Annotated in this window: 102 protein-coding genes and 2 pseudogenes (2 of these 104 only partly in view); 49 read left to right on the plus strand and 55 right to left on the minus strand. The window is 73.1% G+C overall.

The genetic code is table 11. The annotated features are described in order from the left end of the window. The 3 genes and pseudogenes from ACIRS4_RS09750 to ACIRS4_RS09760 form a co-directional block, all read right to left on the minus strand. A protein-coding gene (locus ACIRS4_RS09750; RefSeq protein WP_404192513.1) for a VWA domain-containing protein crosses the window boundary here: on the minus strand, positions 1-715 show its start. The gene continues 743 nt to the left of window position 1, outside the view; the window shows 715 of its 1,458 coding nt (coding positions 1-715); the start codon lies at positions 713-715; its stop codon lies off the left edge, out of view. Continuing rightward, complete coding sequence (locus tag ACIRS4_RS09755; protein ID WP_404193089.1) at positions 712-2,064, minus strand: hypothetical protein; 1,353 nt, start codon at positions 2,062-2,064, stop codon at positions 712-714. Before ACIRS4_RS09755 ends, ACIRS4_RS09750 begins: the two co-directional genes overlap by 4 nt. Positions 2,065-2,139: 75 nt before the next feature. Next, positions 2,140-2,670: pseudogene (locus ACIRS4_RS09760) on the minus strand (hypothetical protein); the annotation flags it as partial. 200 nt (positions 2,671-2,870) lie between these two features. Between ACIRS4_RS09760 and ACIRS4_RS09765 the strand changes: the two are divergent. Further along, positions 2,871-5,138 carry an ATP-binding protein gene (locus ACIRS4_RS09765; RefSeq protein ID WP_404192516.1) on the plus strand — a complete coding sequence of 756 codons (2,268 nt, stop codon included), beginning with the start codon at positions 2,871-2,873 and terminating at the stop codon, positions 5,136-5,138. Positions 5,139-5,623: 485 nt separating this feature from the next. After that, positions 5,624-6,562 (plus strand): annotated as a pseudogene (locus tag ACIRS4_RS09770) (helix-turn-helix domain-containing protein); the annotation flags it as partial. Positions 6,563-6,836: 274 nt separating this feature from the next. On the opposite strand, the gene ACIRS4_RS09775 reads toward ACIRS4_RS09770, so the two are convergent. The 5 genes from ACIRS4_RS09775 to ACIRS4_RS09795 form a co-directional block, all read right to left on the minus strand. After that, positions 6,837-7,271, minus strand: a complete 435-nt coding sequence (locus ACIRS4_RS09775; protein ID WP_404192520.1) for a hypothetical protein — start codon at positions 7,269-7,271, stop codon at positions 6,837-6,839. A 62-nt stretch (positions 7,272-7,333) separates the two neighbouring features. After that, complete coding sequence (locus ACIRS4_RS09780) at positions 7,334-7,945, minus strand: flavin reductase family protein (protein WP_402158866.1); 612 nt, start codon at positions 7,943-7,945, stop codon at positions 7,334-7,336. A gap of 94 nt (positions 7,946-8,039) precedes the next feature. Next, positions 8,040-8,480 (minus strand): Lrp/AsnC family transcriptional regulator, encoded by a 441-nt coding sequence (locus ACIRS4_RS09785; RefSeq protein WP_404192523.1) that lies wholly within the window; start codon positions 8,478-8,480, stop codon positions 8,040-8,042. Positions 8,481-8,486: 6 nt separating this feature from the next. Then, entirely contained in the window at positions 8,487-9,836 is a 1,350-nt protein-coding gene (locus ACIRS4_RS09790; RefSeq protein WP_404192526.1) for a transaminase, read from the minus strand. Positions 9,837-10,001: 165 nt separating this feature from the next. Then, a complete protein-coding gene (locus ACIRS4_RS09795; RefSeq protein ID WP_404192529.1) occupies positions 10,002-10,799 on the minus strand; it encodes an ANTAR domain-containing protein in 798 nt (265 codons plus the stop codon). 125 nt (positions 10,800-10,924) lie between these two features. On the opposite strand from ACIRS4_RS09795, the gene ACIRS4_RS09800 reads away from it, so the two are divergent. Next, positions 10,925-11,266: a helix-turn-helix transcriptional regulator gene (locus tag ACIRS4_RS09800; RefSeq protein ID WP_404192532.1), complete on the plus strand. Its 342-nt coding sequence runs from the start codon at positions 10,925-10,927 to the stop codon at positions 11,264-11,266. A 436-nt stretch (positions 11,267-11,702) separates the two neighbouring features. After that, complete coding sequence (locus ACIRS4_RS09805; RefSeq protein WP_404192535.1) at positions 11,703-13,790, plus strand: C40 family peptidase; 2,088 nt, start codon at positions 11,703-11,705, stop codon at positions 13,788-13,790. Between the two features lie 123 nt (positions 13,791-13,913). Here the strand turns inward: ACIRS4_RS09805 and ACIRS4_RS09810 are convergent, their stop codons facing one another. After that, positions 13,914-14,087 carry a hypothetical protein gene (locus ACIRS4_RS09810; RefSeq protein ID WP_352251111.1) on the minus strand — a complete coding sequence of 58 codons (174 nt, stop codon included), beginning with the start codon at positions 14,085-14,087 and terminating at the stop codon, positions 13,914-13,916. A 327-nt stretch (positions 14,088-14,414) separates the two neighbouring features. Between ACIRS4_RS09810 and ACIRS4_RS09815 the strand changes: the two genes are divergently transcribed. Beyond that, a complete protein-coding gene (locus ACIRS4_RS09815; RefSeq protein ID WP_404192538.1) occupies positions 14,415-15,050 on the plus strand; it encodes a class I SAM-dependent methyltransferase in 636 nt (211 codons plus the stop codon). Between the two features lie 16 nt (positions 15,051-15,066). On the opposite strand, the gene ACIRS4_RS09820 is transcribed toward ACIRS4_RS09815, so the two are convergent. The 5 genes from ACIRS4_RS09820 to ACIRS4_RS09840 all read right to left on the minus strand — a co-directional run bounded on the left by ACIRS4_RS09820 (position 15,067) and on the right by ACIRS4_RS09840 (position 21,988). Continuing rightward, positions 15,067-15,639 carry a phosphatase PAP2 family protein gene (locus ACIRS4_RS09820; protein WP_404192541.1) on the minus strand — a complete coding sequence of 191 codons (573 nt, stop codon included), beginning with the start codon at positions 15,637-15,639 and terminating at the stop codon, positions 15,067-15,069. After that, a complete protein-coding gene (locus ACIRS4_RS09825) occupies positions 15,632-17,011 on the minus strand; it encodes a diacylglycerol/lipid kinase family protein (RefSeq protein WP_404192543.1) in 1,380 nt (459 codons plus the stop codon). The genes ACIRS4_RS09820 and ACIRS4_RS09825 overlap by 8 nt, the downstream gene beginning before the upstream one ends. 87 nt (positions 17,012-17,098) lie before the next feature. Further along, positions 17,099-18,811 (minus strand): hypothetical protein, encoded by a 1,713-nt coding sequence (locus ACIRS4_RS09830; RefSeq protein WP_404192546.1) that lies wholly within the window; start codon positions 18,809-18,811, stop codon positions 17,099-17,101. A 164-nt stretch (positions 18,812-18,975) separates the two neighbouring features. Further along, positions 18,976-21,141 (minus strand): DUF1996 domain-containing protein, encoded by a 2,166-nt coding sequence (locus ACIRS4_RS09835; RefSeq protein ID WP_404193092.1) that lies wholly within the window; start codon positions 21,139-21,141, stop codon positions 18,976-18,978. A 298-nt stretch (positions 21,142-21,439) separates the two neighbouring features. Beyond that, positions 21,440-21,988 (minus strand): isochorismatase family cysteine hydrolase, encoded by a 549-nt coding sequence (locus ACIRS4_RS09840; RefSeq protein WP_404192550.1) that lies wholly within the window; start codon positions 21,986-21,988, stop codon positions 21,440-21,442. A gap of 413 nt (positions 21,989-22,401) precedes the next feature. Between ACIRS4_RS09840 and ACIRS4_RS09845 the strand changes: the two genes are divergently transcribed. The 6 genes from ACIRS4_RS09845 to ACIRS4_RS09870 all read left to right on the plus strand — a co-directional run bounded on the left by ACIRS4_RS09845 (position 22,402) and on the right by ACIRS4_RS09870 (position 26,071). After that, positions 22,402-22,605 (plus strand): cold-shock protein, encoded by a 204-nt coding sequence (locus tag ACIRS4_RS09845; protein WP_065963989.1) that lies wholly within the window; start codon positions 22,402-22,404, stop codon positions 22,603-22,605. A gap of 604 nt (positions 22,606-23,209) precedes the next feature. Next, a complete protein-coding gene (locus ACIRS4_RS09850; RefSeq protein WP_404192552.1) occupies positions 23,210-23,557 on the plus strand; it encodes a CBS domain-containing protein in 348 nt (115 codons plus the stop codon). Positions 23,558-23,603: 46 nt separating this feature from the next. After that, positions 23,604-23,918, plus strand: coding sequence for an SCO5918 family protein (locus ACIRS4_RS09855; protein WP_404192555.1), 315 nt, complete (start codon positions 23,604-23,606; stop codon positions 23,916-23,918). Positions 23,919-24,510: 592 nt separating this feature from the next. After that, positions 24,511-24,861, plus strand: a complete 351-nt coding sequence (locus ACIRS4_RS09860) for a MerR family transcriptional regulator (protein ID WP_404192557.1) — start codon at positions 24,511-24,513, stop codon at positions 24,859-24,861. Positions 24,862-24,988: 127 nt separating this feature from the next. Further along, complete coding sequence (locus ACIRS4_RS09865) at positions 24,989-25,315, plus strand: deoxyxylulose-5-phosphate synthase (protein WP_404192559.1); 327 nt, start codon at positions 24,989-24,991, stop codon at positions 25,313-25,315. 63 nt (positions 25,316-25,378) lie between these two features. After that, complete coding sequence (locus ACIRS4_RS09870) at positions 25,379-26,071, plus strand: lipoprotein (protein WP_404192562.1); 693 nt, start codon at positions 25,379-25,381, stop codon at positions 26,069-26,071. 103 nt (positions 26,072-26,174) lie between these two features. On the opposite strand, the gene ACIRS4_RS09875 is transcribed toward ACIRS4_RS09870, so the two are convergent. Continuing rightward, positions 26,175-27,020 (minus strand): DUF72 domain-containing protein, encoded by an 846-nt coding sequence (locus ACIRS4_RS09875; protein ID WP_404192565.1) that lies wholly within the window; start codon positions 27,018-27,020, stop codon positions 26,175-26,177. 152 nt (positions 27,021-27,172) lie between these two features. On the opposite strand from ACIRS4_RS09875, the gene ACIRS4_RS09880 reads away from it, so the two are divergent. From ACIRS4_RS09880 to ACIRS4_RS09890, 3 genes are all read left to right on the plus strand, one after another. Then, on the plus strand, positions 27,173-29,722 hold the full coding sequence (locus ACIRS4_RS09880; protein ID WP_404192568.1) for a SpoIIE family protein phosphatase: 2,550 nt from the start codon (positions 27,173-27,175) through the stop codon (positions 29,720-29,722). A gap of 269 nt (positions 29,723-29,991) precedes the next feature. Further along, on the plus strand, positions 29,992-32,685 hold the full coding sequence (locus ACIRS4_RS09885) for a SpoIIE family protein phosphatase (protein WP_404192571.1): 2,694 nt from the start codon (positions 29,992-29,994) through the stop codon (positions 32,683-32,685). 113 nt (positions 32,686-32,798) lie between these two features. Continuing rightward, positions 32,799-34,163, plus strand: coding sequence for an FAD-dependent oxidoreductase (locus tag ACIRS4_RS09890; protein ID WP_404192574.1), 1,365 nt, complete (start codon positions 32,799-32,801; stop codon positions 34,161-34,163). Positions 34,164-34,226: 63 nt separating this feature from the next. Here the strand turns inward: ACIRS4_RS09890 and ACIRS4_RS09895 are convergent, their stop codons facing one another. Beyond that, complete coding sequence (locus tag ACIRS4_RS09895) at positions 34,227-36,293, minus strand: protein kinase (protein WP_404192577.1); 2,067 nt, start codon at positions 36,291-36,293, stop codon at positions 34,227-34,229. 188 nt (positions 36,294-36,481) lie between these two features. Here ACIRS4_RS09895 and ACIRS4_RS09900 point away from each other — a divergent pair, with 188 nt between their 5' ends. After that, on the plus strand, positions 36,482-37,075 hold the full coding sequence (locus ACIRS4_RS09900) for a hypothetical protein (RefSeq protein ID WP_404192579.1): 594 nt from the start codon (positions 36,482-36,484) through the stop codon (positions 37,073-37,075). A 32-nt stretch (positions 37,076-37,107) separates the two neighbouring features. On the opposite strand, the gene ACIRS4_RS09905 is transcribed toward ACIRS4_RS09900, so the two are convergent. Both ACIRS4_RS09905 and ACIRS4_RS09910 read right to left on the minus strand, forming a co-directional pair. Continuing rightward, positions 37,108-37,611 carry a roadblock/LC7 domain-containing protein gene (locus ACIRS4_RS09905; protein WP_404192582.1) on the minus strand — a complete coding sequence of 168 codons (504 nt, stop codon included), beginning with the start codon at positions 37,609-37,611 and terminating at the stop codon, positions 37,108-37,110. 200 nt (positions 37,612-37,811) lie between these two features. Beyond that, on the minus strand, positions 37,812-38,771 hold the full coding sequence (locus tag ACIRS4_RS09910) for a DUF389 domain-containing protein (protein WP_404192585.1): 960 nt from the start codon (positions 38,769-38,771) through the stop codon (positions 37,812-37,814). 264 nt (positions 38,772-39,035) lie between these two features. Between ACIRS4_RS09910 and ACIRS4_RS09915 the strand changes: the two genes are divergently transcribed. From ACIRS4_RS09915 to ACIRS4_RS09930, 4 genes are all read left to right on the plus strand, one after another. Next, positions 39,036-40,856 carry a glycoside hydrolase family 15 protein gene (locus ACIRS4_RS09915; protein WP_404192588.1) on the plus strand — a complete coding sequence of 607 codons (1,821 nt, stop codon included), beginning with the start codon at positions 39,036-39,038 and terminating at the stop codon, positions 40,854-40,856. Between the two features lie 3 nt (positions 40,857-40,859). After that, positions 40,860-41,810: a cyclase family protein gene (locus ACIRS4_RS09920; RefSeq protein WP_404192591.1), complete on the plus strand. Its 951-nt coding sequence runs from the start codon at positions 40,860-40,862 to the stop codon at positions 41,808-41,810. Positions 41,811-41,841: 31 nt separating this feature from the next. Further along, positions 41,842-42,366 carry a gluconokinase gene (locus ACIRS4_RS09925; protein ID WP_404192594.1) on the plus strand — a complete coding sequence of 175 codons (525 nt, stop codon included), beginning with the start codon at positions 41,842-41,844 and terminating at the stop codon, positions 42,364-42,366. A gap of 115 nt (positions 42,367-42,481) precedes the next feature. Further along, positions 42,482-44,059: a GMC oxidoreductase gene (locus ACIRS4_RS09930; RefSeq protein WP_404192597.1), complete on the plus strand. Its 1,578-nt coding sequence runs from the start codon at positions 42,482-42,484 to the stop codon at positions 44,057-44,059. 49 nt (positions 44,060-44,108) lie between these two features. Here the strand turns inward: ACIRS4_RS09930 and ACIRS4_RS09935 are convergent, their stop codons facing one another. The 5 genes from ACIRS4_RS09935 to ACIRS4_RS09955 all read right to left on the minus strand — a co-directional run bounded on the left by ACIRS4_RS09935 (position 44,109) and on the right by ACIRS4_RS09955 (position 50,135). Continuing rightward, on the minus strand, positions 44,109-45,149 hold the full coding sequence (locus tag ACIRS4_RS09935) for a cytochrome d ubiquinol oxidase subunit II (RefSeq protein ID WP_404193095.1): 1,041 nt from the start codon (positions 45,147-45,149) through the stop codon (positions 44,109-44,111). Further along, entirely contained in the window at positions 45,149-46,624 is a 1,476-nt protein-coding gene (locus ACIRS4_RS09940) for a cytochrome ubiquinol oxidase subunit I (RefSeq protein WP_404192600.1), read from the minus strand. Before ACIRS4_RS09940 ends, ACIRS4_RS09935 begins: the two co-directional genes overlap by 1 nt. A gap of 6 nt (positions 46,625-46,630) precedes the next feature. After that, positions 46,631-47,470 (minus strand): SDR family oxidoreductase, encoded by an 840-nt coding sequence (locus ACIRS4_RS09945; RefSeq protein ID WP_404192603.1) that lies wholly within the window; start codon positions 47,468-47,470, stop codon positions 46,631-46,633. Between the two features lie 247 nt (positions 47,471-47,717). Beyond that, on the minus strand, positions 47,718-49,028 hold the full coding sequence (locus ACIRS4_RS09950; protein ID WP_404192606.1) for a glucuronoxylanase: 1,311 nt from the start codon (positions 49,026-49,028) through the stop codon (positions 47,718-47,720). 447 nt (positions 49,029-49,475) lie between these two features. Continuing rightward, positions 49,476-50,135, minus strand: a complete 660-nt coding sequence (locus tag ACIRS4_RS09955) for an HAD family hydrolase (RefSeq protein ID WP_404192609.1) — start codon at positions 50,133-50,135, stop codon at positions 49,476-49,478. Between the two features lie 400 nt (positions 50,136-50,535). Between ACIRS4_RS09955 and ACIRS4_RS09960 the strand changes: the two genes are divergently transcribed. The 7 genes from ACIRS4_RS09960 to tgmB all read left to right on the plus strand — a co-directional run bounded on the left by ACIRS4_RS09960 (position 50,536) and on the right by tgmB (position 57,812). Next, positions 50,536-51,831 (plus strand): hypothetical protein, encoded by a 1,296-nt coding sequence (locus ACIRS4_RS09960; protein WP_404192612.1) that lies wholly within the window; start codon positions 50,536-50,538, stop codon positions 51,829-51,831. Positions 51,832-52,114: 283 nt separating this feature from the next. After that, entirely contained in the window at positions 52,115-52,681 is a 567-nt protein-coding gene (locus ACIRS4_RS09965) for a (2Fe-2S)-binding protein (RefSeq protein ID WP_404192614.1), read from the plus strand. Next, complete coding sequence (locus ACIRS4_RS09970; protein WP_404192617.1) at positions 52,678-53,706, plus strand: FAD binding domain-containing protein; 1,029 nt, start codon at positions 52,678-52,680, stop codon at positions 53,704-53,706. The genes ACIRS4_RS09965 and ACIRS4_RS09970 overlap by 4 nt, the downstream gene beginning before the upstream one ends. Further along, positions 53,703-55,799 (plus strand): xanthine dehydrogenase family protein molybdopterin-binding subunit, encoded by a 2,097-nt coding sequence (locus tag ACIRS4_RS09975; protein WP_404192620.1) that lies wholly within the window; start codon positions 53,703-53,705, stop codon positions 55,797-55,799. Before ACIRS4_RS09970 ends, ACIRS4_RS09975 begins: the two co-directional genes overlap by 4 nt. A gap of 312 nt (positions 55,800-56,111) precedes the next feature. Further along, complete coding sequence (locus ACIRS4_RS09980; protein ID WP_404192623.1) at positions 56,112-56,405, plus strand: DUF1232 domain-containing protein; 294 nt, start codon at positions 56,112-56,114, stop codon at positions 56,403-56,405. Between the two features lie 213 nt (positions 56,406-56,618). Next, entirely contained in the window at positions 56,619-56,810 is a 192-nt protein-coding gene (gene tgmA / locus ACIRS4_RS09985) for a putative ATP-grasp-modified RiPP (RefSeq protein WP_352251714.1), read from the plus strand. A 15-nt stretch (positions 56,811-56,825) separates the two neighbouring features. Further along, positions 56,826-57,812: an ATP-grasp ribosomal peptide maturase gene (gene tgmB, locus ACIRS4_RS09990; protein ID WP_404192626.1), complete on the plus strand. Its 987-nt coding sequence runs from the start codon at positions 56,826-56,828 to the stop codon at positions 57,810-57,812. An 86-nt stretch (positions 57,813-57,898) separates the two neighbouring features. On the opposite strand, the gene ACIRS4_RS09995 is transcribed toward tgmB, so the two are convergent. After that, positions 57,899-58,165, minus strand: a complete 267-nt coding sequence (locus ACIRS4_RS09995) for a DUF5133 domain-containing protein (RefSeq protein ID WP_404192628.1) — start codon at positions 58,163-58,165, stop codon at positions 57,899-57,901. Between the two features lie 332 nt (positions 58,166-58,497). Between ACIRS4_RS09995 and ACIRS4_RS10000 the strand changes: the two genes are divergently transcribed. The 4 genes from ACIRS4_RS10000 to ACIRS4_RS10015 all read left to right on the plus strand — a co-directional run bounded on the left by ACIRS4_RS10000 (position 58,498) and on the right by ACIRS4_RS10015 (position 63,002). Continuing rightward, positions 58,498-60,138: a PucR family transcriptional regulator gene (locus ACIRS4_RS10000; protein ID WP_404192631.1), complete on the plus strand. Its 1,641-nt coding sequence runs from the start codon at positions 58,498-58,500 to the stop codon at positions 60,136-60,138. 151 nt (positions 60,139-60,289) lie between these two features. Next, positions 60,290-61,669: a diaminopimelate decarboxylase gene (locus tag ACIRS4_RS10005; RefSeq protein ID WP_404192634.1), complete on the plus strand. Its 1,380-nt coding sequence runs from the start codon at positions 60,290-60,292 to the stop codon at positions 61,667-61,669. A 77-nt stretch (positions 61,670-61,746) separates the two neighbouring features. Beyond that, positions 61,747-61,980: a hypothetical protein gene (locus ACIRS4_RS10010; RefSeq protein ID WP_404192637.1), complete on the plus strand. Its 234-nt coding sequence runs from the start codon at positions 61,747-61,749 to the stop codon at positions 61,978-61,980. A gap of 134 nt (positions 61,981-62,114) precedes the next feature. Beyond that, positions 62,115-63,002 (plus strand): Gfo/Idh/MocA family protein, encoded by an 888-nt coding sequence (locus ACIRS4_RS10015; protein WP_404192639.1) that lies wholly within the window; start codon positions 62,115-62,117, stop codon positions 63,000-63,002. Between the two features lie 117 nt (positions 63,003-63,119). Here the strand turns inward: ACIRS4_RS10015 and ACIRS4_RS10020 are convergent, their stop codons facing one another. Then, a complete protein-coding gene (locus ACIRS4_RS10020; RefSeq protein WP_351098613.1) occupies positions 63,120-63,398 on the minus strand; it encodes a GlsB/YeaQ/YmgE family stress response membrane protein in 279 nt (92 codons plus the stop codon). 204 nt (positions 63,399-63,602) lie between these two features. Here ACIRS4_RS10020 and ACIRS4_RS10025 point away from each other — a divergent pair, with 204 nt between their 5' ends. Beyond that, positions 63,603-63,809 (plus strand): hypothetical protein, encoded by a 207-nt coding sequence (locus ACIRS4_RS10025; protein WP_351098555.1) that lies wholly within the window; start codon positions 63,603-63,605, stop codon positions 63,807-63,809. 105 nt (positions 63,810-63,914) lie between these two features. Here the strand turns inward: ACIRS4_RS10025 and ACIRS4_RS10030 are convergent, their stop codons facing one another. Beyond that, positions 63,915-64,406: a DUF5709 domain-containing protein gene (locus ACIRS4_RS10030; RefSeq protein WP_404192642.1), complete on the minus strand. Its 492-nt coding sequence runs from the start codon at positions 64,404-64,406 to the stop codon at positions 63,915-63,917. Between the two features lie 140 nt (positions 64,407-64,546). Next, entirely contained in the window at positions 64,547-64,735 is a 189-nt protein-coding gene (locus tag ACIRS4_RS10035; RefSeq protein WP_404192645.1) for a hypothetical protein, read from the minus strand. On the opposite strand from ACIRS4_RS10035, the gene ACIRS4_RS10040 reads away from it, so the two are divergent. Genes ACIRS4_RS10040 through ACIRS4_RS10050 form a run of 3 tightly spaced genes read left to right on the plus strand, consistent with a single transcriptional unit; the run spans position 64,734 to position 67,914 of the window. Continuing rightward, on the plus strand, positions 64,734-66,203 hold the full coding sequence (locus ACIRS4_RS10040) for an APC family permease (protein WP_404192648.1): 1,470 nt from the start codon (positions 64,734-64,736) through the stop codon (positions 66,201-66,203). The two genes, ACIRS4_RS10035 and ACIRS4_RS10040, sit on opposite strands and share 2 nt — an antisense overlap. 10 nt (positions 66,204-66,213) lie before the next feature. Further along, a complete protein-coding gene (locus ACIRS4_RS10045) occupies positions 66,214-67,173 on the plus strand; it encodes a hypothetical protein (protein ID WP_404192651.1) in 960 nt (319 codons plus the stop codon). A gap of 36 nt (positions 67,174-67,209) precedes the next feature. Then, on the plus strand, positions 67,210-67,914 hold the full coding sequence (locus ACIRS4_RS10050; protein WP_404192653.1) for a Type 1 glutamine amidotransferase-like domain-containing protein: 705 nt from the start codon (positions 67,210-67,212) through the stop codon (positions 67,912-67,914). Between the two features lie 55 nt (positions 67,915-67,969). On the opposite strand, the gene ACIRS4_RS10055 is transcribed toward ACIRS4_RS10050, so the two are convergent. The 4 genes from ACIRS4_RS10055 to ACIRS4_RS10070 form a co-directional block, all read right to left on the minus strand. Further along, a complete protein-coding gene (locus ACIRS4_RS10055) occupies positions 67,970-69,493 on the minus strand; it encodes a hypothetical protein (RefSeq protein ID WP_404192655.1) in 1,524 nt (507 codons plus the stop codon). Positions 69,494-69,711: 218 nt separating this feature from the next. Further along, positions 69,712-72,066: a glycoside hydrolase family 65 protein gene (locus ACIRS4_RS10060; RefSeq protein ID WP_404192658.1), complete on the minus strand. Its 2,355-nt coding sequence runs from the start codon at positions 72,064-72,066 to the stop codon at positions 69,712-69,714. Further along, positions 72,063-72,806: an HAD family hydrolase gene (locus ACIRS4_RS10065; protein WP_404192661.1), complete on the minus strand. Its 744-nt coding sequence runs from the start codon at positions 72,804-72,806 to the stop codon at positions 72,063-72,065. Before ACIRS4_RS10065 ends, ACIRS4_RS10060 begins: the two co-directional genes overlap by 4 nt. Positions 72,807-72,885: 79 nt before the next feature. After that, a complete protein-coding gene (locus tag ACIRS4_RS10070; protein WP_404192662.1) occupies positions 72,886-73,281 on the minus strand; it encodes a YybH family protein in 396 nt (131 codons plus the stop codon). A gap of 56 nt (positions 73,282-73,337) precedes the next feature. Here ACIRS4_RS10070 and ACIRS4_RS10075 point away from each other — a divergent pair, with 56 nt between their 5' ends. After that, positions 73,338-73,976, plus strand: coding sequence for a nucleoside/nucleotide kinase family protein (locus tag ACIRS4_RS10075; protein WP_404192665.1), 639 nt, complete (start codon positions 73,338-73,340; stop codon positions 73,974-73,976). Positions 73,977-74,015: 39 nt separating this feature from the next. Here the strand turns inward: ACIRS4_RS10075 and ACIRS4_RS10080 are convergent, their stop codons facing one another. The 5 genes from ACIRS4_RS10080 to ACIRS4_RS10100 all read right to left on the minus strand — a co-directional run bounded on the left by ACIRS4_RS10080 (position 74,016) and on the right by ACIRS4_RS10100 (position 80,508). Continuing rightward, positions 74,016-75,839, minus strand: coding sequence for a hypothetical protein (locus ACIRS4_RS10080; protein ID WP_404192669.1), 1,824 nt, complete (start codon positions 75,837-75,839; stop codon positions 74,016-74,018). A gap of 8 nt (positions 75,840-75,847) precedes the next feature. Beyond that, positions 75,848-76,750 carry a carbohydrate ABC transporter permease gene (locus ACIRS4_RS10085; protein WP_404192671.1) on the minus strand — a complete coding sequence of 301 codons (903 nt, stop codon included), beginning with the start codon at positions 76,748-76,750 and terminating at the stop codon, positions 75,848-75,850. Next, positions 76,747-77,658 carry a carbohydrate ABC transporter permease gene (locus ACIRS4_RS10090; protein ID WP_404192674.1) on the minus strand — a complete coding sequence of 304 codons (912 nt, stop codon included), beginning with the start codon at positions 77,656-77,658 and terminating at the stop codon, positions 76,747-76,749. The genes ACIRS4_RS10085 and ACIRS4_RS10090 overlap by 4 nt, the downstream gene beginning before the upstream one ends. A 122-nt stretch (positions 77,659-77,780) precedes the next feature. Further along, positions 77,781-79,103 (minus strand): ABC transporter substrate-binding protein, encoded by a 1,323-nt coding sequence (locus tag ACIRS4_RS10095; protein ID WP_404192677.1) that lies wholly within the window; start codon positions 79,101-79,103, stop codon positions 77,781-77,783. A gap of 277 nt (positions 79,104-79,380) precedes the next feature. Continuing rightward, positions 79,381-80,508: an ROK family protein gene (locus ACIRS4_RS10100; protein WP_404192680.1), complete on the minus strand. Its 1,128-nt coding sequence runs from the start codon at positions 80,506-80,508 to the stop codon at positions 79,381-79,383. A 319-nt stretch (positions 80,509-80,827) separates the two neighbouring features. Here ACIRS4_RS10100 and ACIRS4_RS10105 point away from each other — a divergent pair, with 319 nt between their 5' ends. The 5 genes from ACIRS4_RS10105 (at position 80,828) to ACIRS4_RS10125 (ending at position 88,407) form a co-directional block, all read left to right on the plus strand. Further along, complete coding sequence (locus tag ACIRS4_RS10105) at positions 80,828-81,736, plus strand: N-acetylglucosamine kinase (protein ID WP_404192682.1); 909 nt, start codon at positions 80,828-80,830, stop codon at positions 81,734-81,736. A gap of 241 nt (positions 81,737-81,977) precedes the next feature. After that, positions 81,978-83,894 carry a phosphatase PAP2 family protein gene (locus ACIRS4_RS10110; protein ID WP_404192685.1) on the plus strand — a complete coding sequence of 639 codons (1,917 nt, stop codon included), beginning with the start codon at positions 81,978-81,980 and terminating at the stop codon, positions 83,892-83,894. A gap of 375 nt (positions 83,895-84,269) precedes the next feature. After that, complete coding sequence (locus ACIRS4_RS10115; RefSeq protein ID WP_404192688.1) at positions 84,270-85,187, plus strand: MurR/RpiR family transcriptional regulator; 918 nt, start codon at positions 84,270-84,272, stop codon at positions 85,185-85,187. 321 nt (positions 85,188-85,508) lie between these two features. Next, on the plus strand, positions 85,509-85,889 hold the full coding sequence (locus ACIRS4_RS10120) for a hypothetical protein (protein WP_352251673.1): 381 nt from the start codon (positions 85,509-85,511) through the stop codon (positions 85,887-85,889). 139 nt (positions 85,890-86,028) lie between these two features. Next, on the plus strand, positions 86,029-88,407 hold the full coding sequence (locus ACIRS4_RS10125) for a SpoIIE family protein phosphatase (RefSeq protein ID WP_404193098.1): 2,379 nt from the start codon (positions 86,029-86,031) through the stop codon (positions 88,405-88,407). A gap of 29 nt (positions 88,408-88,436) precedes the next feature. On the opposite strand, the gene ACIRS4_RS10130 is transcribed toward ACIRS4_RS10125, so the two are convergent. Next, positions 88,437-89,183: a peptidoglycan-binding protein gene (locus ACIRS4_RS10130; protein ID WP_404192691.1), complete on the minus strand. Its 747-nt coding sequence runs from the start codon at positions 89,181-89,183 to the stop codon at positions 88,437-88,439. 226 nt (positions 89,184-89,409) lie between these two features. On the opposite strand from ACIRS4_RS10130, the gene ACIRS4_RS10135 reads away from it, so the two are divergent. The 4 genes from ACIRS4_RS10135 to ACIRS4_RS10150 all read left to right on the plus strand — a co-directional run bounded on the left by ACIRS4_RS10135 (position 89,410) and on the right by ACIRS4_RS10150 (position 94,630). Next, a complete protein-coding gene (locus ACIRS4_RS10135) occupies positions 89,410-90,258 on the plus strand; it encodes a bifunctional methylenetetrahydrofolate dehydrogenase/methenyltetrahydrofolate cyclohydrolase (protein WP_351098575.1) in 849 nt (282 codons plus the stop codon). A 135-nt stretch (positions 90,259-90,393) separates the two neighbouring features. Next, positions 90,394-91,098 (plus strand): TetR family transcriptional regulator, encoded by a 705-nt coding sequence (locus ACIRS4_RS10140; protein WP_404193101.1) that lies wholly within the window; start codon positions 90,394-90,396, stop codon positions 91,096-91,098. A gap of 172 nt (positions 91,099-91,270) precedes the next feature. Continuing rightward, positions 91,271-91,684, plus strand: a complete 414-nt coding sequence (locus ACIRS4_RS10145) for a Zn-ribbon domain-containing OB-fold protein (RefSeq protein ID WP_404192694.1) — start codon at positions 91,271-91,273, stop codon at positions 91,682-91,684. A 174-nt stretch (positions 91,685-91,858) separates the two neighbouring features. Next, positions 91,859-94,630 (plus strand): alpha/beta hydrolase family protein, encoded by a 2,772-nt coding sequence (locus tag ACIRS4_RS10150; RefSeq protein WP_404192697.1) that lies wholly within the window; start codon positions 91,859-91,861, stop codon positions 94,628-94,630. Between the two features lie 50 nt (positions 94,631-94,680). Here ACIRS4_RS10150 and ACIRS4_RS10155 read toward each other — a convergent pair whose 3' ends face one another. Genes ACIRS4_RS10155 through ACIRS4_RS10180 form a run of 6 tightly spaced genes read right to left on the minus strand, consistent with a single transcriptional unit; the run spans position 94,681 to position 100,486 of the window. Next, entirely contained in the window at positions 94,681-95,061 is a 381-nt protein-coding gene (locus ACIRS4_RS10155; RefSeq protein WP_404192700.1) for a PPOX class F420-dependent oxidoreductase, read from the minus strand. Positions 95,062-95,098: 37 nt separating this feature from the next. Further along, a complete protein-coding gene (locus ACIRS4_RS10160; protein WP_404192703.1) occupies positions 95,099-96,355 on the minus strand; it encodes a glucarate dehydratase family protein in 1,257 nt (418 codons plus the stop codon). Next, the gene (locus tag ACIRS4_RS10165; protein ID WP_404192705.1) at positions 96,352-97,254 is read right to left on the minus strand and encodes a 5-dehydro-4-deoxyglucarate dehydratase; all 903 of its coding nucleotides are present in this window, start codon (positions 97,252-97,254) and stop codon (positions 96,352-96,354) included. The genes ACIRS4_RS10160 and ACIRS4_RS10165 overlap by 4 nt, the downstream gene beginning before the upstream one ends. Positions 97,255-97,302: 48 nt before the next feature. Then, complete coding sequence (locus ACIRS4_RS10170; RefSeq protein ID WP_404192707.1) at positions 97,303-98,247, minus strand: carbohydrate ABC transporter permease; 945 nt, start codon at positions 98,245-98,247, stop codon at positions 97,303-97,305. Continuing rightward, entirely contained in the window at positions 98,244-99,158 is a 915-nt protein-coding gene (locus ACIRS4_RS10175; RefSeq protein WP_404192710.1) for a carbohydrate ABC transporter permease, read from the minus strand. The genes ACIRS4_RS10170 and ACIRS4_RS10175 overlap by 4 nt, the downstream gene beginning before the upstream one ends. Further along, a complete protein-coding gene (locus ACIRS4_RS10180) occupies positions 99,155-100,486 on the minus strand; it encodes an extracellular solute-binding protein (RefSeq protein WP_404192712.1) in 1,332 nt (443 codons plus the stop codon). Before ACIRS4_RS10180 ends, ACIRS4_RS10175 begins: the two co-directional genes overlap by 4 nt. A 250-nt stretch (positions 100,487-100,736) precedes the next feature. Between ACIRS4_RS10180 and ACIRS4_RS10185 the strand changes: the two genes are divergently transcribed. Continuing rightward, on the plus strand, positions 100,737-101,570 hold the full coding sequence (locus tag ACIRS4_RS10185) for an SAM-dependent methyltransferase (protein ID WP_404192714.1): 834 nt from the start codon (positions 100,737-100,739) through the stop codon (positions 101,568-101,570). A gap of 116 nt (positions 101,571-101,686) precedes the next feature. After that, positions 101,687-103,087: a S1 family peptidase gene (locus ACIRS4_RS10190; RefSeq protein WP_404192716.1), complete on the plus strand. Its 1,401-nt coding sequence runs from the start codon at positions 101,687-101,689 to the stop codon at positions 103,085-103,087. Positions 103,088-103,127: 40 nt separating this feature from the next. Here the strand turns inward: ACIRS4_RS10190 and ACIRS4_RS10195 are convergent, their stop codons facing one another. Together ACIRS4_RS10195 and ACIRS4_RS10200 are read right to left on the minus strand one after the other, a co-directional pair. Further along, entirely contained in the window at positions 103,128-103,301 is a 174-nt protein-coding gene (locus ACIRS4_RS10195) for a hypothetical protein (protein ID WP_358798926.1), read from the minus strand. Positions 103,302-103,432: 131 nt separating this feature from the next. Further along, complete coding sequence (locus tag ACIRS4_RS10200) at positions 103,433-104,128, minus strand: L,D-transpeptidase family protein (protein ID WP_404192719.1); 696 nt, start codon at positions 104,126-104,128, stop codon at positions 103,433-103,435. Positions 104,129-104,285: 157 nt separating this feature from the next. On the opposite strand from ACIRS4_RS10200, the gene ACIRS4_RS10205 reads away from it, so the two are divergent. After that, the gene (locus ACIRS4_RS10205) at positions 104,286-104,822 is read left to right on the plus strand and encodes a hypothetical protein (protein WP_404192722.1); all 537 of its coding nucleotides are present in this window, start codon (positions 104,286-104,288) and stop codon (positions 104,820-104,822) included. A gap of 43 nt (positions 104,823-104,865) precedes the next feature. Here ACIRS4_RS10205 and ACIRS4_RS10210 read toward each other — a convergent pair whose 3' ends face one another. From ACIRS4_RS10210 to ACIRS4_RS10225, 4 genes are all read right to left on the minus strand, one after another. Then, positions 104,866-105,042 (minus strand): DUF4180 domain-containing protein, encoded by a 177-nt coding sequence (locus tag ACIRS4_RS10210; RefSeq protein ID WP_404193104.1) that lies wholly within the window; start codon positions 105,040-105,042, stop codon positions 104,866-104,868. Beyond that, positions 105,043-105,672, minus strand: a complete 630-nt coding sequence (locus tag ACIRS4_RS10215) for an MBL fold metallo-hydrolase (protein WP_404192724.1) — start codon at positions 105,670-105,672, stop codon at positions 105,043-105,045. It lies immediately after the preceding gene. Next, positions 105,672-106,757: an S-(hydroxymethyl)mycothiol dehydrogenase gene (locus ACIRS4_RS10220; RefSeq protein WP_404192727.1), complete on the minus strand. Its 1,086-nt coding sequence runs from the start codon at positions 106,755-106,757 to the stop codon at positions 105,672-105,674. The genes ACIRS4_RS10215 and ACIRS4_RS10220 overlap by 1 nt, the downstream gene beginning before the upstream one ends. 128 nt (positions 106,758-106,885) lie before the next feature. After that, complete coding sequence (locus ACIRS4_RS10225; protein WP_404192730.1) at positions 106,886-107,185, minus strand: hypothetical protein; 300 nt, start codon at positions 107,183-107,185, stop codon at positions 106,886-106,888. Between the two features lie 170 nt (positions 107,186-107,355). Here ACIRS4_RS10225 and ACIRS4_RS10230 point away from each other — a divergent pair, with 170 nt between their 5' ends. Continuing rightward, positions 107,356-107,721 carry a nuclear transport factor 2 family protein gene (locus ACIRS4_RS10230; protein ID WP_404192733.1) on the plus strand — a complete coding sequence of 122 codons (366 nt, stop codon included), beginning with the start codon at positions 107,356-107,358 and terminating at the stop codon, positions 107,719-107,721. Positions 107,722-107,836: 115 nt separating this feature from the next. Here the strand turns inward: ACIRS4_RS10230 and ACIRS4_RS10235 are convergent, their stop codons facing one another. After that, complete coding sequence (locus ACIRS4_RS10235; RefSeq protein ID WP_404192736.1) at positions 107,837-108,499, minus strand: TetR/AcrR family transcriptional regulator; 663 nt, start codon at positions 108,497-108,499, stop codon at positions 107,837-107,839. A gap of 170 nt (positions 108,500-108,669) precedes the next feature. Here ACIRS4_RS10235 and ACIRS4_RS10240 point away from each other — a divergent pair, with 170 nt between their 5' ends. Continuing rightward, a complete protein-coding gene (locus tag ACIRS4_RS10240) occupies positions 108,670-109,926 on the plus strand; it encodes a YncE family protein (protein WP_404192738.1) in 1,257 nt (418 codons plus the stop codon). Positions 109,927-110,007: 81 nt separating this feature from the next. Here the strand turns inward: ACIRS4_RS10240 and ACIRS4_RS10245 are convergent, their stop codons facing one another. The 5 genes from ACIRS4_RS10245 to ACIRS4_RS10265 form a co-directional block, all read right to left on the minus strand. Next, positions 110,008-111,867 carry an endoglycosylceramidase gene (locus tag ACIRS4_RS10245; RefSeq protein WP_404192741.1) on the minus strand — a complete coding sequence of 620 codons (1,860 nt, stop codon included), beginning with the start codon at positions 111,865-111,867 and terminating at the stop codon, positions 110,008-110,010. A 70-nt stretch (positions 111,868-111,937) separates the two neighbouring features. Then, entirely contained in the window at positions 111,938-112,444 is a 507-nt protein-coding gene (locus ACIRS4_RS10250; protein WP_404192744.1) for a metallophosphoesterase family protein, read from the minus strand. Between the two features lie 71 nt (positions 112,445-112,515). Continuing rightward, on the minus strand, positions 112,516-112,719 hold the full coding sequence (locus tag ACIRS4_RS10255) for a hypothetical protein (protein WP_404192747.1): 204 nt from the start codon (positions 112,717-112,719) through the stop codon (positions 112,516-112,518). A gap of 31 nt (positions 112,720-112,750) precedes the next feature. Further along, entirely contained in the window at positions 112,751-113,122 is a 372-nt protein-coding gene (locus ACIRS4_RS10260; protein WP_404192749.1) for a DUF6479 family protein, read from the minus strand. Between the two features lie 111 nt (positions 113,123-113,233). After that, positions 113,234-113,446: the end of a SpoIIE family protein phosphatase gene (locus tag ACIRS4_RS10265; RefSeq protein WP_404192752.1), read on the minus strand. 2,289 nt of this gene lie beyond the right edge of the window; 213 of the gene's 2,502 nt are visible here — the last part of the coding sequence; the start codon falls outside the window, past its right edge; it ends in the stop codon at positions 113,234-113,236.

Raw genomic sequence — 113,446 nt, forward strand, 5'->3', positions numbered from 1 at the left:
GGTTGTCCTTGTCGCGCAGGAGCTGCTCGATGAGTGACATGCTCGGGGTGAGCTGTGCGGCGAGCGCGGGGTCGGCCAGGACTTCCCGCAGGCGCATGCGCTTGACGAGGTCGGCTTCCAGGGCGCCGAGTTCCGGTCCGATCTGCGGGATCAGCCGGCTGAGGTCGGGTGCCGCGGCGCCCCCGCCGGATCCGGTGGGGGCGGCGCCACGGCCGCCGGGGCGGCCGCCGCGCAGGTCGCCGGGCGTGCAGCCGAGGGCGCGCTCCAGCCAGCCGGCGTCGGACTGCCAGCGCGCCAGCTGTCCGGCGCTGACGGATCCGCTGCCGGTGGCGAAGACGTTGAGCAGCACCTTGGAGACCAGGGCCGCCCGCCGCACCTCGGCGGGCCGGTCGCGTCCGGCGCCGGTGTCTTCGTCCTCTGCGTTTTCCGGCGGCTCGGGGGCCATCAGCCCGTCGAACTCGGCCGCCAGTGCGGGGTGGCGCTGCACGATCGAGTCGACGGAGGCCCGCGGGTCCAGCAGTGCGGTCGGCAGGCCGAGGTCCTCGACGACGGCGAGGCTCGCGGACTCCAGCGCGGCCTGCTCCTCGGGGTCGAAGAGACGGGCGAGCAGTCGCCAGTAGAGGACCTGGCGTCGGTTGTCGTGCGGGGCCGCCTCGCGGGAGCCCTCGTGCTCGACGGAGGGCTCGGGCGCCTCTTCGTTCATGGGCTCGGTCATTTCCGCAGCAGCCTCCCCGCCCGCTCCCGCAGCACGGTGACCGCGTCCGTCGCGGCCTTCTCCGCCTTGACGCCGGCCTTGTCGGCGGTGCCGCCGGCCCACGCCCCGGCCTGCACGGTCACGGTCTTCCTGCGCACGGTCGTCTCCACGGCGAGCGGCTGCACGCGGAACCGCCCGCCGTCCCAGCGGAGCAGGCCGAGGCAGGCCCCGGAGGCCTCGACGGCCTCAAGGGTGAGCGGTCCGGCGGCCGGGATGCGGTCGGTGTCGACGGCCAGGGGCCGCCCGGCGACGGTGAAGGCGAGCGTGTCGCCGTCCCGCCGGACGTCGTAGCCCTCCAGGAAGACCGGTTCGGCCAGCCGCGCGGGGTGCCGGTCCAGGGGCGGCGTCGGCGGGGCGGTCGCGGTGGGCAGGACGACGCGGGCGGCGGCGAACGCGTCGGCGCTTTCGCCCGGTCGGGCGCGCTCCTCGTCCCAGAGCAGGTCACCGCCGTCGGTGAGGGGCATGTCGGCGAGGTCCACGGCCCGGCCTTCGCCGAGGGCGGCCAGCAGCGACAGATGCGGGCGCAGGAGCTGCCAGACGCCGGCCGCGACGACCGTGTCCGGTTTCGGCGTGGACACGCTGGCGCGGACCAGGCGGGGCGGTCCGCCGTCGGCGGGTTCGAACACGGCGTGCACCTGGGCCTGCGCGGCGGTGGCGTGTTCGTGCAGGTCGACGCCGAGGGGCAGCAGCCGGCCGGTGGCCGAGCCCACGGCTGCCGGCTCGGCCGCGCCGGGCCGGGTGAGCAGCAGGGCGCGCGCCCACAGGTCGCCCCAGCGGCGTGCGGGGAACCGTTCCTGGCCGGCGCCGGGGCAGGAGGCGGCGAGTTCGGCGGCGAAGCCGTCGAGCAGCGTGGCCAGCCGGCGCAGGGCGGGGTCGGGGAGCATCGCGGAGACGATCGGGGCGGCCGCTCCGGCGAGTTCGTGGTCGAGGCCCTGCCAGCCGGTGCGGGCGAGGTCCGTGAGCCAGGTGCGGGCGGCCAGCAGCAGGTTGACCGTGCGCTCCTCGCCCGGTTCCGCCACGGCGCTTTCGGCGCGGGCGCGGCCGGTGGCGTCGTCGACGCGGGCCGTCAGAGCGTCGTGGGCGGCGCCGAGCAGGGCGGTGCGGGCGGCGGCGAGGGCGAGGAAGTGGTCCTCGCCCGCGGCTCCGGCCGCAGCCTTCTGAGCCGCCTCGGCGACGCGGTCGGCCAGGGGTGTGCCGACGACGGCACGGGCGAGTTCCTCGAGGTCGGCGGCGCGGGCGGGCTGGGGGCGCAGCAGGCCCGCGGCGAGGGCGCGGTCGAGGGCGTCGACCGCCGCCAGGGCTTCGTCCAGGCCGTCGACGGGCTCGCCGAGGTACGCGGGGCCCTCTCCCTCGCTCGGGCCGGGTTCCCGCGCGGCCTCGTCCGCCGCTTCCGCCCTGGTCGGCGGGAACCACTGCATCTCCGGCAAGGGGGCGGTGGCCGGCGCGAGTTCGAGGTAGGCGAGGTGGCGCAGGAAGCGGCTGAAGACGGGGGCCGCCAGCGTCTTCCCGTCGGCCTGCGGGGGCCGGGCGCCGGTCATGGCGGAGGTGAGGGAGGCGGCGTCGTACTCCGTGCCGTCGGCCGTCTCGACGCGCAGGTACCGGGCGACGCGCCGGGCGCCGTACTGCAGGACGGCCTCGGTCACCAGGGCGCGGATGTGGTTGCAGAACGAGCCGCGCGCGCCCCCGCACGGGCGGTTGTTGTTGGTGCTGCACGCGAACGCGTAGCTGCCGGCGGCGACCGACGACACATACACGCGTTCGATGTCCGAGCCGCTGGAGACGACGCCCTGGAGGCGTCCGTCGGCCAGTTCGACGAAGGGGACCTTGGCGAGTTTGCGCGGGCGTGCCGGCGGCACCACCCGGGCCGTGCTCGACTTCTCCCAGTCAGACAACGCACCATCTCCTTTGCGGCGCACAGCGGTGTCACGCCGTGTCGGCGCAGCACAGGGGGACTGCCACGCCCGATCCGGCGCGACGAGAACGAAGCTACCGGTGACCACTGACAACGCCCTCGCGGCGGCGGGCGCGGCGTCCTGCGCGGTGCGCGCGCTCTCTTAGAATTCGCATGATCATGCCCGGGGGCGTGGAGGGGGCGTGACGGCCAGAAGGGGCGGGGTTGAGCGGGGAGCGGACGGCGTTCGGGGCGCTGTTGCGGGAATTGCGGCTGTCCGCGTCGCAGACCATCGAGGGCCTTGCGGAGGCGTCGGGGGTGAGCGTGCGCGGGATCGGCGATCTGGAGCGCGGGCGGCGGGCGGCTCCGCAGCGGCGGACGGTCGCCGCGCTGGCGGACGGTCTGGGGCTGGACGAGGCGCTGCGGGAGCGGCTGCTGTCGGCGGCGCGGGCCGGGCGCACCGCCGGGTACAGCCCGGTGGGCGTGCGGTCCTTCCCGCGCGGCATCGACGACTTCGTGGGCCGCGAGGAGGAGCTGGGGCGGCTCGCGCTCCTCGCCGGCGGTGAACGCGGGGACCGGGCGGCGGGGCCTCCGGTGGTGGCCGTCTCCGGGGCGCCGGGCACCGGGAAGACGACGCTCGCGCTGCACGCCGCCCGGGATCTCGCCGACCGTTTCCCGGACGGGCAGTTGGTCCTCGACCTGCGGGGAACGGACGACGATCCGCCCGGTCCGGCCGAGCTGGTCCTCGGTGTGCTCAAAGCCTTCCAGGTGGCCGACCGCGACCTCGTCAAGGCCGGGCCTCAGGGTCATGTGGGCCTGTACCGGCGGCTGTTGGCCGAGCGGCGCTGTCTGCTGGTGCTCGACGACGCCCGTGACGAGGGGCAGGTACGGCCCCTGCTGCCGGCGGCGGGCGCGGGCATGGTCGTGGTGACCAGCCGGCGGATGCTGACCGGACTGGAGAGCGTGCACCGGCTGCCGTTGGGCGAACTCAGCCCGCGGGAGGCGGCCGCGTTCCTCGCCGTGCTCGTCGGCGCGGAGCGCGCCCAGGCCGATCCGGCCGCTCTCGCCGAGGTCGCCGAGCGCTGCGGACATCTCCCGCTGGCCCTGCGCGTCGCGGGCAACTGGCTGGCCACCCGCACCGGTTGGACGGTGCGACGGCTGGCGGACCGGCTCGCCGCCGACGACCGGCGGCTGGACGCGCTGGCAGCCGGAGACGTGCGCGTGGACGCCGCCTTCGACCTGTCGTACCGCCAGCTCACCCCTTCCGCAGCCCGGTTGTTCCGGAGGCTGGCGCTGGCGCCCGGCCCGGACGTGGGGGCGGCCGGCGCGGCCGCCCTGACCGGGCGGCAGGTGTTCGACGCCGAGGACACCCTCGAAGAGCTGGTCGAGGCGGGGCTGCTGGGGACGGACGGCGACCGTTACCGGCTCCACGACCTGCTGCGGCTGTACGCCCGTTCCCGGCTGGAGGCCGAGGAGAGCGCGAGGGAGGCCGGGGAGGCGCGGGCGGCCCTGTACCGGTGGCTGCTCGACACGGCGGTGGTCGCGGGCCGCTGGTTCGAGCCGGACCACGGCGCTCCCCCGCCCTCGTGGCGGGGCACGGTCGATCTGTCGAGCGCCGAACTGGCCCGCCGGTGGCTCCAGGCCGAGGGCGCCAACTGGCTGGCGGCCCTGCGCACCGCCGCGAGCGCCGGGGAGCACGCCACGGTGGTGGAGGTGGCCGAGGCGCTGCACTGGTTCTCCGACCAGTGGATCTTCTGGGGGCACTGGCCCGAGGTGTTCGGCGGCGCCGCCCGCAGTGCGCGTGCGCTGGCGGATCCCGTCCTGGTGGCGACGCACGTCAACTATCACGCGTGGGCGCTGCTCCTGTGCGAGGGCCGTCCCGGGGACAGTCTGGCGGCTTCCGCCGAGGCTCTCGCCGCCGCGCGGGGCGCCGGACACACCCGGCAGGAGGCATGGGCCCACCTCTACCGGGGCTGGGCCCACCGGCAGTTGGAGGACCTCGCCCCCGCGGCGGAGCATCTGTACCGCGCGGCCACGCTGTTCGAGAGCGTCGAGGACCAGCACGGCAGTCTCCAGGCCCAGTTGGGGCACGGGCTGATCCTGCGGGACCAGGGTCTGACGGAGGAGTCCATCGAGGCGTACACGCGCGTGCTCGGTTTCCTGGAGCGGTCCGGCGACCGGCTGGAACCGCACATCGCCGACACGGCCCGTATCTCGGTGCACGCGGGACTGGGCGGCGCCCACGGGGCGGCGGCCCAGTGGGACCGGGCGGTCGACCACCTGAGCACCGCGGCGGCGATCTGCCGCCAGAACGGCAACGTGGCACTGGAGAGCCGCCAACTCGTCCTTCTGGGAGAGGCGTTGCTGTCCGCCGGCCGCGCGAAAGAGGCCCGCGAGGCCTTCACCCGCTGCGTCGGTCTCGGTCCGGACGCCGACCGGAAACCGGTCGCGAAGTCCCGGTCCCACTTGGATCGCCTCGCGGGCTCCGCATAGACCCGGCCACCGGCCGCCGTGCGCTCCGGCGCTCGCGCCTCGCCCGGCGCCGGGCACAAGCCCCGCCCGCACGCCTGCCTCGCCGGTGACGCCCGCGCTCCACCGCCTCCGTCCTCATGCCGCCGCAGCGCGAGGACGGAGGCGGGGGAAACCGGGCGTCACCGGCGGGTGGGGATTCCCTCGTCGTGGTGTCATCCTCGGCTCTCGCGCTCCCCCGCGTCTTGTCCCGGAGCGCACCTCGCTGTCCCCACAGCGCACCGCGCCCGCGTGCCCGCGCGCCTCACGTTTCTGCCTGTTTCCTGCCTGGAGACCGATGGGGGCCGCTGCTTGGCTGGAAGCGGCGGGGATTTCCGGGCCGCAGCGTCGCCGCCCGCCCCAGGCGATCGGCGGATCGGCAGCAACGGGCCCACTCGGCCCTCGCCACCCACGCACGCGCCCTGGCTCCGAGGCTCCGCCGGTACCGCACAGGTGGAGAGGAGAACCAGGTGAACCTGGTGCTGACGACGGCTTCGGTTCCCGACGAGGACAAGCTCGCGTACTGGCGCGACGCCCTGAACCGGGCGCTGGGTCCGATGGCGGTGACCGCGCGCGCCGAGGGACCGTTCCGCGGCCGGATCGCCACCACCGGCCTGGGGCCTCTGCGGGTCTCCTCCCTGGACGCCGACCCGCAGCGGGCGGGCCGCACGCACCGGCACATCGCCCGGGCCGACACGGAGTACGTGGCGGTGGGCGTCCTGACGGCGGGCCGGGCGACGCTGGTCCAGGACGGCCGGAAGGCCGATGCCGGCACGGGCGATCTCGTCGTCCACGACACGACGCGCCCGTACTCGTTCGACTTCCCGGAGCCCTTCTCCGCCCTGTTCGCGCACATGCCCCGACGGGCCGTCGGGCTCGCGGAGGAGGAGCTGCGGCAGGTCACCGGCAGCGCGTTCGCCGCCTCGGAGGGGCCGGCCGCTCTGCTGGTGTCGTTCCTGACGGCGCTGACCTCCTCGGCGCCGGTCTGCTCCCCGGCCGTCGCGGCGCGGCTGGCCGCGAGCGTCGTGGATCTCTTCGGCACACTCGTCGGCGTACGGACGGGGCAGGGCGGGGAGCGGGACACCGGCACGCACGAACACCTCGTCCAGCGCGTCCGCGCCCATATCGACGGCAATTTGCGGGACCCGGAGCTGTCCCCGCACACGGTGGCCACCGCCCACCACATCTCCGTGCGCTATCTGCACCGGCTGTTCGAGGACGAGGGCGTCACCGTCGCCCGGTTGATCCAGCAGCGCCGGCTGGCGGAGTGCGCCCGGGAACTGCGTCGCCGGGACACGTCGGCGCCCACGGTGTCGGCGGTGGCCCAACGCTGGGGCTTCGCCAACCCCGCCCACTTCAGCCGGGTGTTCCGCGGGGCCTACGGCCTCTCGCCGCGCGAGTGGCGCGGGCGGGACGGACACAGCGGACGCAACGAGCGGGACGCGCACGGCGGTCACCCCGGAGACGGCGGACGCAACGAGCGGGACGCGCACGGCGGTCACCCCGGAGACGGCGGACGCAACGAGCGGGACGCGCACGGCGGTCGCCCCGGGGACGGCGGGCGCAGCGAGCGGATCGGGCGCGCCGCACGGCCCGGGGCCGGCGCCGTGTCGCCCCAGGGCTGACCGCCCCGGACAGCCGCTCAGGCAGCCCGGCCTCGCAAGGCGCCCGCCGGGCAGACCGTCAGACGGTCCGCGCAGCCGGGGAGGAGCCCGAGCCCGCGGCCCGGATGCGAAGGAGCGTCAGCGCGACGATCGCCGCGCCCGCCGCCCCCGCCACGAGGGCGCGCTCGCTCACGCACCACCGCGCCGCCCGCCCCTGGAGAGCCACGCGTTCACCCCTCCGGGCCCCCACCGAAAGGACCGACGCGGCGGAGCCGACCGACCCCACGGACAGCACACTGCCGACGGAGAAGACCGACAGGGAGCTGCCGACGGAGCCGAGGGACAGCGCGCTGCCCACGGATCCGACCGAGAGCACGCTGCCCACGGACCCGACGGAGAGCACACTGCCCACCGAGCCCACGGAGAGGAAGGAGCCGACCGAGCCGATCGAGTACGCCGACGTCGTCGACCGGCACGCGCGCCCGGAACCGTCGGCAGGATTGCGGATCGTCATACGCCGATCCTGTCAGAGCGCCCGCCGTCGGGCCCGTGCTCCCGGCCCGGACGGTCCTGAAACTAGCCCTTCTTCGGCCAGTCGCGGTACGGAATGCGGGCCAGTTCCCGGACCTCGCCGACGGTGCTCCACTCGTCGCCGCCGAGCCGGGCGAGCGGCCGCAGCCGGCGGATGTCGGGGTGACCGTCGACGAGGACGTCCTCGTCGACGACGGCGTGGACGACCTGTCCGAGGACGAGGGTGGAGTTGCCGATGCCCAGGGTGGAGTGCAGTCGGCACTCCAGGGCGACCGGGGAGGCGGCCACGCGGGGCGGGGCGACCCGCAGGGAGGGCTCGCGCTCGATGCCGACGGCGTCGAACTCGTCCTCCTCGGCGGGGAAGTCCACGGCGCTGGCGTTGATCTGCTCGAACAGCGGCTCGGGGGCGAGGTTGACGACGAACTCGCCGGTGGCCTCGATGTTGCGGAGCGAGTCCTTGCGGCCCACGGAGGTGAACTGCACGATCGGCGGATCGGTGCACGCGACGGTGAAGAACGAGTGCGGGGCGAGGTTGGCGGTGACGCCGTCGGCGGACAGGGTCGACACCCAGGCGATGGGCCGGGGCACGACGACGGCGGTGAGCAGCCGGTAGAAGGCTCGCGAGCCCAGGACCTCGGGGTCGTGATCGATGCGCATGGCAGCCAGTTCTACCCGATGGGGGCGCGGACGCCGGAAGCGACTCCGGCGTCGCTCGACGCCCGCCGGCCCTGCCCCCTCGCCCCGAGCCCTGTCAGCCGACGTCCCACAGGAAGCGGTGGGTGTGGATGGCGAAGTAGGGGAACGACTGGACGGCGCCGACGCCGTCGAGCTGGCGGACGGTGTCGTTGACGAAGTCCAGCAGGTCCTTGGCGGTGGGGCTGACGACCTCGGCGAAGAGGTCGAACCCGCCGGAGGTGAGCACCGAGTAGACCACCTCGGGGTGGGCGGCCAGCGCGTCCGCGACGGGGCGTGGGTCCCCGTCGGCGGTGATGCCGAGGAGGGCCATGGCCTGGCGGCCCATGGCCATCGGGTCGGTGACGCCGACGACCTGGACGGCGCGTGAGTCCAGGAGCCGTTGCAGCCGCTGGCGGGCGGCGGAGGCGGACAGGCCGACCCGGGGGCCGAGGTCGGCGTAGGCGATGCGGCCGTCGGTCTGCAGTTCGCGCAGGATGGCCCGGTCGATCTCGTCCATGTCCGCTCAGCCCGCCAGTTCGCCGAGCGCCGCCGCGAACACCTCGGTGTGGGCGTCGACGTCCTGTTCGGTGGTGTCGGGGCACATCAGGGCCATGTTGTGGAACGGGGTGAGCAGGATGCCCCGGTTGGCGAGGTAGAGGTGGAGGCAGTCCTCGAGCTCCAAGTCGCCGGCGGCCGCGGCCTGTGTGCCGCTGCGCGGCGCGGGGGCGGTGAAGCGGTACTCGGTGCGGGCGCCGAGGCGGCTGACGGACCAGGGCAGCCCGTGGGCGTCGATGCCCGCGCGCACCCCGGCCTCGAAGCGCTCGGCGAGGGCGTGCATATGGGTGAACGCCTTGTCGGTGAGGACGTGTTCGAGGGTGGCCCGGGTGGCGGCGACGGAGAGGGCGTTGCCGGCGAGGGTGCCGCCGACGCCGCCCATGTCGACGAGGTCGAGGTCAGTACGGCCGAGCAGCCGGTCGGCGAGGTCGGCGGAGAGCCCGTAGGCGCCGGCCGGGATGCCTCCTCCGATGGCCTTGCCGATGGTCAGCACATCGGGCTCCAGGTCCCAGGCGGCGGTGCAGCCGCCGGGGCCGGCGGAGAAGGTGTGCGTCTCGTCGTTGATCAGGAGCGTGCCGTGACGGCGGGTCAGCTCGCGGACGCCGGCGAGGTAGCCGGGCTCGGGCAGCACGATGCCGATGTTGGTGAGCGCGGGTTCCATGAGGACGGCGGCCACGTCGCCGTGGGCGAGTTCGCGTTCCAGGTGGTCGAGGTCGTTGAACTCGGCGACGCGGCTGGTGAGGGTGACGTCGCAGGGCGCGCCCACATTGCCGGGGCGGGTGGCGCCGTGGCCGTCGGGGCCGGTCACGATCAGGGACTCGTCCACGCTGCCGTGGTAGCAGTAGCTGTTGACGAGGATCTTCGGACGGCCGGTGACGGCCCGGGCGAGGCGGATCGCCCAGCGGTTGGCGTCGGTTGCGGTCAGCGAGAAGCTCCAGCGGGGCAGCCCGAAGCGGCGGGTCAGCTCCGCGCCGACCCATTCGGCGTCCTCGGTGGGGAGCATCGCGGTCGCACCGCCGAGGGTGGTGAAGCGGTGCTGTACGGCGTCGGCTACGGCGGCGGGCGAGTGGCCGGCCATGGCCGCGGTGTCGCCGAGGCAGAAGTCGACGTACTCGTGCCCGTCGAGGTCGCGGACCCGGGCGCCGCGCGCCGATTCCAGGTAGCGGGGGAAGCCGCCGGCGGTCTTGTTCATCCAGGTCATCGGCACTCGGCCGAACAGGTGGTCGGCGTCGGCGTGGGCGGCGCGGGAGCGGGGGTTGCTCCGTTCGGCGTCCGCGCTCTCGCGGGCCAGCAGTCGACGCAGTCGGGCACGGTCCATGACACACCCCGGATCGGACGAGGTCGGCGAACGATTCCCGAAATGTACGAGTGAAAGCACGCGATCCACAAGGTGCGGCGCTCGAATCACGCGTCGCGGCGATCGGATCACGCGTGACGCGAGCGCGTCCCGGGTGGCCGTGACCGCGCTCCGACCTCGCCCGGTTCAGCGGTCGGCGGGGTCGATCCGGTCGCCGTCCGGCGGAGGCTCCGACCGCACCTTGGCGACCGCCGCCGCGATCTTCTCCTGTACGTCCTCCGCGGGCGGCGCCCCCTGGACGGCGGCGACCAGCTCCCCCGCGAGCTGGTGGAGCTTGGTGTTGGTGTGCTGGGAGGCCTCGACCAGGACCCGCCAGGCGTCGTCCGCGCTGAGCGCGAAGGACGCCATGAGGATGCCGCGGGCGAGGTCGATGACCGGCCGGGTCTCCATGGCCCGCCGCAGCTGGACCACCTCGATCCACAGCTCCTGCTCGACGCCGTCCGAGTGACGGGGACCGGTGTCGCCGTCGGCCGGGCCGTCGAGGGCGGGAGCGGGGGCGGGAGCGGGGGCGGGAGCGGGGGCGGCGAACAGGACGTCCGTGGCGGTCAGGGCGAGCAGACGGGCGACGGCCGGGCCGGCCGCGCGGACGGCGACCGTCTTGCCCTGATCCAGCGCCCGCTCGCGTAGACCGAGCAACGTGTTGAGGGCGGAGCAGTCGCAGAAGACCACCTCGCCGAGGTCCAGGTCGACGCCGTCGGCCGCCTCCACCAGGGCCGTGTGCAGAACGCGTGCCAACCGCTCGCAGGCGTCCAGGCCGAGCTCGCCGCGCACGGCGACGACCACGCGGTCACCGTCGGGCTGGAGGGTGAACTCCGTGCCGTAGACCGCCGGAGCGTGGCGCTCGGGGCGCGCCGGGGCCCCTGTCTCCTCCCGTACGCAGCCGTCCCCGGCAGCGGGGTCCGCGTCGTACGCAGCCTCAGACACGACCGCCTCCCCCGGTCACCCTTGCAATGACACCAGATTCGCCCGGACAAGCGTCACACGTCAACCGATACATGAAATAAAGTTCCGGCGTTTGTATACATGAATCCTCGCGTAGAATCGGCTCCATGGAGGGAGTGCCTGAGCCGCATACCGGATGGACGTTCCTGACCAACCACGCCCGCGTGCTGGCGGTCATCGCCGACAACCACTCCGCGCGCATCCGTGACATCGCCGCGCACTGCCGGCTCACCGAACGCGCCGTCCAGAAAATCATTTCCGACCTGGAGCAGGACGGCTACCTGTCCCATCGGCGGGAGGGACGCGGCAACACGTACCGGATCGAGCCGGGCAAGGTGCTGCGGCACCCCGCCGAGGCGGGGCTCACGGTGGCGTCCCTGCTCTCTTTGCTGATCCAGGACGAGGTGGGCCGCGTTCGCCGGCCCGGGCCGGACCCGCACAGCGAGTGAACCGTCCGGCTCCGCGGCCACACCCCGGCCCCTGACCCCCTCGGGCCCGCCGATTCGGCCGGAATCGTTCGAACCACCCCGGGCGAGTTGCGGCCGCACGTATCGGTCAAGTCAGGGCGAGCCAAACGTGGTTGCAGCCGGAAGAGACGAATGTCACGAATACGTATCGGACATTTAACGCTTCAATCTTCACACCAGGCACACAAGTTGGTTAGGTTGACGCCAGGCCGCACGACCGACTCCGGCGAACCCCGCCGGGCCGCGCGGCCACCGCCGAGTCCGTGGCACCAGTGGTACGGCCGGAGCCGGGGACCGATCATCCCCGGGGTGGACGACCGACCGTCCCGCAGGACGGCGAGCGCGGAGCGCCCGGCGCACGGGCCGCTCGCAGCCACCGCCCACTCGGCCGGCGGAGCACGGAAGGAGTACGTCTTCCATGGCGACGGATCGCACCCGCCCCTCGGGCAAGGGTTCCGCACGCATCGAGGACGCCGGCACGCCGAGCCGCGCGGAGATCCAGCAGCGGATCACCTCCCTCTACGACCGGGCGGAGAACGACTCGGGCACCTTCAATGCCACCCGCGCCATGAACAACGGCTCGCGCCGGACCGTCACTTCCGTAGCCAACAGCCCGCGCCGCGGGTCGGGCGACCCTTCGCTGGAGGCCGTGGCCCGGCAGTGGTTCGACGTGGCGCGCAACAAGATCGGACCGGTCACCGCCGCCGTCCTGCCCGCCGACCGCATGCCCGAGCGTCCCACCCGTCCGCGTCCGCAGGAGGCGGCGGGCTCCGAAGCCCTGCGGGAGTTGGAGGCGGCCGCGCGGGAACTGTCGTCCAGACGTGAGCTGGAGGCCGGCGAGCGGCAGCCGCCGGAGCTGACCGGCCGGTCCGTCGCCGCGCTGCCCGCCGTGCCCTCGCCGCGGCAGGAGGAGCCCAAGGCCCTGCCGGCCGTGCCCGCCCCGGCCCAGGCAGCCCTTCCCGCCGCCTCCGGGTCCGCTTCCGCGCCCGCCGCACCGCAGTCCTCGCTGCGCACGTCCAAGGAACAGATCCGGCGCAAGCTCGACACCGCCCGTGAGGTGCTGGCCCGCGGCATCGCGCAGTCGACGGCGGCCCGCCCGGCCCTCGAGGCCAGCCCGGCCGCGCAGACATGGGACACCGGGGAGCTGCCCTCCTACCGGGCCGCCACGACGAACACCTGGGACGGCCACCGGCCCGACGGCCCCACGACCGGCACGGGCCGGTTTCCCACGGTGGGCGGCCCGAGCGCGGGCCAGTTCCCCGCCGTCGACATGACCGGCACCGGCCAGTTCCCGACCGTCGACCCCACGGGCACCGGCCAGTTCGCGGCCGTGACGACCACCGGCACCGGCCAATTCCCGACCGTCGACCCCACGGGCACCGGCCAGTTCGCGGCCGTGACAACCACCGGCACCGGCCAATTCCCCACCGTGGGCGGCCTGAGCACGGGCCAGTACCCCGCCGTCGACATGACCGGCACCGGCCAGTTCCCCACCGTGGGCACGACGGCCGGACCCACGGCTCCGCCCACCGCCCCGCCGGCCGGGGCTGCCGACCCCGGGCTCGGAGCGCCCGTGGGCGGATTCCCGGCACCCGAGACGGGCATACTGGCCGCCAGTTACGGCGACCTGCTCGCGCCCCCGGCCACGGGTCTCCCGCCGCAGCAGCCGCAAGCCCCGGCTCCCGCCCAGGGGTTCGTGCTGCCGACCCCTCAAATCCCGCTTCCCACCACCTCGTACGCCCCGGCGGCCCCCGAAGTGACGCTGCCGACGCCCGAGTACGCCCAGGGAATGCCCGCGGCCGCGCCCGGATACGCACCGAACGCCCCGCAGGCCGCCGCGCCCACGTTCGCGGCCCCGTCCCCGACCCCCCAAGCAGCGCCCCCGGCACCCGCGTTCGCAGCCGCCGCGCCCCAAACCGCTCCCCCGGCACCGGCGTTCGCCGCCGCAGCCCCTCACGTCACGCTTTCCGCGCCCGGGTACGCCCCCGCCGGGCCCCAAGCCGCGGTCACCGCCCCTGGATACGCCCCGCAGGCCGCCGCGCCGACGGCCGCCCAGGCGCCCCTGCCCCCGGCTGCCGTACCCGCCATGTCCGCCATGCCCGCGGCCCCCGCCGACGTCACCGCTCACACCACCGGCGCCGTCTACCTCGGCAGGGCGGACAAGGCGCTGGCGTTCGCCCGGGCGCAACTGGGTCGACCGTGCGTGTCGGGTGCGACGGGACCGGAGTCCTACGACTGCTCCAGCCTGACCCAAGCCGCGTGGAGGGCCGCCGGCGTGACGCTGCCGCGGTCGGCCGTGGACCAGGCGCGGGCGTTCACCTCGGTCGGCCTGGACGACCTGCGCGCCGGCGACCTCGTCTTCTTCCACGACGACCTGAGCCACACCGGGCTGTGCACCGGCGACGGCATGATGATCCACGCACCCGGCCCGGGCGCGCGTATCCGCGAGGATTCCGTGCACAGCCTCGGCGAGGGAGCGCTGCGCGGCGCCGTGCGCCCCGCCTGAAGATCCGCTCCGGGCGGCCGGCAGGGGGACGGCCGCCGCGGGCCTCGCCGCCCGGTGCCTCGCCGCCCGGTGCGGCGGCGCACGGTGCGGCGGCGCACGGCCGGGGGCGGTCAGGATCCGGACTCAGCGAGCCGCCGAGTCGGCGCGCATCTGCTCCCTGCGGGCGTTGTTGTAGGCGCGCAGGAGATGCTTGGAGACCGCGCAGGGCACGGTGTCGAAGTGGCACTGCCGGCAGGTTCGGGCGTGCTCCTCGTAGGTGGCACGGGCCTGCTGCAGGGCTTCCTCGGGAGAGGGCACAGGAGTCCTCCGATCAGATACGGCGATGACCCAGGCGAGAGCTACTGACGAGTAGGCATACCTGGAAGTGAGAGTGGATCATGTTACTGACGGTAGCGGAAACTCGGATTCCGGCCGCTTCCGCCGCCCCTCCCGACAAAGGCCTGAATTGAACGGGTGAGCGTTCGGACCGGCCACGCGACACCGTGAGCAGTGTCACTCTCCGTACACCCGCGCGGCCCCCGCCCGGCCCCGTTGTGAGCCCCCGTCAGGAATGCGACGATGCGCGTCCGGGCGCACACGGCGTCCGCGCACACGGCAACCGCTCGACCGACGGGGAGGTCCGACTTGACCGGTGAGGACGACGCACGACGGGCCGCGGCGGTGTTCGACGCGCTGGGATCCGCGTACGAGAAGGCGTTCGCTCACTCCGCCCCGCACCGCCGGTCACTGGAGTGGCTGCTGGGGCGGCTCGCGCCGGGCAGCCGGGTGCTGGACGTCGGCAGCGGGACGGGCAGGCCGACGGCCGCCACCCTGGCGGCGGCGGGCCACGACGTCCTGGGCGTCGACGTCTCCCCCGTCATGGTCGACCTCGCCGCCCGGCAGGTCCCGGAGGCCGCCTTCCGCTGCGCCGACGTACGGGAACTGCCCTTGGAGGACGGCTCGTTCGACGCGGTCTGCGTGTACTTCTCCCTGCTCCAGCTGGACCGCGCCGAGCAGGCCGCCCTGATCGGCCGGCTGACGCGGGCGGTGCGGCACGGGGGCAGCCTCGTGCTGGCGACCGTACCGCTGGACGTGGAGGGCGTGGACGCCGTCTTCATGGGGCAGCCGGTGCGGGTGACCAGCTTCGCCGGCCCGGACCTCGTCGAGGAGGTGACCCGGGCCGGCCTGACGGTGCTGGCCGAGGAGAACGCCCTGTTCACCCCGGACCACCCCGAGGCCGTCCCCGAGCCCCATGTGTTCCTGCACTGCGAACGCCCCTGAAACCAGGGGCGGCCGCTCAGTCGTCGAAGCGGGCCGCCACCGCCAGGACGAGGGCCGCCGAGCCGGTGCCCAGCAGCGCGCCGGCCACGACGTCGCCCGGGTAGTGCACGCCGGTGTGGACGCGCGAGTAGCCGACCGCGCAGGCCAGCAGGCCGAGCGGGACCGCCGCGGCGGGCAGGCCCGGGCCGACGGCCGCGGCGAAGGCGACCGCCGAGGCGGTGTGCCCGGACGGGAAGGACGCGGAGTCCGGCATCGGCACGTGCCGCCCGGGGAACGGCGAGTCGACGGCCCGGTGCGGGCGGGGGCGGCGTACCAGCCGCTTGCCCAGCAGGTTGGCGCCCGCCGAGGCCACGCCGATGGCGGCGACGCCCAGCGCGGCGGCGCGGCGCGTGCGTCCGCCCCGCAGGGCGAGGCCGGCGGCGACCGCGAAGGAGATCTTGGAGTGGTCGGCGGCCCCGGACAGCCGGCGCAGCGCGGTGTCCAGCGTGGGCGTCCTGGTCACCGTGACCGTCTCGTACAGGGCCCGGTCCAGGGTGGCCAGGTCACGGACCAGGCTCACGGCGGAGAACTTCGGCGAACCGTCAGACATCGTAGGAGTCCTTGATCGTGCGGGGGTCGGGATGGCCGAGCGCGAGGCGGACGATGCGCCGCCAGTCGACCGCGGGCGGGGCGTAGGCGGCGCCGGGCCGGTGCCGGGGCACCCGGACCCGGAGCACGCCGGCGCGCACCGAGCAGACGACCGGCGTCGGCAGTTCCAGGGCTTCGCCGTCGACGGCGACGGGGATGCGGTCCCGGTCGGCCTCGACGGTCACGCGCAGGGAGGTGAGCGAGGTGATGCCGCTGGCCCGCTCTCCCAGCAGGGCCAGCTCGGCGGCCTGGGCGGCGCTGTCCACCCGCACCCCGATAACCCCGAGCACACCGGCGTCCAGCCGGGGCCGGCGGCCGCCGCCGAGCGGGTCGGCGCGGGCGTAGGCGTTGTTGCTGACGAGGAGGGCCTGCGGGGCCTGGACGCGGGAGCCGTCGGTGCTCACGTCCAGGGTGGCGCCGCCGTCGCCGGCGAGCAGCTCGGGCAGGTGTTCCAGTGCGGTGGCGGCCTTGGCGTCGCGGTACTCGGGGCTCTGCACGATCTCCGCGTACGCCCCGAAGGACACGGTGTTGACGAAGGGCCGCCCACTGACCTCGCCCAGGTCGACGCGGAGTTCCACGCCCTCGGTGAGGGCGTCGAGGCTGCGTACGGGGTCGGTGCGGTCCAGGCCGAGGTCCATGGCGAAGTGGTTGCGGGTGCCGGCGGCGATGACCAGGAAGGGGACGCCGTGTTCGGCGGCGACCGCCGCGACGAGCGCCTGGGTGCCGTCGCCGCCCGCCACGCCGAGCAGGTCGGCGCCGTCGGCGATGGCCTGCCGGGCCACCGCCGCGGGGTCGACGTAGGTGTCCTGGCCGAGCAGGATCACCCGGGCGCCGAGCTTCTCCGCCCGTTCGACGAGGCCGAACCGTTCGACCTTGCCGCCGCCCGACCGGACGTTCATGATCAGCACCGGGCGGCGGGGCCGTGGCGTCCTGCGGGTGTGCATGCCGCGCGGGCGGCGCAGAAGGCGCAGCGCGGTCCGCGCGGAGGCGAGTGCGGCCGCCCACAGCGCGACCGCGCCCACGGCGACCACCCACAGCCCCGACGCGGCGTACAGCACCAGCACGGCGATCGGCGCGGCGACGGCCAGCAGGCCGCCGAGCAGCCGGGCGCCGCCGCGCCGGGCCAGCATCCACCACACGCCGGCTCCGGCCACCGCCAGCCCGGCGAACCCGATGAGCAGGACCAGCCACCCGCCGGATCCGGCGCCCGCCGCGACCACCGCGGCGCAGCCGGCGAGCAGCAGCAGCGCGAGCCGCGCCCAGCCGCGGGCGCGGCCGATCCCGGTGGACGGCCGGGCCTCGGCCTGCGGTCTGGTGGCACTCGTCTCGTTCACCCTGCGCCTGCCATGGTCCGAGCCCCCTGTTCGAGCTGTTCGGCATGAAAGTTCGTCGCGGCCGTCCGTCTCGGACAGCGCTGTCGATCAATTGTCCATGGCACAGCAGCCGTCCGTGTCCGCGGGCCCGGCGCCGACGGTGTCGAGACGGCAGAAGCAGGACGCCTTCACCGGGACGTCGGCCACGGCGGCCGCGAACTTCAGCTGCTGGGCCACGAGCCGCGCCTCCTCCCGCTTGCCGAGCCGGACCAGGCACTCGTGGAGTCCGTGCAGGGACCACACGTTGCCGGGGTGCTGGGAGGGGCGGGGCAGCAGGTCGTCGAGGCCGAGGTCGGCGCGGTAGACGGCCTCGGCCTCCGCGATGCGGCCCCGCTCCAGCAGCAGCGCGCCGTACGCGTGCCGGGTGGGCTGCATCCAGCCCCACGGCTCGTCGTACGGAAGGCCGTCGTCCAGGGCGATCGACCGCTCCAGGGCGGCGAACGCGGCGTCGTGGCGGCCCTTGCGGTACTCCAGCTCGCCGTCGAGCATCGCGGCGGCGATGGCGAGGATGTCGGCACAGGTGTTGTTGAACAGCATCCGGGTCTCGGGGACCCGGGCGACGGCTTCGGTGAACAGCGCGCGCTCGGTCTCCGCCTCCTCGACGCGGCCGGTGGCGGAGAACGCGACACCGCGCGCGTAGTGCCGCATGGCGGTGGTCATGCAGTACAGCCGCGAGTCGGAGGGCGCCGGCAGGTCGAGGACGTCGGCCCAGCGGCCGAAACGGATCAGCACGTGCGGCCGCATGGTGAGGAAGGCCTCCAGCCAGTCCGCCATCGGCGGGCTCTCCACCCGCAGCAGTTCCTCCGGCAGGGCCGCCTCGAGTCGGGCGGTGGCGTCCAGGGCGACCTGGGACCGGCCGAGGAACATCGCGCCGTAGATCCTGAAGTGGTGGTTGTGCGCCCGGTAGAGGGTGTAGAAGTTCATCGCCCCGGCCCGGGCGAGGTACCTCTCGTCGGCGGCGATCGCACGCGTGTTGTCGGCGACGACCGCACGGTAGTCCCCGCACAGCACCTCCAGGTGCGAGGGCATGTGCTGGAGGTGTCCGGCGTCGGGGACCAGGTCGCGCAGCCGGTCGGCGACGGACAGGGCGGCCTCTGGGGCCGGCGACATCTCCATCAGGTGGATGTGGAAGTGCAGGACGCCGGGGTGGTCGAGCGCGCCTTCGGCGGCGAGCGCCCGCTCCAGGACGGCCTTGGCCTCCAGCGTGCGCGCGCCCTCGGCGGGTTCGCCCGTGCGCAGGTCCCACAGCTGCCAGGGCGTCAGGTTCATCAGGGCGTCGGCGAACAGCGCGGCCACGTCGAGGTCGTCCGGGGCCAGCTCGTGGACGACGCGCATGGCGTCGGCATACGGCGGGTTCCACACCGAGCAGTCCTCGGCGGGGCGGTCCTGGGGGTAGCGGGCGCGCAGCGCGTCGATGAGGGCCCGCTCCACGGGACCGGCGCCCGCGGCCTTCTCGTGGGCCTGCTCCACGGCGGCGTGGGCGCGAGTGACCGTGCGGCGCAGGTCCTGGTCGTCGAAGAACTCCCAGGGCTTGTTGTAGTTGGGGCCGAGCGCGTACGCGATGCCCCAGTACGCCATGGCGCAGTCGGGGTCGGCGCGGGCCGCGGCCTCGAAGCACGCGACGGCCTCCTCGTGGTGGAAGCCGTACGACCAGACCAGTCCCCGGTCGAACCAGCGCTGGGCCTCGGGGGACGAGGTCGTGACCGGCCGGCCGTAGGAGCCGAGGTCGTAGTCGTAGCCGTCGACGGATGTGTGGTCCATGGCGCTCCCCTGGTCGTGCTGCGCACCGACCTCCCGGAGCCAGTGTCGCTCGGGGCGGCCCGTGGGTCGCCCCGAGCGACATATACCGCGCGGTCCTGCGGAGGGGCGGTCGCTCGTGTCCGGGTGCACCCGAACGCGCCGCCCCCGGCGGGAGCCGCGGCGCCTCAGTGGCGGCGGCTCGCGGCCCGGCGCAGGACGACGAAACCGCCGATCACGAGGAGCCCGCCGGCGGCCGCGGGCCACAGGCTGGCGCCGGTGTCGGCCAGACCGCCCTGGGCCTGCGGCGCGGGCAGGACGGGGGTGTCGCCCGTGTCGCCGGCGCTGCCCGCACCGCCCGGGCTGTCCGAACCGTCCGCACCGCCGACGACGCCCGCGGGCGCGGCCTGGGTGGGGGCGGTCGCGGGAGCGCCGATCTCGCCCTGGGCTCCGCCGACGGCGGCGGGAGCGGAAGCGGGGGCCGCCTGGGTCGACTTGGCGGTCGGCTGAGTGGCGGAACGGGGCTCGGCCGTGCGGGGCTGTTCGGTACGAGGTTCGTCGGTCCGGGGTCGAGTGGTACGGGGCTCAGCGGTCCGGGGGGTGTCCGCCTTGCCGGTGCCGGCAGTGGCGGCGTCGGTGCGGGGGCTCTGGGCGGGGGGCTGCTGGTCGTCGCCCTGGCCTGCGGCGTCGTCGTTGTTGCCGGTGTCGTTGTTGCCGTTGGCGTTGCCGGTGTTGCCGGTGTTGTTGCCGCCGCCGGTGTTCTCACCGCCGCCGCCGTTGTCGTTGCCGCCGGTGTTGTTGCCGCCGCCGTTGTCGTTGCCGCCGCCGTTGTCACCGCCGCCGGCGTTGTCGTTGCCGCCGTCCCCGTTGTTGCCGCCGCCGTTGCCGCCGTCGCCGTTGCCGCAGGTGCGGCCGTCGTTGATGCAGCCGACCATCTCGTTCATCAGGTTCTCGTCGAAGACGTTGATGAAGTCGCCGTGGTCGGTGACGGCCTTGTGCAGCTGCTCGGGGAAGGAGTCCACCGCGAACAGCGGGGTCGTGCGGCCGCCGTCCTGGAGGCTGGGCGCGTCGACGTCGTAGACGATGCGCTGCACGAGCTGCGGGATGGCCCGGAAGCCGGCCGGGCAGCTGCCGTCGGCGGCGGCGAAGGCCACATGGGTGCGGTGGTTGGCGCTGTCGATGTTGGCGCCGTCCCAGCAGCTCTGGAAGCGGAAGGTGCGCACCACGTCGCTGCCGTCCGGGCAGAGCGGGTACTTGTCCTTCAGCTGCCGGTCCTCGAAGCCCGTGCAGCTCCAGGACGCGTTGGCGTTGGCGGTGCCGTTGACGAACGCCTTGGCGTCGCCGGTGATGATGCGCAGCAAGCGCGGCATGGCCGTGACCTCGGACCGCGGGTTGCCGACGAAGGTGAGGGTGACGTCCTTCGGTGTGACGATCTTCCCCGCGTTGCCCTCGATGCCGCCGCCGGGAGAGTTGGCGTCCCGTTCCTGGGCGCCGTTCTGCAGGCGCAGGACGGGCCAGTAGTAGGTGGACTTGTCGCCCTGGTCGACGCAGGTGGTCTCGGCCTTCGCCAGGTCCTCGTCGGAGGCGAAGGCGTCGTTGGACTGGTTGCCGATGTAGTCGTGGAAGTGGTGGGCGCCGTTGGAGACGCCCGGGGCCACGATCACGTTGTCGGAGTTGAACAGACCGTTCGCGTTGACGCCGCAGCTGGAGGTGAAGGTGCCGCCGGAGGGGCCGGAGCCGGGATCGGCGGGCTGCTGCGCGGGCTGGACGGCGGTGATGTCGGTGAAGTCGGCGGCCACGGGGCCGTTCCCGGCCTGACCGCCGTTGCCCTGCCCGCCCCCGCCGTTCCGCTGACCGTCGCCCTGCCCCTGCCCCTGGCCCTGGCCCTCCTGGTTCTGGCCCTGATCCTGTCCTTGGCCCTGATTCTGCCCCTGCCCCTGGCCCTCCTGGTTCCGGCCGCCGCCCTGGTCTCCCTCGCCCGCGCGGTCGTCGGCGGTGCGCAGTGAGCACGCGGCGAGGTCCGAGAGGCCCTCCGGGCGGCCACCGACACGATCGAGGGCGTTCCCGATGCGCTCGATGGTCGCGGCGCGCTTCTCCTTCAGCGGGTTCATCACCGCGTTGTCGGCGAAGCCGGCGTCCTGGCGAACGGCCTGTGCGTTCTCCTGGAGTTGGCGGTAGGCGGCGGCGATCTGCTCGTCCAGCAGGGCGAGTTCGCGGTCGACCTCTCCCGAGGCCTGCTCGGGCACGTTCGTCAGCCGGTTGCCGACGTCGGGGCAGTCGATGGTGACGGAGCCCGAAGTCCAGGGCCCGCCGGCGTCGTCCTCGCTCGCGGATGCGTAGACGTTCGCGGCCATCAGTCCGCCACCGCCCAAGATCAACGCGACCGCGGCGAAGGTCGCGCGCCTCCCGCCCGTCGGGCGTCTGCGGCTGTTGTGTCCCACGGAGTGCTCCAAAGCTTCGTCGGCGGCCAGGGCATGGAATCCCCCCGGCCCAATACGCAGCCGGACACAGCTGTGTTCAACGGAATCAGAAATTCACAGTAAGCTCTCAGCGGAAAGCGCTGTCTATCCAGGTCACAGGCTTCTCGCCGATTCAGGGGCAAGGAAGGCCCGGACGCGGGACACCGGGTCCGGCCACTTCACCGACGGCCCGTCAGACGCCGTCGTCGGACCAGAGGTCAGCGCTGTCGCAGACGCGCGCGCCCATGTTCCGCTCCATCATCTGCAGGGCGGCGTCGGCGAGATCGGCGTGGATGTGGGCCACGGCGTCACGGGGCACGATCACGTTCAGATGACGGATGTGGGCGTCCAGGGCCGAGTACAGGACGCATTGTTCGGTGACCTGGCCGCAGAGGACGAGCCGGTCCATGCCCTCCTGCTGGAGGAGATAGCCCAGCGGGGTCTCGAAGAAGATCGAGTGCCGGGCCTTCATGACGAACAGGGAGTCGTCGTCAGGACGCAGCGGTTCCACGAGGTCGGCGTGCGGCCCGGAGAGGGCGGCGGTGAGAAGCTCGCCGTGATGGGAACGCCACTGGCCGAAGTTGTCGTTGACGTAGACGACGGGGACCTCGGCGCGGCGGGCCCGCTCGAGGAGTCCGGCGATCGCCGGGACCGTCTCGCGCGCGGACGGCAGGAGCAGCTCGACGTCCTTGTGGTCGTACGTGTTGATCATGTCGATGAGGATGAGTGCGGTCTTGCCCATGCCGGAGGAGTTCCCCTCATCGGGCCAGCAGGATCCCGGCCGGAGTGGACATGGGGGAAGTCGGCGCCGGCCGGGAGCGGACCGGGCCCCCGGGAGGGCCGGGCCCGCTCCACCACCGTAAAACGATCAGACCCGGCCCGCCCGGTGAGCGGTGGCCGGGCGCCCCGCCCGCCGGACCGGGAGAGCAATATCTGTGTCCGCGACATAAGAAATAGGAAACGGGCGCGGCGAGTATTTCTCGACCGTCGCCCGGCGCACGACAATCGACCGGGCAGCGCCGATCCCACCATGCTACTGTCCGAACCAGTTGCAGTCTTGGTTGCCAGTAGGTTCCTTTCCGACGGGGTGATCATCACGGCGACACGGAATCCACTCGAGTGAATTCCTGACACCGTCTCCGAAAGGAACATGATATGGCTACCGGCACCGTGAAATGGTTCAACGCGGAAAAGGGCTTCGGCTTCATCGAGCAGGACGGCGGCGGAGCCGACGTCTTCGCCCACTACTCGAACATCGCCACCCAGGGCTTCCGCGAGCTGCTGGAAGGCCAGAAGGTGTCGTTCGACGTCGCGCAGGGCCAGAAGGGCCCCACGGCCGAGAACATCGTTCCCGCCTGACACCGGCGCTGACGCACACTTCACAGCTGGGGCCCGCACCTTGGGGTGCGGGCCCCAGCTCGCTGCATTTCGGGCTGCGCCGCCCACATCGATTTCGGCTCGTCTCGAGATTCTCTGCGCCGCTCGGCTGCTGCGGGAATTCCTTGCTTCGCGCCCCGTCAAGGAAGGTTCCGCATGAAGCGTGCCCAACCCTCCCGCACACACGACCGATTTACGGGTGGCGCCGACGCCGGCCGCCCCGTCGCTCAGCGCCGCTCCCGGGGGCATGGAAACCGCCGGACCGGACGGAACTCGCAGGGCGATTTCGGACCCGGCGATGCGGAGCTGAGCCGCAGCACGGGTGCCCGAGCCCCTTCCGGCGTCCCGATCGTGGTCACCGCGCCGGAGGCGGAGCGCCCCCGCGGCGCGTCTTCGTCGGCCCGGGGCCATCGAGGTCGCGGGGGCCAGGCCGGCCAGGGACGCCCGGTCGGGGCCGGGACGCGCCGCAGGGCACGGCGACAGAGCCGGCCCTGACCCGGTCGCCCAGGTCGTGTTCCGAGCCCCTCCCCCCACGCCCGGGAGCCGCTGCGGTCCCGAGCCATCCCCCTTCCAGCAGGAGGCACCCATGACGCCGGCTCAGACGGACCACCCCAAAGGGGCACCCTCCCAGAAGGCCGCGGTCGACGACCGTGACACGTCCGGACCTCGGGTGTGTGACGACATGACGGTCGAGGTGGCTCTCTGCCTGATGGCCGGTGCACGCGTCGATCATCTCGTCCTCTGCGACGGGGACGACCAGAGCAGGGGCCTGATCACCCTGGCGCGGCTCGCCGTTCTCCGCGACAGCTCCGCCTATACGGACCGGGTCCGTCTGCGGGACATCCTCGACGGACCGTTCAGCCCCGGCGTTCGGCCCGGCGCCGAGGGGGAGCACGGCGGGGTCGCCCCGGACGTCCTCGCCCTCGTCCGCTGACCCGCCCGGCCCGGTCGGCCGCTCCCTCTTATCGCTGTGAGGCATCATGCGCTGTGTCATCGCCCGGTTCCCGTTCGAACTGACCAAGAACGGGGTGCTGGCCTCGATGAAGGGCATCAGCCCCGAACCTGTCACGGGTGAGTCCGTGATCATCGGCCGCCGCCGTTACCCGGTCAAGCAAGTGGGCCAGGTCCTCACGGGACAGGACCGCCGCGACTTCACCAGCGGGGAGGTCGTCCGGGCCATGGCCCGCCTCGGCTTCACCTGCAACGAGCATCCCGGGATCACGCCGGCGGGCGCACTCACTCCGCTCCAGACCGCTTCCGCGCTGCTCGGGGGCTCTGCCTGCCCGGAGGCGTGAACACAGGCCGAAGCCGGCCGTCTCAGCCCCAGGGAGGGCCCTGTCCGCACATGCGGACAGGGCCCTCCCTCGTCGTTTCGCCGCCCCGGCGCCGACTCTCGCCCGCGGGTCGCACCGCGACTCCTCGACGCAGAAAATCTCCTCTTGCCGGAGTAGACATTGGCTCGCAGGCCAGCTAGCCTTTCACTCGTCGATACGGTCACATCAGACCCGGCAGACACGAACTGGCGGGTGCAGTACGTAAGTTCGCAGGTCACTGTGCAGCCCGCGATCGAGGGGCTGCACAGAGCGTCACCGAGCAGTACCGCAGTACCCGTTCTCCAAGTGATCGGTTCGAAGAAAGGACGGAGGAGCAGACGCCATCAGGATCGCCCGGCCCGGGGAGCTCTCGGTCCGGGTCCGCGAGAACCTGGAATGGATGGTGGTCCCCGGTCAGACAGCCGCGATCCCCGCACCCGTCCCCTTCCGCGGGCGGGCAGCGGAAAAAGAAGGTCGGCTGAGCGTGTGGGCCGACAGATGGTGTTGAATTTCCTTCGGGGCCCTGGTGCCGTACGGCATCAGGGCCCCTCGACGCGTTGCACAACGAGGTGACATGGAAGCAGATACCCCACTCAGCGATCGTCTGGACGACGACGACTACCCCGCGTACACCATGGGCCGAGCCGCGGAAATGCTCGGAACGACCCCCGGTTTCCTGCGAGCCATCGGCGAGGCCCGTCTGATCACTCCGCTGCGCTCGGAAGGCGGGCATCGCCGGTACTCGCGCTACCAGCTGCGCATCGCCGCGCGCGCCCGCGAGCTCGTCGACAGGGGCACCCCGATCGAGGCCGCGTGCCGCATCATCATCCTCGAGGACCAGCTCGAGGAGGCTCAGCGCATCAACTCCGAGTACCGCCGCGCCGCGTCCGAAGCGTCCCGAGGCCCCGATCCCGGTTCACGCTGAGCCCGGTGGGGCTCGGGCGGGGTCGGCTCGAGTCCGCCGACATGACCTGAACCCGGGCCGCCTGCTCTGTGGGAGACGTCCGCTATATGGGAGGCGGGCCCGCACGGCCGACGTCTACTCTGCCGTCATGCCCCAAGGGAAGACCGCGTACGTGTGCCTGCCGTGCCGCGCCTCGTACAAGCAGAACCACGGCGTCGAGCGTGAGCGGCGCTGTCCGCGCTGCGCCCGCGTGATGATCCACGCGGGTTCGGCGTTCGCCCCGCCCCGACGGCGGGACAAGGACGCCTGGCGGGCGCTGTCCGTCGTGCTCAACGCGGGCATCGGCTTCCACAAGAGCTGCTGCGGCGGCCCCGGTTGGCGGCCCCGCACCCTCCGCGAGGTCAAGGAGCGCACCGCGTACGCCCACCGCACCGGCGTGCCGATCGCCCGCGCCCTGCTGCGCTACGACGTCTGACCCGCGTGAAGAGATCCCGCCCTCGTATACAGTGCTCCGCCGGTATCGAGAGGAGGCACAGCGGTGCGCTTCGGGGTGGGGAACGGGTTGCGGGGGCTGGCAGTGGTCGCCGTGCTGACGGGGTTGACGACGGGATGCGGCGAGGAGGGGAAGGACTCGGCCGGGAGTGAGGTGTCCGCCGGGGCCTCGGCGGCGGCGAAGTCGCCGGCTGCGGGGCCGGCCGCGGCGGTGAGCGGTGCCAGCGTGGGCGCGGACGGTTCCGCCTGTGAGCTGCCCGTCACCTTCGACACGGCGAAGGCGTGGAAGGCGAAGGCTGTCTCCGCCGCCGACCAGAAGGGCGACACGGGCAACGCGCTGACCGACGAACTCGCCGACGCGCTCCTGCACCAGGGGCCGGTCACCATGGCCTGCGAGATCGACGCCAAGCCCGCCGGGAACATCGGTTACCTGCGGGTCTGGACCGGCAAGCCGGGCCGCGCCGACGCGCGCACCGTGCTGGAGCAGTTCGTCGCCGCCGAGCCCAACGCCGGCAAGGCCCGCTACAGCGCGTTCAAGGCGAGCGGACTGAGCGGCGCGGAGGTCGAGTTCATCACCTACAACAAGATCATGGAGGAGTCCAAGAAGGAGCGGGCTCTCGCCGTGACCACGCCCGACGGCCCGGTCGTCCTGCACCTCGGCGGTCTGGACACCGGGGAGCACGAGGCGATGCTCCCGGCGTTCGCACTCGCCAAGAGCACGCTGAAGCCGACGGCCTGACGGAACGGCCGACGCGGCCGGGGGCCCAGCCGGCCGGCGTCTCGGAGGCACTGCCGCTCCCGCGGACATCCGCCGACGCGACTCCCGGCCGATCGGGCGCCCCTCAGCGGCCGAGCAGCTCCCTCATCCGCATGGCCGCCCGTACGGCCGCGTCGGCGCAGCAGTTGTTGAACAGCGCGTGCACCCGTTCGGCCCGCGCGGCCAGCGCCCGCACCCTGGGAACCCACTCGCGCAGCTCGTCGTCGGTGTACTCGTGCCGGAAGCGGTCCTCCTTGCTGCCCGTCCCCCAGGCACGGCTGCGGCCGTGGAACCGCACGACCGACAGCCGGCCGGAGGTGACCGGGGTGACGGGCGGGATCGCCGAGGGCAGCGACGGCTCCATGTCGACGGCGACGGCGGCGAACCCGTACGAGCGCAGCAGCTCGGCCGTCTCGGCCTGCTGCTCGCCGCGCCACCAGTCCGGGTGGCGGAACTCGACGCTGACCGGCCAGCCCGCCGTGCGCGCGGCACACTGGTCGAGGATCTCGCGCGCCCGGACGCCGGGCCGCAGCCAGGGCGGGAACTGGAAGAGGACGGCGCCGAGCCGCCCCGCTTCCCGCAGCGGCCGGATGCCGTCGGCGAACCGCCGCCACACCTCGTCCAGCGTCCTCGGGTCGCGCGCGTCGCCGGGCAGCCCGGCGGGCAGGACGGCGGACCGGGTGGGGTGACCGGTCAGCAGGGAGAAGGCCTTCACGTCGAACACGAACCCGTCGGGGGTGCGCTCCGTCCACAGTCGGCTGGTGCGCTCGGATGGCAGGGCGTAGTACGTGGCGTCCACCTCGACGACCGGGAAGCGCTCGGCGTAGTGCCGTAACCGTCCCTCCGCGTCCCGTCGCCCGGCCGGATACCAGCCGCTGCCGACCAGCGCGCGATCCGTCCAGGAGCAGGAGCCGATCAATATCTCACCCATGGCGGGCGGTTACCCCGGCCGGCCGCGCGCAGACGGACGGGCATGGTGCAGAACCCCTCAGGGGCGTCGGCCGCGCACCGGGATGCGCGCCGCCGTCGATGTGGCGCATTCTTGCTGTGTCGCCCGCGGGGCGACGCAGGGACGAGGTGGCGATGACTGCGAGCGCCGGGGACGAGCGGGAGCCGCCCGTGCTGTCGGCCGCTCGGCTGGCCGAGGTGGTGGCGGACGCCCTGCGTGCCGCGGAAGGATACGCCGCGGGCGTGTACCTGTGTTCCCGCAGCCCGCACATGCTGCGGCTGGCGGTCCTCACTGGGCTGCCCGGGCCGTTGTTCCGTCCCTGGTGGCGGGTGCATGTGGAGCGGCCGTTCCCGGTGGCCGACGCGCACCGGCTGGGCACGCCGGTGGTGCTCGCCAACGCCACCGAGGCGATGCGCCGGTATCCGCAGTTCGCGGCGGGACTGCCGTTCCAGTTCGGGACGCTCAACGTGCCGGTCGTGGCGGGGGGCCACGCCTTCGGGGTGATGACCGTCCTGCGGCCGGCGGCCTCCGACGCCGGGGAGGTCCAGGAGCAGCGTGAGCGGCTCGCCCGGGTGGCCGGCTCCCTGGGGGCGGACCTGCTGCGGTCGCGGGCCGAGGGCAGCGCCGTGACCTGGGACGACGAGCCGCTGTGCGTGCGGCCGCCGGCCGCCGGCCCGGTGCCGGGGCGGGTGGGGCGCCTCGCGTGGGACCCGGTGGGCGACGCCGTCACCACCGACGAAGCCGCGCGTGTCCTGCTGGGCCTCGCGCCGGACCGGCCGCCGGACACCCTGAGCGCCCTGTCCCGTGCCGTGGACCCGATGGACGCCCACCGGCTGCCGGGGCTGCTGCGCGAGGCCGCGCGGGGAAGACCACCGCCCCAGCCGGTCCAGGTGCGCACCGCCGACGGGGGCGTGCGGCTGCTCCAGCTGTGGGCGCCCCCGTCGAACGCGCCCACGCCGGTCAGGGGCGTCCTCGTCGACCCGGGCCCCGGCGCGCTCGCCGACGGGGCGGCCGACCTGCTGCCCGAGGGGGTCTTCTGCCTGGACCGGCTCGGGCTGGTCGTCTACGCCAACGCGCGCGCCGCGCACCTGCTGGGCGTGGAGCGGGCCCGGATGCTGGGCCGGTCCCTGTGGGACGCCGTGCCCTGGCTGGGCCAGCCGGCCTGCGAGGAGCATCTGCGCGGTGCGCTGCTGTCGCCGGGGGCGGTGCACTTCCACATCCGCCGGCCACCCCCTCCCGCGGGGGCCGGCGACGCCGGCGCGCGGTCCGGTCCACGGCCGTACGAGGGCGACTGGCTGAGCATGGCCGTCTATCCCGGGCCGGACCTGCTGACCTGCACCGCCGTCCCGGCCAACCGCGTGCCGCACGACCCGCGGCGGCCCGCGACCGCAGCGGCGGCCGGAGTGGTCACCGGTGCGGCGGCCGACGCCGAGGTCGACATCCCGGCGCCGGACGCTGCCGCCTCGACGGCGCCGGCGTACCGCCCGATCGTGCTGGCCATCGCGCTGACCGAGGCGGTGACCGCCCGGCAGGTGTCGGCGGTGGTCATGCAGGAGCTGCTGCCCGCGTTCGGCGGCCGCCGGCTGGCCATCTACCTGCTCCAGGAACGGCATCTGTACCTGGCGTGGGAGACCGGCTTCCCCGAGGGGTTCCTCGCCCCGTTCGAGGGCGTGGGCCTGGACGCGCGGCTGCCCGGCGTGGAGACGCTGACCACCGGGCGGCCGCTGTTCTTCGACTCGATGGGTCAACTGGCCGACGCCTACCCGGGCATCCCGCTGGACGCGGAGGTCGGCGCCCGCGCCTTCCTGCCGCTGATCGCCTCGGGCCGCCCGGTCGGCTCGTGCATCCTCGGCTTCGACCGCCCGCGCAGCTTCGGCTCCGAGGAGCGCACGGTCCTGACCGCGCTGGCCGGTCTGATCGCGCACGCGATGGAGAAGGCCCAGCGCTACGACACCGAGGCCGCCCTCGCCCGCGGTCTCCAGCAGGCGCTGCTCCCCCGGCGGCTGTCGCAGCACGCGCGCGTGGAGACCGCGGGCCGCTACCTGGCCGGCACGGAGGGCATGGAGGTGGGCGGGGACTGGTACGACGTCGTGGAGGCGGGCGACGGGCTCGCCCTGGTCATCGGGGACGTACAGGGCCACGGGGTGCAGGCGGCGGCCACCATGGGCCAACTGCGTAGCGCTGTACGGGCGTTCGCATTGGGTGACCGGCCTCCGGAGGAGGTGATGGGCGGCACCAACCTGCTCCTCATCGACCTCGATCCCGGCCAGTTCGCCAGTTGCTGCTACGTCCGTCTCGACCCCGCCACCGGTGTGGCGCGGGCGGTCCGCGCCGGGCATCCGCTGCCGTTGCTGCGCCACGCCGACGGCCGCACGGAGGTCGTGGACCTGCGGGGCGGCGTCGTCCTCGGGGTGGACCCGCGAGCGCACTACCCGGTGACGGAACTGCGGCTGGATCCCGGCGCGATCCTCGCCCTGTACACGGACGGGCTGGTGGAGCGTCCCGGCCAGGACATCGACGACGGCGTCACGGAGCTGCGCTCGGCCCTCTCCGCCGCCGGCGCCCCCGGCCGTCCTCTGGCCGAGGTGGCCGACCGCCTCACGGCGGCCCCGCGCCGAACCCCCGACCGCCCGGACGACATAGCCCTTCTTCTGGCCACCCGCCTCCCGCCGCACTCCGCATGACCGCCCACCCGAGCCGCCCGCGCACCACCCGCGCCGGCGCCCGCGCGAACCCCGTCGGGGCCCGCACAAGATCACCCTCATCCGCACGAGGCGACCACGACCACCCGGGAAACGCCCCGCCGTACACAGCTCGCTGCCCGCGCAACCCGCACCCACCCGCGCAAACCGCCCCTGGCCCGCGGCCCGCGCGGGGCGGCCGGGCGGGCCGCGGTCCTTCACCCTGCGTAACGCCCCTCGCCTCATCCGGCCGGGCAGTGTAGACATGGCACATGGTCCGACTCCTGGGGCGATCGGATGCCCGGCCGGCCCGTCGTCCCCGGGACCCGAAGGGGCGGCGCGCGCCGGAGACCGCGCTCGGGCGACGCAGTCTCGCCGCGCAGGTGTTCGTCCTGCAGGTGGTCGTCGTCCTGCTGCTCGTCGTGGCGGCGGTGGTCGCGCTGGTGCTCCAGGCGCGGCACGACACCACGCAGGAGGCCCGCAACCGCTCCCTCGCCGTGGCCGAGACCTTCGCCAACTCGCCCGGCATCGTCGCCGCGTTGCGCAGTCCTCATCCCACGGTCCTGCTGCAGCCGCGCGCCGAGGCGGCGCGCGAGGCGGCGGACGTCGACTTCATCGTCGTGATGAGCACCGACGGCATCCGCTACACGCACCCCAAGCCGGACCGCATCGGCAAGAAGTTCGTGGGGTCGCTGAAAGCGGCGCAGGAGGGCGGCACGATCGTCGAGGAGATCGACGGGACGATCGGCCGGCTCGTGCAGGCGGTGGTGCCGGTGAAGGGGCCGGACGGCAAGGTCGTGGGCCTGGTGTCCGCCGGCATCACCACGGCCCGGGTCGGCGGCAACGCCGACCGCCAGCTGCCCCTGGTGCTGACCACCGCGGGCGTCGCCCTCGCCCTGGCCATGGGCGGCACCGCCCTGGTCAGCCGCCGGCTGCTGCGGCAGACCCACGGCCTGGGCCCGCGGGAGATGACCCGCATGTACGAGCATCACGACGCGGTCCTGCACGCCGTACGCGAAGGGGTCATCATCGTCGGCGGGGAGGGCGATCTGCTGCTCGCCAACGACGAGGCGCACCGCCTGCTGAACCTGCCGCCGGACGCCGAGCGCCGCAGCGTCCTCGCCCTGGGCCTGGACGCGGACATGGCCGCCCTGCTCGCCTCCGGGCGGACGGTCACCGACGAGGTGCGCCTGGTCGGGGACCGGCTGCTGGCGATCAACCAGCGGCCCACCGACGTGGCGGGCGGTCCGGCCGGCAGCGTCGCCACGCTGCGCGACTCCACCGAGCTGCGCGCCCTGTCGGGCCGGGCGGAGGCGACCCGCGAGCGCCTGGATCTGCTGTACGCGGCCGGGGTGACCGTCGGGACCAGTCTGGACGTGTCCCGCACGGCGGAGGAGCTGGCGGAGCTGGCCGTGCCGAGGTTCGCCGACTTCGCGACGGTGGACCTCTTCGACGCCGTGCTGGAGGGCGAGGAGCCGGACGCGCGGGCCACGCTGCGGCGCTCGGCGATGAGCGCGGTCCGCAAGGGCGCTCCGCTGTACGCGGTGGGTGAGCGGATCCGGTTCGTCGACAGCGCCCCGCAGGCGCGCACCCTGCTCTCCGGGCGGCCCGTGCTGGAGGCGCGGCTCACCCAGGCGCCGGGCTGGCGGGCGCAGGACCTGGAGCGGACCGAGCAGGTCGTGGAGTTCGGCATCCACTCGCTGATCACGGTGCCGGTGCGGGCGGGATCGCTGGTGCTGGGCGTGGTCAGCTTCTGGCGGTCGGAGCGGCCCGCGCCGTTCGACCCGGAGGAGGTCGTCCTCGCGGAGGAGCTGGTGGCGCGCGCGGCCGTGTCCATCGACAACGCACGCCGTTTCACGCGGGAGCACGGCATGGCCGTCACGCTCCAGCGCAGTCTGCTGCCGCGCAGCCTGCCTGAGCAGGGCGCGCTGGACATCGCGTACCGCTATCTGCCGGCGCAGGCCGGCGTCGGCGGGGACTGGTTCGATGTGCTGCCGCTGTCCGGCGCACGGGTCGCGCTCGTGGTGGGGGACGTCGTCGGGCACGGGCTGCACGCGGCGGCCACCATGGGCCGGCTGCGCACCGCCGTGCACAACTTCTCCTCCCTGGACCTCGCGCCGGAGGAGCTGCTCGGGCTGCTGGACGAGCTGGTGGCGCGGATCGACCAGGACGAGACGACGGACGGCGGCGCCGCACCGGTCACCGGCGCGACCTGCCTGTACGCCATCTACGACCCGGTGTCGCGGCGGTGCTCCCTGGCCCGCGCCGGGCATCCGCCGCCGGCGCTGGTGCATCCGGACGGGCGGGTGGAGTATCCGGACGTGCCGGCCGGTCTGCCGCTCGGGCTGGGCGGACTGCCGTTCGAGACGGCCGAGCTGGAGCTGGCGGAGGGCAGCCGGCTGGTGCTCTACACCGACGGGCTGGTGGAGGACCGGGGGCAGGACATCGACACGGGTCTGGAGCGGCTGCGCACCGCGCTGGGGCGGGCCGACGGCTCCCCGGAGGAGACCTGCCGGGCGGTCCTGGAGTCGCTGCTGCCGGCCCGCCCGAACGACGACATCGCGCTGATCGTCGCCCGGACCCGGGCGCTGGGCGCGGACCGGGTCGCCGAGTGGGAGGTCCCGATGGACCCCGCGGCGGTGGGCGAGGTGCGGGCGGCGGTGGCGCGGCAGCTGGCGCGGTGGGAGCTCGAGGAGCTGTCGTTCACCACGGAGCTGATCCTGAGCGAGCTGGTCACCAACGCGATCCGCTACGGCGGCGGTCCGGTCGGGGTACGTCTGCTGCGGGACCGAACGCTGATCTGCGAGGTCTCCGACAGCAGCAACACCTCGCCCCATCTTCGGTACGCGGCGATGACGGACGAGGGGGGCCGGGGTCTGTTCCTGGTCGCCCAGCTCACCGACCGCTGGGGCACGCGCTACACCCCTGAGGGCAAGGTGATCTGGGCGGAGCAGCCGCTGCCCTGAAGGTCATAAGTGATGTTTATGAGTCCATAGACCGGACCCCCGTACCGGGTAAGGTATGCCTCAGTTTAGGCTTCCCCCGAGTCGATCTGTCGCCGCTCGAAGGGAACCTGATCATGCCCCGCCCCCTGCGGGTAGCCATCGTCGGAGCCGGCCCCGCCGGGATCTACGCCGCCGACGCGCTGCTCAAGTCCGATGTGGCCGCCGAGCCCGGTGTGTCCATCGACCTCTTCGAGCGGATGCCGGCCCCGTTCGGACTGATCCGCTACGGCGTGGCCCCGGACCACCCCCGGATCAAGGGCATCATCACCGCCCTGCACCAGGTGCTCGACAAGCCGCAGATCCGCCTCTTCGGCAACGTCGACTACGGCACCGACGTCAACCTGGACGATCTGCGCGCCTTCTACGACGCCGTGATCTTCTCGACCGGCGCGATGGCCGACCGCGACCTGCCGATCCCGGGCGTCGAGCTGGACGGCTCCTACGGCGCGGCCGACTTCGTCTCCTGGTACGACGGCCACCCGGACGTGCCGCGCACCTGGCCGCTGGAGGCGGAGAAGGTCGCCGTCCTCGGCGTCGGCAACGTCGCGCTCGACGTGGCCCGCGTCCTGGCCAAGACGGCGGACGAGCTGCTGCCCACCGAGATCCCGGCCAACGTCCACGAGGGCCTGAAGGCCAACAAGGCGCTGGAGATCCATGTCTTCGGCCGCCGTGGCCCGGCGCAGGCGAAGTTCTCCCCGATGGAGCTGCGGGAGCTGGACCACTCCCCCAACATCGAGGTCATCGTCGACCCTGAGGACATCGACTACGACGAGGGCTCGATCCAGACCCGGCGCGGCAACAAGCAGGCCGACATGGTCGCCAAGACGCTGGAGAACTGGGCGATCCGTGACGTCGGCGAGCGCCCGCACAAGCTGTTCCTGCACTTCTTCGAGTCGCCCACGGAGATCCTCGGGGAGGACGGCAAGGTCGTCGGCCTGCGCACCGAGCGCACCGTCCTGGACGGCACCGGCAACGTCAAGGGCACCGGCGAGTTCAAGGACTGGGATGTCAGCGCGGTCTACCGCGCGGTCGGCTACCTCTCCGAGAAGCTGCCCAAGCTGCCCTGGGACCTCGACTCGGGCACGGTCCCGGACGAGGGCGGCCGCGTCATCGAGGAGAGCGGTGCGCACCTGCAGTCGGTGTACGTCACCGGCTGGATCCGGCGCGGCCCGGTCGGACTGATCGGCCACACCAAGGGCGACGCCAACGAGACGGTGTCGAACCTGCTGGCCGACTTCGCGGGCGACCGTCTGCAGACCCCCGGTTCGCCCGAGCCGGAGGCCGTGGACGCGTTCCTCGCCGAGCGTGGCGTCCGCTTCACCACCTGGGAGGGCTGGTACAAGCTGGACGCCGCGGAGAAGGCGCTGGGCGAGCCGCAGGGCCGCGAGCGCGTGAAGATCGTCGAGCGTGAGGACATGCTGCGGGAGAGCGGCGCGTAAGCCGGTACGCCGAGGTCGAGGGGTCCGCGGGCAGTCGCCTGTGGACCCCTTCTCGTGTGCGGCTCAGCCGCCGCCGTCCTCGCGCGGGTGTTTCTCGATGACCTTGCCGTGGACGTCGGCCGACAGGTAGGCGCTGCCGTAGTCGTCCGAGACGTAGACGCCCACCTTCGGGTCGGAGTCGAAGACGGTGGAACCGGGGTCGAGCAGCAGATAGCGCTGGACCGGCCGGGGCACGTTCAGCGTGCGGCCCGCCTTGTCCAGCAGCGCGGCCAGCGCGTCCCAGTCGAACGCGGCCAGGTCGACGGGGATGTCGCCGTTCATGACGGTGCCGCCGGGCCCGTCCTTCACTGCCACGTCGCCGCCGCGGTAGGTGTACCGGTCGTAGAGCTTCGGGCGGCCCTGCACGGGGGCGTCGGCCAGGGCGTACTCGTCGTAGACGATGAGACTGGTGACCTTGCCGCCGCCCATGGCGTCGGTCAGCTTCGCCACGGTGGTGCGCAGGCCGTCGGCGGTGAGGAGGTGGACCTCGCCCTCGTCGTCGGTCCCGTCGGCGTTCGCCGCGCCGGGTGTGGCCGCCGCCTTGGGGGCGCGCGAGGCCGTGCGCCCGGCGCCGGCGTCGGCGGACGAGTCCGTCCCGGCGGTGCGGTCGTCCCGCCCGTCCGGGAAGGGCAGCAGCGCGTACACGAGCACACCGGCGAGCGCCGCGCCGACGACGGCCGCGCTCGCCCCCACCGCCCGTCCCCGGCGCGACCTCGCGGGCCGGGCCACCGGGCCGACGGCCCTGCCGCCGGCGCCGCCCCAGGGCGCGCCGGGGTGCGAGGGCGCCAGCGGGTACCACGAGGCGGGAGCGGCCCCCGCCGGAAGCGGACCGGAGGTGGGCGGCGCGAGCGGGTAGGAGGTCACGCCGGGGACGGGGGCCGGGGGTGCGCCGGGGGCGGACGCCGGGGTCGCGCCGAGGGCGGAGGCCGGGGTCGCACCGAGGGCGGAGGCCGGGGGTACGCCAGCGGCGGACGCCGGGGGTGCGCCGAAGGCGGTAGCCGGCGTCGCACCAAGGCCGGAAGCCGGGCGTGCGCCAGCGGCGGAGACCGGGGCCGCGCCGAGGGCGGACGCCGGAGGTGCGCCAGCGCCGGAGACCGGGGTCGCACCGAAGGCGGAGGCCGGGGAGGCACCAAGGCCGGAAGCCGGGGGTACGCCAGCGGCGGACGCCGGAGGTGCGCCAGCGGCGGAGACCGGGGTCGCGCCGAAGGCGGAGGCCGGGGGTGCCGCGGGGGCGCTGGGGCGGGGCGGCTCTGCTTTCGCCGCGGTGGTCAGCATGTGGTCGACCCGGTCGGCGTCGGGGCGGCGGTGCGGGTCTCTGACGAGGAGGGCGGTGAGGACGTCGGTCAGAGGGCCGGCGCGGCGCGGGGCCGGCACGTCCTCGCCGAGTACGGCGGCCAGTGTGGCCAGGGTGCTCGCGCGGCGCAGCGGATGGTGGCCCTCGACGGCGACGTAGAGCAGCATGCCCAGCGACCACAGGTCGGCCGCCGGACCGCCTTCCTTGCCGCTGACCCGCTCGGGAGCCATGAAGTCGGGTGAGCCGATGACGGCGCCGGTGGCGGTGAGGCCGGTGAACTCGCGTACGGCGGCGATGCCGAAGTCGGTGAGGACGGGCCGGCCGTCGGGCCGGAGCAGCACATTGGCCGGCTTGACGTCACGGTGCTCGATGCCGACGGCGTGCGCGGCGCGCAGCGCGGACAGCAGCTCGCGGCCGAGCCGTGCGGCCTCGACGGCGGTCAACGTGCCCTGTTCCAGGCGGTCCTGGAGCGAACCACCGGTCACCAGCTCCATCACGAGCCACGGGCAGGTTCCCTCGCCGCCGTCGACGATGTGGTGGATCGTCACGACGTTCGGGTGATGGACGCGCGCCAGCGCGCGAGCCTCCCTCAGGACGCGCTCGCGCAGGACACGCGCCCCCTCGAGGTCGTACGCGGCCAGCGCGGGATCCTGGGGCCGTACCTCCTTCACCGCGACGTCGCGGTGCAACGCCAGGTCGCGGGCGCGCCACACCACGCCCATGCCCCCGCCGCCGAGCCGCTCGACCAGCTCGAACCGGCCGTCGACCACACGTCTGTCCTGACCCCCTGTGCTCATAGGGGGGAGCTTAGGGGTATGCCGTGTGGACGGGCGCGTCGGCCAGAGGGAGCAGGGCGCGAATGGTATGCCGGGGCACGGGCATGCTGTGAACGGGGTCACTCCCGGCGGACCGTGCCGGAACCAGTCCGGGTGCCTCACCTTCCCGTCTGCTCGCCTCCCACGAAGGACATGTGGTCTTGGCTCTCATGCATCCTGAAGCCCCGTCAGCCCGCCGTCCCGGGCGCTCCTGGACGATCCGCGTGGTCGGGCACCGGGACCGCACCGCGTCGGTCACCTGCTCGTCGGCGTGCTCGATGCCGCCGCGCTCCCGCGATCTCACCGCCCTGCGCCGTTTCGCCGAGGCCCATGCCGCCGCGCACGCGAAGGCGGCGGCGGTGCGCCACGACGCCGCCTGCTGGTGCCGCCGCGAGCGGTGCGCGCTGCACGAGGGCGTGCGGGTCGCGTGCGCGGGCTCGGTGGTGCTGGTGTTGCGGCACAACCCGGCGGTGGGCCAGGTGTGGACGCTCAGCGAAGTGTGCTCGGCGTGCGCCCCGTTGATGACGCACACGCGTGTGCTCGGCCGGGCGGCGCCGCCGCGGGAGGAGGCGGGGGCGGGGCCTGGACGGCGGGCGCCGGCCGAACAGCCGGCGGTGTCGTCCGACTCCTCCGCGGCCGCGCCGCCGCGTCTGGTGCCGGGCGGTTTCAGCGCGCCGGCGGCGGGTCCGACGTCCGGCGCGGGTCTGGAGCGGCCTCCTGCCAGGCGGCGGGGCGCCACCCGGCGCAGGGGCCGCGAGTCCTGACGGCGGGCGGGCCGGGCGGAGTCTTGTTGGGTTCAGGCCGATCCGCCGTGCTCCGGCCCCCGTTGGACGCGGAACTGACGCGGGATGCGCACCGGTAACGCGCCCAGGGCCCGTAACGGGGTGACCGCGGGGGGATCCTGCGGCGGTGCGGGACGGCCGGGCGCGAGCCGGGCCGCCATCAGCCCTGCGATGTGGGCTCCGCTGCGCCGGCCCTCCAGGTGCAGGCGGCCGACGTTGGCGCGGTCGTCGGCGAGCAGGGTCAACACTGCGGAGGGGCCGGCCGCGTACGTGGCGACGTAACCTCCCGCCCCGCGCACCAGCAGTTCGCAGAACTCGCCGCGAGCCGTGAGGTCCACCATCCGGTACCCGACGCCGAGCGCCGCCGCGGTGAGGGCGGCGAGGCTCTCGGGCTGCCCGCCCGGCATGTCCTGGGCGAGGACGAGGCCGTCGACGCTGGCCGCCAGCGCTCCCGTCAGCTGAGGCATACGCGTGCGCAGCCGGTTCAGTTCGTTCAGGACCTCGGCCTCGACGGCCATGCCCAGTCTCCTTTCGGCGCGTTGCCGACGACCACGACAGCCACCGCCCCGACGGCACACCGCGCCACGAGACCGCACAGCCGTACCGAGAGCGTGACCCCGAGGTTACGGAAAGTACGGTGCGCAGGTGACGCCTTTGGCATTTTCCTCCGGAAAAATCGCACGCACCGCACAGCCGGCCCCGGCTCGGCGGGCCGCGCTCAGCGCACGCGTGCGCCGGAGCGTGCCCGACGGCGGCTGATGTGCCGCCAGACCACCCGCTGGAACCTGAGCGTCAGCACACCTGTCGCGATCAACAGAAGGATGTTGAGCAGGAGTTGGGCGAGGGAACCGCGTGCGTCGCTCCAGCTCGAGAAGGCGCAGGACACGCCGATGTCGGCGGCGGCGGGGATGGTCGTGATCGAGATGAACACGCCGAGCAGCGCGCTCGACCTGACCTGGGTCAGCGACATGATGCCGACGACGCCGGCCAGAACCGCGACGACGACCGAGAAGACGTCCGGGGCGTCGATGAGCGTGGAGACCGGCCGGATGCCCAGTTCGAACGCCTTGGGCTGGAGGTCGAGGGCCCGGACCGCCCACGAGAACGCGAACGTCACCGTCACTGCCATGAGGAACCCCGAGGTCAGCGCCGACAGCCCCTGCCGGGCCCTCTTCGCGTCGCCTCGGTCGACGGCCAGGGCGACGCAGGTGATGGCCCCGTACTCCGGTCCCACCACCATGGCCGCGACGATGAGGATCTGGGAGTTGGTGAGAATCCCCACCGCCGCGAGGACGCCCGCGATGACCAGGTAGACGTAGAAGCTCGGCCCGTAGACGCCTTCCGAGCGGATGCGCGCTTCGACCTCCTCCCAGACGGGCGCGTGCGCGAGCGCGCCCAGCTGCCGCCGCTCCACCTCGGCGGCGACGCCGGAGAAGGCGATCTCCACCGGTTCGATGACGATGGACCCGCGGTGGTGGAGACCGAGTTCGCGCAGTCCGCGCAGTACGGCGTTGGCCCCGCCCGACAGGACGTCGCACTCGACCGCGTCGCCGTCGGGATGTCGTGCCGACGCGGGGTGGACCACCAGGTTGAACACGAAGGGATCGCCGCTGAGCAGACTGGCCGCCCGGGGCGCGAGATCAGGAGGGCTCACCAGCCGGAGGTGGATCATCCGCATGCACGATCTCCCTGCTGTGGCCGTTTGCGGCCGAGACTCCTCGGCGCGTACGCGTGTACCTGGCCGGCCCCTCCCCCGGCCCGGCCGGCCACAGCCAGTAACCCCCGCCGGGGCGACACCGGCAAACCGAGCGGCGCGCGCCGGACTCGGCGGCCCGGCCGGACGTCGCGCCGACGCGGGCGCACCGTGCCTTCGATGTGGCAGGCGTGACAGGGGTGGCTGATAGTGGAGGCAGGGGGCTCCCCACAAGGTTCCGGAGCATCCATGGACCGCTATCCTCCGATCGCCGACCACGGCCTGGTGGGCGACTTGCAGACGGCCGCCCTCGTGTCGTCGCAGGGCGTCGTCGACTGGTTCGCCGCTCCCCGGTTCGACTCCCCCAGCGTCTTCGCCGCCCTGCTCGACCACGACCGCGGCGGATATCTCCGGCTCGCCCCCGAACACCCCGAGGGCACCTGCAAGCAGCTCTACTATCCCGACACCGCGGTCCTGGTCACCCGGTTCCTGTCCCCGGACGGCGTGGGCGAGGTGCTCGACTTCATGCCTCTGAGCGAGAGCCGCACCGCCACCGACCGGCACACCCTGGTCCGTCTGGTCCGCGTGGTGAGGGGGACCGTCGAGTTCACCCTCGAATGCCGGCCGCGTTTCGAGTACGGCCGGGCCGAGCACGAGCTCGAACTGCGGGACGCAGAAGCGGTGTTCCGCACCCACGGCATCGACGGGCACCTGCAGTGCACCTTCCCGCTGGAACGCGACGGCCAGGACGTGCGCGGCCGGGTGAGACTGAGCGCCGGCGAGTCGGGCGGCGCCGTGTTCACCGTCTGCGCCTCCGGCGGAGAGGCGCCCGAGGCCGTCACGGTCGACGAACTGACCGGCCACTTCACGCAAGTCGCGCAGTTCTGGCGGGACTGGCTGCGCCAGTCCCGCTACCGGGGCCGTTGGCCCGAGCTGGTCCACCGCTCGGCCATCACCCTCAAGCTCCTCACCTACGCTCCCACCGGCGCGCTGGTCGCGGCGGCCACCATGGGCCTGCCCGAACAGGTCGGCGGCGAGCGCAACTGGGACTACCGGTACACCTGGGTCCGCGACGGGGCGCTGTCCGTGCGGGCGATGCTGGATCTCGGCTTCGCCGACGAGGCCATCGCCTTCGTCCACTGGCTGGTGGACCGGCTGCGCGAGCGCGAGGGCAAGGAGGAGGAGCCGCTGCAGACGATGTACCGGATCGACGGCAACCCCGACCTGCCGGAGGAGACGCTCGACCACTTCGAGGGCTACCGCGGCTCCGCGCCCGTCCGCATCGGCAACGGCGCCGCCGACCAGCTCCAGTTGGACATCTACGGTGAGGCCCTCTACGCGGTGGCCCAGGGCGGCGAGCTCGCCCAGCAGGCCAGCGCGGCGGGATGGCGCACGGTCGCCAGGGTGCTCGACTGGCTCGCCGACGCCTGGGACCGGCCGGACGAGGGCATCTGGGAGACCCGCGGCGGCCGCAAGGACTTCACCTACAGCAGGGTGATGTCCTGGGTCGCCTTCGACCACGGGCTGCGGCTGGCCGAGATGTCGCGAAGGCCCGCGAACGTGGACCGGTGGCGGGCGGCGAGGGACGCCGTCTTCGACCAGGTCATGGAACGCGGTTGGAGTGAGAGGGAACGCGCCTTCGTCCAGCACTACGACGACGACGTCCTGGACGCCTCGCTGCTCCTCATGCCGAGCGTCGGGTTCATCGCCCCCCGGGACACGACCTGGCTCTCCACGCTCGACGCGATGGACCGCAGACTCGTCTCCGACAGCCTCGTCTACCGCTACGACCCGGCCGCGTCACCGGACGGACTGCGCGGTTCCGAGGGCACGTTCAGTCTGTGCACCTTCCTCTACGTCGACGCGCTGGCCCGGGCCGGGCGGCTGAACCAGGCCCGCTACACCTTCGAGAAGATGCAGACCTACGCCAACCATGTCGGCCTGTTCGCCGAGGAGATCGGCCCGTCCGGTGAGCAACTGGGCAACTTCCCACAGGCGTTCACCCATCTCTCCCTCATCCAGGCCGCCATCACCCTCGACAAGGCGCTCGACGCGGTGAACGGACGCTGACCCATGGCCACCCGAGCCGGTCCGACGGATCGACCCCGCCTGTCCTCAGCCGAGTTCGACGTGCTGTACCGACGGCTGGCCGCTCGCGCCGCCTGGGCCGGGGGCGAGCGGGGCGCTCTGGCGGCGCTCACCCCTGCCCGGGTGCTGGCCGCCGCCCGCGAGGTGCGCACAGGCCGGACGGTCACGCTGGCCGCGCCGGTGCAGACCGAGTCCGGCCCCGACGATCCGGAACCCGCCGAGCACCGGATGAGCGCGTGGCCGCGGCAGCACGGCGAGGCCGCGAGCGGGCTCCACTTCGCCATGGACCGCTTCGCGATGAACGTGCACGGGGACGCCGACAGCCATGTCGACGCGCTGTGCCATGTGGTCTACGACGGCACACTGCACGGCGGCGTGAGCGCGCACACCGTCACGGCGGACGGCGCGGACGCGCTCTCGATCGACACGGTTCACGACGGGATCGTCGGACGTGGCGTGCTGCTGGACGTCCCGCGGCTGCGCGGCGTGCCGTGGCTCGAACCGGGAGAACATGTGACGGCCGACGACCTCGGCTCGGCCGAGAGCGCCCAGGGCGTCCAAGTGCGCGAGGGAGACCTGCTGTTCGTCCGGGTCGGCCATCGCCGGCGCCGGGACGAGCTGGGCGCGTGGCAGGCGACCGAGGCGCGGGCGGGCCTGCATCCGTCCGCGCTGGAGTTCCTGGCCGACCGCCGGGTCGCCGTGCTCGGGAGCGACGGGAACAACGACACCGCGCCGAGCTGCGCCGAGGGCGTCGGCTTCCCCGTGCATGTGCTCGCGATCCACGCCATGGGTCTGCTGCTGCTGGACTGGCTGCAGTTCGAGGACCTGGCGCCGGTCTGCGCGGCGCAGGGGCGCTGGTCGTTCCTCTGCGTCGTCGCTCCGCTGCGGCTGCCGCACGCCACCGGCTCGCCGGTCAACCCGATCGCCGTCCTGTGAGGTCCCGCGGACCTGGGGCAGGTGACATGTCATGGGGACAGCTCGCGCGGCGCCCACCGTCGTCGTGGTCATGGGGGTCTCGGGCTCGGGCAAGTCCACCGTGGGCCGGCTGCTGGCGCAGCGGCTGGGGCTGCCCTTCCTGGAGGCGGACGACCTCCACCCGGCGGCGAACCGGGCCAAGATGGCCGCGGGCCGTCCGCTCGACGACGAGGACCGCCGGCCCTGGCTGACGGCCCTCGCCGACTGGATCCGGGAGGCGACGGACTCCGGCCGGGGCGGAGTGATGGCGTGCTCGGCTCTCAAGCGCGACTACCGCGATGTGTTGCGCAGGGCGGGCGCGGGCGTGTGGTTCCTGCACCTGGCGCTCGACCGGGCGTCCGCCGCCCGCCGGGTCGCCGCACGCGTGGGCCACTTCATGCCCCCCGCGCTGGAGGACTCCCAGTACACCGATCTGGAGCCGCTGCAACCGGACGAGGCGGGACTCACCGTCGATGCGACGGCGACCCCGCGGACCATGGTCCAGGAGGCGGCGGAACGGGTGCCGGACAGCGGTTGAGGCGTCGACCGGCCGGTGCTCCCGAGTCGCCGATCCCCACCTCGCCCCGTAGCTTCGAAGTAGGTCCGGGTAATTCCAACCGCCCTGGCGGGCGTTACTGCACACGGGACTCGGCATGGCTGACGACCACTACGACGTCATCATCATCGGCACCGGAGCGGGGGGCGGAACGCTCGCCCACCGGCTGGCCCCGACCGGCAAGCGGATCCTCATTCTGGAACGCGGCGGCTATCTGCCGCGGGAGCGGGACAACTGGGACTCCACCGCCGTCTTCGTCAAGGGCACCTACCGTGCCCCGGAGTTCTGGCGCGACAAGCACGGCGACGACTTCCCCCCGGAGGTCAACTACTACGTCGGCGGCAACACGAAGTTCTACGGCGCCGCCCTCTTCCGGCTGCGGCCCGAGGACTTCGGCGAACTGCGCCACCACGACGGCGTCTCACCGGCCTGGCCGATCCGCTACGAGGATCTGGAGCCGTACTACACACAGGCCGAGCAGCTCTACCTGGTGCACGGCCGTCACGGCGAGGACCCTTCCGAGGGGCCGACGAGCGGCCAGTACCCGCACCCGCCGGTCGAGCACGAGCCGCGTATCCAGCAGCTCAGCGACGACCTGGAGAAGCAGGGGCTGCACCCCTTCCACCTGCCCATCGGCGTGAACCTCACCCAGGACGAGAACGGCGACGCCACCCGCTCCAGCGCCTGCATCCGCTGCGACCGGGTCGACGGCTTCCCCTGCCTGCTGGGCGCCAAGTCCGACGCCCAGGTGATCTGCGTCGACCCCGCGCTGGAACACGACAACGTCACGATGGTGACGAATGCTCAGGTACGGCGGCTGGAGACCGACCCGACGGGACGCACCGTCACCGCGGCCGTCGTCGGACGTGAGGACGGCACGACCGACCGGTTCAGCGCCGACATCGTGGTGGTGGCCTGCGGTGCGGTCAACTCGGCCGTGTTGCTGCTGCGTTCGGCCAACGACAAGCACCCGGGCGGTCTGGCCAACAGCTCGGACGTCGTGGGACGCCACTACATGCGGCACAACAACCTGGCCCTGATGGCGGTGTCCAAGGAACCGAACCCCACCAGCTTCCAGAAGACCCTTGCCCTGCACGACTGGTATCTGGGCGCGGACGACTGGGAGTTCCCGCTGGGCGGCATCCAGATGCTGGGGAAGTCCGACGCCGCCCAGATCCACGGCGAGGCCCCGCGCTGGGCCGGCGCCGTCTCGCCCGACATGCCGTTCGAGACGCTGGCCCACCACGCGGTCGACTTCTGGCTGTGCGGGGAGGACCTGCCTCTGCCCGGCAACCGGGTCACCCTCGACGAGGACGACCGGGTCCGTCTCACCCTCGACGAGAAGAACAACGTCGCCGGGCTTCATCGCCTGCGGCACCGACTGCAGAAGATGCTGGGGCACTTGGGCATGCACGAGCACCATCTGCTGTCGCACAGCATCTACTTGCACAAGGGCATGCCGATCGGGGCCACGGCGCATCAGGCGGGCACCGTGCGGTTCGGTGACGACCCGAGGACCTCGGCCCTCGACGTCGACTGCAAGGCCCACGACCTGGACAACCTCTACGTCGTGGACACCAGCTTCTTCCCGAGCATCGGCGCGGTGAACCCGTCCCTCACCGCCATCGCGAACGCACTGCGGGTCGGCGACCGCATCGCCGCGCGGCTGAACTGACCGCGACGACCGCTGACGGCCGCGTGCGGGACGGGCCGGCGGAGGGCCGTCAGCAGTCGTCGCCGGGCACGCCGGCGGCCCCGGTGTCGGCGTCCGTCAGCGGCTCCAGTTCGCCCATGGTGTCGAGCCGGTAGAGCAGCACCAGAGCCGGGCCGACCACCACGACGGCGATGACCGTGACGATCGCCAGCCAGCGCAGCGTGTGCGGGGCGCCCGCGCCCTGGGCCACCGTCAGCGAGGTCGGCAGCAAGTAGGGCCGTTGTGCGAAACCCCAGGCGCAGACGGTCAGGGCGACCGCCGCCACCGAGGTGTGGCGGGTCAGGCCGTGGGACCGGCGCAGCAGGAGCAGCACCGTGGCCAGCCCGCAGACCGCCGCGAGGATCACCAGCACCAGCCCCCAGCCGCCGGTGAGGCCCTTCCAGACGTAGGGCGCGTCGTCGTGGGTGACGGGCAGGGCGACGAGCGCGAGGACGACGACGACGGCGAAGGCGCACAGCGCGCGCACTCTGAAGTAGCCGACGAGGTCGTCGCCGCCGTACCGCCGGGCGTCGGAGGAGAGGAACACCGCTCCCAGGAACGCGACGGCCGCGATGGCGAGCAGGCCCGTCAGCACGGACGTCGGATTGGCCCAGGCGTCCGCGGAGGCGGCGGTGCCGGCCCTGACCCGGCCGGAGGCGATCGCGCCGAGCGCCGCTCCGAGGAAGAACGGCGTGAGCAGCGACGCGACGGCGAACATCGCGCCGTAGACCCGCCGTTGGGCCAGCCGGTGGGTGGGTTTGCGCAGGGCGAAGCCCGCTCCCCTGAGCACCAGTCCGACGGCGGCGAGGGCGAGGGGCAGCCACAGGGCGGTGAAGACGGCCTGGAACATCGTCGGGAAGCCGGTCCACATGACGACCAGGACGAAGATCAGCCAGACGTTGTTGGTCTCCCAGACGGGCGCCATGGCGTGGTCGATGAGCCATCGGGGCCGTCGGCCGCGTTCCGCTCCGCCGGCCAGCAGGTCCCACAGGCCCGCGCCGTAATCGGTGCCCCCGGCGCAGGCGTAGGCGGCGATCGCGAGCACCATCACCCAGGCCGCGAGTTCGGCCATCATGGCGCGCCTCCCGGGGAGCGGTCGGAGCCGTGTCCGGGTGCGCTCCGGGCGGGCTCGGGCCCTCGGGGGCCGTAGGGCGTGTCGGTCTCGGGGGCCTGGGGGCCGGTCCCCGCGGCACGGCCCTCGTCGGCGACGCGCCAGCGCGTCCGCATCTTCAGGACGACCGCGAGGAACGCGCCGAAGACGGCCGCGTACACGACGACGACGATGCCGAGCATCGCCCACAGCGAGGCGGGACGGGTGGAGGTCACCGCCTCCGAGACCCTCATGTGCTGGTAGACGATCCAGGGCTGCCGGCCGACCTCCGTGGTGATCCACCCGCACTCCACGGTCACCAGGGCCGCGGCCCCCGCGACGGCGGCGCAGCGGAAGAACCAGCGGCTGCGGGGCAGGTCCCGGCGCCGCAGCCAGCACCAGCCGTACCACAGGGCGAGCAGGATCAGCAGGCTGCCGATGGTGACCATGATGTCGAAGGCCCAGTGCGCGATGGTGGCCTGGACGGCGGTGGGGCGGTCGGCGGCCGGTACCGACGTCAGCCCGGTCACCTGAGTGCTGGGCTTGAAGCCGGCGAGGATGGAGTCCAGTTGCGGGATCTTCATCCCGCCCACGATCGTTCCGTCGCTCTTCAGCCGGCCGAACATGTACTCGGGCACATGGGTGTCCGTCTTCCAGACGAGCTCCATGGCGGCGAACTTGACCGGCTGCTTGTGGAAGACGGCCCGGGCGGCGGAGTCGCCGAGCATGAACTGGACCGGCGTGAGGATCGCCGCCACGGTGAACGGCACCGTGAAACCCAGCCGGTGGTAGCGGTCGCGGCGTCCGCGCAGCCAGCCGACCGCGTACACACCGGCGACCACATAGGCGGCGGTCAGGAACATCGCCGCGACGAAGTGCCAGTACTCCGCGCCGAAGATCGGTGTGAAGACCGCCCGCCGCACGTCCACCTGGACGGGATCGCCGTGCGCGTCGAGGGTGAAGCCCCGCGGGGTGTTCATCCACGAGTTGGCCGCGATGATGCCGAACGCGCCGAGCATGGCGGTCAGCGGCAGCGGCGCGGCCAGCCAGAAGTGGGTCCAGGGCTTCAGTCGGCGCCAGCCGTAGAGGTAGACCGCGATCAGCACGGCCTCCAGGAAGAACGCCCAGGCCTCGACGCCGAACCCGAGGCCGAACACATCACCCCAGCGGCCCAGCATCCCGGGCCACAGCAGGCCCATCTCGAAGGAGAGGACGGTTCCGGTGACGACGCCGATGGCGAACTGGACCGCCATCACCGCCGACCAGCGCCGCGCCAGGGTGAGCGCGACGGGGTCCTCGCGGCGGAGCCCGCGGTAGTGCATCAGCAGGACGAGGAACGGCAGCGCCACGCCGAACGGGACCAGCAGGATGTGCATGCCGAGGGTGAAGGCCATCAGCTCGCGCGCCGGCAGGAGTTGGGGCGGGGTGTTCGCCAGAAGGTCCGCTGTGCTGAGCATCTTCGTTCAGCCGCCGGTGGCGAAGCCGGGGAAGAGCGTCATTCCGCCGTCGACGTAGAGCGTGGTGCCGATGACGTAGTCGAGCAGGTCGGACGCCATGGCGACGACGGCGTTGGCGATGTCGTCCGGGTCGCCCACCCGGTCGTACGGGATGAGGCGCAGCAGGTCGGCTTCGGCGTCGGGGGTGGACCAGGCGTCGCGGTTGATCGGGGTGCGGATGGCGCCGGGCGCGATCGCGTTGACCCGGATCCGGTGGGGGGCCAGCTCCTGGGCGAGGGTCTGCATGAGCATGGACACACCTCCTTTGGAGGAGGCGTAGTTCACGTGCCCCGCCCACGGGATGATCTGGTGGACCGAGCTCATGCAGATGATCTTCCCGGCCGCCCGGGACACCTCCGGCACCACACCGCGCCGCATGAACTCCTTGGCGGCCTCGCGGGCACAGAGGAACTGGCCGGTCAGATTGACGTCGATGACCTTCTGCCACTGGGCGAGCGTCATGTCGGTCACGGCGGCGTCCCGTTGCAGGCCCGCGTTGGCCACCATGATGTCGAGGGTGCCGAACTCCTCGACCGTCCGGGCGACCATGGCGACCACCTGGTCCTCGTCGGAGACGTCCGCCTCGTGGGCGTAGGCGCGTACCCCGAAGTCCTTGATCTGCCGTACGACGTCGTCCGCCTCCTGCGCACCGGCGACGTAGTTGACCACGACGTCCGCTCCGGCCCGGCCGAGGGCGACGGCGGTCGCGAGGCCGATACCCGAGTTGGCGCCGGTCACCAGGGCCTTCTGGCCCTTGAGCAGCGGCACGGACATCGCTCGGCGGTACTCGTCGGCCTTCTCTGCCATCACGTCTCTCCTTCGAAGCTCCGAGGACGGTCGCGTGCCCGGCTTTGCGACCAAAGCACCCCGAGTCACGGCGAGGAGAGCACGGCGCGCCGCGCGGCCGCTCACGTCACACGCTCGGGCTACGCGTCGTGGAGACAGCGGACGGGCGGCAGGGAGGGACCACCTGTCGACCGGAGCGACCGGAACGGCCCGCCGCGGACTCCGGCGGGCCGTCGGTGACGGGCTTGGCGGGTTGTGTGAGTGCGGGTCAGCGGATCACGAACGTCGTCACGCTGCGGGCGGGGAGCGTCGCGGTGAAACCGTTGTTCGAGACGCCGGTCGCGGCCTGGGAGGCGACGTTCCTGCTCGCGTCGGTGAGCCAGGACGCGACGCTGGAGGCGGTGCCGCCTGCCAGGGTGAAGCGCTGACTGACCGCGGAGGCGCTCTTGTTGACCACGACGGCGACCGTGGAGTTGTCGCCCCGGTACGCCGAGACGTACACGTCCGACACCGGCTTCGCCGTCGCCTCGACCCGTGTGTAGCCGGGCCGGACGAACCTGGCGAAGTGCGCCATGGCGGCGCCGCGCTTGCTGATCCTGCCGTCCTCGCGCATGGGGCCGTAGCCACGCCGGATGTACCACCAGATGTACGCCTGGAACTCGGCGTCCACCATGGCGCGATGGATGTGCTCGCCCACGTCGAGCGCCTGGGGCCAAAGGTCCGCCGAATCGGTGCTGTTGGGGTAGTAGACCTCGGTCATCCAGAGTTCCTTGCCCGCGCCCTTCTGCTTGAAGAGGGGGTAGGGGAAGTTCCCGGACGACGTGCCGTAGAGGTGGGCCCCGATGATGTCCGTGTTGGCCAGCGCCACCGGGTCGTTGAGGATCGGGTCCGAGGCGTTCTTCAGGTACTGGAAGGACTCCGGCGCGATGACCCTGGTGCTGATCACACCGGCGTTCTCCCGCAGGAACCGGACCATCTCGGCGGGGGTCCACCAGGTCCAGTCGTGCGCGTAGTCGGGCTCGTTCTGCACCGAGATGCCGTACAGATTGACGCCGTTCTGCCGCATGAACACGGTGAAGTCGTTCAGGTGGGCGGCGTAGGCGCCGTACATGGTGTAGCGCAGGCGCTTCGCGTTGGTCTGGCTGCCGCGGACGAAGGTCTCGACCATGTTGGCGGGAGGGTTCCACGGTGACGCCATGACCGTCGCCCCGAGTTCGACCGCGCGCTTGGCGGTCGCCAGGTCACGGCTCCACGCCGACCGGTCCTCGGGGACGGGGATTCTCAGCAGGGAGAAGCCGAGCTTGCCGTCGCCGCTGCCGAACGCCGTGTCCCGCTGGGCGGCGGTCAGGTCGCCGATCCAGGCCGAGTGGGTCATGCCGCCGAAGCCCCGGATCGTCTGCCGCCGCGCCGAGGGGTCGATGACCGCCGTGGCGGCGATGGTCGCGGCGGAGGCTTCGGCGGCTCCCGAGGCCGACGCCGCGGCGGTGAGGATCGGCAGGGCTCCCATCGTCGCCAGGACGGTCCTCCGGCTCGGTGCTCTGCGCTCGCCGCTCTCGGGCTCGTTCCGACTCTCGGTCATGTCCCCTCCTCGTGGCTGCCGGTCAGACCTCGGGAACGCGAGTGTGGGAGCGCTCCCAATTCCCTGACATAGTGTCAGGACAGTGGGCGCAGCGCATCGGTCGTGCACACGGAATCCTCGCCTCAGGGGCCGCCGGGATCAGGAGGGCGGGGGGCGGGAGCGGGCTAGGGCGTGTTTCGGAAGTAGCGTCGTCCGCCCGGAGGGCGGGGCTCGCGGCGGCGATGGGGGCACCTCCCGCGCGAGTTCGGTTCGAGCGTGGGGGAGCGTGCGATCGCAAGGCGGAGGGTCGCCCTCGTACTGGGCGTACGAGGGCGATCCCGACAACGCGGCGAGCGCGCGTGCCAGGCGCCGCGAGCCTGGGGGCACCTCCCACGCCCTCAGGGCAGTGGGGGAGGGACTTTCGAAACGCGCCCTAGGGCGGCAGATGCCTCGAACCGGCTCCCCGGCTCAGCCGGCGGCGGCCGCCAGCAGACCGGGCAAGTCGCGCATGTCGTCGAACACGACTGTGTCCGGCCCTTCGAGCCGCGAGGCCGGAGTGAGTCCGCCGCAGTATCCGAAGGCCCGCATCCCGGCGGCCCGCGCCGCCCGCACCCCGTACGCGCTGTCCTCGACGACCGCGCACCGCTCGGGGCGGACGCCGAGGGTGCGGGCGGCGTGCTGGAAGAGGTCGGGGGCGGGCTTGCCCCGCAGGACGTCGGCCGCGCTGAAGACGCGCCCCTCGAAGTGGTGGAGCAGACCGGTGAGCGTCAGACTGCGCCGGATGCCGGTGTGTCCGCCGTTCGACGCGACGCACACGCCCATGGCGAGACGGTCCAGAGCGTCGGCCACACCGTCCACGGCGGTGAGCTCGGCCTCGATGGCCTCCTCGTAGAGATGCTCGTACCGCCGCTCCCAGCCCTTCTCCAGCCGCCGGCCGAGCCGTTCCTCCACGGCCGCGGTGTAGACCTCGTTGGACGAGCCGACGAACCGTTCGACGATCTCGGCCTCGGTGAACGCGCACCCCAGGTCGGCCATGACCACGGCGTCGACCTTGACGCATATCCGCTCGCTGTCGACGAGCACCCCGTCGCAGTCGAAGATCACCAGTTCGACGGGGCTCCGCATCATGATCGTCAGATTAGACGAGGCCCCCCTCCGGGGAACAGGGCTCGCCCCGACGCGGATGGTGGGCGAGCCCTGTTCGCCGGGATCGATTCTCGGCGGTGGGGGCGGAGGGGGCCACGGGTGCGCTCGGGGGCGGCGTGGTGAATCGGTCACACCCCGTGTGAGGCGCACACCGCGAGAGGCGCCTGCCCCGTGTGAGGCGCACACCGCGAGACGGCGCACGGGTCGTGCGCCCGGCGCGCGGGCCGGTGCCCCCATCGGGGCGCGTGACACGCCGCCCGGTGGGGAAGGCGCACCCGTGACGGGCTCCGGCGGCATGCCGTGGGCCCCGCTTGATCGCCCACCCGCCGTCGACGACGATACTGGCAGCCGTACGTCGTCACCCCGCCCTCCGAATGGACTCATGCTCACCTCCCCGCCCGTCCCGCCACCGGCTCCCTCGACGGTGTGGCTCGCCCGCGGCCGTCACACCGGACCGACAGCGCCGGACGTCCTCCGCAAGAACCTGCAGTCCCTCAAGGACGACGGGACGATCCTGGACTTCCATGAGCTGTCCGGGGCCGACGTCACCGACGGGGAGCTCGCCTTCGAGGCCCGTTGGGTGCTGCCCGACGACGTGACCGTCCGCGCCCGGCTGACGCTCGCGCAATGGTCGGGGCGCGGGCAGGAGTGGACGCTGGCCGCGGAGGCGGAGCGGCCCTGGGACCTGCGGTGGCCGTCGCCCGCCGAGATGTTCTGGCCGTGGGACGCCGACACCCCGTGGGGCCAGGAGACGGTCACCGGCCAGCGGTACCTGGACATCAACCCGCTCCCGGACGACGACAAGGACGTCAAGCGCACACTGCGCGGCGCCCTGCGCGACACCTGGACCATTCACGTCCTGGTGCACGAGGCCATGACCCCCGACGAGCGCGGCCGTCGCTCCCTGGTGCCGCTCCTCCCCCCGGGACTGCACCACCGCGTCGTCGAGCACCGTGCCGCGCCCCACCAGCTGCGCACCGTGAACTGGGCGCTGCGGGACGCCGGCGTGGAGCTGCCGCGCGGCGGCGCCGTGGTGCTTCCGGGCTCCCCCGCCCCGGCCGGCTACGACGGCGCGGACTATACGGTGCGCAACATGTTCCTGGACGGCACGCATCCGGCCGAACTCCTGGACGCCGTGGGGCGGTTCGCAGATCTGCCCCGGCCGCTGCCGGACGGCGGCGAGGTCGCGCTGACCACGCTGCGGGAGCAGTGGCAGCTGCTGACCATGGAGGAGGAGCTGGCCCGGGAGCGGCAGCTGGTGGCGATGTACTCCGAGGCGCTGGAGGCGATGACGCAGTCCCGGGACCTGTACCGGGAGGCCGCCGAGCACGCCCACGAGGCGCTCGCCGCCTACCGGGAGGCGGCCGCGGCCGGCGAGCGCCCCCCGCCGCAGGCCAAGGCGACCGGGTCGCCGTTCCAGCAGCTGGGCCGGACGCTGGAGCGGCTCAAGGTCACGGCCATGGGCCTGCGCCCCCTGCCCTCCCCCAGGTCCACGCCTGCGGAGCAGGAGGGGCTCGACGAGCAGGACGGACCCGCCTCGGAAGCCACCTCACGGGCCCCGCGGGAGCCTTCGGAGGCGGGCGCTCAGGACGGCGTGAACGACAGCGTGAAGAGGCTCGCGCCGGAGCTCGCGCCCGTGAAGGACGCCCCGGCGGAGCAGCAGGCGGCCGACCGCTAGTGCCGTGACCGGAAAGGACAGCCGGACCGGTGAAACCTTTCCGGTCACGGCACTGGCAGCCGGACCGGTGAACCCTTCCGGTCACGGCACTGGCAGCCCGGGCCGCACAGGCCCGGGTCCCCGGCGTCACGGCCGCTCCCCCGCCCGTCACCCACCGCACCCGGCCCCTCACCCCTCGCGCCCGTTCCCGAATCCTCACCCGCCCCGACGTGTCGGTCCGCGCCCGCTGGATACGCGGTCTCCACGGCAGCGGCAGCACGGGTCCTGAGGAAGGGGTCCAGACATGGGCAGCGAGCACGGCTCCGCGGGCGGCGATCCCGCGCCGCCTCCCCACCCCCACCGTTCGGCCGCGACTCTGCGCGTCAACGGCAAACCGCACACCCTCACCGTCGATCACCGGCGCGTCCTGCTGGACCTGCTGCGGGAGGACCTGGAGCTCACCGGCGCCAAGAAGGGCTGCGACCACGGGCAGTGCGGCGCGTGCACGGTCCTGGTGGACGGACGGCGGGTCAACAGCTGTCTGCTGCTCGCGGTGACCCTGGACGGCTGCGACGTCACGACCATCGAGGGGCTGTCCGGCGACGGCGAGGAACCGCACCCGTTGCAGCGGGCGTTCATGGAGCGCGACGCCTTCCAGTGCGGGTACTGCACGCCGGGGCAGATCTGCTCGGCGGTCGGGGCCGTCGCCGAGGCGGAGGCGGGTCATCCCTCGCACGTCACGGACGCGGGTGCGCCGGCCGGGCCCGTCGCGCTGAGCCGGGAGGAGATCCGTGAGCGGCTGAGCGGCAACCTGTGCCGGTGCGGGGCGTATCCCCGCATCGTCGACGCGGTCGAGGACGTGATCCGGTGAAACCCTTCGCCTACGTACGGGCCGGCAGCCTCGCCGAGGCGGCGGACGCCTACGCCGCGCACCCGGGAGCCCGCTATCTGGGCGGCGGCACCAACCTCGTGGACCTGATGAAGCTCGGCGTGGAGCAGCCTTCCGCGCTCATCGACGTCACCCGGATCCCGATGGACGAGGTGACGGAGCTGCCGGACGGTTCGGTGCGGGTCGGGGCCCTGGTCCGCAACAGCGACCTCGCGGCGCACCCCCGGATCCGTGAGCGCTACCCGGCCCTGTCACAGGCGCTCCTCGCGGGCGCGTCCGGGCAGTTGCGCAACGCGGCGACCACGGGAGGCAATCTGCTCCAGCGCACGCGCTGCCCGTACTTCCAGGACGTCTCCAAGCCCTGCAACAAGCGTGCGCCGGGCAGCGGCTGCGGCGCCCTGGAGGGTGTGCACCGCGACCACGCCGTGCTGGGGCACTCCGAGCGGTGCGTGGCCACCCATCCGTCGGACATGGCCGTGGCCCTGGCCGCGCTGGACGCGGAGGTGGAGCTGTACGGGCTCGCGGGGGTGCGCCGGGTGCACGCGGCGGAGTTCCACCGGCTGCCCGGCGACCGTCCGGAGCTGGACACCGTCATCGAGCCGGGGGAACTGGTCACCGGCGTGGTGCTGCCGGCGGCGACGGCAGGGCTGCCGTCGGCGTACCGCAAGGCCCGCGACCGGGCGTCGTACGCCTTCGCGCTGGCCTCTGTCGCCGCCGTGCTGGAGGTGCGGGACGGCGTCGTGGCGCACGCGGGGATCGCGTTCGGGGCGTTGGCGCACCGGCCCTGGCGGGCCCGGCGGGCCGAGGAGGCGCTGCTGGGCGCGGCCCCGACCCGGGCGGCGTTCGAGCACGCCGTCGGTCTCGAACTGTCGGCGGCGCGGCCCCTGCGCGACAACGCGTACAAGGTGCCGCTCGCCCGCAATGTCGCCGTCGACGTCCTGACGCGGCTCGTGCCGCCGGGGCCGCCGGGGGACTTGCCGCGCGTTCCGCACGGGGAGGAATCATGAGCGGCGCGTCGGTGGGCGCTCCCGTCGAGCGGCGGGAAGGGCGCGAGAAGGTCACCGGGGCGGCTCGCTACGCGGCTGAGTTCGCCTCTCCGGGACGGTTGTTCGCGCGGCCCGTGCCGGCGGCGGTGGCGCGGGGCCGGGTGACGGGCGTGGACGTCTCGGAGGCGCTGCGGCTGCCGGGCGTCGTCGACGTGCTGACACACGAGAACGCGCCGCGTCTGGGAGAGCCGGACGACGCGACCCTCGCCGTCCTCCAGGGCCCGGAGATCCCGCACCGGGGCTGGTGTGTCGCCCTGGTGGTCGCGGAGAGCTTGGAGGCGGCCCGGGAGGGGGCCGCCGCCGTGCGCGTCTCCTGCGCGCGGGAGCCGCACGACGTCACCCTGTCCGCCTCGCATCCCCGTGCGTACGTCCCCGAGAAGGCGAACGGCGGGTATCCCGCGGTCACCGAACAGGGCGATCCCGAGGGGGCGTCGGCGGGTGCGGCCGCCCGGGTGGACGTCGGCTACCGGGTGCCGCCGCTGCACAACCATCCCATGGAGCCGCACGCCAGCACCGCGCGGTGGGACGGTGAGCGGCTGACCGTGCACACCTCCAGCCAGGGAACCACGACCGTGCGGGCGGTGCTGGCCGGGCTGTTCGGACTGACGGAGGACCGGATCACGGTGGTCGCCGAGCACGTCGGCGGCGGCTTCGGGTCCAAGGGCACACCCCGGCCGGACGTGGTGCTGGCGGTGATGGCCGCCCTGCGCACCGGCCGTCCGGTCACGGTCGCCCTGCCCCGCCGCTTCCTGCCGTCGACGGTGGGGCATCGGGCGCCGACCGTGCACCGGCTGCGGCTGGGCGCGGACGCGGACGGCCGGCTGACCTCCCTCGTCCACGAGGTCGCCACGCACACCTCGCGGATCAAGGAGTTCGTGGAGCAGGCGGCGACGCCCGCGCGCGTGATGTATGCCTGCCCGGCCGTGCGCACGCTGCACCGCGTGGTGGCGCTGGACGTGCCGACGCCGTCGTGGATGCGGGCGCCCGGGGAGGCGCCGGGCATGTACGCGCTGGAGTCGGCGATGGACGAGCTCGCCGTCGAGCTGGGCATGGACCCGGTGGAGCTGCGGATCCGCAACGAGCCGGAGACCGAACCGGAGAGCGGACGGCCGTTCAGCAGCCGGCACCTCGTCGAGTGCCTGCGCGAGGGCGCACGCCGGTTCGGCTGGGAGGGGCGCGACCCCCGGCCGGGGACGCGCGCGGAGGGGCCGCTGCTGATCGGCACGGGGGTGGCCGCGGCGACCTACCCGGTGCTGGTGGGGCCCTCGACCGCCTCGGCGCGGGCGCTGCCGGACGGGGGTTTCCTCATCGAGACGAACGCCACCGACATCGGCACGGGCGCCCGTACGGTGCTCGCGCAGATCGCCGCCGACGCCCTCGGCGTCCCGCCGGAGCGGGTCCGGGTCCGGGTCGGCAGCAGCGATCTGCCGTCGGCGTCGCTGGCGGGCGGTTCCTCCGGCACCGCCTCCTGGGGCTGGCCGGTGCACGAGGCGTGCACCCGGCTCGCGGAGCGCCTGGCCGCTCATCCCGGGCGGATCCCCGAGGAAGGGCTCGTCGAGCACGCCGACACGGCCGGACGGGCGGACGCCAAGTCCCCTTACGCCCGGCACGCGTTCGGCGCGCACTTCGCCGAGACGGCCGTGGACACGGTGACCGGTGAGGTGCGGGTGCGGCGTCTGCTGGGCGTGTATGCGGCCGGGCGGATCCTCAACTCCCGTACCGCGCGCTCCCAGTTCGTCGGCGGCATGACCATGGGGCTCGGCATGGCGCTGACCGAGGGGAGCACCGTGGACGCCGCCTTCGGTGACTTCGCCGAGTCGGATCTCGCGTCGTACCACGTGCCCGCGCACGCGGACGTGCCGGACATCGAGGCGCACTGGATCGAGGAGCACGACCCGCACCTCAACCCGCTGGGCGGCAAGGGGATCGGCGAGATAGGCATCGTGGGCACGGCTGCCGCGATCGGCAACGCGGTCCACCACGCCGCCGGCGTACGGCTGCGCGAACTGCCGCTCACTCCGGACCGGGTGCTGGCGGCGATGAACGCTCTGTGACCGGGCAGCGACGGCCCGGGCGAGGGGCGGGACGGGTCAAGGTGACCTGAGCGAGCCCGGGGCGGCCCCTGCCGTTCATCCGCCGGCACGCCGATCATCGGACATTCCCGGCCACTCGGGCGCGGCGCGCGTGTGACATCCGCCTCACCGGCTACCGTCCGGCCCGGTCGCCGATCCGCCGTCCGGTCATCGCGATATTCCCACCGGAAAGGGGGAATTCGGGAATCGAGTACGGGGAATTCGACAGCCGGGGGGAACCCGAGCCGGGGGAAGAGCGGACGCCGCGCGTCGGACCGCACACAGGGAGGGCCCGTGGATACGACCACCACGCTCGTCGCCGTCGCGGCGGTGCTGGCGGCCGCACTGTTCGTCGCGGCCGCCTGGGTGCTGATACGCCTGGTCAGGACCCGTCGGGGTCTGCGCAGGGCGGGCCTGCCGACGGGTTCGCGCTGGGTGTTCTGGGGCGCGATCGCCTACTTCCTGCTGCCGGTCGACGCACTGCCCGACCCGGTGTATCTCGACGACATCGGAGTCCTCCTGCTCGCCCTGCGGTCGCTGCGCCGGACCCCCGGCGACTCCCCCGACGGGGCCGGAGCCGTCAACTGACGGCCCCAGAAGGAATTTTGGGCTTTTTCAGGACCCATCACCCCAGCTCAGCTGCCTGCGCCGGACCCGGAATCCGTGATGATCACGGAGAGTAAGGAAACCAAGCACCCGTTCGATTCGTATAAGTCACTGAAGGTCGCACCACCAGCGGGCCCGAGTGACGTCGCACAGCGGCACCGCTTGATCGAGGCAGTACCGACGAGGGAGAAACCGATGCAACCGTTCGCGCTCAACTACGCACGCCCCGCGGCGGAGTTGGAGTTCGCAACTCCGTACGCCTACGACCCCGGTCTGCAGTTGAACGTGCTCCTGGACGGCCGGATCGCCGCTCGTGACCACGCCCTGCTGAGAGAACTGGGGACGACCACCTCGACGGCGGGCTCCAAGACGCACTTCGACGACTGAGCGCGGGCCACGAACATGACCGTGCTCATCATGACCTGCGAAGAGGACGTCACGGCGGACATGGTGGTCGTCCACCTGAACGCCGCCGGTGTCCCCGTCGTACGGCTCGACCCCGCCGATCTCACGCACACCGTCGCCCTCTCCGCGGAGTACGTGCACGGAGCGTTCCGGGGCCATCTGTCGTCCGCCGGACGGCTGGTGAGTCTCGACTCGCTGCGGTCCGTGTGGGTCCGCCGGCCCGGAACGGCCGCGGCCCGGGCTCCCCAGCCGTCCGCGTGGCTCACGGAGGAGGCCTCGCAGGCGCTGTACGGGATGCTCCGGGGCAGCGGGGCGCGCTGGATGAACCATCCGGACGCGGCCCGGCGGGCCCGGCACAAACCCTGGCAGCTGCGGCTCGCCCAGACCAGCGGCCTGCCCGTGCCGGCGACGCTGATCACGACGTTCCCGCAAGCGGCCCGGGACTTCGCGGAGCGCTACCCGGACCTGGTGGTCAAGCCGGTGTCGGGGGCGCATCCGCAGGACCCGCCCCGGGCGGTGCCCACCACGCGCGTTCCGCCCGGCGCCGACTTCGCCGCCGTGGCCTACGGCCCCACGCTGCTCCAGCGCCGGGTCGCCAAGCGGGCGGACATACGGCTGACGGCGGTGGGCGACCGGCTGCTGGCCGCCCGCAAGGCCACGGACCCCGACGGCGATCCCGACGCGGTGGACGTGCGCTTCGCGCCCTCGACCGAGCCGTGGCGCCCGGTGGAGGTGCCGCCACGACTCGCCGACTCGGTGCGGACATATCTGCGGGAAAGTCAACTTGCTTACGGAGCCTTCGACTTCGCCGAGGACGCCGACGGTACATGGTGGTTCCTGGAGTGCAACCAGTCCGGCCAGTTCGGCTTCGTGGAGGTGGAGACCGGCCAGCCGATCGCCCGCACGATCGCGCAATGGCTGGCCGGCCCCGGACCGGACAACGACTCCCGGCACGTGGACTGCTGTGGCTCGGCGGTTCCCTGAGTCACGTCGCCGGATTCGGCGCCGCTGAACAGTCACCCGGCCCGGCGCGACGCCGAGCCCATGTCGGATCACCCTCACGCGCGGGCTCAGACGGCCACGAAGAGCCCGCTCTCCTCCTCGGTCCCCCGCTTCGGCCCCGGGATCGCCGGCCCCCGTACCGCGGCGGCGAGCAGCTGGTCCGCCGCGTCGACGGCCTCACGCACGTCGGACGTGCCCATCAGCACGCACAACGTGTAGGTGACGTCCTCCAGTTCACGGGCCGTCTCCGGCCGCTCCTGCTCCGCCTGCGCGATCTTCAGCGCCGCGAACCGGGTCAGCAGCGTCCTGACGGCCTTCGGGTCCGGAACGATCACGAGCGCCCCTCTCTCCAGGTGTAGTGGGCAGCGTGTGCCCGGAACTGGGCGAATCATGCGCACCGGAGGAACAAATCACCTTCCAGGGGCACAATTTCAGCCACATGGCTCCGTGATGGACCGTCAGGCGATGTTCTTCGGCTGGGGCCGACAGCGGCCGTTCAGGTGCTCCGGTTCCGTTCGTCCGGTCCACGGCCCCGCGAGGATCCCTATTCTCGACCCCGTTCAGGCGACAGACGTCGCGCCGCCGCGGACAGCGGGAGAGCAGACCGGTGCACTCAACCCCCGACGAGCCCCCGCCTTCCGGCGAAGTCCCGGCGGTAGAAGGCAGGTTGACGGATGACGGCGCATCAGGCACGACTGCGGCCTCCACGGCCCTGCGGGACCTGCTGGCGTTCGAGGACGGGAACGCGCTGCGTCTGCTGTGCGCGCCCGAGGGGGACGCCGTCGTGCACCGGATCGCCGTCGGCATGGACGACCTGGCCCCCGGCCGGCCCGGCACGCTGCTGCTGGCCGTGGGCGCGGCCCCGGACGCCGCGACCGTGCGCGAGGCGGCGCTGCGGGGCGCCTGTGCCGTCGTCCTGGGCGAGCCGCCACCCGCGGCGGAGTCCCTCGACGCCGCTCGCGAGGCCGGTCTCGCCCTCCTCGTGCGCGAGGGCGGGGTCGGGTGGGCCGCGGTCGCCGGGCTGCTGCGGTCCGCCCTGTCCTACGCCCGGGCCGGACTCGACGACGCCGGGGACGCGGTGCGCGGACCGGAGGCGATCCCGTCGCTCGCGGCGCTGGCCGCACGGGTGGCCGCGTATGTGAGGGGGTCGATCACGATCGAGGACACGCAGCTGCGCGTGCTGGCGCACTCCGCCACCGGCCCCGACGCCGACCCGCTGCGCCGCGCGGTGATCCTGGGCGGCCGGGTGCCGGACTGGCGGGTCGCCGAACTGCGCCGCAGCGGTCTGCTGCGCGCTCTGTGGACCGCCCGGGACGTCCTGCACCGCCCCGCCGACGGCGACACACCCGAGCGGCTGGTGGTGGCCGTCCGCAGCGGGCGGGAGGTGCTCGGGTCGATCTGGGCCGCCGCGGACGGCACGGCCCTCGCCCCCGACGCGGCCCGCCACCTCCGCACGGCCGCCGGCCTGGCCGCCCCGCTGCTCGTCCGGGAGCGGCTGCGCGAGAGCGGCACGGCCCACCGCCGGGAGAACGCCCTGCGCGGGCTGCTGCACGGCGTGGGGGACCGCCGTACGCACGCCTGGTCGCTCGGGCTGTCCCCGGACACTCCCTGCGCGGCGGTGGTGGCCGAGCGGGAGCCGGCGCGGGCGGACGACCGCGCGCTGGAGGTCCTGGTGCTGGAGCTCGCCGCGCACCGCCCGGGCACCGGGGTGCTGCGCGACGGCGACCGGCTCGCGCTGCTGGTGACCGTCGACGCGTCGGCCGCCGATCACGAGGCCGCCGTCCTGGCCGTCGTGCGCGAACTCGACGCGGCGGTGTCGTCGTCGCCGGACTGCGCCCCCGTGTGGCTCGGCGTCGGCCCGGTGGGGCCGCCGGAGCGGGCCGCGGAGTCCTACCAGCGGGCCGTGCTCGTGATGCGGGCACTGCGGGAGCGGGAGGCGCGGGCCGCGGCGACGGGAGCTCCCCGTCCGGCGCGGTACGCGGACGCCGCCGGGGCGGGCGCGGCGGTCGAGGCGCTGCGGATCCTGGACGCGGTGCGGCCGGTCTGGGAGTCCGGCGACGGCCCGGTGCACGAGCTGATCCGGGCCGATCTGGCCGGCGGCGGGGAGCTGGTGCGGACCCTGGCGGCGTACTTCGACACGGGTGGCGACGTGACGGCGGCGGCCGGGCGGCTCGTCGTGCACCCCAACACGCTGCGGTACCGGATCGTCCGCCTCCGCGAGCGGGACGGGGTGGACCTGGACGATCCGGACACACGGCTGCTGCTCACCCTCGCCGCCCGTCTGGCCACCGCCTCCCCGCCTTCGTGACGGCGACGGGCCGCCCTTTGTGCGTGTGCACGAAGGTTCCGGCCGTCTTTGTGCGGTCGGCCGAAGACGCGGAGACCGCCCCGGGGCGAACCTGGAGGTACCGCCCGGGCCCGGCGGCGCCCTGTCGCACCGAAGCGAAGGAGACCAGGACGTGTCGATCCCCACCGAGACCACCCGCACCACCGCACCGGCCCCCGACCGCACCGCCGCGGGCGGGGTGACGACCGCCGACGTCGCCGCGGCCGTCCGCCAGGCCGTGGCCGACGGGCTGCTCGGCGCCGACCGGCCGCTCGCCGGGTTCCTCGACGTGCGGGGCGTGCGGGACAGCGTCGCCGGGCTGCACGAGGCGTTCGGGGACGTTCCGGACGTGCTGCACACCTTCGCGGCCAAGGCCTGCGCCCTGGTGCCGGTGCTGCGGCTGCTCGCCGACGCGGGCATGGGCTGCGAGGTGGCCAGCCCCGGCGAGCTGCGGCTGGCGCTGGACGCGGGGTTCCCGCCGGCGCGGATCGTGCTGGACTCGCCGGCCAAGACCCGGGCGGAGATCCACGAGGCCCTGTCCCTCGGCGTCGCTCTCAACGCCGACAGCCTGGCCGAACTCGACCGCGTCGACGAGTTGCGCCCGGCCGGCTCCTCCTCCGTCGTCGGGCTGCGGGTCAATCCGCAGGTCGGCGCGGGGGCCATCGGGGCGATGAGCACGGCGACCGCCCACTCCAAGTTCGGTGTCGCCCTGCGCGATCCGGGGGCCCGTGAACAGGTCGTCGAGGCGTTCGCGCGGCGGCCGTGGCTGACCCGGCTGCACGCGCACGTCGGCTCGCAGGGCTGCCCGCTGCCCCTGATCGGCAGGGGGCTCGCCGCGCTGCACCGCCTCGCCGAGGAGATCGACGCCCGGGCCGGCCGCCGGCAGATCACCAGCCTCGACCTGGGCGGCGGACTGCCGGTCAACTTCGAGGACGACTGCGTCACGCCGACCTACGACGCGTACGTCGCCGCGCTCACCGCCGCCGAGCCGGCCCTGCTGGACGGCCGCTACCGCCTGGTGACGGAGTTCGGCCGCTCCCTGCTCGCGAAGAACGGCTTCCTCGCGGCCCGCGTCGAGTACGTCAAGGAGGCGGGCGGCCGCCGCGTCGCCGTCACCCACGCCGGCGCGCAGGTCGCCACCCGCACGGTCTTCATGCCGCAGGACTGGCCGGTGCGGGTGAGCGCGTACGGCCCCGACGGCACGCCGAAGGAGGGGCCGGTGCGGCCGCACGACGTCGCGGGGCCGCTCTGTTTCGCCGGGGACGTCGTGGCGCACGAACGCCCGCTGCCCGAGCTCGCCGAGGGCGACTGGGTCGTCCTGCACGACACGGGCGCCTACTACTTCTCGGCTCCGTGGGCGTACAACAGCCTGCCGCGCCCCGGGGTGTACGGCTGTCTGCGGCGGGAGGACCGCGTCGAGTTCGCCACCGTGCGGACGCCGCAGACGGTGCGGGAGATCTCCGCGGAGAGCGGGCTGGCCCACGCGAACTCCCTGGTGAACGGCTTCGGCTGACGAAGTCGCCCCCGCGCGGGCATCAGCGGGCCGATTCGAGGCACCCGGTCCGTGTCGTCTGACGAGGAGAGAGTTCCGTGCTGTGGGTCGCCGTACTGCTGCTGCCGCTGCTGTCCGTACTGATCGCGGTCATGGACCGTGTGGAGGATCGTCTCTACTCCCCCGCCCCCGCCTCCGCCCCTGACCAGGCCAAGCGCCGGCATGCCGCGCGCAAGCGGCATCTGCGCCTGGTCCGGGGCGGGGCCGAGGGCGGGGAACCGGCCGTCGACAGGCCGGCGGAGGATGTCCGGGGCGAGCCGCGGGCGGCCTGACGGGCCGCCCGACCGATCCGGACGCCCCCGGGGTGTCCTGCGGCGCAGGCCGTGTGCGAGGCTCGCACACGGCCTGCGCCGTCTTCTCACGCCGTCGGCCGTGATGTCGTCCGGCAGCAGGGAGAGTCAGCGAGATGCGTATCGGTCTGCTCGGTACCGGCCCCTGGGCGCACATGGTGCACGCCCCCGTCCTGGCCGCGCACGACGGCCTCGAGTTCGCCGGCGTGTGGGGCCGCCGCCCCGACGCGGCGAAGGAACTGGCCGACGCGCACGGCGTCCGCGCCTACGACGACGTCGACACGCTGCTCGCGGAGGTCGACGCGGTGGCGGTGGCGCTGCCGCCGGACGTGCAGGCGGAGCTGGCCGTGCGGGCCGCCGGGGCGGGGCGTCATCTGCTGCTGGACAAGCCCGTCGCCACGACGGTGGCGGGCGCGCGGGCGGTGGAGCGGGCCGTACGGGAAGCGGGGGTCGCCTCGGTGGTCTTCTTCACCACCCGCTTCCTGCCCGAGCCGCAGGCATGGATCGCGGAGCAGGCGGCGGCCGAGGGGTGGTTCACGGGGCATGCGCAGTGGCTGGGCGCGGTGTTCTCCGGGGAGGGCCACCCGTTCGCGACGCCGTGGCGCCGGGAGAAGGGCGCGCTGTGGGACGTGGGTCCGCACGCGCTGTCGGTGCTGCTGCCCGTTCTGGGTGAGGTGCGGCGGGTGGCGGCCGCGGTGCGGGGTCCCGGCGACACCGTGCAGGTGGTCCTGGACCACACCGGGGGCGCCTCCAGCACCCTGACGCTGAGTCTGACGGCTCCGCCCGGGGCGTCGGGCACGGCCGTCGAGGTCCGGGGTGCGGCGGGGGTCGCGCGGCTCCCGGAGAGCGGGGCGGGCGCGGCGGCGGCGCTCGGCCGGGCCGCGGACGCGCTGTGCGCAGCGGCCCGCGGGGAGCGTCCGCACGCCTGTGACGCGGCGTTCGGCCTGCGGGTCACCGAGGTGCTCGCCGAAGCCGAGGCCCTGCTGGGCGACGGCGTGGGCTGAGCGTGGGCCGAACACACCAAGACGCCGGCGGATCCGCCGGCGTCGGCCGAACCGGCGTGCCGACCGGGCGTGCCGCTGGGCGGCCCGGTCGGGCACGTCGTCGGTTCAGAGGGACCGTCAGGCGTGCCGGTGCGAGCGCCGGTTGCCGGTGACGGCCCGGTAGAGGACCAGCAGGATGAGCGATCCGACGATCGCGGCGATCCAGGTGGACAGGTCGAAGAACCCGTCGATCGAGTCCACCCCGAAGATCACCTTGCCCAGCCAGCCGCCGAGCAGACCGCCGACGATGCCGATGAGCATGGTGACGATGATGCCGCCCGGGTCCTTCCCGGGCAGCAGCAGCTTGGCGATGGCACCGGCGAGCAGGCCAATCAGGATCCAGGCGATGACGCCCACGGTTCCTCCCATGTCCGTGCGAATACGTGTATGCATTCCGGATGCACCAGCACGCCGTCTCCAAACCTGTCAATGCCTCTGGGGTGTGATCCGTGTGGCTTCCGGATGCAGGGTGCGCTCCCTCGATGAATGGTGTTAGTGGACCCGCTGCGGCCCCGGCGGCCGCACGGGCCCCAAGCAGCCCTCCGGACCGAGGAGCACACCATGTCGACCTCACAGCCCGGCGCCTCCGGGCCGTCCTCCGACCGCGTCACCCCCGACGCCCTGCTCCACACCCGCACCGGCACCGATGTGTCGCCGGAGGACATGGTCCTCGCCGCGGGCCGGGACCTCACCCCGCGCAATCTGGAGTGGGCGCGGCGCAAGCTCGACGAGGAGGGCCCGTCCGCGATCGAGAAGCTGCTGCCGTGACTCCTTGAGCCCCGTGGCGCCTGCGGGCAGCGCGACGGCCCCGTCACCCGCTCCGGGGGAGCGGGTGACGGGGCCGTGCGGCCGACTCCGCGCGGGAGGGGCGTCTCAGGGCAGGTCGCGGTCCTCGACGACGTGGACGGCGGCCTCCTCCGCGCCCGCGGCGCCGCCGTCGATGCCGACGTCCGTGGCGGTCTCCTCCTTGGTGGCGTCCGGGTGCGCGCCCTCGTCCGGGGCGACCAGCCGGCCGGCGCGGGCGTCGCCCACCTCGGGGTCGACCGGTTCGCCCTCGCCCCGGGGGAGGTCGCCGACGCCGTCGCCTGCGGGGGCCTCGACGTCGGGGACCTCCTGGGCGAGGCGCTGGTCCAGCGTCTCGCCCTCGTGCTGCTCGGCCGCCGTGGTGCCGTACTTGGTGACGCCGAGCGGCTTCTCCGGTGGGGAGTAGCCCTCGTCCAGAGTGTCGTCGTAGGTGCGTTCGTCGAGCGCGTCCTGGAGGTCGAGCGGCGCGGCGTCCGCCTGCTCCTCGTTGGTGCCGGTGGGCTGGTAGGCGTCGTCGGCCGTGGTCGCGGCGTTCGCGGGGTTCTCGGGCTCCGTGGCCATGGTGCCTCCCTGGGCTGCTGCGACGGTTGCGTCGCCTGGTGGTCCTCGTTCGCCGTTTCGGGTATCCCCGCCACCCGTGACCGAACCCCGCCGGCCGTCCTGGCGCCGCCGGAGATTACCCGACAGTCAATCTTGAAACCTCAACCGTTGGGGCTATCATCACTCGCACACTCGGTGTGACCGACCACCCACACAAGGTGGGCGATGTCCGCCGACGGCCTTTCCCTGTCCGGATCTTCGAGGCCATCCCTCGCGTTCCGCGACCGGAGCACGACCCTCCACTTCCCTTCCACGGCGTCGGCGTGCACGACGGAAAGCAGCGCGAGCATGAGCAACTCCAGCAGAGGACTGCGGTCGAACGTCCTCGGCACGTTCGACACGGTGGTGATGGCGGTCGCCGGCAGCGCGCCCGCGTACTCGATCGCCGCCACCACGGCCGTCCTCGCCGGCGCGGTGGGCCTCGGCGGCCCGGCGGCGCTGCTGTACTGCGCGATACCCATGCTGGGCATCGCGCTGGCGTTCAGTCACCTCAGCCGGATCGACGTCAACGCGGGCGCCAGCTACTCCTGGGTGGGCCGCACGCTCCACCCGTTCCTGGGGTTCGTCAGCGGCTGGGCGCTGGTGATCTCGGCGACCATCTTCATGGTGGCCGGCTCGCTGCCGGCCGGGTCGATGACGCTCGCCCTGTTCGACGAGGGCCTCGCCGACGACACGGCGCTGTCGACCGTGGTGGGCGCCGTCTGGTTCCTGGTGATGCTGGGCGTGGTGCTCGGCGGCGCACGGCTGACCGTGCGGGCGCAGCTCGTCATGTCGGGGGTGGAGCTGGCGATCCTCGCGCTCTTCGCGGTGCTGGCGTTCCTGCACACCGACAACGCCCGGGTCTTCGACTGGTCCTGGCTCGGCTTCGGTCACTTCGACGGGGTGTCGGGCTTCGCCTCGGGGGCGCTGGTCGCGGCGTTCTACTACTGGGGCTGGGACGTGACCAGCAACCTCAGTGAGGAGACCCGGGACAGCCGCCGCACGACCGGGCTCGCGGGGCTGATCGGGGTGGGCGTCGTCTTCGTGCTGTTCGAGGTGTTCACCATCGCGGTGAACGTCGTCCTCAGCGCCCGGCAGATCGAGGACAACGGCGCGAACGTGTTGGCGGTGCTCGGCGAGGAGGTGTGGCCCGGCTGGGGCGGCAAGCTGCTGATCGTCGCCGTGATGCTGTCCACCGTCGCCACCCTGGAGACCACCCTCATCCAGGTCACCCGCACGCTGTTCGCGATGGGCCGGGACCGGACGATGCCGTCCGCGCTGGGCCGGGTGCACCGCCGGTGGAACACGCCGTGGGTGGCGATCGCCGTGGTCGGCGCGGTGGCGCTGGCGATGTTCGTCGCCTCCAACGCGCTGGGCTCGGTGGGTGACATCCTCGCCGACGCGATCTCGGCGATCGGTCTGCAGATCGCCGTCTATTACGGGCTCGCCGGTCTCGCCGTCGTCGTCGCCTACCGCAAGAGGCTGCTGAAGTCGCCGGCCGACTTCGTCTTCGGCGGGCTGTGGCCGCTGTGCGGAGCGCTGTTCATGTTCTGGGTGTTCGTGGAGGCGCTCGGGGAGCTGAGTCCGTCGGCGATCTGGATCGGTCTCGGCGGGCTCGCGGTGGGTCTGGCGCCGATGCTCCGGTACTGGCGCAAGGGCAGCGACTACTACCGTCCGGCCCGGCTGGACGCCTCGCGGACGGTCACCGCCGACTACGTGCCGGAAGGACCCGCGGCCGCGCACGCCGCCGTCCATGACGGTCTCCCCACCGACTTCTAGGAGGGGTCCGATGGCGCGCGACCGTTTCGCTCCCGACTTCGACCCCGACTGCGGGGACGCGGTCCTCTCCTCCACCCGGCACGACATCGTGATCGGCCGCTGGCAGGGCCTGCGCGACCTGCTGCGGGTGACCGGCCGCGACTGGCTCGCCCGCGGCCACCGGACACGGCTGCTCGCCCAGGCCTGCGCGAGCAGTTCGACGGTGGAGAGCTGGCTGGCGGCGGAGCCGCACAGCGCGGACGCGCTGGTGCTGCGGGCGGCCACCGAGACCGCCCGCGCCTTCACCCTGGCCATCGCGGCCGGCCGGGGCGTGCCGATCGAACAGCAGCGTGTGGACAGCGCGGTGCTGGCGTGCCTGGCGGCGGCCGACGCCTGTCCGGACGACCCGACGCCGTGGATCTCTCTGATCTCGGTGGCGCGACTGTACGTGTCGGGGGTACGGCGTACGGAACTGGCGCGCTGGTGGGACGAGTTGCACCAGCGGGACCCGTACAGCACGGAGGGCCACCTCCAAATCCTGCACTACTACTCGGCGCGCTGGCACGGCTCGCACGGTCTGATGTACGACTTCGCGCGGGACGCGGCGGGGGTGGCCCCGCCGGGCTGCCCGCTGCCGGTGCTGGTGCAGTACGCGCGGGTGGAGGAGTACCGTCACGCCCTCGACACGGCGGCGGACCGGCCGGCGCCGGTGGGGCTGGGTCAGCACTGGGCGCACGACGGCGCGGTGGGCGACGTCCGCCGCACCTGGGAGCGCTGGATCACGGGCCGCAAGGAGAGCGACATCGCCCCCGGCGAGCTGCGCGACCTCAACTACCTGACACACGCGGCTTGTTCGGCGGGGATGGCGGACGTGGCGGGACCCCTCCTGGAGATGACGGGCCGACGGGCCACACGGACGCCGTGGTCGTACACCGGCGACCCGGTCCAGCAGTTGACCCGCTTCCGCAAGGAATGGGGGCCGCGCGGCTGAGGAGAGCCGGGGCACGGCGCCGGGCGAGAATGGAGCGTGCCCCTTCATGACGAGTCCGGCCGTGTCGCCCTCCTCGGCGGCGGCTTCTCCACCGACACCGACGGCGTGCTCGACGACTGGGTGCTGGGCCTCGCCCGCCGGCCGCGGCCGAAGGTGTGCTTCGTGCCGACCGCGAGCGGTGACGCCGAGGGATACGCCGAACGGTTCCTCGGCGCGTTCGCCGGGCGGGAGTGCGAACCGTCCGTGCTGCGGTTGTTCCGGCGGGAGGCGGACGATGCGTCGCTGCGCGCCTTCCTGCTGGAGCAGGACGTCGTGTACGTGGGCGGGGGCAACACGGCGAACCTGCTCGCGGTGTGGCGCGTCCACGGGGTGGATCGGCTGCTGGTCGAGGCGTACGAGCGCGGGACGCTGCTGTGCGGCATCAGCGCGGGCGCCAACTGCTGGGCGCGGGGCTCGCACACCGACTCCTTCGGTCCGCTGGCCTTCCTGCCGGACGGGCTGGGTCTGCTGCCGGGTTCGGTGTGCCCGCACTACGACAGCGAGCCGGGCCGCCGGCCCTCCTACCGCCGGGCGGTGGCGAGCGGCGCGCTGCCCGCGGGATGGGCGCTGGACGACGGGGCGGGCGCCCTGTTCACGGACGGTGTCGTGACACGCACCGTCGCCCGGGAGGTCGGGGCGCACTTGTACCGGGTGGAGCCCGACGGCCGGGGCGGTGTCACCGAGACGGTCGTGCTCCCCTGAGGCCTGTCGGCCTTGCGTCCGCAAGGGGCGCCGGCCGGGTGTCCCGTGCGTCGCCTCATCCCGGGCCGCCCCCGTCGGGTCGTGGGGCCAGGTGCAGGTCCAGGCCCGCCGACGGACGGCGGGTCCAGGACCGGGCGTAGCGGGGCGGTGGGCCGCCCGGTGGGGAGAGGGCGGCGGTGGGGACGCGGCGCGCGGTGTCCAGGATGTCCGCCTCGGTGGCGTTGGCGTTGTTGCCGCTGGTGGCGGCGGAGGAGCAGCCTGCGTAGAAGGCGACGGGGATGGCCTCGGTCCCGGTGAGCAGACAGGGCGGCCGTACGCCCAGCCGGCGCAGGTCGGCCGCGGTGCGCGCCCAGTCGAGGCGGTCGGCGGCGGTGCGGTCCACCAGGCGGTCCAGGACGACGTACTGCCCCGCCAGATGGCCGGTCAGCAGGAGGGCGGTCAGCACGGCGGCGGCCGGGCGCCATCGGCCGTCGGGCCGGGTGACCAGGTGGAACAGGGCGTCGGCGACCGGGATCGCGAGCAGCGCGTAGACGGGCTGGAGGAAGCGGGGCGCCGCGTAGCCGATGAGGAACAGGTAGGGCACGGCGGCGGTCGTGGCGCAGACGAGGAGGAGCAGCGTGGGCGCCGTCCGCCCGGCCCGTACCGCGACGGCGAGGCCGAGGGCGGCGAGCAGCGGCAGCAGGACCCACCAGGCGGTGATGACCGGGTTCGGCAGCGGGCCGGTGCACGGGCGGCACAGGGCCCGGCCGATCAGAGCGCGCATCTGGTCGTCGACGGCGAGGTTGCGGCCGAGCCCGCCCTGGATGCGGGAGCCCTCCGCGAGCCGCCGCAGGGGTCCGCCGTGGCTGGTGTACGCCTCGATCACCCACTGCACGACGCCGGTCGCCAGGCCTGAGACGAGGACGAGGGCGGCGCGGACGTGACGGCCCGCGAGGGCGAGGGCGAGCAGCGGCGGCGCGATCCAGACGGCGTCGGTGGGCCGCATCCACGCCATGAGCGCCGCCCCCGCCGCCACCCCCCACAGGGCGGCCCGGTCGCGGTGGTCGGCGCGGGCCCTGAGCAGGCAGCCGGCGCAGGCGAGCGCCCCGAGGCCGACCCACTGGTTGGGCATGGCCGCCGGGCCGTAGAAAAGGGTCACCCACAGGGTGGCGAAGAGGGCGCCGGCCAGGGCCAGGACACGGGCCGGGAACAGTCCGCGCCAGACGCGCAGGGCGAGGTACAGGCCGACGCCGGACAGCAGCGCGAGGTGGACGCGCAGCAGTGTCGTGGAGGTGGACCAGGAGGTGACCGGCGCCACCAGCAGGGTGACGCCCCGGGCACGGGGCGCGCTGAAGAAGGCGGGCGGGGCCTGGGCGGAGACCTGGCTGACGTACACGGTCTCGTCCCAGCCGAGGCCCAGACCGAAGCCGGGGCCGAAGCCGATTCCCGCACCGGGGACGACGAGCAGGAGTTGGGCGAGGGTGAAGGCGGCGGCCACGGCGGCGAGCGGGCGGACGCCGAGTGTCCGGCGGGAGCCGGGCGCGCTCGCCGGTGAGCCGCGCTGCCGACCGATCGGCAGGGCGTTCGTGCCGTGGGCCATCTGCACCCCTCGTTCCGGACGCGGGAGAGCCGGGCGGTCCCGGATCCGCCGCGCGGGGAATCCCGGGGTCGCGGAACGGCGAGACAGCGCGAACCGCGAAAAACACGATCAAGGTAACCCGGTTCGGGCGGTGGCGCAGGACGGAGATCAGCCGGGTGCCGCCCGCCCGGCGCCCGTCGACGGCGGACGGGACACCGGGCGCGGCGATCGGCGCGCGGTCAGCGGGCTCGCGGGGCGCGGTGCGGGGGCTGTTCGGGCGCCGGGCGGGACCGCTGCGGCGGCACCGTGCGCGCCACGGGGCCGTCGCCGTTCAGCGTGAGCGCGCTGCCGTGGTGGTGGATCGTCAGCGCCTCGCCGGACAACAGGGTGTAGACGGCCTTGTCGGGGCCGACCTCCACCCGCAGCCGGCGGCCCCGGATCTGGACGCTGAAGGCGAGGCGGCTGAACCGCTCGGGCAGCCGGGGTGCGAAGCGCAGGCTGTCGCCGTGCCGGCGCAGGCCGCCGAACCCGGCGACCAGAGCCGTCCAGGCGCCGGCGAGGGAGGCGATGTGCAGGCCGTCGCGGGTGTTCTGCTGGAGGTTCTCCAGGTCCATCAGGGCCGCCTCGGCCGTGTAGGCGTAGGCCAGGTCCAGATGGCCGGCCTGGGCGGCGACGACGGCCTGCCCGCACGCCGACAGGGAGGAGTCCCGCACGGTCAGCGGCTCGTAGTAGGCGAAGTTCCGGGCGACCTGCTCGTCGTCGTACTCCTCCTCGAAGTGACTGCCGCAGACGTACATCGCCAGCACCAGGTCCGCCTGTTTGACGACCTGTTTGCGGTAGAGGTCGAAGTACGGGAAGTGCAGCATCAGGGGGTACTGCTCGGCGCGGGTGCCGGCGAAGTCCCAGCGCTGGTAGCGGGTGAAGCCGGCGTGCTGTTCGTGGACGCGGAGTTCGTCGTTGTACGGGATGTGCACGGACATGGCGGCGTCCCGCCAGGCAGCGCTCTCCTCCTCGTCCACGCCGAGCTCGGCGGCCTCGCGGGGGTGGCGTTCCACCACGTCGGCGGCGGCGAGGAGGTTCGCGCGGGCCATCAGGTTGGTGTACGTGTTGTCGTCGGCGACGGCGCTGTACTCGTCGGGGCCGGTGACGCCGTCTATGTGGAAGACGCCGTGGGCGTCGTGGTGGCCGAGGGAGCGCCACAACCGGGCGGTCTCCACGAGCAGTTCGACGCCGGTCTCCGCCTCGAAGCCGGTGTCGCCGGTCGCGGCGACGTAGCGGACGACGGCGTCGGCTATGTCGGCGTTGACGTGGAAGGCTGCGGTGCCGGCCGGCCAGTAGGCGGAGCCTTCCGAGCCCTCGATGGTGCGCCAGGGGAACGCAACCCCGCGCAGGCCGAGTTGGGCGGCGCGCTCACGGGCGGCGGGCAGGGTCTGCTGCCGCCAGCGCAGCGCCTCGGCGACGGAATCGGGCGCGGTGTAGGTGAGCAGGGGCAGCACGAACGTCTCGGTGTCCCAGAAGGCGTGGCCGTCGTAGCCGGAGCCGGTCAGGCCCTTGGCGGGGATGGCCCGGCCCTCGGCGCGGGCGCCGGCCTGGAGGACGTGGAAAAGGGCGAAGCGGACGGCCTGCTGGATCTTCTCGTCGCCGTCGACCTCGACGTCGGCGCGCGCCCAGAAGTCGTCGAGGTAGGCCCGCTGGTCGTCGAGGAGGCCCTGCCAGCCGCTGTGTCCCGCGGCGGCGAGGGCCGCCTCGACCTGGTCGCTCATCGCGGGCCGGGAGCGGGCCCCGGACCAGCCGTGCGCGACGAGTTTCTCCACGCGGAGCGTCTCGCCGGGCTCCAGCACGGAGGTGACGGTGAGTCGGGCGACGTCGACGTTGCTCTCCGCGCTGGCGGTGGTCCGCTCGGGGCCGCTGATCTCGTGGTCGGCGGCCACCGCGACGCGCAGGCCGCTGCGCTTGGTGCGGTGGACCAGGCGCAGCCGACGGTCGACGGCGACGTCCTCCTCGGGTTCCAGCGGCGACTTCAGGGCCTTCGCCGCACGCGGGTCGCCGTCCGGCTCGGGCAGGCTCTCGTTGGCGACCAGTTCCGACTGGATGACGACGCGTGAGCGGCTGTCGACGGCCTCGACCTCGTAGGCGACGGCGGCGACGGCCCGCTGGGTGAGGGAGACCAGCCGGGTGGAGCGCACCCGGACGGTGGACCCGGCCGGCGAGGTCCATTCGCAGGTGCGTTCCAGGACGCCGCGGCGCAGGTCGAGGACGCGTTCGTGGGAGACGAGGCGTCCGTAGCGCAGGTCGAAGGGCTCGTCGTCGACGAGGAGCCGCACGATCTTGCCGTTGGTGACGTTGATGACGGTCTGCCCGGACTCCGGGTAGCCGTATCCGGCCTCGGCGTAGGGCAGGGGGTGCACTTCGTGGACGCCGTTGAGGTAGGAGCCGGGCAGGCCGTGCGGTTCACCCTCGTCGAGGTTGCCGCGCCAGCCGACGTGCCCGTTGGACAGGGCGAACACGGACTCGCTCTGGGCGAGGACGTCGAGCTTGAGGTGGGTTTCGCGCACGCACCAGGGGTCGACGGCGTAGGAACGGTCGGTGATCACTCGCTTCCCCCCAGGTCGGCGAGGTCCTTGACGACGATGTCGGCTCCGTGCGCGTACAGGGCGTCGGTCTGACCCACCCGGTCGACGCCGACGACGTAGCCGAAGTGCCCGGAGCGGCCGGCGTCCATGCCGGCGAGCGCGTCCTCGAAGACGGCGGCGTGGGACGGCTCGACGCCGAGGTCGCGGGCGGCGGCGAGGAAGGTGTCGGGGCGGGGCTTGCCCGGCAGTCCGCGCTCGGCGGCGACCACACCGTCGATCCGCACCTCGAACAGGTCCTCGGCGTCGATCGAGCGCAGCACGTCGCGGGTGTTGGCACTGGAGGAGACGATCGCCGTGCGCAGGCCCCGGGCGCGGACGGCGGCGAGGTAGCGCAGGGTGCCCTCGTAGGGCTCGACGCCCTGGGTGCGGATCTTCTCCAGCAGCAGGTCGTTCTTGCGGTTGCCGAGGCCGTGGACGGTGGGCGCGTCCGGTGGGTCGTCGGGACTGCCCTCGGGCAGGGTGATGCCGCGTGAGGTGAGGAAGGTGCGGACGCCGTCGGCGCGGGGGCGGCCGTCGACGTACTCGTCGTAGTCGTGGGACGGGTCGAACGGGCGGAAGCCGTCGCCGTCGCGTTCGCGCAGGAACGCGTCGAACGCCTCCTTCCACGCGGCCGCGTGCACCACGGCCGTCCGGGTGACGACCCCGTCGAGGTCGAAGAGGCAGGCCTGGATGGTGCCGGGGAGTCCGAGCGTCGTCGTCATACAGGTCCCGTTCCCCCGCACGGGGCCGCCATCGGTGTGGCGCGCGCCACATCGAGCCGTCACGGGGGGTGCCTCAGCCTCAGTCGTGCGGGAAGGAGTGGTGTTCGTGGGCGATCACCCAGCGGCCGTGCTCCTTGCGCAGACCGAACGTCAGGCGCAGCCGCAGCGTGGGCCGTTCGGCGAGTTCCTCGGGGGTGCCGCAGCGCAGCAGCGCGTGGGCGTAGGCGACGTCGGCGCCGGCGACGACGTCCAGGGTGTCGATCTCGAACCGGGCGCCCAGCGCCTGCCAGGCGAAGAACGGCGGCCAGAGCACCCGGTAGGCGGCGAGCCCCCGGATGCCCTCGTGGGGCGGGGTGACGTGGTACAGCAGGAGGTCCTCGGCGTGGTCGGCGAGGACGGCCTGGATGTCACCTTCGTGCACGGCCTGAGCCCAGCGGGTGATCAGGGCGCGGATCTGCTTGTCGTCCTCCGGCACGTACTCCTCCTCTCCCCCTACGGGTCTCCTCCCAGGGGACTGCGACACTCTGCTGTGTGCTCACTTTCGACGAACTGGTGACCCGTGCCCGGCGACTCGTCCGGGGCGGTGAGCGGGCGTTCCTCGGGATCGCCGGCAGCCCGGGCTCGGGCAAGACGACCCTCGCCGAGCGGCTGGTGGGGGAGCTGAACGGCGGCGGGGCGCCGTGGGCGGCGCATGTGCCGATGGACGGCTTCCATCTGGCGGACGCCGAGCTCGACCGGCTCGGCCGGCGCGGCCGCAAGGGCGCGCCCGACACGTTCGACGCGGCCGGGTACGCGGCGCTGTTGCGGCGGCTGCGGGAGGAGGCGGGCGGTGACGACGTGGTGTACGCGCCGGGCTTCGAACGGGTGCTGGAGCAGCCGTTGGCGGGCGCGCTCCCGGTGCCGCCGCAGGCGCGGCTGATCGTGACGGAGGGCAACTACCTGCTGCTGGGCACGGGCGCGTGGGCGCGGGTGCGGGCCGCGCTGGACGAGGTGTGGTTCTGCGAGACGGACGAGGAGGAGCGGGTGCGCCGGCTGGTCGCCCGGCACGAGGAGTTCGGCAAGGGACCCGCCGAGGCGCTGGCCTGGGTGCTGGGCACGGACCAGCGCAACGCCGATCTGGTGGCGGCGACCCGGGAGCGGGCCGACCTGGTGGTCCGTCCCGGGTTCTAGTGCCCCGGCAGGCAACGTTTGCCCCGCCGCAGGGCGCGGTCAGGTGGGGAGCAGGGTCAGCTCCGGTTCGCCGTGGGCGTCGTCGGGGCCGAGTACGGCGGTGAAGCGGGCCGTCCGTACGGTGAGCCCCTCGGGGGTGCGTTCGACCCGCACCGTGAGCGGCTCCGACGCGCCGTAGCGCACGGCGAAGACGTGCAGGTCGTCGGGGCCGTCGGGGACGGGGCCGGCCTCCAGGGCGGTGGAGGCGACCAGGTGGCTCCAGCCCTCGTCGGGGTTGCCGTAGCCGCGCGGGTCGGCGGCGAGGGCGAAGGCCGCCTGTTCCTGGGTGAGTTCGCCGCGGGCGTCGAAGCGGTCGGGGCCCTGGCCGTCGGGGTGGGTCAGCCGCAGGGGGCCCGCGGAGGCGACCGCCACCTGGGAGGTGCGCCGTACCCGGTCGCCGTCGTCCTCGGCGTAGGGCAGGCCGGCCAGGAGGTACGGCGTGCCGTCGAGGCGTTCCACGGCGACCGTGGCCCACAGGGTCGCGCCGTCGGTGACGTACAGGGAGCGCACGTACCGCAGGACGTGGTCGCGGCCGACGACCGGCTTGGTGACCAGCTTGGCGGTGAGGTTCCCGGCGCTCAGGTCGCGGACGCGGACCTCGCCCATGGGGCGGCAGAGCAGGAAGCCGTCGGTCACGGGGCCGAAGCCGTGCTGGCGGCCGACCGCGGCGGGCAGGCAGTAGGCGCCGCCCGCCTCGACGATCGCGGGGGTCATCCGGTCGTCGAAGGCCACGGAGACGGTCCCGGAGCGCAGCTGGTGGCGCTTGGGCGCGGTGGAGGGGGTGCGCTGCCAGCGGCTGTCGTCCTGGATCTGCCAGACGAGCATCCACGCGAAGTGGCCGTCGACCCCGCCGTCCGGCTTGACCGCGTAGCGGGCCCAGCGGCTGTCGCCCCGGTAGCGGCCGAGGTCGGCGCCGATGCGCTGACCGAAGTAGCGCAGGCCCAGGACGGATTCGAAGGCGGAGTGCTGTTCGCTGTAGCGGGGGCCGCCGTTGTCGAAGCCGCCGCCGGTCAGCCGGGCGTCGATGTAGCGGGCCAGCGTGTCGCCGTCCTCGGCGAAGACCTCCTCGCCGCTGACCCGGTGGGCCTGGGCGAGGAAGGACAGGGAGATCGGGCCGTAGTTGTTGTCGTAGGCGCCGCCGTGCTCGGGGGGCAGCAGGGCGCCCCGGTCGCGGACCCGGTGGGCGCGGATCTCGTCGGTGTAGAGCCGCAGCGCCCGTGCGCGGACCGCCGCCCCCTCCTGCGGGAGGTGGCGGGCCAGCATCAGGCCGCCGACGACGCAGCCGATGGCCTGGTTGCCGGCCTCCTGCGGGTTGAAGAAGGTCGCCTCGGTCAGCCAGCGCCAGTAGCCGTGGCCGAGCAGCGCCAGTTCCCGCCGCTGTTCGTCGTCGAGGAGGCCGTCGGCGAGCTCCAGCACGTCGACCAGCTGGAGCAGCGCCCACACGGTGCTGGGCCAGTCGCCGATCGGGTGTGCGCCGGGCTCCAGCACGTAGCGGGCGTACGGCAGGCGGGAGTCGCGCAGGCGCAGGTTGGGGTAGCCGGGGTTGTCGTCGGTGTAGACCCGCTCGCGCAGATGGAAGGCGAGGCTGCGGCGCACCGCCTCCGGCAGCCTCGGGTCCTTGCCGCGCTGCCAGGCGAGCGCGAGGAGCGAGGTGATGCCGAGGGAGGTGTCGCCGATGTCGTCGTCGCAGTCCGGGTGCTCGAGGTTGCCTTCCGGCGTGATCCGCCGCAGGGCCTGCTCGACGACGTCGGCGAGGACGGCGTCGTATGCCTCGGGCGTGTCCGGCAGATCGTGCAGCGGGCCGCGCTGGTGGAGGAGGTGCACGGGTACGGTCAGTCCTTCAGTCCGGCGTTGATGTCGGCGCCCATGACATAGCGCTGGAAGACCAGGAAGATGGCGATCAGCGGGATCATGGAGATGACCGACGCGCCCAGCAGGACCGACCAGTTGATGTTCTGCGCGCCGACGATGCTCTGGATGCCGATCTGCACGGTGAACTTGTTGGGGTCGTTGAGCATCAGCAGCGGCCAGATGTAGTCGTTCCACCGCCACTGGAAGGAGAGGATGGCGAGGGTCAGCATGATGGGCCGAGAGAGCGGCACCATGATCCGCGCGAAGATCGCGAGTTCGCGGGCACCGTCGATGCGCGCGGCTTCCACGAGTTCGTCGGGCACCGTCAGGAAGAACTGGCGGAACATGAAGCATCCGGTCGCGGTCAGCACGGCCGGGAGGATGATGCCGGCGAAGGAGTTGTAGAGGCCGAGGTTGCGGACCACCAGGAACTCCGGGGCGAGCATGACCTCGCCCGGCAGCATCGTGGTGGCCAGGATGCAGACGAAGAAGACCTTGAGCCACTTGTTGTCGTACTTGGCCAGCGCGTACCCGGTGCAGCAGCTGACCCCCACCGTGAGGATCGTCGTGATCACGCACACGATGGCCGTGTTGATGAAGTACTGGGAGAAGTTGGCGCTGTCCCACGCCGCCTTGAACCCCGTCAGGGTGGGGTTGTGGGGAACCAGCGTCAGCGGATAGGAGAACAGGTCGCTGGCCGGCTTGAAGGCGCTGAGGATGAACCACAGCACCGGCAACCCGTACAGGCACGCCATGATCCACAGCAGGGTCGTCGCGGACACCGCCTGCCGGATCCCGCCGGTGGCCGCCTTGGAGGGACGCTTCCTGACGACGGGCTGCCTGGCGTCGGCGTCGAGCGGGCGGGGCATGTCTGTGGTTGTCATCGGTTCTCCACCCGCCGGTTGACGATCAGCTGGACGATCGCGACGGCCATCAGGATGAGCATGAGCACGAACGAGGCGGCGCTCGCGTAGCCGATCTGGCCCCGTTTGAAGCCGGTCTCGTAGATGTACTGGACGAGCAGGTTGTTCGAGGTGCCGGGTCCGCCGTTGTTGAGGGCGACGAACACCGGGTACTCCTTCATCGCGTTGATCGTGTTGAGCAGGATGACGATGAACGAGGTGGGCGCAATGCTCGGCAGCGTGATGCTGAAGAACTGGCGCCACGGGCCGGCGCCGTCGAGCGAGGCCGCCTCGTAGTACGACACCGGCACGTTCTTGATCGCCGCGATGAACAGCAGCATCGAGAAGCCCGTCCAGGCCCAGGACGCCGCCATCACCACCACGAGCAGCGACAGGTCCGCGTTCGACTGCCACGGGACGGCGCTTCCGCCGAACTGCTCGATGACGTAGTTGACGAGCCCGAAGTTCTCACCGAACAGCCACCGCCACAGGACGCCCACGACGATGGGCGACAGCAGCCACGGGATGAAGAAGATGACGCGGGCGACCGAGGCGCCCTTGGCGTGCTTGCTCACCAGCAGGTTGGCGGCGAGCAGCGAGACGGCGAAGTTCAGCGGTACGAAGAGCACGGTGTACAGCAGCGTCCGGCTCAGCGCGTCGTAGAACGTGGAGTCCCCGACCAGGTTGTGGTAGTTGTCCAGCCCGATGAACTGGAACGCCCCGACACCCGTGTAGTTCGTGAACGAGTAGATGAGCCCGATCACCGCCGGCCAGACGAAGAACAGCGAGAAGAGCACGACGTTGGCCGCGATGAGGACGAGCGGCGCGAGGGTGTACTTACTTCGTCTCCTGGCCGGGCTCGCGGACACGTCCGAGGCGCGTTTTGTCATCTTGCAGACTCCGTGCTGGGGGTTGGATTGCTGTGGGCCCATGTCATGAGCCCGGCGTCACCTGGGCGCCAGGGCCGGGCGGCGGTGTCGGTCGATCCACCGCCCGGACCTGTGGTCTGCGATCAGCCGCCGACCTGCTGGTTGTAGCCGGCCACGATGTTCTCCAGAGCCTTGTCGGGCGACTGCTGGCCGTTGATCGCCTTGCCGAGCTCCGTCTTGGTCGGGTCCTCGGTGAGGCTCTTGCCCTTCAGCACCCAGTTGGTCTGCGCGGTGTTGAAGTAGCCGGAGATCGGGGCGTAGAGCGGGATCGACTCGTTGTACAGCTTGAACGCCGCCTGCGCCGCCGCGGAGGTGAAGGGGTACTTCGGGTTCAGTCCGCTCTCGACCGGCAGGAAGCCGGACGCCTCGCACAGCGCCTGGTAGTGGGCCGGCTCGTACAGCCAGGTCAGGAACTTCGACGCGGCGGTGGCCGCCTCGCCGTTGTTGTTGAAGCCGACCGTCAGACCGCCGCTGTTGACGTCGCTGGCCTGCACGGGCTGGGCGGGAGTCGGGACGCTCGCCCACTCGAACTTCTTGATGCTCTCCGCGAAGGCGGGCACCTGCCACACGCCGGACCAGTAGGCGACCACGTCACCGCTCTGGAACATGGCGGACGGGTCGGCGCCGCTGGTCCACACCGACTTCGGCATGGTCTTGTCGTCGTTCCATCCGACGAAGGTGTTCACGGCCTTCTTGGTCGCCTCGTCCACCGAGAACTTGCCGGAGGAGTCCGCGTGGACGTACTTGCCGCCCATCTCGTACACCATGGCGCGCAGCCGGGACGGCGACTGGTCGAAGGTCAGGGAGTACTTGGCCTTGGTCTTCTCACGGACCGTGTTCGCCGCCTTGATGAAGTCGGTCCAGGTCCAGGTCTTCTGCGGCGAGCTCGGGAAGGCGACGCCGGCCTTCTCGAAGAGCGTCTTGTTGATGTAGAGACCGGACGCGGTCACGTCCGAGGGGATGGCCAGCACCTTGCCGGAGGAGTCCTTGGCGAGGAAGTTGCCGTTGATCTTGTTGCTCTTGTTGTTGGCGATGGAGCTGAGGTCGATCAGCTTGCTCGACCAGATCGGGTCCAGCGCCGGCACGGTCGCCACGTCGGGCAGGGAGTTCGCCTGAGCGGCGTTGTGCAGCTTCGTCGGGTAGCCGTCGTAGGGGATGTTGACGAGCTTGACGTCGACGCCGGTTTCCTTCTTGTACTGCGCGACCGCGTTCTTCCAGCCCGCGTCCTGCCCCGGAACCGTGGAGATCCAGAACGTCAGCGCCTTGGCGTTGCCGCCCGAGTCGCCGCCCGACCCGCAGGCGGAGAGCAGAAGGGCACCTGCCGTGGCCACGGCAGCGAGGGGAACCACACGGCGAATGCCGCCGCGGCCGAGTCGGCGGGAGCGCCGCACACCCACACTGGTCATTTTCGATCCCTTTTCGTCGTACTGGACGGAGCACGGCGCCAGCCGAGGCGGCACGGGTGCAATTTGCAGGTGATTTCGCTTTCCGGGGGCGCGGCCTCGCCCGGCCGCAGCCATCCTGACGGGTGGGGATCCCCGGCCGCCATGGCCGTCGTCACGCGAGCACGCCCTCGCGTGGCTGCCGTACCTCGAAGTACGGGCGGGACGCTCACCCCGAGTCGGCGTCCCGGCCGACTTAGAAAGCGCTTGTCCGGACATTGGCAGACCGAGTCGGAGGCCGTCAATCCTTCGCCCCGGCCGCTTCGGTCACGGTTTGGACTCCCCGGGCGACGGCGAGCCGCGCCGCCCCCACGACGGTGCCGAGATCGCCGATCGTGCTGCTGACCACGTCGGTGGGCCAGCTCAGCCGCTCCAGCTCGGCCCGGACACCGGGCAGGAGCTGCGGGTCGGCGCCGGTGCTGCCGCCCAGCACGATCAGGCCGGGATCCAGCACGGCGGTCACGGCGGCGGTCAGCCGGCCCACGTCCACGGCGTGACGGTCGACGACCGCGCGGGCCGCCCGGCTCCCCTCCCCGGCGAGGGCCAGGAGCCGCTCGGTGGTGCGCGGGCAGGGCCCGTCGGCGTCCGGCCAGGCGTCGGCGGCCCTGCGCAGCAGGGAGCGCGCGCCGATGTAGTCCTCCAGCGCCTCGCGGCGCGGCTCACGGCCGTCGTCCCAGGGGTAGGGCAGCCGGGCCAGCTCTCCGGCGGCGCCGTTCGCCCCGCGCAGGACCCGGCCGCCGACGACGATGCCGAGGCCGATGCCCACGCCGATGCGCAGGTAGCCGAAGGTGTCGCGGCCCCGGGCGGCGCCCTCGTGGAGCTCGGCCAGCGCCGCGCAGTTGACGTTGTTCTCCAGGTGGACGGGGACTCCGCGTGGCAGCGCGACCCGCACGGCGTCGAAGACGGGACCGGCCTTGGCGGTCGCCGGGCGCATGCCGGCGCCCTCCCGCGCGGTGACGTCGCCGACGGCGACGACGATGGCGCGCAGCGGGGCGGCGCGGGGCAGCGCGCCGAGCGCCTCGCGCACCACGTCGACGGCGTCCTCCCGGGGACCGGCCGCCTCGGCGAGCAGCGCGCCGTCCAGGGCGCAGCCGCGCACCCGGGTCACGGCGGGGCCGAGATCGACGGCGAGCACGGCCCCGGCGGCCGGGCCGAGTCGGTAGACGGCCGCGGAGCGGCCCGTGCCGCTGGAGGCGGTGCCGGAGTGGGCGGCGAGCCGGGCGCCCTCCAGCTCCGCGACGGCGGAGGACACCGTCGGCTTGGACAGGCCCGCGAGGCTCGCGAGCTGCGGCCGGGTGGCGGCGCCCGCCTCGGCGAGCACGGTGAACACGGCGCCCGCGCTCTCGGTCAGGCGGGGGGTCCTTGCCACGTCGAGTTCCACACTTTCCCCACTCAGGTCATGGGCCGCGCTTCCCGGGGGCGGTCGCCCTCAGGGGATGCGGTGACGGGATGCCGTGACGTCGGCGGGCCGCGGCGGACCGTGAGGACCGGCCGTCGGACGGGTGCGCGACGCACTCTTGACGCACTGTACTTCGTTAGTTAACTTCCTAACGAACGTCACGGTACTCGCCTGCCGTGGTCCGTCAGAAGCCCGTCCCGGGGCTTCCCTAGTTCTTCACGTCTCTCCCGGCACGGTTCGCCCACCGTCGCGGCACATGGCTTCATCGCGCAACGACGAAAGAGGATCCGTGCAGGACTCCCCTCCCGCGTGCGCCCTCGTGGTCGGCATCGACGTGGGCGGCACCAAGACCCATCTGCGCGCCCTGGCGGGCGGCACCACGGTGGCCGAGCTGGTCCGCCCGAGCGAGGGCTGGCGCCCTCACGACCCGGCGGCCGCCGCCCGTTGGCTGGCCGCGCTGATCGCCGACGCCCTGCCGGCGGGCGCACGCCCGGCCGCTGTGGCCGTCGGCGCTCACGCCTGCGAGACGGAACTCCAGTGCGCGCGGATCCGCACCGCGCTCGGACCTCACGTCGACGCGCCCGCGCTGGTCGTGGGCGACGCCGAGCTCCTCGTCCCCGCGGCGGGGCTCGACAAGGGCGTCGGCCTGGTCGCCGGCACCGGTTCGGTGGCGGTGGGCCGGCTGTCCGACGGCACGTCCGTCCAGGTGGGCGGCTGGGGCGCGGTCCTCGGCGACGAGGGCGGCGCGGCCGGTCTCGTCCGGGAGGCGGCCCGCGCGGTGTGGGCCGCGCACGACCGCGGGGAGGAGCCCGACGCCCTCGCGCGCGGGCTTCTCGGCGCGTTCGGGGTCGCCGAGGTGCCGGCGCTGTGCGCGGCCCTGGAGGCCGCGTCGTCCCCGTCCGCCGAATGGGGCCGGCACTCCCCCGCCGTCTTCACGGCCGCCGCCGAAGGCTCCCGCCTCGCCGCGGCCGTGATCGCCGAGGGGGGCCGCTCGCTGGCCGCCCTCGTCGCCCGGCTCGGCGCCCGTGGCGTCGCGGTCGACGACGTGGTGGTGGCGGGCGGCACGATCCTCTCCCAGCCCGCCCTGTACGACGCCTTCACCACGGCCCTCGCCGAGTCCTTCCCCGGCGCCCGGACCCACCCGCTGAGCGCTCCCCCGGCCCAGGGAGCGGTGACGCTCGCGCGGACGCTGCTGTGAGCGGCGGCGCCCGGGGCGCGGGCAGCGCGCCGGTGGTCCGGGCCGGGCGGGGGCCGCCCGTTCATCTGTGGGACATGTCGCGGTCGTCGGGGCCTTGTCGGTGGGACACGGCCCGGCCGTAGATCTTCGAACGCACGCACACTCCGGGCTCACGGGTCGTCAGGGACCCGCGGCAGCGCACCGGATCCGCACGTCCCCCCTCCACGGCCGTACGGCCGCAGAACTGAAAAGAGGCACACCTATGCCGTCTACCGACGGGCACCGCGTCATCTCCCCCGTGAACAGGAGGGGCTTCCTCAGGACGTCCCTGGGCGGGGCCACCGCCCTGGTCGCCGCCCCGACCCTGCTCACCTGGACGGCCGTCGCCGACGCGAAGGCCGCCACCGCGCCGCTCCCGTTCGCGGACGACTACAAGACGAACGTCCTGACGAACCTCACGCCCGAGACCAACGCCGTGGTGCGGATCCTCGGCGGCATGGCCCAGGTCTGGAAGACGGGCGCCGCCTGGAACACCGGCACACCGCTGCGTCCCGACGTGCTGCGCGCCAACATGCGTTACTGCGCGCGCCTCACCGGCGCCCGCACCGAGGCGCAGGCGAAGGAGGCGTTCCTCTACGACCGCCAGCACCAGAGCTACGCGATGATCGGCGGCCTGGGTCCGCTGTCCGGTCTGTACAAGGCGGGCGCCAAGGCGGTCACGTCGATCACCGGCGCCCCGGACACGACTCCGCCGACCAAGATCGACGACTCCGTGCCGGCCGGCGCTCCCGCCGGTTCCGCGCTGGGCGCCGGCTCCCACACCTCCGACCTCGGCCTGGTCGCCAAGCTCGTCGACACGGTGCGCGGTCCCTACGCCTCGGGCAACCCGGGCAAGTACGCCTTCCAGTACCCGCGCCCGTGGCGCATGAACGAGGACAGCGAGGTCGTCGACACCGGGAGGACCGACGCGCTCGGCTACCCGGTCTACGACTCCGAGGTCAAGGTCGCCCCGCAACTGCTGCGCCAGCGCAGCGCCTCGCCCGTCGACGACGGCGGCTTCCCGAGCGGTCACACCAACGCCTTCCACCTGGCGGCGCTCGCGTACGCGTACGCCGTGCCCGAGCGGTTCCAGGAGCTGGTGACGCGGGCCCTGGAGCTCAGCCACACGCGGATCATGTCGGGCATGCACTCCACCGTCGACGTCATGGGGGGCCGGATCATGGCCACGGCGCTCGCCGCGGCCACGCTGGCCGACCCGGCGAACGCCGAGCTGAAGGCGGCGGCGCGGGCGCAGGCGCTGGCGTACTTCACGCAGCGCACCGGCACGACCGCCGACACCCTGTTCGCGTACGCCCACTCCGACGCGGACGACCCGTACGCCGACCGGGAGGCCAACGCCCGCGCGGTCGAGCCGCGTCTGACCTACGTGCTGCGGCGGGAGGGCGGCGACGAGCCGCTGACCGTGCCCAAGGGCGCGGAGGCGCTGCTGGAGACACGGCTGCCGTACCTGTCGGCGGCCCAGCGCCGGGAGGTGCTGCGCACCACCGCGCTGCCCGCCGGGTACGTGCTGCTGGACGGCTTCGAGCAGTGGGGCCGGCTCAACCTGTTCGCGGCGGCGGACGGCTACGGCGCGTTCGACTCCGATGTGACGGTCACCCTGGACGCCGCGGCCGGCGGTTTCCACGCGGCCGACGCCTGGCGCAACGACATCGACGGCCGGGGCTCGCTGACCAAGCGGGGCACCGGCACGCTCACCCTGAGCGGCGACAACCGCTACCGCGGCGGCACGGTCGTCGAGGACGGCGTGCTCGTCGCCGCGTCGGCGCGCGCACTGGGCCGCGACGACGTGCGGGTGGCGGGCGGGACGCTGCGCGTCGCCGAACCGACGCAGGTGCACGGCGTGTTCGCCCAGGAGGCGGGCACGCTGGAGTCGACGCTGCGGGCGGACGCGCGGCAGGCGGCGCTGACCGTGACCCGGCGGGTCGTGCTGGGCGAGGACAGCGTGCTGTCACTGCGCCTGGACGCGACGAACCCGCCGGTCGCCGGCAGCACCCTCCGCGTGATCGACGCCCCGGCGCTGCGCGGCCGTTTCGCCCGCGTCGAGCTGAACTCCGAGGCGCTGCGGGCCGTACCGCTCTACACCGCGGACGGTCTGTCGGTGCGTGTCGTGAAGCGGTGACGCCCTGACGGCGGGGGCGGCCCGGGTCGACCGGCGCCGCCCCCGCCCCGTCCTGAGCGGCCCCGGCGGTCCGCGCGCCGTTCTCCCCCGGGCGTCAGTGCAGCCGGACGCCGTCCTGGCCCCCCCGACGCACAGGCCCATGTGGACGCCGTCGGGGTGGGAGAGGTGGTGGGAACCGGCGGCCACGCTGTCCAACGGCAGACGGGCCAGCTCCCGGCCGTCCCCGGCGTCCAGGACGACCCAGCGCTCGGCACCCGGCGGTCGCACTCCTGGTGGGGCCGCCGTCCGGCCCGCCCGCACCCGCCGCTCACGACCCCGGGCCGGCATGGTCCGTGGGCTATGTTGAGCTTCGTGGGAGACAAAGGAGGACCACCGGTGCCATCGCCTCAGCAGGCACGCGCACAGGCATCCACGATCACCTCGGGCAGGACCGGTCCGCCGGCGGAGGTGTCCCCGACGTCCCGGCTCCGGGCGCTCTTCGACGGGCCCCGCCTGTCGCCGGGGCAGCGGCGCATCGCCCAGTACCTGATCGAGCACATCACCGAGGCCGCGTTCCTGTCGATCACCGATCTCGCGGACCGGGTGGGCGTCAGCCAGCCGTCGGTGACCCGGTTCGCGGCGGCGGTCGGCTTCAGCGGGTATCCGGCGCTGCGGGAGAAGCTCCAGTCGATCGCGCTCGGCACGCTGGCCGGCGGCCCGGCGGAGGTGAACCGGAGCAACGAACTCCAGGCGGCGGTCGACGCGGAGATCGAGAACCTGGAGAACCTGCGCCGCGACTTCGCCGATCCCGACCAGGTGATCGACGTGGGCCGGCAGCTGTCGGAATCGGCACCGCTGACCGTCCTGGGCTTGCGCATCTCCGTCTCGCTGGCCGAGTACTTCGCCTACGCCGCCCGTCGGGTCCATCCGGACGTGCGGCTGGTGACGCGGGGCGGCAGCGTCGCCTACGACGCGCTGCTGCAGTCCCGGGAGGCCGGGGGCACCTGGGTGCTGGCGTTCTCGATGCCGCGGCACGCCCAGGAGACGCTGACCGCTGTCCGGGTCGCGCGCGGCGCGGGGCTGAAGGTGGCGCTGGTGACGGACCTGGCGCTGGGGCCGATCGCCGACGAGGCCGACGTCACCTTCGCCACCGGGACCGGCTCCCGGCTGGTCTTCGACTCCTACGCCGCCCCCGGGGTGATGGCCGCGGCGCTGCTGCAGGCCATGACCGACGCGGGGCCCGAACGCACCCAGGCGCGGCTGGAGGAGTACGAGCAGATCGCCGAGCAGCACCAGTTCTTCCTGCGCGAGTAGGCGCGGTGGCGTCCGCCGTCCCTCCCCGCACCCCCGGTCACGGATCGACACAGAGGGATCATTGCGGGCATTTCGCGCATGAATGTTTTCATACGTCTTGCAAAGCAGACGGCATATATAAATACTGCTCCACGGCCCCACCCGCCCGCCAAGGGCTCACGAACGGACACCTGAAGCCGCCGTCCCTACCCACGTCGGCGCGAGGGCGTCCGGGGCCTCGCCGGCGGCGAGGCCCTGTGGCGGCCCCGGTCCTCCCCTAGGCCGGGGCCGCCCCACACCGTCGGACCACCCGTCCGTCACGACGCCGCACACCCGGAAGCGATGATCATGCCCCTGACGACGACGCGCATCAGCCCGGACTGGCCGTGCCAGGTCAAGAACCCCGGCAGCTACGACTGGGAGCGTTCAGCGGCCAAGTGGCTGCGCGAACTGGTGCCCGCGCGCTACGCCAGCTACCCGGCGCTGCTGCGGCACCCGGTCCTGCTGGCCCGCCACGCGCAGATCCAGGTCCAGCACGAGATCCGGGTGGCCCGCACCGCGCTGCAGACCGCGCGCGCCGACCTGCCGCGGCTCGGCATGCCCGAATCCGTCATCGAGCACACGATCAAGCTCTACGCGGCCGAGGTCATGCAGTTGCAGCACATCGCCCGCAGCGTCCGCGCCGTCACCGAGGCACTCGTGGAACACTCCCCCGGACGCTGAACGACATCCTCCGCTCCGGCCCCCGTCACGGGATAGCCGCCGGTGACAGGGTTGCCGCAAGACCGCGATCAAATGCGGGTGCATGTGCCATGCTCGTGCCGTGACGAGCGAATCCGCCCGGCCCGCCGAGTCCGGCCCCATGCCCGACATGGCGGCCCTCACCCGGATCGTGGCGCGCCAGCGGGCCGAGATGGACCGGCTGCAGAACCTGGCGGCCACCTCAGCGGTGCTGGAGCGGGCCAAGGGCGCGGTGATGGCGCTGACCGGCTGCTCCCCCGACGCCGCCCAGGAGGAGCTGCACCGGCGGGCCAAGGAGGCACGGCGGACGCTGCTGGAGGAGTGCTGGGTCACCCTCGGCGGGCTGGGCGGGACCGCCGCCGGCCCGGACGAGGCGGCCGGGGACGCCGCGGTCACCAGAAGCCGCGAGGAGAACCCCGCGGCCTGGGACCCGTACCCGCCTGCCGACCAGGAGCCGGCCGACCCCGCCGGTCTGGGCCGGCTGGGCAAGGCGCTCGTCCACGTCGGCGGCCCCCAGGACCTCGCCCGCTGTCTGCTGGAACACCTCGCCCCCGGCGCCGACGCCGACGCCGTCATGATCTTCGCGCGGCTGCCCGGCGGCGGACTCGAACTCGTCGGTCACGCCGGCGTCGACGAGGTGCTGGCCGGCCAGTGGAGGCAGGTGCCGCCACTGACCGGGATCGCCGCCCTCGACGCGCTGGACGCCGGCGAGCCCCGCTGGCTGGAGAACCCGCGCGAGGACCGGGCCCGCTATCTGCTGATCGGCGACCCGCCCGTCCGGTGGCCGAGCCGGGCCTGGCTGCCGGTGCCGTCCGGGGACTCCACCGACGTCGTCCTCGGCGTACTGCGCCGCCGCGAGGGCCCGTTCACCCCTGAGGTCCGTCAACAGCTGCTGTCCGCCGCGCGGTTGGCCGGGGGCGCGCTGCGCACCTTCGGGCCCCGACGGCACCCGACGCTCGGCACGGTCCCCGAATCCGTGCAGACGGTGTTCGACCGGCTGCCGGTCCCCGCGGTGCTGCTGTCCCCGCTGCGCACCCGGGCGGGCGACGTCGAGGACTTCCGCATCGAGGCGGCGACCGCCGGCGCGTTCGACGCCGTCGGCCGCTGCGGGCGCGAACTGCTCGGGCTGCGCTTCCTGGAGTGCTGGCCCACCGTGACCGAGGAACCGCTCTGGCAGGGCTGCCTGGACTCGCTGGCCTCCGGACAGCCCTTCGAGAGCGAGCCGTTCGCCCGACAGCAGACCGTCGCCGGCACGGGCGATCTGGCGACGGTGTCGGCGCGCGCCGCGCGACTGGGCGACGGACTGGTCGTCAGCTGGGTCCGGCACGACCCCTCCGACCGGCAGGAGCAGCGGCTCGCCGACGTGCAGCGGCTCGGCAACCTCGGCTGGGCCAACTGGAACCTCGTCACCGGCGAGATGAACTGGTCCACCCAGGTCTTCGCCATCCTCGACCGCGACCCGGCCCACGGCGCCGTGCCCCTCGCCCAGCTCCCCGGCCTCGCCCTGCCCGAGGAGACGCCCCTGCTCACCCGGGCCATCGCGGAGCTGGTGCGGGAGGGGCGGCCGTGCGACGTGCCGTTCCGCATCCTCACCCGCCAGGGCGTGAGGCATCTGCGGGCGGTCGCCGAGACGGTGTCGGACGTCCACGGCAGGCCCGTCGAGGTGCACGGCTTCCTCCAGGACCTGACCGCTCAGCGCAGCGCCGAACTCGCACTCGTCGCCAGCGAGCGGGCGATCCTCACCCAGCACGGCGTCCTGCAGGCCGAGCGCACCATGGCCGCCCGCCTCCAGGACGCGCTGCTGCCGCTGCCCAGACGACCGGTCCAGGTGGCCGGGCTGCGCGTCGACCTCGCCTACCTGCCCGCGCAGTCCGGCCTCAATGTCGGCGGCGACTGGTTCAGCGCCATCGAACTGCCCGACGGCGACGCCCTGTTCGTGGTGGGTGACGTCGCCGGGCACGGCATGGACGCCGTGGCCGCGATGGCGCTGCTGCGCTTCACCGCCAAGGGCATGATCATCACGGGGTCGTCGCTGACCGGCGCGTTGGTCCGGCTCAACGCCCTGCTGCTGCACTCCCGCGACCCGCACGGCACCGCGACCATGATCCTGGCCCGCTACAACCCCGCCCGGCGGCGGCTGCTGTGGGCGCAGGCCGGGCATCCGCCGCCGCTGCTGCTGCGCGACGGGGAGGCCCGCTACCTGGCCCGGCCCCACGGCATGCTGCTCGGCGCGCGCGACAACCCGCGCTACGAGGAGGCGGAGTGCCGGCTCCGGCCCGGCGACCGGGTCGTGCTGTACACCGACGGGCTCGTCGAGCGGCCCTCGGAGAGCATCGACCGGGGCCTGGAGCGGCTCGCCGACGCCGCCACCGCCTCCGGGGCGCTCGGCCCGACGCCGCTCGGCAGCCTGCTCGGCGCGATGCTGGAGCCCGAGCGGCGCGACGACGTGTGCGTGCTGGACATCCGGGTGCCGACGGACGAGGAGGAGAAGGAGCCTTAGGCGTCCTGCCGGCCGCAGCCCGGGCGTGCTCATCCGGTGCGGGACTCCAGGTCGCGGCGGGTGTCGTCGCCGTAGACGCCGCTCTCGTCGCCGCGGATGCCGTACCAGAGCTGGAAGCGGGCCACGGCCTCGGTCAGGACGGTGTCGTAGCGGCCGTCGGTGGCTCCGCCGTCGTAGACGTTCGGGATACGGCGCAGCCGCTGCTGCAGGTCGGTGACCTCCGCGCCGGTGTCGCCCTCACGCAGGGTCCCGGCGCCGTCCGGGTCGGCCGGGGCGGACGGTTCCGGCGAGGCGACCGGGACGCTTTCGGCGGCCGTCGGCGCGGCCGGGGCGGACGGCGGGGTCTGCGCGGCCGCCTGCTGGGCGCGACCGGGCAGCAGCAGGGCGCAGGCGAAGCCGACGAGGGCCGCGGCGAGCACGGCGAGCGAGACGACGGCGAGTCGGTGCGGACCGGCGGTGCGGTCCGGGTAGGGCCCGGCGAGCCGGTCCGGCCGGGGCTCCGCGGGCGACCGGCGCGCGTCGGCTGCGCGCCGCCGGGTGGGCCGCACGCGCTCCCGCCCGGACGCGCGGCGGCTCACCGGCGGGAGCTCCTCCGTGTCCGCCTCGGCGCCCGGCTGCCGCGGGGGCGGCAGCGGCACCGCCTCGTAGACGTCGGTGTCCTCGGTCATCTCGCGGAACAGCTCCGCCAGAGCGTCGGTGTTGCGCGGTCGCAGGACCCGGATGGGCTCCAGGACCTGGCGCTCGTACGGCTGTCCGGGTCCGTCCGGTGTCGGCACGCTCTCTCCTTCCGGTGGTCCCCGGGAAGAGATACGGGCGCGCGGGCGAGGGGGTTCAGCCGGGGCGGTCCGGGAAGCGTACGCGCGGGGCGCGGACGGGACCGGACGGGCGGCGGGCACGGGGCGGGCGGGACGTACGATGGCGGGTGGGGACCGGGGTGTGGGCCCGGTCCGCAAGGCGTCCCCCTACCGTCCGCCGAAGTCTCCTGAAGGGCTCGCGACTCCCGTGACCACCGCAACACTCCTTGACGGCAAGGCCGCCGCGGCCGACATCAAGAGCGAACTCGCCCTCCGTGTGCAGGCCTTGAAGGAGCGCGGCATCACCCCGGGGCTCGGCACGATCCTGGTCGGCGACGACCCGGGCAGCCGTTCCTACGTCGGCGGCAAGCACCGGGACTGCGCCCAGGTCGGCATCGCGTCGATCCGCGTCGAGCTGCCCGCCGACGCCTCCCAGGCCGACGTCGAGGCCGCCGTGCTGCGGCTGAACGCCGACCCGGCCTGCACCGGGTTCATCGTGCAGCTGCCGCTGCCGGCCCATATCGACACCCACGCCGTGCTGGAGCTGATCGACCCGGTCAAGGACGCCGACGGCCTGCACCCGGCCAGCCTCGGCCGGCTGGTGCTGGGCATCCCGGGCCCGCTGCCCTGCACCCCGCGCGGCATCATCGATCTGCTGCGCCGCAACCATGTGCCCATCACCGGCCAGCAGTTCTGCGTGATCGGCTGCGGCGTGACCGTGGGCCGCCCGCTGGGCCTGATGCTGACCCGTGCCACCGAGCACGCCACGGTGACCCTGTGCCACGAGGCCACCCAGGACGTCGCCGCGCACACCCGTGTGGCGGACGTCGTCGTCGCCGCCGCCGGTGTGGCGCACCTGGTCACCCCGGACTGGATCAAGCCGGGCGCGACCGTGCTCTCCGTGGGCCTCACCCGCACCGTGGAGGGCATCCTCGGCGACGTCCACCCGGACGTGAGCGATGTCGCCGGGTCCTTCGCCCCGCCGGTGGGCGGCGTGGGCCCGATGACCCGGGCCATGCTGCTGACCAACGTCGTGGAGGCCGCGGAACGGCAGTGAGGCCGACAGCCCGGGCACTCGGTTCCCCCTCCCGAGGGAACTGAGTGCCATCGGGGGCGGCCGGGTGTTACGTTCCCTGCCATGAGCGCCAGTGACCGCAGTGACCGCGCGGAGCAGGCCGCCCCGAAGCCGCCGATGCGGGACGCACTGGTGGCGGCGGCCTTCCGGTTGTTCCTGGAGCGGGGTTACGAGCAGACGACCGTCGACGACATCGTGACCCTGGCGGGGGTGGGCCGGCGCTCCTTCTTCCGGTATTTCCCCTCCAAGGAGGACGTGGTCTTCCCCGACCACGAGCGCTGCCTGGCCGACATGACCGACTTCCTCGCGGCGAGCGGCGACACCGACGAGCCGGTGCGCCGGGTGTGCGACGCCGCCCGGCTCGTGCTGCGCATGTACGCCGAGAACCCCTCCTTCTCCGTGCAGCGCTACCGGCTCACCAAACAGGTGCCGGGGCTGCGCGCGTACGAGTTGTCGGTGGTGTGGCGTTACGAGCGCGCCCTCGCCGAGTACCTGCGCGCCCGCTTCGCCGGCCGGGCCGACGGGAGCCTGCGGGCCGACGTGATCGCCTCCGCCGTGGTCGCCGCGCACAACAACGCCCTGCGTTCATGGCTGCGTTCGGACGGACGGGGCGACGCGAGCGCGACGGTGGACCACGCGCTGGGGTATGTGCAGTCGGCGTTCGGCGGGGAGCCCGCCGCCCCGGCTCCCGAACCGCCCGGCGCCGCGTACGGGTCCACGGGCGCGGGTGACGCCGAGGACGTCGTGGTGGTGGTGTCGCGGCGGGGCGCACCGCTGTGGCGGGTCGTGCAGGAGATCGAGACGGCCCTCGCCCGGGACTGAGCCCGGCCGGGATCGTCCGTGAGCCCCGAATATTCGGGGTACGCAGTGCCTTTACGAGTGGCACTGAGTGCCATACGCTGAGCGGGTGCACGGTGGCACGGTGAACCGCGCACGTCCGTGCACGGGTGATCCGAGCACGTGGATTCCGGCCTATGTGCAGGGAGTTGACAGCGTGTACCACCACTCAGGAAGCGCCGTTCAGCCGACAGCCGGCTCCTCTGCGGGTCTTCTCGACCGCCGGGGCACGGACGCGGAGGCGATCTGGTTCCAGCGCTGCACCTGGTGCGGCACCGCGATGTACCACCGACTGCTGTGTCCGGTGTGCCAGGGCAGCGAGCTGCTCACCGAGCGCAGCGAGGGCCTGGGAACGGTCCGTCACGCCACGGTGGTGCACCGCAACACCCCCTCCGCCCGCAACGTCTCCCTGATCGAGCTGGCCGAGGGTTTCGTGGTGCGCGGCAGGGTCATGGGGCCGCTGATCGGCGTCCACAGCGGCGACCGTGTCCGGCTGTCCACGGCGAAGGACCCGGTCCGGGGCGAGCCGGTCTTCCAGCTCGTCGACGAGCCGTACCGGGGCTGGCACTGACGCCCGCTCAGCAGATCCGCGCCCTGAGAGCTGCGGCGGTGACCGGATCCTTGCGGTCCCGCCTGTTCGATTCCGGGCCGCAGGCAACCCGCAGGCGTGATCGGGGTTCCTCCGTGACGCGAGGAGTTCCCGACACGGAAGGGGCTCCCGCTCTCACCCTTCAGGAGTGGACCCTTGATCCGTGCTCGGCGAACAGGTGTCGCCGCCGTGGCCGCGCTGGCGGCCCTGGCGGGAACACCAGGACTGGCGCAGGCCCGCCCCCCGTCCGAATCCACAGCGTCGACCACGTCGGCCGACCGCGCGCTGCCGACCGGCTGGCGGATCAGCGGCCAGGGCGCCGCCCGGGAGCTGGTGTGGCGCTCGCCCACGCGCGTGCCCGCCGGTGACGCCCGGGTGGAGTTCCACGCGGCGAACCGGCTGCTGGGCGTGCCGAAGCCGGACAAGGACGGTCACACGTTCCGGCTCGCCCTGGACGAGGCGGGGGGCGCCCCGCTGAACGAACTCAGCGTGGTGGCCGCCGGCCGCCGTCTGGACGCGCCCGCAGGCGGATCCGCCGCTCCGGGCCGGCGGTCACGGGCCGCCGTCCAGCCGCCCGCCGCGCTGCCGGCGAACTCCGTCGACCCCGGTGAGACGGGCAAGTACCGCACCGTCACCGGCGAGTACGCCCTCGACCCGGTGAAGCTGCCCGGGTTCGCCGCCCCGGTGGAGATGCAGGCCGTCGTCGTCGCGCCGAAGGGAGCGACCGGCAAGCGCCCGCTCGCGCTGTTCCTGCACGGCCGGCACACGACCTGCTTCAAGCCGGACGACCCCGAGTTCATCTCCATCGAGTGGCCCTGCCCGACCGGCACCCAGCCCATCCCCTCCCACAAGGGGTACGTCAAGGACCAGCAACTGCTGGCCTCCCAGGGCTATGTGACGGTGTCGATCTCCGCCAACGGAATCAACGGCCAGGACGCGGAGGTCGACGACGCCGGCGCTCAGGCGCGGTCCTCCCTGGTCCGGCAGCACCTCGCCCGCTGGGCCGGCTGGGCCGCGAACCCGGCCGGCGCCCCCGCGGCCGTCCGCGAGGCCCCGAAGGCGGACCTGTCGCGTGTGCTGCTCGTGGGCCACTCGCGCGGCGGCGAAGGCGTCAACCGCGCCGCGATGGACAGCCTCTACCCGGCGCCCGCCGCCCAGGACGGCTACAAGGGCCCGGTGCGCTGGAAGATCCGCGGCACCGTCCTCATCGGACCGACGATCTTCGGCCAGAATCCGGTCGCGGACGTGCCGTCGGCGACGATCCTGCCGGGCTGCGACGGCGACGTGTCCGACCTCCAGGGCGAGGTGTACGCCGACGGCACGCGCGGCGTCAGCAAGGGCGCCGCGCTGCACAGCGCGCTCTACATGGTCGGCGCGAACCACAACTACTTCAACAGCGAGTGGACCCCGGGCACGGCCACGGCGCCCGCCTGGGACGACTTCATGGCGGACGACGACCGGCCGGACCCGGTGTGCGCGACGGGCGCCGCCACCCGGCTCACCGCGGACCAGCAGCACCGGGCCGGCGCGACCTACATCGCCGCCGCCGCCCGGCTGTTCGTGGCCGGCGACGACCGGGCGCGTCCGCTGCTCGACGGCTCCGGCCGCCGGGCCCCCTCCGCGGACCCCGCCCGCGTCCTGAGCCACGCGGTCGGCGCGCGCCGCACCGGCGGCTTCCTCCCCGACGGGCCGGTGACCGTGACCGGCGCCCGGCTCTGCTCGGCCGTCGACTTCGACCCCGCCGCCGCCTGTCTGGACGCGGAGAAGGACGGAAGGTCACCCCACTTCGCGTGGTGGGAGACCGCACCGGAGACCGGCCGCCGCGCCGTGGCGCTGAACTGGTCGGCGCCGGGCACGACGGCCCGGGTGCAGCCCGCCGCGCCGCTGTCCCTCGCCGGTTCCCGGGAGCTGGCGCTGCGCCTCTTCGTACCGCCGAACACCTCGGGCACCCGGCTCGACGTGGCCGTCACCGACGCCGCCGGGCGGCGGGCCGCGCTGGGCGCCGTACGGGTGGACGGGCTGCCCGGCAGCAACCGCACCTCCTCGTACTGGGCGCGTGAGGTGCGTGTCCCGCTGACCGCCGCCGTCCGCGCGAAGCTCGACCTGAGGCACGTCAAGTCCCTCGACCTGACGCCGCGTTCGGCGTCCGGGACAGCGTGGCTGATGGACGCCTGGGGCTGGGCGCCCGGCACTCCGGCGGTGCGCGCGGCGAAGCTGCCGCGCGTCGACGTCGGCCGCACGATCGTCAAGGAGGGCGACTCCGGCACCCGCACCTACCGGATCCCCGTTCAGATATCCGGGCAGGGCGCCGGCCAGGTCCGCGTGTACGTCCTCGACCCCGCCACCGGGCTCGGCACGGACAAGCTGGTCACGGTACGCCCCGGCAGCAACGCCATCGACGTGCCGGTCCAGGTGAAGGGCGACACCCTGTTCGCCTACGACCTCCGTCAGGACATCGCCGTGAAGGCGGTCAAGGGCGCCGTCGTCGGCTCCCACCGGGGCGGGGTCACCGCGCAGAACGACGACCCCGAGCCCAAGATCACCGCGACGCCGCTCGCCGACCGGGTGACCGAGGGGCAGGCGCTGTCCTGGCGGCTGACGCTGTCCGAGGGCGCCGGCGTGGACCTGGGGATGCCCGTCGAGCTGACCGGGGTCGACTCGGGAGCGGAGCTGTCCACCAAGGACCTGGACCCGCAGTGGCTGCTGGATCAGGGCGTCGAGGCCGACCCGGAGCGCCCGCTGTCCGAGGCCCTGTGGCTGTGGCTGGACATCCCGGCCGGAGCCACGAGCGTCGACCTGACCGTGCCGACGGTGACCGACCAGGTGGCCGAGCCGGCGGAGTCGCTGCGCATGCAGCTCGACGACTTTCAGGGCGTCCCCCGGCCCGACGCGCCCCCGCTGACGGGCACGGTGCTGGACGCGTCGTAGGGCGCGTGTGTGTGCGGGGCTCGGGCCGTGTGAGGCCCGGTCCCCGCACCTCACAGGGTGATGCGGATGCCCACCGTCCCGGTCGTCCCCCGGCGCAGCCGGCTGCCGAGCAGCGCGAGGCGGCCGGTGAGGCCGTACTTGCGGGCGATCAGCGAGCGGTAGCGGGCGGTCGTCGGCGCGTCGCAGATCTGTGCGGTGGCCGGCGTCTGCCTCCCGGTCGGCCGGCCGCGTACGTCGCAGGGGCCGACCAGGACGTCGGCGCGGGCGCGAATCCGCTTCACCTTCCAGGAGTCGGCGACCGTCCACACGCCGAGCGTGTCCCCGTCGCGCACCACCCACACGGGGGTGGCGACGGGCGTTCCGTTCTTCCGATAGCTGGTGACCAGCAGGTACTTGCCCGCCGCCAGCGCCTCCACCGCCGTTGCGTCCATACCTCGAAGTCTAGTGCCGGGGCACTGGAAGGGGACGTCACCACCTGGGCAGTCGGAGTTCGTACTCCGGCTGGACGCGCCGCATGTAGCCGGTGTCGTCGCGGCCGCGCATGCCGGAGTCGAGGTAGCGGCGGTGGAGGCGTTCCAGGGCGTCGGGGTCGAGTTCCACGCCGAGTCCGGGACCGGTCGGCACCTTCACCGCCCCGTCCTCCAGGTGCAGGACGCCGGGGACGATCACGTCGTCCGCGCTGTTCCACGGGTAGTGGGTGTCGCAGGAGTGGTCCAGGTTCGGGATGGCCGCGGCGACATGGGTCATGGCGGCCAGGCTGATGCCCAGGTGCGAGTTGGAGTGCATGGACAGGGCGATCCCGAACGCCTCGCACACGGCGGCCAGTTCACGGGTGCGGCGCAGTCCGCCCCAGTAGTGGTGGTCGGTCAGCAGGACCTGGATGGCGTTCTGCTCGATCGCCGGCCTGAGATGCTCCCAGGCGACGACGCACATGTTGGTGGCCAGCGGCATGGGCGCGTCCTCGGCGACCTCCGCCATGCCGGGGATGCCGGCGGTGGGGTCCTCCAGGTACTCCAGGACGCCGTCGAGCTCACGGGCGACGTGTCGCGACGTCTCCACCGTCCAGGCGACGTTGGGGTCCAGCCGGAGGGGCTGCCCGGGGAACGCCTCGGCCAGCGCCTTGATCGCGGCGATCTCCTCGTCCGGCGGGAAGACGCCCCCCTTGAGCTTGAACGAGCGGAAGCCGTACCGCTGTTGCATCAGCCGGGCCTGCTCGACGACGCCGGCCGGGTCGAGGGCCGCTCCCCAGTCGTCGCCGATGGCCGGGCGGCCGTCGAGCGCGGGGTGTTCGGCCCACTTGTAGAAGAGGTAGGCGGCGAAGGGGACGCTGTCGCGGACCCGGCCTCCGAGCAGGTCGCTGACCGGGCGGTCGAGCAGCTTGCCCTGGGCGTCCAGGCAGGCGACCTCGACGGCCGAGGTGGTCCAGCCGCGTTCGTGGGAGCTGGGCACGGACGGCAGCAGCGCGGCGTCGATCGCCGCGGCGATCGCGGTGGTGTCGAAGACGTCCATGCCGACGACCGTGCGGGCGGCGGTCAGCAGCCGTTCGAGGCGTGCCTCGCCGCCCGGCGACTCGCCGAGGCCCACCGTGCCGTCCTCCAGGACGAGTCGGAGGATCACGCGCAGGGCGAGCGGTTCGTGGACGCCGTTCGAGTTGAGCAGCGGCGGGTCGGAGAACGCGATGGGGGTGACGAGGAGTTCGCGGATGCGGGTGTCGCGGGTGCTCATGCTGCGGCCACCTCCAGGCCGTGGTCGATGAGTTCGGCGAGCCGGGCGACATGGTCCGGCGTGGGGTCGACGAGGGGGGCGCGGACACCGCCCGCGTCGAGGCCGCGGAGGGTCACCCCGGCCTTGACCAGGGACACCGCGTAGCCGGGGACCTCGTCGCGGAGGGCGACGAGCGGCCCGTAGAACTCGTCCAGGAGGGTGTTCACGCGTGCCTCGTCGGCGTCGGCGAGGGCCCGGTGGAAGGCCAGGGCGATCTCGGGGGCGAAGGCGAACACGGCGGAGGAGTAGAGGCCGACGCCGATGCCCTGGTAGGCGGGGGCGGTCATCTCGGCGGTGGGCAGGCCGTTGAAGAACTGGAAGTCCGCGTCGTGTGCACGGATCGCGCGCACGACGCGGTGCATCCGCTCCAGGTCGCCGAGTCCGTCCTTCAGGCCGACGACCTTCGGCAGGGCGGCGATCTCGGCGGCGGTGGCCTCGGTGAGGCGGGCGCTGCCGCGCTGGTAGAAGATCGCGGGCAGGTCGGTGGCGGCGGTGACCTCCTCGGCGTAGCGCACCAGGCCCTGCTGGGGGGCGGTCACCAGGTAGGGCGGCAGCAGCAGGAAGCCGTCGGCGCCGGCGCGGGCGACGCGTACGGCGTGGTCGCGGGCGACGGGGGCCGGGCCGCCGGCGGCGGCCAGGACGGGCACGCGCCCGGCGGTGGTCTCGACGGCGACGCGGGTGGCGCGTTCGAGTTCGTCCGGGGTCAGGGCGTGGAACTCGCCGGTCCCGCAGGCGACGAACACGCCGCCCGCGCCCGCCGCGACGCCGGCCTCGATGTGCTGGGCGAGCCGTTCCTCGTGCAGCGAGCCGTCCTGGGCGAACGGTGTGACCGGGAAGAACAGCACTCCTTGGAACTTCATGTATCCCTCGTGTCTGCGGGTGGGGGGGTCGGTGCGAGGCTGGGCGGGTCAGCCCTTGGTGGCGCCGGCGGCGATGCCGCTGACCAGCGAGCGCTGCAGGAGGAGGTAGACGACGAGGCTGGGGACCAGCGCGATGACCGCGCCGGCGAGGACCACGCCGGAGCCGACCTCGGGGTCGGTGCGCAGGATGGACAGGGCGACGGTCACGGTGTAGTCGGTGGGGTCCTTGGCCGCGATCAGGGGCAGCAGGTACTGGTCCCAGATCATCACGAAGCCGAGGACGCCGGCCACGCCGAGCGCGGGCTTGCACAGCGGCAGGACGACCTGCCACAGCATGCGGAACTCGCCTACGCCGTCGAGGCGGGCGGCCTCCTCCATCTCGGCGGGGATGTCCTTCATGAACTCGGTCAGGAGCATGACGGAGAAGCCCCAGGCGCCCAGCGGGAGGATCACGCCCCAGGCGGTTCCCTTGAGGTCGACGCCCAGGACCGGGACGTGGCCGAGGACCAGGGAGAGCGGGATGGCGATGACCTCCTCCGGGAGCATCATCGTCAGCATGAACAGGGTGAGGATCAGGGCCTGGCCGCGGAAGCGGTGCCGGGCCAGCGCGTAGGCGGCGAGCACGGACACCGCGAGCTGGAGCAGCAGCGCGCCGCCGGCGATGAACAGGGAGTTGGCGAAGTAGTCCCAGATGCCGCGCTCCGAGGCCACGGTGAAGTTCTGCAGGGTGCTGTCGTGCGGGAGGAAGGAGAGGGAGGAGCCGCTGGCGTGCCGGGTGAACGCGCCGGAGAGGATGGTGACGAACGGCGCGGCGAACACGGCGAGCGCGAGCACGCAGAGCAGGATCCGCAGGGCCCAGCCGGAGCCTGGGCGGTCTCCCCAGCCGAGGGCGGTGTCGAAGCGGGCGGGGGTGGTCCGCCCGGCCCGGGCGGTCCTGGCCGGTGACGCGGCGGGCGCCGGTGTGCGCACCGGCTCGACGGCGGGCGCGCTCATCGCACGCCTCCCCTCTTGCGGAAGTGGTGGACCGTGACGGTCAGCAGCAGGGTCGCGCAGAGCAGCACCACGGAGGCCGCGGACGCCCCGCCGATGTCGTTGCGGGTGAAACCGAGGGTGTAGGCGCGGGTCATCCAGACCTCGGTGGAGCCGGCCGGGCCGCCGCCGGTGAGGACGTACACCTCGGTGAAGACGCGCAGTCCGCGGATGGCGGCGAGGGTGAGGACGATGCCGAGGGCGGGGCGGATCGCGGGGAGCGTCACATGGCGCAGGCGCTGCCAGAGGGAGACGCCGTCCATGGCGGCCGCCTCGTACAGGGTCCGGTCCACGCCCGCGAGTCCGGCGAGGATGATCACCATGTTGTACGGGGCGAGCAACCAGACGCTCATGCCCATCGTCGCCCACAGGGCGGTGTCCGGGTTGTCGAGGAACTGGACGGGGCCGAGGCCGAGGAGGCCGAGGGCGTGGTTGATCATGCCGTCGGAGGTCGGGTAGTACAGCAGCCGCCACATCTCGCCGACGACGGCGGTCGCGGTGACGACGGGCAGGAAGACGGCGGTGCGGATGAGCTTGAGGGAGCGGGCCTGGCCCTCCAGCAGCAGGGCGAGCGCGAAGCCGACGACGATGGCGCCGACGGACTGGCCGAGTCCGAGCAGGAGGGTGTGGCCGATGGCGTCCTGGAAGCGGTGGTCGGTCAGGACGCGGGTGTAGTTGTCCAGGCCGACCCACTGGTCGCCGAGGAAGGGGCGCACCTTGAAGAAGCTGAGCCAGACGCCCTGGGCCATGGGCCAGAACTTGAACACCAGGGCGAGCAGGAGGCCGGGGGCGAGGAACAGCCAGGGCAGGGCGCCTCGCCTGCCTCGTTCGGCGAGGACCCGGGCGCGGCGCGGGGCGGGTGTGATCGCGGTCATTTCAGCAGGTCCTGGTCCTTGAGGTCGCCGGCGAGGGTGTCGTTCAGCTCCTTCAGGCTGGAGCGGACGTCGCTGCCGCAGTAGGTGAAGATCGCGTTGAGGGCGTCGGCGGTGTCCTGTTTGACGGGGGCGAAGGCGGGGGCGTTGGGGAACTGGACGGAGCCGTCGGTGTAGGCCTTCTGGACGACGCCCCAGCGGGGGTCGTGGCGTACGGCGGCGGCGTCGAGGGTGGTGTTGACGGGGATGCGGACGACGGGCTGGTTCTTGCCGGTCATGGCCAGGCGCTGGCCCTCGGGCGAGATCATGAAGGCGGCGAGGGCCTGTTCCTGGGCGGCCTTGCCGGTGCGGGCGCCGAAGTAGATGTTCTCCCCCTCGGCGAGGACCTGGGAGCCGGCGGGTCCGGCCGGGGCCTGGAGAACCTCGTACTTGTCCTTGCCGAGGTCCTTGTCGAAGCTGGTGATGTTGTAGGGGCCGGTGAGGTACATGCCGGCGTTGCCGTCCTGGAAGTTGGTGGCGGTGGAGGTGACGGCGGTGATCGCGCCGGGCTGGACGACGCCGTGGTCGGCGGAGCAGAAGAGGTTGTTCTTCAGCCAGGTCACGGTGCGGACGGCGGCGTCGGAGTCGATGACGGGCCGGTAGCCGCCGCTCCTGGTGGGCTCGATGATGCGGGCGCCGCCCTGCCAGAGGTAGCTGGCGCTCCACCAGGCGGCGTAGCCGTTCTGGGCGCTGCCCGGGACGACCATTCCGTAGGTGTCCTTCTTGCCGTCGCCGTCGGGGTCGTCGTCGGCGAAGGCCTTGGCGAGGGTGAGCATGTCCGCCCAGGTCTTCGGCTGCGGCAGTCCGAGCTTCTCGCGCCAGTCCTTGCGGACCATCAGGGTCATGGCCTGGCGGGAGTAGGGGATGCCGTAGTGCGTGCCGTCGATGCCGACGGTGGTGGCCCAGGTCTTGGCGTCGATCTGGTCGTGGCCGGCGACGGAGGCGGGGTCGATGGGCTCGAGCAAGCCCTGTGCCTGGTAACTCCCCATCAGAGCGGTGTCGTTGACCAGGACGTCCGGCAGGTCCCTGATGGACGCGCGACTCTGGAGCTGCTGGTCGAAGTTCATGACCGGCTGGTGGTCGATCTTGATGCCGGTCTTCTTGGTGAAGGCGGCGAACACCCGGTTGTAGGTAGCGGCGGAGTCGGGATCGCTGCGGGTCCAGACCTCCAGGGTGTTCGGGTCGCTGCTCCCGGCGCTGTTGGAACCGGAGCCGCAGGCGGCCGTTCCGAACAGCAGTCCCCCGGCGGCGAGCGCGGCGACCAGGCGGCGGCGTGGTCGGCGATCCCCCATGGGCACCCCTCCGTTCATATCCGTGAACCTGTTTCACGAATCTAAATGAGCTCGCCCAAGCTATGAATGGTTTCGGCCGCATGTCAATACATGGCTGGAACCTTGCGGAAGCTTGAACGGGTGGCCGGAATCTCACGCACCGCACACGGCCGCGAACTCAGCGGTCTAGATTGCTGGTTGGTCCGCGCACATGAACCGTGCGCCGGGACGCCCGTCCGACAGTCGCCGGCAGCATCACAGGAGCAGATCCGTGACCGAGCACCCGACCGCCGTCGGCGGCCCCCCGGCGCAGTCCTCACGCGAGCGCATCGACACCTCACAGGCGCACACCGCCCGCATCTGGAACTACTGGCTGGGCGGCAAGGACAACTACGAGGTCGACCGTGCGGCCGGCGACGAGATCCGCCGGCTGCACCCCGGCATCGGCGAGTACGCCCGCGCCGACCGGCTCTTCCTGGGCCGCGCCGTGCGCCATCTGGTGACCCGGGCGGGGATACGCCAGTTCCTCGACATCGGCACCGGGCTGCCGACGGCGGACAACACGCACGAGGTCGCGCAGCGAGCGGCGGCCGACTCCCGGATCGTCTACGTCGACAACGACCCGCTGGTGCTGGCGCACGCCCGCGCCCTGCTGGCGAGCACCCCGCAGGGCCGCACCGACTACCTGGACGAGGACCTGCGCAACGTCGACGCGATCCTCGGGCACGCCGCGCGCACGCTGGACTTCGGACGGCCGGTGGCGCTGATGCTGCTCGGCGTGGTCATCTTCCTCGGCGACGAGGAGGATCCGTACGCCCTGGTGCGCCGCCTCATGGACGCGCTCCCGCCCGGCAGCCACCTGGTGCTGTCGCACACCGTCACCTCCCCGGCGATGCCGGACGTGGACGAGGCGGTGCGGTTCTGGAACGAGCACGGCACGCCGAAGCTGACCCAGCGCACGCCCGCGGACGTGGCCCGCTTCTTCGAGGGACTGGAGCTGCTGGAACCGGGTGTGGTGTCCTGCTCGCGCTGGCGTCCCGAGACGTTCGGCGGGGCGGAGCCGGACGAGGTCGCCATGTTCGGCGGAGTGGCCCGCAAGCGGTGAAATGATCACCCTCCGGGTGAACGCTGCGGAGTCCGGGCGCGTATGGAAAGAAGGGCGCTCAACGACCGGAGGGCCCCGCGGTGTTGACACCGCGCGTTCTGGTTCGGGAGCCATGCATGAGGCACGTACGACGGCGGATCGTCCGGCGAGTGACACGGCTGGCGGCCGTCGGCGGACTCGTCGCCGGAGGGGCCATGATCACCCAGGCGGCCATGGCCGGCGAGCCGCCCGTCACCTCGGCGGTGGCGGGCGACACGGCGAGGTCCGCCGACAGCACCGGGGCGAACCTGGTGAAGACGCTCGGCGCCTCCCGCACCGCGGGCACGTGGATCGACGACGAAGGACGGCCGGTCGTGGCCGTCACCGACGACGAGAGCGCGGCCGCGGTCCGCAAGGCGGGCGCACGGGCGAAGGTCGTCGGGCACAGCATGAACGAGCTGAAGTCCGCGACGGCGGCGCTGCGTTCGGCCCCGAAGGTGCCCGGAACCGCGTGGGTGCTGGACTACCGGTCGAATCAGGTGGTCGTGCGGGGCGACAAGACCGTCTCCGCCTCGGACTGGTCGCGGCTGACGAAGGTCGCGTCGGGCATCGGCAGTTACGTCCGCATGGAGCGCACCAAGAGCACCTTCACCACCCGCATCAACGGCGCGCTGCCCATCCTGTCCACCGGCGGGCGCTGCTCGGCGGGCTTCAACGTGACCAACGGCTCGAACGACTTCATCCTCACCGCCGGCCACTGCGGGCCCTCCGGGGCCGCGTGGTTCGCCGACAACCAGGGCAACCGGGCGCTGGGCAAGACGGTCGTCTCCAACTTCCCCGGCGCCGACTTCTCCCTGGTGCAGTACTCGGCGGGCAAGGCCGGTGAGGGCGCCGACGTGGTGGCCATCGGCAACGGCAACGGGGTGCGGATCACGGGCGTGGGCGACGCGGCCGTCGGCCAGCGGGTGTTCCGCAGCGGCAGCACGACCGGGCTGCGCGACGGCGAGGTCACCGGACTGGACGCGACGGTGAACTACCCGGAGGGCACGGTCTCCGGACTGATCGAGACGACCGTGTGCGCCGAGTCCGGGGACAGCGGCGGGCCGATGTTCTCCGAGGGCGTCGCGCTCGGCATCACCTCGGGCGGCAGCGGCGACTGCAACACGGGAGGCACGACGTACTTCCAGCCGGTGACGAAGGCGCTGGCCCAGCTGGGCGTGCAGCTGATCGTGGCCGCGCCGTCCGACGCCCAGAAGGGCATGTCGGCCCCGCCGAACGGGGACGGCTCCCAGCCGACGTCCGCGCCGACGGGCGCCGCGGGGGCCGGTCCGGGCGGGACCTCGCCGGGCTCGACCACGCCGGCGACGGGCGGCACGAGCGGTACGACGCTGGCCTCGCGCCTGATCGACCCCCGTAACGTCGGGCCGGGCCTGCTGGTGATCGCGGGAAGTCTGGTGGCGCTGGCCGCGACGCGCTACTTCCGGGCCGAGCAGGACCGCAAGGCCTACCAGCGGTACTACTCGACGACCTGGGGATGAGGGAGGCGGGGCGGGTGGGGAGCGCCGGCCGGGCGGTCGGTCAGACCGCCTGGCCCGCGCTCGGGGCCGCGGCGGCCCACTCCAGGACGAGCCGCTGGTACTCCTCGCGCTGCTCGCCGCTCAGTGTCCCGCCGGATCGGCGCCACAGGGCCCTGATCTCTTCGTTGACCTCTTCGGCCGATCGCTCGGAGAGGCGTTCAACAGTGGTGGACATGATGTGAATCTTAAGGGGTCGAAGGTGAAGGCAACGTGAGTAATACCTGATTTAAATGGACAAAGCGGACGTGTCACTGATCACGTCCGCCCGTCCCCTTCTCGACCCGTTCGTCCGGTCGGTCCGGCCGCTCACGTCCCCGGCTTGCGCCCGTACACGAAGACGTCGTCGCCCTTGCGCAGCAATGACCAGTACTTCTGCGCCGCCGTCTTGGTCATGTTGACGCAGCCGTGGGAGCCCGGCGGGTTCCACATGCTGACGCCGACCGAGTGGAAGGCCTGTCCGCCGTCGAAGAACTGGCTGTAGGGCATGGGCACGTGGTAGATCGTCGACACGTGGTTGATGCTCCGCCAGTAGATCTTCTTCAGGCCGGTGCGGGTCTCATACCCGTTGCGGCCGGTGCGGACCGGGACCGGCCCGTAGACGAGCTTGCCGCCGTCCTGGATCCAGCTGAGCTGGAGGGTGAGGTCGACGCAGGCGATGCGGCCCTTGTTGGTCGGGCACTTGCCGGCCTTGTTGGGCTTGTTGCCCACGGCCTTCTGCTTGTTCATCAGGTCCATCACGCCCCAGGTGACGGGCCCCGCGTAGCCGATGTTCGGCGTGATGCCGTGCTTGTTCTGGAAGGCGCGGATCGCCTTGCAGTCGGCGGCCGACTGCTTGCCGTCGACGGGCCGGCCGAGGAACCTCTCGACCTGCTTCTGGTACGGCCCGGCCTGCGTCGAACAACTCGCGGCCTGCGCGGGCGTCGCGCCCAGTGCGAGCGTCAACGGCGCTATCAGCCCCGTCACCCCGAGCACCACGGCCCCTCGTCTGCGTATGTCCCCCATGACTGCCCTCTTCTTCCTGGCGTGTTCGGCCCTCTCGACTTACTGGACAGGTGGACCGCCCCGGCGGTTGTAGTCCGGCGCGAGCTGTGACGAAACGGTGAAGTTCGCCGGATGCGCCGCCACGGGGCGGGCGGCAGCGACCCGGTAGCGTGCCCGCATGTCCGCGTTCATACAGCAACTGCCCGCGCTCGTCGGTGTGGTGATCGGCGCCCTGGGGTCGTATCTGGCGCTGGCGCGCAGTGACCGGGAGCGGTTCAGGCGCGAGCGGGCGGCTCGGTGGGAGGAACGGCGGCTCGCCGTGTACGCGGACTACGCGCGGACGTTGAAGAAGTCGGTCGTGCTGACGTACCGCGTCGCCGCGCACCTAGGCGAGGATCCGCATCCGCACCCGATGTCCCTCACGGAGGCGGAGCCGCTGATGGCGGAGGCGACCGACGGCCGGGACCCCACCGGCGAGGCGCTGCTCATGCTGGGCAGCCCTGAGGTGGTGGAGCGGGCCCGGGCGTGGGTGACCGTGGTGATGGACATGGAGCGGTTCGTGCGGGCGGCCACCCGGGACGCGGCGGCCTGGCCGGCCCTGCTGGAGCGGCAGCGGGCCGCCCGCGAGGGCTATTACGCGGCCGTGCGAAAGGACCTGGGGCTGCCGCCGGGGCATTCGGCGCGCTGGCCGATGTCCCCGGCGGCGGACGGGTGAGCTCCCGCGACCGCGGTATCACAGCGGCCCCTGGGCGGGCCGGTCAGCCGGTCGTCGGCCGCCACCTCTGTGCCGGGGCCGCCTCGTCCGGCACGAAGCACAGCCGGCGGCCCTGACCGGCCTCGTGCGCGAAGTCCCGCGGAGCGGGGCTGTCGGCGACGTGCCCTGAGACGTCGCCGACGACGGCCGGCCGCAGCCGGTGGTTCGCGGACTTCTGCAGTCAGTGGCCGCGTTTGATCCATTCGTCCAGGTGGGGCGCCTCGGCGCCGATGGTGGTGGGGTCGCCGTGCCCGGTGAGGACCTTGGTCTCGGGCGGCAGCGTCAGCAGCCGGTCCCGGATCGAGGTGATGATCGTCGGGAAGTGGGACCAGGAGCGGCCGGTGGCGCCGGGGCCGCCCTGGAAGAGGGTGTCTCCGGTGAAGAGCACGCCGAGCCCGGGGTCGTGCAGACAGACCGCGCCGGGCGCGTGCCCGGGGGTGTGCAGGACGGTGAGGTCGGCGCCGGCGGCCTCGATGACCTGGCCGTCGGCCAGATGGGCGTCGGGCTCGCGGTCGGGGTGGGTCAGCTTCCACAGCGGCAGGTCGTCGGGGTGCAGCCAGATCGTCGCGCCGGTGAGGTCGGCGAGGGCGGGGGCCGCCCCCACATGGTCGTTGTGGGCGTGGGTGCACACGATGGCCGTGAGCCGACGGTCGCCGACGGCGGCGGCGATGGCCTCGGCGTCATGGGCGGCGTCGATGACGACGACCTCGTGGTCGTCGCCGACGAGCCAGACGTTGTTGTCGACGTCCCAGGTCCCGCCGTCGAGGGTGAACTGACCGGAGGTGACGAGGCGTTCGATGCGGGCGGACATCACAGCACCACCACCGAGCGCAGCACGTCGCCGTGGTGCATCCGCTCGAAAGCCTTCTCCACCTCGTCCAGCCGGATGGTCTCGGTGACGAACGCCCCCAGGTCCAGGCGGCCCTGCTGGTGCAGGTCGATCAGCATGGGGAAGTCCCGGGAGGGCAGACAGTCCCCGTACCAGGACGACTTCAGCGATCCGCCGCGCCCGAAGACGTCCAGCAGCGGCAGTTCGAGCTTCATCTCCGGGGTGGGCACGCCGACCAGGACGACGGTTCCGGCGAGGTCGCGGGCGTAGAAGGCCTGCCGGTAGGTCTCGGGGCGGCCGACCGCCTCGATGACGACGTCCGCGCCGAAGCCGCCGGTCAGCTCGCGGATCGCCTCGACCGGATCCGTCTCCTTGGAGTTCACGGTGTGCGTGGCGCCCATGGTCCGGGCCGTGTCCAGCTTGCGGTCGTCGATGTCGACGGCGATGATCCGTGCGGCGCCGGCCAGCCGGGCGCCCGCGATCGCCGCGTCGCCGACCCCGCCGCAGCCGATGACGGCGACCGAGTCGCCGCGTCCGACCTCACCGGTGTTGATCGCCGCGCCGATGCCCGCCATCACGCCGCAGCCGAGCAGTCCGGCCACCGCGGGCGACACCGCCGGGTCCACCTTGGTGCACTGGCCTGCGGCGACCAGGGTCTTCTCGGCGAACGCGCCGATGCCCAGTGCGGGCGAGAGTTCGGTGCCGTCGGTCAGGGTCATCTTCTGGCGGGCGTTGTGGGTGTCGAAGCAGTACCAGGGGCGGCCGCGCAGACAGGCCCGGCACTGGCCGCACACCGCACGCCAGTTGAGGACCACGAAGTCGCCCGGGGCGACGTCGGTGACGCCCTCCCCGACGGACTCGACCACGCCGGCCGCCTCGTGTCCGAGCAGGAAGGGGAACTCGTCGTTGATCCCGCCCTGTTTGTAGTGCAGATCGGTGTGGCAGACGCCGCAGGCCTGCACCTTCACCACCGCCTCGCCGGGGCCCGGGTCGGGCACCACGATCGTCTCCACCCTCACCGGCTCGTTCTTCCCCGGTGCGATCACTCCGCGCACTTCCTGCGCCATGGTGCGGCCCCTTTCATCGGCGGCGGTCCGTCCGCTTCCGACCCTACGGGGCGCTGATCGGTCCGCGCACGGCGATCGGGGCAGGTCACCTGGGCGGGGGCGCCCTGGTGGGGTGGGCGCCCCCCGGTTCAGGCCTGGACGGCGGGGAGGAGACCGGTGACGGGAGCGGCGAGGTCGGTGACCTGGTGCAGCTCGCCCAGCCTGCGCAGTTCGCTCACCTTGTTGAGCTCGTTCAACTGGCTCGACACCGGCGGCAGTTCGCCCCGGTGCTCGGCGGGGATGTCGCTCTCGGCGATCGAGTCGAGCAGGGTCATCGGGTTGAGCCGGCCGCCGGCCGGGGCGTCGGCCGCGTTCGCCATGGGCGCGGCGAGGCCGGTGACCCCGACGGCGAGACAGGCGGCGGCGACGATGCGTCGAGTGGAGATCATGCCCTCAGCAACGGCGGGGAGGACCGTCGGACACGGGTGGGGGGCGCCGCTCACCCGACAGGCGGACTGCGGTGTCCCGCGCTTGCCGGGTCGGGGCGGACGGAGGAGTCTCGAAGTGAGGTCCCGGCGGGCCCGCCCCCTGGGCCCGCGGTCCTCACGAGGAGGTCACCATGGGCACCGCGGCAGGCTCCGCCTTCGACACCGAGACCCTGCGCAGGGGCGTCGAGGGGAACACCCCGGCGACGCTGCTGTCGCTCTACGCGGACGACGCGGAAGTGCGCGTCGTGGACCGCAACAGCCAGCCCAGCCGGCCCACCGTCCTGCACGGCCGTGACGAGATCGCCGGGATGCTCGACGACGTCTACAGCCGTGACATGACGCACCGGCTGGAGGACTGCGTCATCCAGGGCGACCGCGCCGCCTTCACCGAGTCCTGCGAGTACACGGACGGGGTCCGCGTGCTGTCGGAGTCGATGCTCTCGCTGCGGGACGGCAAGATCGTCGGCCAGACGATGATCCAGGCCTGGGACGAGTAAGAGCTCCGAACGAAAGTGGAGCCGGGCTCCACTTTTGTTCGGAGCTCTAAAGCCCGTCGTCGAGGGCGTCGCACCGGGGCCGCTCATGACCGGCGCCCGAGCCTGCGCGCGCCGGTCATGAGCCGGCGGGAATCCAGCCCGGGGGGCGCAGGATGCCCAGGAGCTGGCTGACCAGTTCGTCGACGACCTCGTCGAGGGTGGCGTCGACCCAGCCGGCGCTCCAGTCGTGCAGGAGTCCGTTGACGCTGCCGATGAACGCCGTGGCAGCCAGGCGGTAGTCGCGGGGCGCCGCCTCGCCGCGCGCGGCGGCCTGTGTCGCCTCGGCGCAGATCAGGTCCACCCAGCGGGCCCGGCGGGCCAGGCGCTGTTCCTCCATGCGCGGGCTGACGCCGACGATCTCGACGAAGGTGATGCGGATGCGGCGCGGGTCGCCGGTGACGTCACCCGCGTACGCACGGAAGATCGCGGTGACCCGGTCGGCGAGGGGCAGGTCCCGGGCGGCGGCGAAGGCGGCCACCACGGCCTCCTCGGCCCGGTCGTTGACCTGGAGATGGAGTGCCGCGAGGACGTCCTCCAGGGTGCGGAACTCCTCGTAGAACTGGCGGGTGGACAGCCCGGCGGCCTCGCTGAGCGCGGCGACCGTGGTGCCCCGGTAGCCGGGGGCGTCGCCGAACAGGTGCAGGGCCGCGTCCAGGAAGCGCCGGCGCCGCTCGGCCTGCCGTTCGGCGGCGGTCTTGCCCGCGTACCGTCCCGTCGGCGCCCTGAGTCTGCCCGTCACGCATCCTCCCTCGTCGCCGTCCCGCTCGATTTTGTCGTGCCCATGGTCTTGTGGTGAAGGCCGCCTCTTCCTTACTTTCCAGTAAGTCAACTTTGAACGCAACGGTGTTCAGATTCGGGCGGGCTTCGCGCGCGCCCGCGCCCCACCCCCACCCAGAGGAGAGAGCACTCATGCCTGTCAGCAGAACCAGGCACCTATGCTCCGTGGCCGCCGCCCTCGTCCTGACCGTCACCGCCCCCGCCGCCGCCGCGACCGCAGCCCCCGCCGCTCCCTCCGCGGCCGCGCTGCGCGAGGTGATGTTCGTCGGCAACAACTGGGACGGCACCGCCGACGTCATCAGGTCCACCGGTGACTTCGCGAGGATCGGCCGGATCAACGTCATCCCCGACAAGGAAGAGCGGATGGCGGAGATCAACGCCGACCCCGTCCGCTGGATCGCCTTCATGACCATCCGCAACAGCGTCGGCGAGGGCCACGACCAGTTCGTCGACGACATGTACTCCACGCCGGACGGCTCCTCGGTGGTCGTCTCCCGGCCGAGCTTCGCCGACGTCGTCTCGATCGACCTCGCGACGGGGCGCGTCAACTGGCGGTTCGCCGTGTCCGGTTACCGCTCCGACCACATGGCCGTCTCCCCCGACGGCACGCGGGTCGCGGTCTCCGCCTCGACGTCGAACACCGTGCACGTGCTGGACATCCGGACGGGCCGGCAGCTGGGTTCGTACTCCACCGGCGACAAGCCGCACGAGAACATCTTCAGCAAGGACGGCAAGCAGATCTGGACCATGTCCATCGGCGAGGTGAACAACGCGCTCGACGCGCCGTGGCTGGACTGGACGAAGGGCGACCGGCGCATCACCGTCGTCGACGCGACGACGTTCAAGCAGGTCAAGGTCATCGACATGCGGCAGCGGCTCGACGCGATCGGCCTCAAGGACTACTCGGACGCCGTCCGCCCGGCGGTGTTCTCGCCGGACGAGTCCAAGCTGTACTTCCAGGTGTCGTTCTTCAACGGCTTCTTCGAGTACGACGTCGCCACCGACCGGATCACCCGGACGAAGACCCTGCCGAAGAACCCGGCGACCAGCGACGACCGCACCACGTTCGTCAACGACTCGCGCCACCACGGCCTGTCGATGAGCCCCGACGGGGCCAAGCTGTGCGTCGCCGGCACCATGGACGACTACGCGACCGTGGTCGACCGCGCGACCCTCCAGGAGGGTCCGCTCGTGACCGCCTCCAAGCCCTACTGGGCCACGGTCAGCGGGGACGGCAAGAGCTGTGTGATCTCCGAGAGCGGCACCGACCAGGTCACCGCGATCGACTTCGCCACCGGACGCAAGGTCGTGTCGGTGCCGGTGGGCGACCACCCGCAGCGCGTCCGGCTGGGTCATGTCGCCGCCGACTGGACGAGCCCCGCGAACTGACCGCTCGGCAGGGCCGCACGGTGAGGGCCACGCGTCCGGAGTGGCGCCCCCGGGGGGTGATCCCCTGGGGGCGCCGTCGGTTCACCCGAGCTTCTGGCCGACCCACGCGGACAGTTCGGAGCGGGCCGCGGCCAGCAGGGCCGCGGAGGGAGCGTTCGCCCCGTTGGTCACCAGCGCGTAGTGGACCGTGCCCGTACCTGGCGCGGTGAGCAGCAGCCGGCGGCTGCCGGCGCCGCCCGGTTCCGGGGCCGCGCCGACCGGCGTGGCGGTCGTGTACGGGGGCGGGGCGTGCACCGCGGCGAGGTCGGAGACGACGGTGGTGGACGCGGTCGGGAAGGAGGCGGGCAGATGGAGTTCGGTGGGCGCGGTCCCGCCGGCCGAGCGCCAGACGAGCAGGCCGTACTGGCCGGAGCCGACGAGTTGCGCCGTGTTCGGCAGGGCGGCCGGGACCGGGTTCCAGGTGAGGGTGGCGGAGCCGTCGCGTGAGCGGTCCTCGTAGGTGAAGGCGAGGGTCGCGCCGCTGGTGGCGGCCGGGTAGACGCGGTCCAGGAGCCGGGCGTCCTGACGGAGCGTCGCCTGACCCGCGTCGTCGAGGCGTACGGCGGAGAGGTCCTCGTCGTTCCAGGCGTCGCCGGTGGCGAGCACCTTGCCGGGGTTGCCGTTCATCCTCTCGCTGTGGCGGCCGTTGTAGAGGTCCCACTGCCACTGCTGTCCGGACAGCACGGGACCGGAGGCGGCCGGGGTGTTCCACCAACTCGCGCCCTTCACCCGGGAGTCGAGAGCCTGGTACATGGCCTTGAGGACGGTCGGCGCCTTGTCCGCGACGGTGCCCGCGAGGGGGTGGCCGAACTCGCTGACCACGGCGGTCGTGCCGGCCGCCGCCGCGCGGTCGCGGACCGCGCCCAAGTCGCCGGCGTACTGGCCGTCGGCGGCCTTGCCCCACATCAGGATCCCGGAGATGGCCTTCTGGTCGTAGAAGTGGGTGTTCAGGACGTAGCGGGAGCCGAGCGCGCCCGCGTCGAGGAGGCCGCCCTCCTGCTTCTGGGAGGCGATGTTGGCGTTCCAGAAGAGGTTCGGCTCCACGAGGGCGGGCTTGTCCTGCCAGCCCGCCGCGTCCATCCGGGCCCGGAACTTCACGTAGAACGGCCAGAGCAGGTCACGTTCCCAACTGCGGCTGTTCTGACCGGAGTCGTAGGAGCCGGCGTACGGCTCGTTGTAGGGGTCGAAGCCGACGACGCCCGCGAACTGCCCCGCGGTGAGGTTCTCCCTGAGGTACGTCATGGTGCGCTGGGCGGTGGTGAGGAAGGCGTCCTGGAGGCCGTGGGCGTTGTGCCAGAAGTCGTGCTGCGCGGCCTTCACCGCGCCGTTCTGGGTGATGTTCTGACCCCAGAAGAAGCAGATGCCGCAGGACTCGTCGGGGTAGTTCCCCGCGTCGACGGCCCACTGGGGAGCGCCGTCGCCGGTGTACCAGCTGTCCGGGTCGAACAGGTGCCGGGAGTACAGGTCCTGGTGGAAGTCGGGGTAGACGCGGATCCCCGTGTCGAGGAAGGCGCGCATCTGGTCGGTGGCGGCGGCCAGATAGGCGGTGTCGACCTGGCCGCGCACGGGCTCGGCGTAGGCCCAGGAGAGCAGGAAGCGCACGGAGTTGCCGCCGCCGAGGGCGCGGAGCGCGGTCGCCGACTTCTTCGCGTCGGCTGCCGAGGCGAAGGGCAGGCCCTTGTTCTCGGCGAGTTTGGTCTCGCCGGACACGTTGTAGCCGCGCAGGACGACCTCACGTCCGAGGGCGTCGGTGAAGCGGCCGCCGGAGACGGTGAGGGGGGTGCCGTCGAAGGGGAGCGAGTCGGGGACGGTGGCGGCGGTGGCGGACGGGGTGCCCGCCACCGTCAGGAATCCGCTGAGGACAACCAGAACAACGAGCAGACGTGCCCGGATATTCGGCATGTCCACTACAGTCGGATCATTTCCGGACACCGTCAATAGCTTCTGACTCACGAGTAAGGTCGGTGTCCGGTCACCTCGACCGGGGCGGCAGGCGGTGCAGGACGACGTCGGTGAGCCGGCCGTCGGCCACCGTGGCCGTGAGATAGGTGCAGTGCGGCTGGCGGCGGCGGTCGGTCGGAGAGCCCGGGTTGAGCAGCCTGAGTCCGCCGGGGGCGGTGGTGTCCCAGGGGATGTGGCTGTGCCCGAAGACGAGGACGTCGAGATCGGGGTACCGGTCGGCGCAGCGCGCCTCGCGCCCCTGGGCGGGCCCGGTCTCGTGGACGACCCCGAAGCGCAGCCCGCCGAGCTCGGCGCGGGCGGTCTCGGGGAGCCGGGCGCGCAGCTCGGGGCCGTCGTTGTTGCCGTACACGGCGACGAGCCGGCGGCTGCGCCGCTCCAGCAGGTCGAGGGTGGCGGTGTCCACCCAGTCCCCGGCGTGGATCACCACGTCCGCGTGCGGGAGTTCGTCGAGCAGCGGGGCCGGCAGGGCCTTGGCGCGCTTCGGCAGATGGGTGTCGGACGTCAGCAGGAGGCGCACGATCTCAGCGTACGGCGGTCACCGCGCGCCCGTGGCGAGCGGCGACCCCTGTCTCCCGGGTCCGTCGTCCCTCAGTCGTCCCCCCTGACGATGTTGCCCTCCACGCCGTACGGCGTCCCGGGCGTGGCGCCCGGGGTGTGCACGGCGGGGAGGCAGGTGCGCGGCGCGGCGCCGCCTCTGCCGAGGCGGCGGGCCCTGGCCCAGCCGGTCTCGGGCCGGCGCACGGCGGGGTTCTCCCGGCGCACGGCGGGCTTCTCCTCGGTCTGCGAGGTCACGACGGTTCACTGCCTTTCTCTGGGGGATGGATCAGCGGGCACCGGATCCACCGCTGCCGAACGAACCGCTGGAGCCCTCGTCCCAGCGCGGGCGGCCCTGGTCGTCGCCGGGACGGCTGCCGGTGGGCCGCAGCTCGTGCGGGGTGAGGCGTTCGCCGTCCGTGGACCGGGGCATCTCGTTCGGCTCGCGCCCCTCGCTGCTCTCCCGGACGGGGCCGGACGCGGGCATGCGGGGCTGCTCGTGCGGACGGGGCGGCCCCGGCTCGCGCCTGCGTACGCGGAATCCGAGCCGGAAAGCCCAGATCAGACCGCCGACGAGGGCGACACCGACGATGACGAACGCGACGGAGGCCAGTGCTGACCCCCCGGAGGCCGCCAGGTGGGCGGAGGCGATGGTGTCCATGCACGGGCGGGTACCCTTCCCGGCCCAGGACACGCCCCGCCCAGGACGCCCGGCCCGGGACGCCCGGTCCAGAACACGCCCGGCCGAGGGCACACCCCGGCGCCGGCGTCCTCAGTCGCCGTGCTGCTCGAGGGGGATCTCGCTCCACACCTGCTTGCCGCCGCTGACCGGCACCGTCCCCCAGGTGTCGGAGACCGCCTCCACCAGGAGGATGCCCCGGCCGCCGGTGGCCTCCCAGGTGAGGCCGGGGGGTTTGACGGGGGTGCGCGGGGAGGCGTCGGTGACGGCGAGGCGCAGCCGGTGGTTGAGCAGGCCGAGGTCGAG

Origin of the sequence: Streptomyces sp. NPDC101166, from assembly GCF_044768125.1 — a bacterium.
Classification (GTDB): Bacteria; Actinomycetota; Actinomycetes; order Streptomycetales; family Streptomycetaceae; genus Streptomyces.

Bases quoted from the DNA above. Each gene is read 5' to 3' on its own strand.
- ACIRS4_RS10155 (WP_404192700.1), bottom strand. From the start codon at position 95,061: ATGGACGCAACGGCGGTGGAGGCGCTGGCGGCGGGCAAGTACCTGCTG.
- ACIRS4_RS09935 (WP_404193095.1), bottom strand. From the start codon at position 45,149: ATGGCCGAACTCGCGGCCTGGGTGATGGTGCTCGCGATCGCCGCCTAC.
- ACIRS4_RS09945 (WP_404192603.1), bottom strand. From the start codon at position 47,470: ATGGCAGAGAAGGCCGACGAGTACCGCCGAGCGATGTCCGTGCCGCTG.
- ACIRS4_RS10220 (WP_404192727.1), bottom strand. From the start codon at position 106,757: ATGGCGCAGGAAGTGCGCGGAGTGATCGCACCGGGGAAGAACGAGCCG.
- ACIRS4_RS09850 (WP_404192552.1), top strand. From the start codon at position 23,210: ATGACGCCGGCTCAGACGGACCACCCCAAAGGGGCACCCTCCCAGAAG.
- ACIRS4_RS10110 (WP_404192685.1), top strand. From the start codon at position 81,978: ATGCCGTCTACCGACGGGCACCGCGTCATCTCCCCCGTGAACAGGAGG.
- ACIRS4_RS09955 (WP_404192609.1), bottom strand. From the start codon at position 50,135: ATGATGCGGAGCCCCGTCGAACTGGTGATCTTCGACTGCGACGGGGTG.
- ACIRS4_RS09855 (WP_404192555.1), top strand. From the start codon at position 23,604: ATGCGCTGTGTCATCGCCCGGTTCCCGTTCGAACTGACCAAGAACGGG.
- ACIRS4_RS09960 (WP_404192612.1), top strand. From the start codon at position 50,536: ATGCTCACCTCCCCGCCCGTCCCGCCACCGGCTCCCTCGACGGTGTGG.
- ACIRS4_RS10015 (WP_404192639.1), top strand. From the start codon at position 62,115: ATGCGTATCGGTCTGCTCGGTACCGGCCCCTGGGCGCACATGGTGCAC.
- ACIRS4_RS10200 (WP_404192719.1), bottom strand. From the start codon at position 104,128: ATGGGGGACATACGCAGACGAGGGGCCGTGGTGCTCGGGGTGACGGGG.
- ACIRS4_RS09780 (WP_402158866.1), bottom strand. From the start codon at position 7,945: ATGCGCATCGATCACGACCCCGAGGTCCTGGGCTCGCGAGCCTTCTAC.
- ACIRS4_RS10040 (WP_404192648.1), top strand. From the start codon at position 64,734: ATGAGCAACTCCAGCAGAGGACTGCGGTCGAACGTCCTCGGCACGTTC.
- ACIRS4_RS09805 (WP_404192535.1), top strand. From the start codon at position 11,703: ATGGCGACGGATCGCACCCGCCCCTCGGGCAAGGGTTCCGCACGCATC.
- ACIRS4_RS10055 (WP_404192655.1), bottom strand. From the start codon at position 69,493: ATGGCCCACGGCACGAACGCCCTGCCGATCGGTCGGCAGCGCGGCTCA.
- ACIRS4_RS09845 (WP_065963989.1), top strand. From the start codon at position 22,402: ATGGCTACCGGCACCGTGAAATGGTTCAACGCGGAAAAGGGCTTCGGC.
- ACIRS4_RS09895 (WP_404192577.1), bottom strand. From the start codon at position 36,293: ATGAGCACAGGGGGTCAGGACAGACGTGTGGTCGACGGCCGGTTCGAG.
- ACIRS4_RS10025 (WP_351098555.1), top strand. From the start codon at position 63,603: ATGTCGACCTCACAGCCCGGCGCCTCCGGGCCGTCCTCCGACCGCGTC.
- ACIRS4_RS10215 (WP_404192724.1), bottom strand. From the start codon at position 105,672: ATGTCCGCCCGCATCGAACGCCTCGTCACCTCCGGTCAGTTCACCCTC.
- ACIRS4_RS09905 (WP_404192582.1), bottom strand. From the start codon at position 37,611: ATGGCCGTCGAGGCCGAGGTCCTGAACGAACTGAACCGGCTGCGCACG.
- ACIRS4_RS09975 (WP_404192620.1), top strand. From the start codon at position 53,703: ATGAGCGGCGCGTCGGTGGGCGCTCCCGTCGAGCGGCGGGAAGGGCGC.
- ACIRS4_RS10030 (WP_404192642.1), bottom strand. From the start codon at position 64,406: ATGGCCACGGAGCCCGAGAACCCCGCGAACGCCGCGACCACGGCCGAC.
- ACIRS4_RS09880 (WP_404192568.1), top strand. From the start codon at position 27,173: ATGACTGCGAGCGCCGGGGACGAGCGGGAGCCGCCCGTGCTGTCGGCC.
- ACIRS4_RS09835 (WP_404193092.1), bottom strand. From the start codon at position 21,141: ATGGCCGCGAACGTCTACGCATCCGCGAGCGAGGACGACGCCGGCGGG.
- tgmB (WP_404192626.1), top strand. From the start codon at position 56,826: ATGACCGTGCTCATCATGACCTGCGAAGAGGACGTCACGGCGGACATG.
- tgmA (WP_352251714.1), top strand. From the start codon at position 56,619: ATGCAACCGTTCGCGCTCAACTACGCACGCCCCGCGGCGGAGTTGGAG.
- ACIRS4_RS09775 (WP_404192520.1), bottom strand. From the start codon at position 7,271: ATGACGATCCGCAATCCTGCCGACGGTTCCGGGCGCGCGTGCCGGTCG.
- ACIRS4_RS09920 (WP_404192591.1), top strand. From the start codon at position 40,860: ATGGCCACCCGAGCCGGTCCGACGGATCGACCCCGCCTGTCCTCAGCC.
- ACIRS4_RS09910 (WP_404192585.1), bottom strand. From the start codon at position 38,771: ATGCGGATGATCCACCTCCGGCTGGTGAGCCCTCCTGATCTCGCGCCC.
- ACIRS4_RS10045 (WP_404192651.1), top strand. From the start codon at position 66,214: ATGGCGCGCGACCGTTTCGCTCCCGACTTCGACCCCGACTGCGGGGAC.
- ACIRS4_RS10095 (WP_404192677.1), bottom strand. From the start codon at position 79,103: ATGACCAGTGTGGGTGTGCGGCGCTCCCGCCGACTCGGCCGCGGCGGC.
- ACIRS4_RS10140 (WP_404193101.1), top strand. From the start codon at position 90,394: ATGCGGGACGCACTGGTGGCGGCGGCCTTCCGGTTGTTCCTGGAGCGG.
- ACIRS4_RS10170 (WP_404192707.1), bottom strand. From the start codon at position 98,247: ATGAGCGCGCCCGCCGTCGAGCCGGTGCGCACACCGGCGCCCGCCGCG.
- ACIRS4_RS10035 (WP_404192645.1), bottom strand. From the start codon at position 64,735: ATGCTCGCGCTGCTTTCCGTCGTGCACGCCGACGCCGTGGAAGGGAAG.
- ACIRS4_RS09875 (WP_404192565.1), bottom strand. From the start codon at position 27,020: ATGGGTGAGATATTGATCGGCTCCTGCTCCTGGACGGATCGCGCGCTG.
- ACIRS4_RS10245 (WP_404192741.1), bottom strand. From the start codon at position 111,867: ATGCCGAATATCCGGGCACGTCTGCTCGTTGTTCTGGTTGTCCTCAGC.
- ACIRS4_RS09915 (WP_404192588.1), top strand. From the start codon at position 39,036: ATGGACCGCTATCCTCCGATCGCCGACCACGGCCTGGTGGGCGACTTG.
- ACIRS4_RS09900 (WP_404192579.1), top strand. From the start codon at position 36,482: ATGCATCCTGAAGCCCCGTCAGCCCGCCGTCCCGGGCGCTCCTGGACG.
- ACIRS4_RS10090 (WP_404192674.1), bottom strand. From the start codon at position 77,658: ATGACAAAACGCGCCTCGGACGTGTCCGCGAGCCCGGCCAGGAGACGA.
- ACIRS4_RS10225 (WP_404192730.1), bottom strand. From the start codon at position 107,185: ATGATCTCCACTCGACGCATCGTCGCCGCCGCCTGTCTCGCCGTCGGG.
- ACIRS4_RS09930 (WP_404192597.1), top strand. From the start codon at position 42,482: ATGGCTGACGACCACTACGACGTCATCATCATCGGCACCGGAGCGGGG.
- ACIRS4_RS10190 (WP_404192716.1), top strand. From the start codon at position 101,687: ATGAGGCACGTACGACGGCGGATCGTCCGGCGAGTGACACGGCTGGCG.
- ACIRS4_RS10165 (WP_404192705.1), bottom strand. From the start codon at position 97,254: ATGAAGTTCCAAGGAGTGCTGTTCTTCCCGGTCACACCGTTCGCCCAG.
- ACIRS4_RS10205 (WP_404192722.1), top strand. From the start codon at position 104,286: ATGTCCGCGTTCATACAGCAACTGCCCGCGCTCGTCGGTGTGGTGATC.
- ACIRS4_RS09940 (WP_404192600.1), bottom strand. From the start codon at position 46,624: ATGCTCAGCACAGCGGACCTTCTGGCGAACACCCCGCCCCAACTCCTG.
- ACIRS4_RS10180 (WP_404192712.1), bottom strand. From the start codon at position 100,486: ATGGGGGATCGCCGACCACGCCGCCGCCTGGTCGCCGCGCTCGCCGCC.
- ACIRS4_RS09790 (WP_404192526.1), bottom strand. From the start codon at position 9,836: ATGGACCGTGCCCGACTGCGTCGACTGCTGGCCCGCGAGAGCGCGGAC.
- ACIRS4_RS10195 (WP_358798926.1), bottom strand. From the start codon at position 103,301: ATGTCCACCACTGTTGAACGCCTCTCCGAGCGATCGGCCGAAGAGGTC.
- ACIRS4_RS09890 (WP_404192574.1), top strand. From the start codon at position 32,799: ATGCCCCGCCCCCTGCGGGTAGCCATCGTCGGAGCCGGCCCCGCCGGG.
- ACIRS4_RS10120 (WP_352251673.1), top strand. From the start codon at position 85,509: ATGATCATGCCCCTGACGACGACGCGCATCAGCCCGGACTGGCCGTGC.
- ACIRS4_RS09800 (WP_404192532.1), top strand. From the start codon at position 10,925: ATGGAGGGAGTGCCTGAGCCGCATACCGGATGGACGTTCCTGACCAAC.
- ACIRS4_RS10175 (WP_404192710.1), bottom strand. From the start codon at position 99,158: ATGACCGCGATCACACCCGCCCCGCGCCGCGCCCGGGTCCTCGCCGAA.
- ACIRS4_RS09860 (WP_404192557.1), top strand. From the start codon at position 24,511: ATGGAAGCAGATACCCCACTCAGCGATCGTCTGGACGACGACGACTAC.
- ACIRS4_RS09830 (WP_404192546.1), bottom strand. From the start codon at position 18,811: ATGGACCACACATCCGTCGACGGCTACGACTACGACCTCGGCTCCTAC.
- ACIRS4_RS09865 (WP_404192559.1), top strand. From the start codon at position 24,989: ATGCCCCAAGGGAAGACCGCGTACGTGTGCCTGCCGTGCCGCGCCTCG.
- ACIRS4_RS10160 (WP_404192703.1), bottom strand. From the start codon at position 96,355: ATGAGCACCCGCGACACCCGCATCCGCGAACTCCTCGTCACCCCCATC.
- ACIRS4_RS09840 (WP_404192550.1), bottom strand. From the start codon at position 21,988: ATGGGCAAGACCGCACTCATCCTCATCGACATGATCAACACGTACGAC.
- ACIRS4_RS09925 (WP_404192594.1), top strand. From the start codon at position 41,842: ATGGGGACAGCTCGCGCGGCGCCCACCGTCGTCGTGGTCATGGGGGTC.
- ACIRS4_RS10260 (WP_404192749.1), bottom strand. From the start codon at position 113,122: ATGGACACCATCGCCTCCGCCCACCTGGCGGCCTCCGGGGGGTCAGCA.
- ACIRS4_RS09885 (WP_404192571.1), top strand. From the start codon at position 29,992: ATGGTCCGACTCCTGGGGCGATCGGATGCCCGGCCGGCCCGTCGTCCC.
- ACIRS4_RS09950 (WP_404192606.1), bottom strand. From the start codon at position 49,028: ATGACCGAGAGTCGGAACGAGCCCGAGAGCGGCGAGCGCAGAGCACCG.
- ACIRS4_RS10085 (WP_404192671.1), bottom strand. From the start codon at position 76,750: ATGACAACCACAGACATGCCCCGCCCGCTCGACGCCGACGCCAGGCAG.
- ACIRS4_RS09820 (WP_404192541.1), bottom strand. From the start codon at position 15,639: ATGTCTGACGGTTCGCCGAAGTTCTCCGCCGTGAGCCTGGTCCGTGAC.
- ACIRS4_RS10230 (WP_404192733.1), top strand. From the start codon at position 107,356: ATGGGCACCGCGGCAGGCTCCGCCTTCGACACCGAGACCCTGCGCAGG.
- ACIRS4_RS10065 (WP_404192661.1), bottom strand. From the start codon at position 72,806: ATGACGACGACGCTCGGACTCCCCGGCACCATCCAGGCCTGCCTCTTC.
- ACIRS4_RS10240 (WP_404192738.1), top strand. From the start codon at position 108,670: ATGCCTGTCAGCAGAACCAGGCACCTATGCTCCGTGGCCGCCGCCCTC.
- ACIRS4_RS10125 (WP_404193098.1), top strand. From the start codon at position 86,029: ATGCCCGACATGGCGGCCCTCACCCGGATCGTGGCGCGCCAGCGGGCC.
- ACIRS4_RS09785 (WP_404192523.1), bottom strand. From the start codon at position 8,480: ATGGACGAGATCGACCGGGCCATCCTGCGCGAACTGCAGACCGACGGC.
- ACIRS4_RS09965 (WP_404192614.1), top strand. From the start codon at position 52,115: ATGGGCAGCGAGCACGGCTCCGCGGGCGGCGATCCCGCGCCGCCTCCC.